The organism is Halorubrum sp. Atlit-26R (assembly GCF_003666015.1).
Classification (GTDB): domain Archaea; phylum Halobacteriota; class Halobacteria; order Halobacteriales; family Haloferacaceae; genus Halorubrum.
This window is the reverse complement of record NZ_QPLT01000001.1, coordinates 228397-339565: the sequence shown is the minus strand read 5'-3', so window position 1 is coordinate 339565 and position 111169 is coordinate 228397. Positions and strand designations below refer to the sequence as shown.

At 70.3% G+C, this 111169-nt stretch carries 105 protein-coding genes, 1 tRNA gene and 1 pseudogene (2 of these 107 running past the window's edge); 50 read left to right on the top strand and 57 right to left on the bottom strand.

What is annotated here, in order from left to right; all coding sequences use genetic code 11:
* On the top strand, positions 1-120 hold the final stretch of the coding sequence (locus DVK07_RS01575) for a DUF6517 family protein (protein WP_121595404.1). It extends 600 nt beyond the left edge of the window; only the last 120 of its 720 coding nucleotides appear in the window; its start codon lies beyond the left edge, outside the window; the stop codon is at positions 118-120.
* Between the two features lie 92 nt (positions 121-212).
* Positions 213-1322 carry a DUF373 family protein gene (locus tag DVK07_RS01570; RefSeq protein ID WP_121595403.1) on the top strand — a complete coding sequence of 370 codons (1110 nt, stop codon included), beginning with the start codon at positions 213-215 and terminating at the stop codon, positions 1320-1322.
* An 84-nt stretch (positions 1323-1406) separates the two neighbouring features.
* Here the strand turns inward: DVK07_RS01570 and DVK07_RS01565 are convergent, their stop codons facing one another.
* The 6 genes from DVK07_RS01565 to DVK07_RS01540 form a co-directional block, all read right to left on the bottom strand.
* Positions 1407-1589: a hypothetical protein gene (locus tag DVK07_RS01565; protein ID WP_121595402.1), complete on the bottom strand. Its 183-nt coding sequence runs from the start codon at positions 1587-1589 to the stop codon at positions 1407-1409.
* 101 nt (positions 1590-1690) lie between these two features.
* Complete coding sequence (locus DVK07_RS01560) at positions 1691-2791, bottom strand: hypothetical protein (RefSeq protein WP_121595401.1); 1101 nt, start codon at positions 2789-2791, stop codon at positions 1691-1693.
* Between the two features lie 104 nt (positions 2792-2895).
* Positions 2896-3957 (bottom strand): phosphotransacetylase family protein, encoded by a 1062-nt coding sequence (locus DVK07_RS01555; protein WP_121595400.1) that lies wholly within the window; start codon positions 3955-3957, stop codon positions 2896-2898.
* Positions 3954-6068, bottom strand: a complete 2115-nt coding sequence (locus DVK07_RS01550; protein WP_121595399.1) for an acetate--CoA ligase family protein — start codon at positions 6066-6068, stop codon at positions 3954-3956. The genes DVK07_RS01555 and DVK07_RS01550 overlap by 4 nt, the downstream gene beginning before the upstream one ends.
* A gap of 107 nt (positions 6069-6175) precedes the next feature.
* Positions 6176-7960: a PAS domain S-box protein gene (locus DVK07_RS01545; protein WP_121595398.1), complete on the bottom strand. Its 1785-nt coding sequence runs from the start codon at positions 7958-7960 to the stop codon at positions 6176-6178.
* 128 nt (positions 7961-8088) lie between these two features.
* Positions 8089-8472 (bottom strand): helix-turn-helix domain-containing protein, encoded by a 384-nt coding sequence (locus DVK07_RS01540; protein WP_121595397.1) that lies wholly within the window; start codon positions 8470-8472, stop codon positions 8089-8091.
* A 114-nt stretch (positions 8473-8586) separates the two neighbouring features.
* On the opposite strand from DVK07_RS01540, the gene DVK07_RS01535 reads away from it, so the two are divergent.
* From DVK07_RS01535 to DVK07_RS01530, 3 genes are all read left to right on the top strand, one after another.
* A complete protein-coding gene (locus DVK07_RS01535; RefSeq protein ID WP_121595396.1) occupies positions 8587-9219 on the top strand; it encodes a helix-turn-helix domain-containing protein in 633 nt (210 codons plus the stop codon).
* A gap of 74 nt (positions 9220-9293) precedes the next feature.
* Positions 9294-9452: a hypothetical protein gene (locus DVK07_RS23195; protein WP_007345024.1), complete on the top strand. Its 159-nt coding sequence runs from the start codon at positions 9294-9296 to the stop codon at positions 9450-9452.
* 146 nt (positions 9453-9598) lie between these two features.
* A complete protein-coding gene (locus DVK07_RS01530) occupies positions 9599-10054 on the top strand; it encodes a pyridoxamine 5'-phosphate oxidase family protein (protein ID WP_121595395.1) in 456 nt (151 codons plus the stop codon).
* Between the two features lie 28 nt (positions 10055-10082).
* Here DVK07_RS01530 and DVK07_RS01525 read toward each other — a convergent pair.
* The 3 genes and pseudogenes from DVK07_RS01525 to DVK07_RS01515 all read right to left on the bottom strand — a co-directional run bounded on the left by DVK07_RS01525 (position 10083) and on the right by DVK07_RS01515 (position 14978).
* A pseudogene (locus DVK07_RS01525) lies at positions 10083-10720 on the bottom strand (IS6 family transposase).
* A 130-nt stretch (positions 10721-10850) separates the two neighbouring features.
* Positions 10851-13322 carry an RND family transporter gene (locus DVK07_RS01520; RefSeq protein ID WP_121595394.1) on the bottom strand — a complete coding sequence of 824 codons (2472 nt, stop codon included), beginning with the start codon at positions 13320-13322 and terminating at the stop codon, positions 10851-10853.
* A 3-nt stretch (positions 13323-13325) separates the two neighbouring features.
* On the bottom strand, positions 13326-14978 hold the full coding sequence (locus DVK07_RS01515; protein ID WP_233565360.1) for a COG1361 S-layer family protein: 1653 nt from the start codon (positions 14976-14978) through the stop codon (positions 13326-13328).
* Positions 14979-15223: 245 nt separating this feature from the next.
* Between DVK07_RS01515 and DVK07_RS01510 the strand changes: the two genes are divergently transcribed.
* Complete coding sequence (locus DVK07_RS01510) at positions 15224-15841, top strand: TetR/AcrR family transcriptional regulator (RefSeq protein ID WP_121595393.1); 618 nt, start codon at positions 15224-15226, stop codon at positions 15839-15841.
* 343 nt (positions 15842-16184) lie between these two features.
* Here the strand turns inward: DVK07_RS01510 and DVK07_RS01505 are convergent, their stop codons facing one another.
* The 3 genes from DVK07_RS01505 to DVK07_RS01495 all read right to left on the bottom strand — a co-directional run bounded on the left by DVK07_RS01505 (position 16185) and on the right by DVK07_RS01495 (position 20956).
* The gene (locus DVK07_RS01505; RefSeq protein ID WP_121595392.1) at positions 16185-18539 is read right to left on the bottom strand and encodes a BGTF surface domain-containing protein; all 2355 of its coding nucleotides are present in this window, start codon (positions 18537-18539) and stop codon (positions 16185-16187) included.
* 103 nt (positions 18540-18642) lie between these two features.
* Positions 18643-19380 (bottom strand): bacteriorhodopsin, encoded by a 738-nt coding sequence (locus DVK07_RS01500; RefSeq protein WP_121595391.1) that lies wholly within the window; start codon positions 19378-19380, stop codon positions 18643-18645.
* The gene (locus DVK07_RS01495; protein ID WP_121595390.1) at positions 19373-20956 is read right to left on the bottom strand and encodes a methyl-accepting chemotaxis protein; all 1584 of its coding nucleotides are present in this window, start codon (positions 20954-20956) and stop codon (positions 19373-19375) included. The genes DVK07_RS01500 and DVK07_RS01495 overlap by 8 nt, the downstream gene beginning before the upstream one ends.
* A 177-nt stretch (positions 20957-21133) precedes the next feature.
* On the opposite strand from DVK07_RS01495, the gene DVK07_RS01490 reads away from it, so the two are divergent.
* Complete coding sequence (locus DVK07_RS01490) at positions 21134-21583, top strand: acyl-CoA thioesterase (RefSeq protein ID WP_121595389.1); 450 nt, start codon at positions 21134-21136, stop codon at positions 21581-21583.
* 70 nt (positions 21584-21653) lie between these two features.
* Positions 21654-21833 carry a hypothetical protein gene (locus DVK07_RS22015; protein WP_147441068.1) on the top strand — a complete coding sequence of 60 codons (180 nt, stop codon included), beginning with the start codon at positions 21654-21656 and terminating at the stop codon, positions 21831-21833.
* Positions 21834-21900: 67 nt separating this feature from the next.
* Here DVK07_RS22015 and DVK07_RS01485 read toward each other — a convergent pair whose 3' ends face one another.
* On the bottom strand, positions 21901-22806 hold the full coding sequence (locus tag DVK07_RS01485) for an ABC transporter permease (protein ID WP_121595388.1): 906 nt from the start codon (positions 22804-22806) through the stop codon (positions 21901-21903).
* Positions 22803-23879, bottom strand: a complete 1077-nt coding sequence (locus DVK07_RS01480; protein WP_121595387.1) for an ABC transporter ATP-binding protein — start codon at positions 23877-23879, stop codon at positions 22803-22805. Before DVK07_RS01480 ends, DVK07_RS01485 begins: the two co-directional genes overlap by 4 nt.
* A 56-nt stretch (positions 23880-23935) precedes the next feature.
* Between DVK07_RS01480 and DVK07_RS01475 the strand changes: the two genes are divergently transcribed.
* Together DVK07_RS01475 and DVK07_RS01470 are read left to right on the top strand one after the other, a co-directional pair.
* A complete protein-coding gene (locus DVK07_RS01475) occupies positions 23936-24394 on the top strand; it encodes a hypothetical protein (RefSeq protein ID WP_121595386.1) in 459 nt (152 codons plus the stop codon).
* Positions 24395-24537: 143 nt separating this feature from the next.
* Positions 24538-24813 (top strand): hypothetical protein, encoded by a 276-nt coding sequence (locus DVK07_RS01470; protein ID WP_121595385.1) that lies wholly within the window; start codon positions 24538-24540, stop codon positions 24811-24813.
* Positions 24814-24866: 53 nt separating this feature from the next.
* Here the strand turns inward: DVK07_RS01470 and DVK07_RS01465 are convergent, their stop codons facing one another.
* From DVK07_RS01465 to DVK07_RS01455, 3 genes are read right to left on the bottom strand one after another with little or no spacing between them, the layout of a single operon-like run.
* Positions 24867-25811 (bottom strand): ABC transporter substrate-binding protein, encoded by a 945-nt coding sequence (locus DVK07_RS01465; RefSeq protein WP_121595384.1) that lies wholly within the window; start codon positions 25809-25811, stop codon positions 24867-24869.
* A 24-nt stretch (positions 25812-25835) separates the two neighbouring features.
* Entirely contained in the window at positions 25836-26117 is a 282-nt protein-coding gene (locus tag DVK07_RS01460; RefSeq protein WP_121595383.1) for a hypothetical protein, read from the bottom strand.
* A complete protein-coding gene (locus DVK07_RS01455) occupies positions 26114-26761 on the bottom strand; it encodes a class I SAM-dependent methyltransferase (protein WP_121595382.1) in 648 nt (215 codons plus the stop codon). Before DVK07_RS01455 ends, DVK07_RS01460 begins: the two co-directional genes overlap by 4 nt.
* Before the next feature lie 147 nt (positions 26762-26908).
* Between DVK07_RS01455 and DVK07_RS01450 the strand changes: the two genes are divergently transcribed.
* Positions 26909-27277: a VOC family protein gene (locus DVK07_RS01450; protein WP_121595381.1), complete on the top strand. Its 369-nt coding sequence runs from the start codon at positions 26909-26911 to the stop codon at positions 27275-27277.
* A gap of 36 nt (positions 27278-27313) precedes the next feature.
* On the opposite strand, the gene DVK07_RS01445 is transcribed toward DVK07_RS01450, so the two are convergent.
* The 5 genes from DVK07_RS01445 to DVK07_RS01425 form a co-directional block, all read right to left on the bottom strand.
* Positions 27314-27598, bottom strand: coding sequence for a hypothetical protein (locus DVK07_RS01445; protein ID WP_121595380.1), 285 nt, complete (start codon positions 27596-27598; stop codon positions 27314-27316).
* Between the two features lie 228 nt (positions 27599-27826).
* A complete protein-coding gene (locus DVK07_RS01440; protein WP_121595379.1) occupies positions 27827-28861 on the bottom strand; it encodes a hypothetical protein in 1035 nt (344 codons plus the stop codon).
* 139 nt (positions 28862-29000) lie between these two features.
* Entirely contained in the window at positions 29001-29219 is a 219-nt protein-coding gene (locus tag DVK07_RS01435; RefSeq protein WP_233565359.1) for a hypothetical protein, read from the bottom strand.
* Positions 29220-29798: 579 nt separating this feature from the next.
* Positions 29799-30851, bottom strand: a complete 1053-nt coding sequence (locus DVK07_RS01430; protein WP_121595377.1) for a zinc-dependent alcohol dehydrogenase family protein — start codon at positions 30849-30851, stop codon at positions 29799-29801.
* Positions 30852-30904: 53 nt separating this feature from the next.
* Positions 30905-31990, bottom strand: coding sequence for a sulfite exporter TauE/SafE family protein (locus DVK07_RS01425; RefSeq protein ID WP_121595376.1), 1086 nt, complete (start codon positions 31988-31990; stop codon positions 30905-30907).
* A gap of 385 nt (positions 31991-32375) precedes the next feature.
* On the opposite strand from DVK07_RS01425, the gene DVK07_RS01420 reads away from it, so the two are divergent.
* From DVK07_RS01420 to DVK07_RS01400, 4 genes are all read left to right on the top strand, one after another.
* Positions 32376-34802 carry a type II/IV secretion system ATPase subunit gene (locus DVK07_RS01420; RefSeq protein ID WP_121595572.1) on the top strand — a complete coding sequence of 809 codons (2427 nt, stop codon included), beginning with the start codon at positions 32376-32378 and terminating at the stop codon, positions 34800-34802.
* Complete coding sequence (locus tag DVK07_RS01415) at positions 34799-36820, top strand: type II secretion system F family protein (RefSeq protein ID WP_121595375.1); 2022 nt, start codon at positions 34799-34801, stop codon at positions 36818-36820. The genes DVK07_RS01420 and DVK07_RS01415 overlap by 4 nt, the downstream gene beginning before the upstream one ends.
* A 96-nt stretch (positions 36821-36916) precedes the next feature.
* Positions 36917-37594 carry a hypothetical protein gene (locus DVK07_RS01410; protein ID WP_121595374.1) on the top strand — a complete coding sequence of 226 codons (678 nt, stop codon included), beginning with the start codon at positions 36917-36919 and terminating at the stop codon, positions 37592-37594.
* A gap of 369 nt (positions 37595-37963) precedes the next feature.
* Positions 37964-38656 (top strand): hypothetical protein, encoded by a 693-nt coding sequence (locus DVK07_RS01400; protein ID WP_121595373.1) that lies wholly within the window; start codon positions 37964-37966, stop codon positions 38654-38656.
* 40 nt (positions 38657-38696) lie between these two features.
* On the opposite strand, the gene DVK07_RS01395 is transcribed toward DVK07_RS01400, so the two are convergent.
* Positions 38697-39185: a cupin domain-containing protein gene (locus tag DVK07_RS01395; protein WP_121595372.1), complete on the bottom strand. Its 489-nt coding sequence runs from the start codon at positions 39183-39185 to the stop codon at positions 38697-38699.
* Positions 39186-39509: 324 nt separating this feature from the next.
* On the opposite strand from DVK07_RS01395, the gene DVK07_RS01390 reads away from it, so the two are divergent.
* From DVK07_RS01390 to DVK07_RS01375, 4 genes are read left to right on the top strand one after another with little or no spacing between them, the layout of a single operon-like run.
* On the top strand, positions 39510-41081 hold the full coding sequence (locus tag DVK07_RS01390) for a (R)-citramalate synthase (RefSeq protein WP_121595371.1): 1572 nt from the start codon (positions 39510-39512) through the stop codon (positions 41079-41081).
* 59 nt (positions 41082-41140) lie between these two features.
* Positions 41141-41458 (top strand): AbrB/MazE/SpoVT family DNA-binding domain-containing protein, encoded by a 318-nt coding sequence (locus tag DVK07_RS01385; RefSeq protein ID WP_121595370.1) that lies wholly within the window; start codon positions 41141-41143, stop codon positions 41456-41458.
* Positions 41451-41918 carry a hypothetical protein gene (locus tag DVK07_RS01380; RefSeq protein ID WP_121595369.1) on the top strand — a complete coding sequence of 156 codons (468 nt, stop codon included), beginning with the start codon at positions 41451-41453 and terminating at the stop codon, positions 41916-41918. The genes DVK07_RS01385 and DVK07_RS01380 overlap by 8 nt, the downstream gene beginning before the upstream one ends.
* Before the next feature lie 51 nt (positions 41919-41969).
* Positions 41970-42281 carry a hypothetical protein gene (locus DVK07_RS01375; RefSeq protein ID WP_121595368.1) on the top strand — a complete coding sequence of 104 codons (312 nt, stop codon included), beginning with the start codon at positions 41970-41972 and terminating at the stop codon, positions 42279-42281.
* A 31-nt stretch (positions 42282-42312) separates the two neighbouring features.
* Here the strand turns inward: DVK07_RS01375 and DVK07_RS01370 are convergent, their stop codons facing one another.
* The 3 genes from DVK07_RS01370 to DVK07_RS01360 all read right to left on the bottom strand — a co-directional run bounded on the left by DVK07_RS01370 (position 42313) and on the right by DVK07_RS01360 (position 45338).
* The gene (locus DVK07_RS01370) at positions 42313-42690 is read right to left on the bottom strand and encodes a group 1 truncated hemoglobin (RefSeq protein ID WP_121595367.1); all 378 of its coding nucleotides are present in this window, start codon (positions 42688-42690) and stop codon (positions 42313-42315) included.
* 80 nt (positions 42691-42770) lie between these two features.
* Positions 42771-44207, bottom strand: coding sequence for an MATE family efflux transporter (locus DVK07_RS01365; RefSeq protein WP_121595366.1), 1437 nt, complete (start codon positions 44205-44207; stop codon positions 42771-42773).
* Between the two features lie 30 nt (positions 44208-44237).
* Positions 44238-45338: an ATP-binding protein gene (locus tag DVK07_RS01360; protein WP_121595365.1), complete on the bottom strand. Its 1101-nt coding sequence runs from the start codon at positions 45336-45338 to the stop codon at positions 44238-44240.
* Positions 45339-45424: 86 nt separating this feature from the next.
* Between DVK07_RS01360 and DVK07_RS01355 the strand changes: the two genes are divergently transcribed.
* The gene (locus tag DVK07_RS01355; RefSeq protein WP_121595364.1) at positions 45425-45832 is read left to right on the top strand and encodes a gamma-glutamylcyclotransferase family protein; all 408 of its coding nucleotides are present in this window, start codon (positions 45425-45427) and stop codon (positions 45830-45832) included.
* 272 nt (positions 45833-46104) lie between these two features.
* Complete coding sequence (ilvA, locus tag DVK07_RS01350; protein ID WP_121595363.1) at positions 46105-47316, top strand: threonine ammonia-lyase; 1212 nt, start codon at positions 46105-46107, stop codon at positions 47314-47316.
* A gap of 423 nt (positions 47317-47739) precedes the next feature.
* Here ilvA and DVK07_RS01345 read toward each other — a convergent pair whose 3' ends face one another.
* From DVK07_RS01345 to folP, 4 genes are all read right to left on the bottom strand, one after another.
* Positions 47740-48300 (bottom strand): hypothetical protein, encoded by a 561-nt coding sequence (locus DVK07_RS01345; protein ID WP_121595362.1) that lies wholly within the window; start codon positions 48298-48300, stop codon positions 47740-47742.
* A gap of 138 nt (positions 48301-48438) precedes the next feature.
* Entirely contained in the window at positions 48439-49509 is a 1071-nt protein-coding gene (locus DVK07_RS01340) for an NAD(P)/FAD-dependent oxidoreductase (protein WP_121595361.1), read from the bottom strand.
* Positions 49510-49585: 76 nt separating this feature from the next.
* Entirely contained in the window at positions 49586-51079 is a 1494-nt protein-coding gene (locus DVK07_RS01335) for a bifunctional oligoribonuclease/PAP phosphatase NrnA (RefSeq protein WP_121595360.1), read from the bottom strand.
* Positions 51080-51155: 76 nt separating this feature from the next.
* Positions 51156-53762, bottom strand: a complete 2607-nt coding sequence (gene folP, locus DVK07_RS01330; protein WP_121595359.1) for a dihydropteroate synthase — start codon at positions 53760-53762, stop codon at positions 51156-51158.
* Between the two features lie 107 nt (positions 53763-53869).
* On the opposite strand from folP, the gene DVK07_RS01325 reads away from it, so the two are divergent.
* From DVK07_RS01325 to DVK07_RS01310, 4 genes are all read left to right on the top strand, one after another.
* Positions 53870-54928 carry an ABC transporter ATP-binding protein gene (locus tag DVK07_RS01325; RefSeq protein WP_121595358.1) on the top strand — a complete coding sequence of 353 codons (1059 nt, stop codon included), beginning with the start codon at positions 53870-53872 and terminating at the stop codon, positions 54926-54928.
* Positions 54925-55680, top strand: coding sequence for an ABC transporter permease (locus DVK07_RS01320; protein WP_121595357.1), 756 nt, complete (start codon positions 54925-54927; stop codon positions 55678-55680). The genes DVK07_RS01325 and DVK07_RS01320 overlap by 4 nt, the downstream gene beginning before the upstream one ends.
* A 123-nt stretch (positions 55681-55803) precedes the next feature.
* Positions 55804-55947, top strand: coding sequence for a zinc ribbon domain-containing protein (locus tag DVK07_RS01315; RefSeq protein WP_121595571.1), 144 nt, complete (start codon positions 55804-55806; stop codon positions 55945-55947).
* A gap of 94 nt (positions 55948-56041) precedes the next feature.
* Positions 56042-57055, top strand: a complete 1014-nt coding sequence (locus DVK07_RS01310) for an aldo/keto reductase (protein ID WP_121595356.1) — start codon at positions 56042-56044, stop codon at positions 57053-57055.
* Positions 57056-57077: 22 nt separating this feature from the next.
* Here the strand turns inward: DVK07_RS01310 and hisH are convergent, their stop codons facing one another.
* Positions 57078-57731, bottom strand: a complete 654-nt coding sequence (gene hisH / locus DVK07_RS01305; protein ID WP_121595355.1) for an imidazole glycerol phosphate synthase subunit HisH — start codon at positions 57729-57731, stop codon at positions 57078-57080.
* A 129-nt stretch (positions 57732-57860) separates the two neighbouring features.
* Here hisH and phnD point away from each other — a divergent pair, with 129 nt between their 5' ends.
* From phnD to phnE, 3 genes are all read left to right on the top strand, one after another.
* Complete coding sequence (gene phnD / locus DVK07_RS01300) at positions 57861-58946, top strand: phosphate/phosphite/phosphonate ABC transporter substrate-binding protein (protein ID WP_121595354.1); 1086 nt, start codon at positions 57861-57863, stop codon at positions 58944-58946.
* Positions 58947-59017: 71 nt separating this feature from the next.
* Positions 59018-59830, top strand: coding sequence for a phosphonate ABC transporter ATP-binding protein (gene phnC / locus DVK07_RS01295; protein ID WP_121595353.1), 813 nt, complete (start codon positions 59018-59020; stop codon positions 59828-59830).
* Positions 59827-60843 carry a phosphonate ABC transporter, permease protein PhnE gene (gene phnE / locus DVK07_RS01290; protein ID WP_121595352.1) on the top strand — a complete coding sequence of 339 codons (1017 nt, stop codon included), beginning with the start codon at positions 59827-59829 and terminating at the stop codon, positions 60841-60843. The genes phnC and phnE overlap by 4 nt, the downstream gene beginning before the upstream one ends.
* A 6-nt stretch (positions 60844-60849) precedes the next feature.
* Here the strand turns inward: phnE and DVK07_RS01285 are convergent, their stop codons facing one another.
* The 3 genes from DVK07_RS01285 to DVK07_RS01275 form a co-directional block, all read right to left on the bottom strand.
* Positions 60850-61482, bottom strand: a complete 633-nt coding sequence (locus DVK07_RS01285) for a uracil-DNA glycosylase family protein (protein ID WP_121595351.1) — start codon at positions 61480-61482, stop codon at positions 60850-60852.
* 77 nt (positions 61483-61559) lie between these two features.
* Complete coding sequence (locus tag DVK07_RS01280) at positions 61560-62144, bottom strand: DUF99 family protein (RefSeq protein ID WP_121595350.1); 585 nt, start codon at positions 62142-62144, stop codon at positions 61560-61562.
* Complete coding sequence (locus DVK07_RS01275; protein WP_007995123.1) at positions 62145-62327, bottom strand: DUF5786 family protein; 183 nt, start codon at positions 62325-62327, stop codon at positions 62145-62147.
* A 121-nt stretch (positions 62328-62448) separates the two neighbouring features.
* On the opposite strand from DVK07_RS01275, the gene DVK07_RS01270 reads away from it, so the two are divergent.
* Complete coding sequence (locus DVK07_RS01270; RefSeq protein WP_121595349.1) at positions 62449-63090, top strand: MBL fold metallo-hydrolase; 642 nt, start codon at positions 62449-62451, stop codon at positions 63088-63090.
* A 252-nt stretch (positions 63091-63342) separates the two neighbouring features.
* Here DVK07_RS01270 and DVK07_RS01265 read toward each other — a convergent pair whose 3' ends face one another.
* Both DVK07_RS01265 and DVK07_RS01260 read right to left on the bottom strand, forming a co-directional pair.
* Complete coding sequence (locus DVK07_RS01265) at positions 63343-63492, bottom strand: 50S ribosomal protein L40e (protein WP_006629440.1); 150 nt, start codon at positions 63490-63492, stop codon at positions 63343-63345.
* A 97-nt stretch (positions 63493-63589) separates the two neighbouring features.
* Positions 63590-63859 carry a co-chaperone YbbN gene (locus DVK07_RS01260; RefSeq protein ID WP_004598787.1) on the bottom strand — a complete coding sequence of 90 codons (270 nt, stop codon included), beginning with the start codon at positions 63857-63859 and terminating at the stop codon, positions 63590-63592.
* A gap of 115 nt (positions 63860-63974) precedes the next feature.
* Between DVK07_RS01260 and DVK07_RS01255 the strand changes: the two genes are divergently transcribed.
* The 3 genes from DVK07_RS01255 (at position 63975) to hisE (ending at position 65206) form a co-directional block, all read left to right on the top strand.
* The gene (locus DVK07_RS01255) at positions 63975-64136 is read left to right on the top strand and encodes a preprotein translocase subunit Sec61beta (protein ID WP_121595348.1); all 162 of its coding nucleotides are present in this window, start codon (positions 63975-63977) and stop codon (positions 64134-64136) included.
* Positions 64137-64229: 93 nt separating this feature from the next.
* Positions 64230-64823: a pyridoxal 5'-phosphate synthase glutaminase subunit PdxT gene (gene pdxT, locus DVK07_RS01250; RefSeq protein WP_121595347.1), complete on the top strand. Its 594-nt coding sequence runs from the start codon at positions 64230-64232 to the stop codon at positions 64821-64823.
* Positions 64820-65206, top strand: a complete 387-nt coding sequence (hisE, locus tag DVK07_RS01245) for a phosphoribosyl-ATP diphosphatase (protein ID WP_121595346.1) — start codon at positions 64820-64822, stop codon at positions 65204-65206. Before pdxT ends, hisE begins: the two co-directional genes overlap by 4 nt.
* Positions 65207-65212: 6 nt before the next feature.
* On the opposite strand, the gene DVK07_RS01240 is transcribed toward hisE, so the two are convergent.
* On the bottom strand, positions 65213-65611 hold the full coding sequence (locus tag DVK07_RS01240; RefSeq protein ID WP_121595345.1) for a hypothetical protein: 399 nt from the start codon (positions 65609-65611) through the stop codon (positions 65213-65215).
* Between the two features lie 638 nt (positions 65612-66249).
* On the opposite strand from DVK07_RS01240, the gene DVK07_RS01235 reads away from it, so the two are divergent.
* The 7 genes from DVK07_RS01235 to DVK07_RS01205 all read left to right on the top strand — a co-directional run bounded on the left by DVK07_RS01235 (position 66250) and on the right by DVK07_RS01205 (position 80294).
* Positions 66250-68625, top strand: coding sequence for a hypothetical protein (locus DVK07_RS01235; RefSeq protein WP_121595344.1), 2376 nt, complete (start codon positions 66250-66252; stop codon positions 68623-68625).
* A 105-nt stretch (positions 68626-68730) separates the two neighbouring features.
* Positions 68731-71415, top strand: a complete 2685-nt coding sequence (gene leuS, locus DVK07_RS01230) for a leucine--tRNA ligase (RefSeq protein WP_121595343.1) — start codon at positions 68731-68733, stop codon at positions 71413-71415.
* A gap of 78 nt (positions 71416-71493) precedes the next feature.
* The gene (gene kynU / locus DVK07_RS01225) at positions 71494-72921 is read left to right on the top strand and encodes a kynureninase (RefSeq protein ID WP_121595342.1); all 1428 of its coding nucleotides are present in this window, start codon (positions 71494-71496) and stop codon (positions 72919-72921) included.
* Positions 72922-72977: 56 nt separating this feature from the next.
* Entirely contained in the window at positions 72978-75248 is a 2271-nt protein-coding gene (locus DVK07_RS01220) for a PAS domain-containing protein (RefSeq protein ID WP_121595341.1), read from the top strand.
* Between the two features lie 107 nt (positions 75249-75355).
* Positions 75356-78271 (top strand): DEAD/DEAH box helicase, encoded by a 2916-nt coding sequence (locus DVK07_RS01215; RefSeq protein WP_199719391.1) that lies wholly within the window; start codon positions 75356-75358, stop codon positions 78269-78271.
* 73 nt (positions 78272-78344) lie between these two features.
* The gene (locus DVK07_RS01210; RefSeq protein WP_121595340.1) at positions 78345-79850 is read left to right on the top strand and encodes a stage II sporulation protein M; all 1506 of its coding nucleotides are present in this window, start codon (positions 78345-78347) and stop codon (positions 79848-79850) included.
* A 93-nt stretch (positions 79851-79943) separates the two neighbouring features.
* Positions 79944-80294, top strand: a complete 351-nt coding sequence (locus tag DVK07_RS01205; RefSeq protein WP_121595339.1) for a hypothetical protein — start codon at positions 79944-79946, stop codon at positions 80292-80294.
* 496 nt (positions 80295-80790) lie between these two features.
* Here the strand turns inward: DVK07_RS01205 and DVK07_RS01200 are convergent, their stop codons facing one another.
* From DVK07_RS01200 to DVK07_RS01185, 4 genes are all read right to left on the bottom strand, one after another.
* Positions 80791-81180 (bottom strand): DUF6276 family protein, encoded by a 390-nt coding sequence (locus DVK07_RS01200; RefSeq protein WP_121595338.1) that lies wholly within the window; start codon positions 81178-81180, stop codon positions 80791-80793.
* Positions 81181-81287: 107 nt separating this feature from the next.
* On the bottom strand, positions 81288-81989 hold the full coding sequence (locus tag DVK07_RS01195; RefSeq protein WP_121595337.1) for a V-type ATP synthase subunit D: 702 nt from the start codon (positions 81987-81989) through the stop codon (positions 81288-81290).
* Between the two features lie 286 nt (positions 81990-82275).
* Positions 82276-82998, bottom strand: a complete 723-nt coding sequence (locus DVK07_RS01190; RefSeq protein ID WP_121595336.1) for a hypothetical protein — start codon at positions 82996-82998, stop codon at positions 82276-82278.
* A complete protein-coding gene (locus DVK07_RS01185; protein WP_233565358.1) occupies positions 82995-85094 on the bottom strand; it encodes a DUF4198 domain-containing protein in 2100 nt (699 codons plus the stop codon). The genes DVK07_RS01190 and DVK07_RS01185 overlap by 4 nt, the downstream gene beginning before the upstream one ends.
* Positions 85095-85273: 179 nt before the next feature.
* On the opposite strand from DVK07_RS01185, the gene DVK07_RS01180 reads away from it, so the two are divergent.
* The gene (locus DVK07_RS01180; protein WP_121595334.1) at positions 85274-86446 is read left to right on the top strand and encodes a helix-turn-helix domain-containing protein; all 1173 of its coding nucleotides are present in this window, start codon (positions 85274-85276) and stop codon (positions 86444-86446) included.
* Positions 86447-86497: 51 nt separating this feature from the next.
* Here the strand turns inward: DVK07_RS01180 and DVK07_RS01175 are convergent, their stop codons facing one another.
* The 8 genes from DVK07_RS01175 to ahaH all read right to left on the bottom strand — a co-directional run bounded on the left by DVK07_RS01175 (position 86498) and on the right by ahaH (position 94676).
* Entirely contained in the window at positions 86498-87922 is a 1425-nt protein-coding gene (locus DVK07_RS01175; protein WP_121595333.1) for a V-type ATP synthase subunit B, read from the bottom strand.
* A gap of 2 nt (positions 87923-87924) precedes the next feature.
* The gene (locus DVK07_RS01170; RefSeq protein ID WP_121595332.1) at positions 87925-89688 is read right to left on the bottom strand and encodes an ATP synthase subunit A; all 1764 of its coding nucleotides are present in this window, start codon (positions 89686-89688) and stop codon (positions 87925-87927) included.
* A gap of 1 nt (position 89689) precedes the next feature.
* Positions 89690-90019: a V-type ATP synthase subunit F gene (locus DVK07_RS01165; RefSeq protein WP_121595331.1), complete on the bottom strand. Its 330-nt coding sequence runs from the start codon at positions 90017-90019 to the stop codon at positions 89690-89692.
* The gene (locus DVK07_RS01160; RefSeq protein WP_121595330.1) at positions 90016-91062 is read right to left on the bottom strand and encodes a V-type ATP synthase subunit C; all 1047 of its coding nucleotides are present in this window, start codon (positions 91060-91062) and stop codon (positions 90016-90018) included. Before DVK07_RS01160 ends, DVK07_RS01165 begins: the two co-directional genes overlap by 4 nt.
* Positions 91059-91637: a V-type ATP synthase subunit E gene (locus DVK07_RS01155; RefSeq protein WP_121595329.1), complete on the bottom strand. Its 579-nt coding sequence runs from the start codon at positions 91635-91637 to the stop codon at positions 91059-91061. The genes DVK07_RS01160 and DVK07_RS01155 overlap by 4 nt, the downstream gene beginning before the upstream one ends.
* Before the next feature lie 21 nt (positions 91638-91658).
* On the bottom strand, positions 91659-91913 hold the full coding sequence (locus DVK07_RS01150) for a hypothetical protein (protein ID WP_004598766.1): 255 nt from the start codon (positions 91911-91913) through the stop codon (positions 91659-91661).
* Between the two features lie 197 nt (positions 91914-92110).
* Positions 92111-94315, bottom strand: coding sequence for a V-type ATP synthase subunit I (locus DVK07_RS01145; protein ID WP_121595569.1), 2205 nt, complete (start codon positions 94313-94315; stop codon positions 92111-92113).
* Positions 94316-94319: 4 nt separating this feature from the next.
* Positions 94320-94676 (bottom strand): ATP synthase archaeal subunit H, encoded by a 357-nt coding sequence (gene ahaH / locus DVK07_RS01140; RefSeq protein ID WP_017341997.1) that lies wholly within the window; start codon positions 94674-94676, stop codon positions 94320-94322.
* Between the two features lie 177 nt (positions 94677-94853).
* Between ahaH and minD the strand changes: the two genes are divergently transcribed.
* Complete coding sequence (gene minD, locus DVK07_RS01135; RefSeq protein ID WP_121595328.1) at positions 94854-96557, top strand: cell division ATPase MinD; 1704 nt, start codon at positions 94854-94856, stop codon at positions 96555-96557.
* Between the two features lie 70 nt (positions 96558-96627).
* On the opposite strand, the gene DVK07_RS01130 is transcribed toward minD, so the two are convergent.
* A complete protein-coding gene (locus tag DVK07_RS01130) occupies positions 96628-97599 on the bottom strand; it encodes a transcriptional regulator (protein WP_121595327.1) in 972 nt (323 codons plus the stop codon).
* Between the two features lie 224 nt (positions 97600-97823).
* On the opposite strand from DVK07_RS01130, the gene DVK07_RS01125 reads away from it, so the two are divergent.
* A complete protein-coding gene (locus DVK07_RS01125; protein WP_121595326.1) occupies positions 97824-99230 on the top strand; it encodes a tRNA(Ile)(2)-agmatinylcytidine synthase in 1407 nt (468 codons plus the stop codon).
* A 67-nt stretch (positions 99231-99297) separates the two neighbouring features.
* Positions 99298-99651, top strand: a complete 354-nt coding sequence (locus DVK07_RS01120) for a VOC family protein (protein ID WP_121595325.1) — start codon at positions 99298-99300, stop codon at positions 99649-99651.
* Positions 99652-99685: 34 nt separating this feature from the next.
* On the opposite strand, the gene DVK07_RS01115 is transcribed toward DVK07_RS01120, so the two are convergent.
* Positions 99686-99916 carry a hypothetical protein gene (locus DVK07_RS01115; protein WP_121595324.1) on the bottom strand — a complete coding sequence of 77 codons (231 nt, stop codon included), beginning with the start codon at positions 99914-99916 and terminating at the stop codon, positions 99686-99688.
* A gap of 89 nt (positions 99917-100005) precedes the next feature.
* Positions 100006-100182 carry a hypothetical protein gene (locus DVK07_RS23190; protein WP_017341991.1) on the bottom strand — a complete coding sequence of 59 codons (177 nt, stop codon included), beginning with the start codon at positions 100180-100182 and terminating at the stop codon, positions 100006-100008.
* Between the two features lie 93 nt (positions 100183-100275).
* Between DVK07_RS23190 and DVK07_RS01110 the strand changes: the two genes are divergently transcribed.
* Positions 100276-101436, top strand: a complete 1161-nt coding sequence (locus DVK07_RS01110; protein ID WP_121595323.1) for an aminopeptidase P family protein — start codon at positions 100276-100278, stop codon at positions 101434-101436.
* A 253-nt stretch (positions 101437-101689) separates the two neighbouring features.
* Entirely contained in the window at positions 101690-101992 is a 303-nt protein-coding gene (locus DVK07_RS01105) for a DUF5789 family protein (RefSeq protein ID WP_121595322.1), read from the top strand.
* A gap of 486 nt (positions 101993-102478) precedes the next feature.
* Here the strand turns inward: DVK07_RS01105 and DVK07_RS01100 are convergent, their stop codons facing one another.
* Positions 102479-103714: a cation:proton antiporter gene (locus DVK07_RS01100; RefSeq protein WP_121595321.1), complete on the bottom strand. Its 1236-nt coding sequence runs from the start codon at positions 103712-103714 to the stop codon at positions 102479-102481.
* Positions 103715-103790: 76 nt separating this feature from the next.
* Entirely contained in the window at positions 103791-104273 is a 483-nt protein-coding gene (locus DVK07_RS01095; RefSeq protein ID WP_121595320.1) for a cation:proton antiporter regulatory subunit, read from the bottom strand.
* Between the two features lie 187 nt (positions 104274-104460).
* Between DVK07_RS01095 and DVK07_RS01090 the strand changes: the two genes are divergently transcribed.
* The 3 genes from DVK07_RS01090 (at position 104461) to DVK07_RS01080 (ending at position 107208) form a co-directional block, all read left to right on the top strand.
* Complete coding sequence (locus DVK07_RS01090) at positions 104461-104826, top strand: hypothetical protein (protein WP_121595319.1); 366 nt, start codon at positions 104461-104463, stop codon at positions 104824-104826.
* 36 nt (positions 104827-104862) lie between these two features.
* Positions 104863-105786: an E3 ubiquitin ligase family protein gene (locus tag DVK07_RS01085; RefSeq protein ID WP_233565357.1), complete on the top strand. Its 924-nt coding sequence runs from the start codon at positions 104863-104865 to the stop codon at positions 105784-105786.
* Between the two features lie 120 nt (positions 105787-105906).
* Positions 105907-107208, top strand: a complete 1302-nt coding sequence (locus DVK07_RS01080) for a ribonuclease R family protein (protein ID WP_121595318.1) — start codon at positions 105907-105909, stop codon at positions 107206-107208.
* Between the two features lie 18 nt (positions 107209-107226).
* Here the strand turns inward: DVK07_RS01080 and DVK07_RS01075 are convergent, their stop codons facing one another.
* From DVK07_RS01075 to DVK07_RS01070, 3 genes are all read right to left on the bottom strand, one after another.
* Positions 107227-108525, bottom strand: coding sequence for an MFS transporter (locus DVK07_RS01075; RefSeq protein ID WP_121595317.1), 1299 nt, complete (start codon positions 108523-108525; stop codon positions 107227-107229).
* 92 nt (positions 108526-108617) lie between these two features.
* The gene (locus DVK07_RS24170; RefSeq protein WP_255410458.1) at positions 108618-108746 is read right to left on the bottom strand and encodes a hypothetical protein; all 129 of its coding nucleotides are present in this window, start codon (positions 108744-108746) and stop codon (positions 108618-108620) included.
* Between the two features lie 706 nt (positions 108747-109452).
* Positions 109453-109524 (bottom strand) — tRNA-Ala (locus tag DVK07_RS01070).
* Positions 109525-109784: 260 nt separating this feature from the next.
* Here DVK07_RS01070 and DVK07_RS01065 point away from each other — a divergent pair.
* Together DVK07_RS01065 and ribB are read left to right on the top strand one after the other, a co-directional pair.
* Positions 109785-110543, top strand: a complete 759-nt coding sequence (locus tag DVK07_RS01065) for a DUF120 domain-containing protein (RefSeq protein WP_121595316.1) — start codon at positions 109785-109787, stop codon at positions 110541-110543.
* Positions 110543-111169, top strand: the 5' portion of a protein-coding gene (gene ribB / locus DVK07_RS01060) for a 3,4-dihydroxy-2-butanone-4-phosphate synthase (protein ID WP_121595315.1). 168 nt of this gene lie beyond the right edge of the window; the window shows 627 of its 795 coding nt (coding positions 1-627); it begins with the start codon at positions 110543-110545; its stop codon lies beyond the right edge, outside the window. Before DVK07_RS01065 ends, ribB begins: the two co-directional genes overlap by 1 nt.

Genomic DNA, 111169 nt, shown 5'->3' with positions numbered 1-111169 from the left:
GTCGGCGTCGGCAGCGACTTCGTCCTCCCGCTGGCGGCGTACCCGGCCGCGTTCAGCGACGGCGAGAACGTCCGCCGGATGATGAACGGGATCGAACACGAGCCGAACGAGGAGAGCTGACGGAGCGAACGTTCGGGCCGACGCGGTCGCCGGGTTCGCCGGGCGCGACCCGAGCCGAAAACATATGCCGTCCCCCCGCGTAGCCTCGAACGATGCTGCTCGTCCTCTGCGTCGACCTCGACGACGACCTCGGCCGCAAGACGGGGATCCCCACCCCCGTCATCGGCGCCGACGACGTCACCGAGGCCGCGGTCGCGCTCGCGACCGCCGACCCCGAGGACTCCGACGTCAACGTCCTCTTTCAGGGCGTCAACGTCCACGACGAGCTGGCCGCCGAGGGCGAGGCCGTCGAGGTCGCGGCCGTCACCGGCGTCGACGGCCCAGACGTGAAGGCGAACCGCGCGGTCGGTCAGGAGGTCGACCGCGTGCTCGCCGAGCTGTCGACCGGCGAGGAGGTGTCCGCCGTCGTGATCACCGACGGCGCCCAAGACGAGTCCGTCCTCCCCGTGATCCGCTCGCGGATGCCGATCGACGGGATGCGCCGCGTCGTCGTCCGGCAGGCGCAGGACCTCGAATCGCTGTACTACACGATCAAACAGGTCCTCGCCGACCCGGAGACCCGCGGCACGATCCTGATCCCGCTCGGGGTCCTCCTCCTTATTTATCCCCTCGTCGTCGTCGCCAACCTCTTCGACGTCGCGGGCGCGGCCGTCCTCGGGATCCTCTCGGGCGCGGTCGGCCTCTACTCGCTGTTCCGCGGGCTGGGGCTCGAAGACACCGTCGACGGGACCGCCGAGAGCGTCCGCAACGTCCTCTACACCGGCCGCGTGACCCTCGTCACCTACGTCGTCGCGCTCGCCTTGGTCGTCGTGGGTGGCGTTCAGGGAGTCGACACCGTCGACGTCGTCCGGACCGCACAGGGGAGCCCGCTCGCGGCCGGCACCGCCCTCGCCGCGTTCGTCCACGGGTTCGTCCAGTGGCTCGGCGTGGCGGGCGTCACCTCCAGCCTCGGGCAGATCACCGACGAGTACCTCGCCGGTCGGTTCCGGTGGCGCTACCTCAACGCCCCCTTCTACGTGGCCGCCATCGCCGTCGTGCTGTTCGCGGTCTCCGGCTTTTTCCTCCCGAACGCGCCCGGCGTGACGGCGCTCGGACTCTCGGAGCTGGCGATGGCGCTCGCGGCCGGGACGCTCATCGGGGTGTTGAGCACGCTCGCGTTCGCCGTCGCGGAGTCGCAGCTCCCCTCCGCGGAGCCGGTGTAAGGCCCCCGCGCCGAGGCGCTCGCCTCGACCCGTCCGTAATCCTCGGGTTGGAGCGGGACCGACCGATATCGGCACCGGAGACGCTCAGGCCGAGCCGGTCTGCCAGCCGATGAACCGGTCGAATCCGTACGTGAACCCGGCGTACAGCGCGACGAACACGACCCAGCGGAACACGTCGAACGTACCGGTGAACGCGAGGACGTTGAAAATGTACGATAGCGACGCCCCGACGAATCCGGCGAGGAAGAGGGTCCTGCGGTCGTCCATACGGGCCTGTCGACGGAGCGCGAGTTAGCTCTTGTGCCGGGCGAGCGCCTCTGACGGACGGTCGCACGGTCCCGTCGGCGTTCTCGCGGCGACGAGCGCGCCTATCGCGGCGTCCAGGAGTCGCACGCCTCCATGTCGTCCATCAGCTCGTCGTAGTGCGCGCAGTAGGGGCGCATCCCGTCGTCCGTCCGGACGTAGTCGAACTTCGCGCAGTTGCCGCAGTAGGCGTCGCCCGGGCCGTCGCGCGCGGCGGGGGCGCCGGGCGATGGCGCGGACTCCGGCGTCGCCGGCGAGGACGGCCCCTCCGGTCCCGCCTCGTCGAGCGGGGAGGAAATGTCGGTGTCGGCGCTGCCGCCGTCGCTCACGCCCGCCGAGCCGGGCGCGGGGGATCCGCCCGTCCCGTACCGGCCCGCGTCGGTCGTCCGCCCGCCCGCGCCGGAGCCTCCCGCGCCGCTCGACCGGCCGCCGGTGGTGCCCGACGCGCCGGTGCCGGTCGTCGCTCCGGAGTCGGCCGTCGTCCCGGGGCCGGACGCCGCGCCGGTGGCGTCTCGGTCCGCCGACCGGTTCGCGTCGCGCGCCGACCGGTTCGCGTCGTCGGGACGGTTCGTCTGCGTCTCCACGTCGCCGTCGGGGGTGCCGCCGAGGAGGCCGACGCCACCGGGGCCGCTGAGCTGGTCTCGGGGGACCTCGACCACCTTCGTCTCCCCCTTGTGGGTCACCTCCATCGAGACGGTGCCGCCGGGATCGTTGCGGGTCTTGAAGTTGGCGACGCCGACGAACACGCTCCACAGCGCGGTCGCGGCGCCGAGGAAGTAGACGCCGGCGGTGTGGAGGGTGAGGTTCGGGAGGTCCGGGCGCGGTCCGCCGACCCACCGTTCGGGGTACGCGTAGGTGAAAACCGCCACGCCGAGGCACATGACGGCCGCGCCGACGACCGCGGCGGCGTAGGTGCTGCGGTCGGCCGGCAGCACGGCCATCACGCCGATCAACACGAGCGGGACGCCGATTCCGCCGAGGATCCCGCCGAGCTCCCGGGCCGCGGCGGAGCTGTACCCCGCAGGCACCGCCACCTCGGCCGCCGCGAGGATGCCCGCGACGAGGAGCAGCGCCCCCGCGGCGAACGATCCCACGCCGAGGTACAGCCGCCGCGGGTCGGCCCCGGAGCGCCCCCGTCCACCGTACGCCTCCGAGAGACTGGTCATAGGCGGGGTACGTCGTCCACCGTGAAAACAGTACGTCAGACGATCACGGATCGCGGGCGAACGCGACCACAGGTGCGGGCGAAACGGAAAGGCCGGCGTCCGGCTCAGACGAGCGCGTCGACGTCGACGTGGTCGCCGAGCAGTTCGGCCATCCGGTCGACCGTCCGAACGTCGCGCGTGCGCCCGCCGCGGACGACCTCCTCGGCGCGGTCGATGGCGGTGACCGTGTCGGTGTTCACCGCCAGTACGGGCTTGCCGGCGTCGGCCGCCTTGCCCAGCACCGCGCCAGAGGGGCGATGGCCGCCGGTCAGGACGAGGCAGGCGACCCCGGAGGCTTCGAGCGCGGCCGTCTGGACGTCCGCGCGGTCGCCGCCGGTGATGACGGCGGCGTCGCGGGCGCGCCGGAAGTAGCGGAGCGCCTCGTCGCCGCCCATCGCGCCGACGAGGAACCGCTCGACGAACGCGTCGGTGGGCGCGTCGGTGAGCAGTTCGGCGCCCAACTCGTCGGCGAGCTCGCCGACCGTGACGCCCGCGAGCTCCTTCTCGTGGGGGATCGCGCCGAAGACGGTGATCCCGTTCGATTCGAGGAACGGGATGCCGTCCTGGTCGAGCGACTCGAAGGCGTCGTCGGACACCTTGTTAAAGACGACGCCGGCGAGGCGGTCGCCGAACGCGTCGGCGGCCGCCAGCACCTCGTCGAGGTCGTTCGGCGAGCCGTACTCGGCGACGAGGACGACCCGCGCGTCGAGCAGCTCCGCGACGTCGACGTCGGTGAGGTCGACGACGCCGCCGGTGGTCCAGCTGCCGCCGCCCTCGACGAACACCTGGTCGTTGTCGGCGGCGATGTCGTCGTACTCCTCGCGGATCCGGTCGCGGAGCGCGGCCGGGTCCTCGGTGCCGCGAATCGCGCCCTCGACGAACGTCGGCGAGTAGACGACGGGCTCCATCTGGTGCATCTCGGCGTCGAGGCCGAGCACCTCGCGGGCGAGCATGGGGTCCTGGTCGAGCGTCTTCCCGACGTTCGACTGGAGCCGGGTGCCCTTCGGTTTCATGTAGCCGACGCTGCGGTCGCGGTCGGCCGCGAGCCGCGCGAGGGCGACTGTGATCGCTGTCTTTCCGGCGCTGTCTCCGGTCGCGGTGACGAGTGTGGTGGGTGTGTCTGTCATTGGTCTAGTTCCTCCGGATCGACGGTGAGTCTCACGTCGACGGCGGCGGCGTTCGTGCCGCCGTCGTCGTCGGGCAGTGCGACGAGTGGGTTGATGTCCAGTTCGAGGATCGCCGGGAAGTCGGTGACCAACTGCGAGAGCCGGCCGATCGTCTCGACCACGGCGTCGACGTCGACGGGGTCGCGGCCGCGGGCGCCCCGCAGCAGCGGCGCCGACTGGATCTCCTCGGTCATCTCGCGCGCCTCGGGTTCGGAGACGGGCGCGACGCGGAAGGTGGTGTCCTCCATCACCTCCACGAAGATCCCGCCGAGCCCGAACATCAGCAGCGGGCCGAACTGCGGGTCGCGGTTCATGCCGACGATCGTCTCGACGCCGTCGTCGAGATCGACCATCTCCTGTACTTGGACGCCGAGGACGGTCGCGTCCGGCTGGTAGTTGCGCGCGCGGGTGACGAGGTCCTCGTAGGTGTCGGCCACGTCCGCGTCGGCGACGCCGACGGCGACGCCGCCGATGTCGGACTTATGCAGGATGTCCGGCGAGACGATCTTCATCACCACGTCGCCGTCGACGCCCTCGGCGACCTCGCGGGCGCGCTCGGGCGAGTCGACGATCTCGCCGTCCGGCGTCGGGATGCCGTACGCGTCGAGCAGCTCCATCGCCTCGACGCCTAACCGATTATCGTCGCGGTCGCGCACCGTTCCGAGGATCTCGCGGGCGCGCTCGCGGTCGACGTCGAACGCCATCGGCGGGGCGTACTCGCGCGCCTTGATGTCGCGGTAGCGCGCGAGCGTCGCGAGGCTGTCGACGGCGCGCGCGGGGTCGAAGTAACAGGGGATCCCCCGCGCCTGGAGCTGCTGTTTCGGCTCCCGCGTCCGGTCGCCGCCCATCAGGCAGGCCGCGACGGGCGCGTCCATCTCCTCGCTGACCGCCTCGATCGCGTCCGCGAGGTCGCCGAAGTCGATCGTCGCCGTCGGCGCGGCCAACACGAGGGCGGCGCCGACGTTGTCGTCCTCGACGGTGATCTCGAGGGCCTCGCGGAACCGCTCGACGTCGGCGTCGCCGATCACGTCGACCGGGTTGTGGATGTTCGCCTCCTCGGGCATCGACGCCGCGAGCCGGTCGCTCGTCTCGCCCGTGAACGACGCCATGTCGAGGTCGGCGTCGCCCACCGCGTCGGTCGCCATCACGCCGGGGCCGCCGGCGTTGGTGACGATCGCGACGCTGTCGGTGTCGGGCAGCGGCTGGCTCCCGAGGATGCCCGCCGAGTCGAACAGCTCGTCGACCGACTCCGCGCGGATGACGCCCGCCTGGTCGAGGCCGGCCTCGTACGCCTTGTCGGAGCCCGCGAGCGTCCCGGTGTGCGAGGAGGCGGCCTGCGCGCCCGCGCTCGTCCGCCCGGACTTCACGGCGACGATCGGGGTGTCCTGGGTCGTCTCGCGGGCGGTCTCGATGAACTCGCGGCCGTCCTCGATCCCCTCGAGGTAGCCGATGATCACGTCGGTCTCCTCGTCGTCTCCCCAGTGGTCGACGAAGTCAGTCTCGTCGAGGACGGCCTTGTTGCCGAGCGAGACCACGTCCTTGAAGCCGATCCCGTTGTCGTTGGCCCAGTCGAGGACCGCGGTGACGAACGCCCCGGACTGGCTCATGAAGGAGAGCCCGCCGGGGAGCGCGTTCTCGGGCCCGAACGTCGCGTTCATGCCCGAGGGGGTCGACATGATCCCCAAGCTGTTGGGGCCGACGAGGTTGAGGTCGTACTCGTCGGCTAGCTCCGCGAGGCGCCGCTCCCTCGCCGCTCCGTCCTCTCCCGTCTCGCCGAACCCGGCGGTGATCACGACGACGTTGCGGACCCCCGCCTCGCCGCACGCCTCGATGGCGTCCAACACGATCGAGGGGGGCACGACGATCACGGCGACGTCGGCGTCAGCGTCGGCGACCTCGTCGACGCACGGCGTACCGAGCACCTCGTCGTAGTTCGGGTTGACGGGGACCGTGTCGCCGTCGAAGTCGTCGAGGAGATTCGACGTGACGGCGCGGCCGACGGCGCCCTCGCGGGCGGTGGCGCCGACGACGGCGACCCGGTCCGGGTCGAACAGATCGTTGAGCGTACCCATCAACGCGGGAGTACGCGAAGCGACGGCTTAAGATCGGTGGGAGGTTCTTCGAAATCGGGTCCTACGGTGAACGATCGATCGGGTTTCGCTCGGCCGCCCGGCGATCCTCACGGCGGACCGGGGGCGGCGTCGGGGTCGTCGGGGTCGGGGTCGTCGGGGTCGGGGCCGGCGGGGTCGGGGTCGTCGGGGTCGGGGCCGGCGGGCTCGGCCGCGACGGACTCGGTATCGGCGGGCTCGGCCGCGACGGACTCGGTATCGGCGGGCTCGGCCGCGACGGACTCGGTATCGGCGGGCTCGGCCGCGACGGACCCGATATCGGTTGACTCGGAGGCGACCGCCTCGGAGCCGGCGGCCGGCGCCGTCTCCCCGCCGTCCGGTTCGGCCGCGGCCGGCCGGACTTCGGAGACCGGCGGCGGGCCGCGGTCGTCCGCCGGGGAGGAGGGGTCGGCGTCGGGGACGCTGATCGTCACCTCGTTGCCGTCGGCGCCGGCGTCGAACGCGAGGTCGCCGCCGGAGCGGTCCGCGATCCAGTAGACGAGCCACAGCCCCATCCCGCCGGTGTGTCTGAGGTCGTCCATCTTCCACCGGTCGGTGATGGGGTCGCGCTCGGCGGGCGGGATCGGCGGCGCGTTGTCGCGGACCGCGATCTCGACGCGGTCTGCGGGCGCGGTGACCTCGATCTCGACCGTCGGCGCCGCCTCCGCGTGCTCGATCGCGTTCTCGATCAGCTCGGCGATCGCGTAGTCGAGCTCGGGGTGCGTGAACGCGCGCACGTCGTCGGGACAGGCGACGGAGACGTCGACGGGCGCCTCGCCCGCGTCGTCGACGGCGTCCGCTACCGCGCGCTCGACGAGCGGCGCGACCCGGAGCGGCTGGGGTGACTCGTGCTCCCGGAGCAGGTCGATCACGCCGCGCTGCTTCTCGGCCGTGGTCAGCAGGTCGTCGGCGACACGGCGGACCGTCTCCGCGTGGTCGATCAGGTCCGCGGCGAGCTCGGCCAAGTCGACGTCCGCGGGCACCGCGTCGCCCCCCTCGGTCGCCGTCGTGGCCGCGCTGACGGCGTCTTTGACGCGGTCGGCGATCCGCTCCGCGGTGCCGTCGACGATGTTCATGTCGTTGCGGATGGTGTGCCGGAGCAGGTTGTCCATCACCGTGAGCTGGCGCTCGCGGCGGTACTCGTCGGTGACGTCGCGGGCGAACCCGGTGACCGCGACGACCTCGCCGTCCTCCCGCACGGGGCGCGCGGGCACCCTGACCCAGGTGGTCGGGCCGTCCGGGGAGCCGATCCGGTAGTCGAGGTTCGTCGGATCGCCGGCGGAGAGCCGCTCCATCGCGCACTCGACGTCCGCCCGGTCGTCGGGGTGGACGGCCTCCAAGAACGCTCGCGGCCGGCCCTCGAGGGTCTCGGGGTCGATTCCGAACACCGACTCCGCCGCCCCGTTGACGAACAGGAGTTCGCTCCAGTCGGCGCTGAACATCCACAACACGTCCGGCGACGTCGAGGCGATGGTCTCTAAGCGCCGCCGGGACTCGACCTCGAGGGTGACGTCGCGGGAGCTCAGCGCGTAGCCGTCGAGACCGGTCTCCACCGGCGGAAACACGCGGCTGCGGAACCACACCCAGTCGCCGTCGGCGGTCCGGTAGCGGTACTCTAAGGGGGCGTCCGGCCGCGCGCCGTCGACGACGAGGTCCTCGAACGCCGCTCGGACGCGGTCGACGTCGTCGGGGTGAACCAGGTCGAACGCGTCCGTCCCGACGAGCTCGTCCGGGTCGAACCCGAGCAGGTCACGGGTGGCCGCGTTGAGGTACCGGAACCGGCCCGCCTCGTCGATCACCGCGATTTTGTCCTGCGCGAGATCGATGAGGGTCTCTGGCTCCGGCGAGCGAGACATATCGGGGACCACCTTGAACTGAAATAAAACGTTGGCCGTTCGATTATCAGATTCGAAACGCAGCCGCACGGCGCGGCGCGGCAGCGGGGCGCGGCGGCGACGTGGCGACCCGCCGCCGGGAACGGCGGTCAGTCGGCCGAGACGCCGGGGGCATCGAGCGCGGCGGCGAGGGGGTCGGCCCCGCCGTCGTCGACCGTGAGCGTCACGCCGTCGTCGCCGAGCTCGATCGCGGCGTCTCCGGCGTCGCGGACGTACTCGGCGGCGTGGTCGCCGTCCGGATCGAACCGGACCCCCTCGGCGAGCAGCGGCGTCTCGCTCAGCAGCTCGACCTTCCGGTAGGCGGTCGAGAGCGCGATGTCGCAGTCGTCGGCGAGCTCGCTCGTCGTCTTCGGCGTCGCCGCCGCGGAAAGGATCGCCCGACAGTCGGCGTCGGCGAGCGCCTCGAACGTCGCGTCGAGCGCCGCGTCTCCCTCGGTCGTCGTCGCGTCGGTCGTGCGCGGGGGGCGTTTCATATCTGTAGAGAGGGGCTCCACGCCCCCGAACGGTGGCCCATCATATGCGGGGTGTTTTATACCGAGCGGCGCGCCCGCCAACGTTTTTGCCCGGGGCGGGTACGGACGAACGAGATGGAATCGGGAATCCGGGCGGAGGTCTCGCTGCCGACCGCGCCGTCGCCGTTCGACGGGGTCGTCGACGGGGCGACGCCGGTCACCGAGGTCGCGCGCTGCGCGCCCGCGGACGACCGCGAGCGCGTGGTCGTGGAGTTCATCGCGGACGCCGACCTCTCGGTCCCCGAGGGAGTCGAGGTCGTCTTCGACTACGGCGGCCGGGCGGCATACCGGTTCGACGCGGCCGTCGACCCCGACTCGCCGTTCGCCGTCCTCGACCGCCACGAGACGCCAGTCTCGGAGGCGACGGTCCGCGACGGCCGGCTCCGGATCACCTTCCACGCGAGCGACCTGCCGACGCTGCGGTCGGTCTTAGAGGCGTTCCGCGACGCCTGTCCGGACATGGAAGTGAAGCGACTGCTCCAGTCGACGACGACGCCGACGGAGTCGGACCTCGTGACCGTCGACCGGAGCGAGCTGACGGAGCGGCAGCGCGAGGTGCTGGCGGCCGCCTACGAGGCGGGCTACTTCGACCACCCGAAGGGGGCCAACGCCGGCGAGGTCGCCGAGTCGCTGGGGATCGGGCGCTCGACGTTCACGGAGCACGTCGCGGCCGCCCAGCGGAAGCTGTTCGGGGCGCTGCTTGATTGAGGATCGTTCATCACATTTCGAACTCGCGAGAATCCGCGGCCCGTTTGATGAGCGTGGGGAGCGTACCCACAGGTATGACGGGGCGATCCACCCACACCTTCGTCTGCCCGGAGTGTCGGCGCTCGATCGAGGTGGACGACGCGATGCGGGCGACGCTGCTCGAGACGGGCTGCGTCGTCTGCGGCGCGCCGGTCACCGAGGAGGACATCGGCGAGGCGCCGACGATCAGCTGAGCGACCGCGTCGCGACCGCCTCGCGGTCCCCGCGCCGCATCGTCGACACCGCCCCGCGGTCCCCGCGCCGCGTCGCCGATCATCCCCTTGCTCCCCGACCGCACCGTCTCGTGCCCTTTAAGCCGCCGTGCGAAGAAATTCGGGGTATGCCGACGAACAGCGAGGTCGAGATGTCGCCGGCCGAGGTGGACGCGCACCTGTCCCGCCACGAGACGGGAGTCCTCGCGCTCGCGCGCGGCGACGCGCCGTACGCGATCCCGATCTCCTACGGGTACGACCCGGACGACCGCGCGTTGTACCTCCGGCTGGTGTCGACGCCCGACAGCGAGAAGCGCGAGTTCCTCGCGTCGACGCCGGAGGCCCGCGTGGTCGTCTACGAAGAGGACGGCGACGAGTACGCGAGCGTCGTCGGCGTCGGCCCGCTCGAACGGGTCGACCTCGACGAGCTCACCCCCGAGACGATCGCGCAGTACGGCGAGACGCAGCGCCCCCTCTTCGAGATCTGGGCCGACGACAAGCCGGAGCTGGACATCGAGCTCTACCGCTTCGCGCCCGAGACGCTGACCGGGCGGACAGTCGTCGTCGAGCGGGACGAGGAATAGGAGCTTTTAGCGCAGCCGGCGGGTCGTGTTAACTTAAGCATCGATTCCAGCAGACGGCGAAGGCCCGGAGCCATGATTCTACCGCCGTCGGCTCCGCGTTCCTAAAGTATTTGAAAAAGAAGAGTTTCTGCGTTTTACTTCTCTAAACACATGTTCGACAGCATTCCGATTTCCATGACGAGTGATTTAAAATCGGAGTGAGGTTCGTGAGAGCCCAGCTGTGAGATGTCCACCAGCATCGACGAGAAACAGCGCATCGTCAACGTGGTGTTTCTCCCGGAGATCTCGAAGAAACACCAGCGTAAATTGTTGGTTTTGGACGGGAAATACGTCAACGTGGAGGAATTCATTTGTACGAGGATCGACGGCAGCGTACAGCCAGAATCGGTCTGAGTCGATCTGAATCGCAGTCTCGTCGACCGCAACGCGATTCGGGCTTGCCCCGTCAGCTGGCTGTAAATCGGCCTTTTGGATCCAGTTGTGGATCGCTGTTCGGCTTCGCTCGACACCCAACTTCTCAAGATACTGTTTGGTATTCGAAAGTGATAGGCCAGCAAGGTGGAGTTGAATACCGGTTTCAATGATCTCGTGGGGTGTCCGCTCTCGCTCCACAAACTCCAAGTCGATCCAATCAGTACAGCCAGTGAGGCGGTCGCTTTTGGGCATAGAGCACTCGAAACGTCGGCCGCCTCGTTCTTAACTTAACATCGCCAGCCGCCCCCCTAGCAGAAGTTAAATAGAGTAATACAGAGTGAAAAGCGGATTTGTTCTTAATAGTGGGCCGCAGGGTCTCGCCTCAACGAGAGGAAACTGGCGAGAACCCCACCGCCGACCAGACGCCCTGGTATCGCTCCCACAACAAGACGGCCGGTGGAAGTGCGACAACCGTGAATATAAATGAGTAGATCACGCTCAGCGCCATGAGCAATCCGAAGTCTCCGAGGACGGGTGTAATTGCGAGCGCAAGCGCACCCGTTCCGAGAGACGTGGTGAGCATGCTTCCGAGCAGCGCTCCACCCGTTCCAGAGAACGTGATTACCATCGATTTGAGCGCATCTCCGTTTTCGTTGTATTCGTCGATGAACCGGTGGGTTGCGTGGACGGAGTAGGCAATCCCGAGTCCAATCGAGATGGAGAGGATTGTCGCAGTCAGGGCATTCAGTGACAGCCCAAGAGCTCGCATCGTCCCGAGGAGGAACGCGATAGCGATTACAATTGGGAACAGGTTCACAATCCCAAGTAGTGGCTTTCCTTCTAAGACCCCGTATGAGATGATCAGGAAGATCCCTGTCAGCCCCATCGCGAGGACAAGCCCCTGAATTGCTGAGTTGAAAATGATGTCCGTGACCGCATCGAAGACCACGAGCTGTCCCGTCGCTGTCGCCTCGAGTCGGAAGTTCTCAGCAAACTGTCGCGCATCAGCGGCGGCCTCACCTTGGGTCGCACTCGCGTCGATCGCGTAATCAATCTGAGCGTTCCGCCGATCAGGAGTGAGGTATTGCGCGGCGCGGTCGCCTACTGGTGACGCGAACAGCTCGTCATAGATCCGCTCAAGATTCCGATCGGGAACTCCATTCCCGTCGACGTCACTCCGGGCAACGAGGCGACCAAATTCAGGGTCGCGTTCGGCCTGTGACTGGATCACAGTAACGATGCTCGTCGGGCGAGCACTACCACCAGCACCAACAGCAAGGGCTTCAGGTGGGTTGTCGTTCGGGGCCGCAAGCGCCTCTAAAGCGTGTTCCTCTTCGAAGTTTCCTTCGACATATATCGTTACTGACTGGTCTTGACTCGTAGAGAAGCGGTCTTGTAACAGCGAGATGGTTTCGGTGACCGTGTATTCACTAGGCGCAAACGGCTCTGGAAGGCCGGTAACGTACTCAGGTAACTCCTCCGGCGGGAGGAAGTCTTCCGTCTCGAAAGAAGTGTCAACACCACTTCCGTACGCGGTTGCCATTCCTCCCGTTATCAGCAGGACAACGACAAACGCGATCGGCGCGTACTGGCTGACCTGTGTTGGGAAGGTCAGTAACCGGCCTAGTGTTGAGTCGCTTGACGAGATCGGTGCCGAGTTGAATTCCGGAACACCATACGCTTCGCGGAGTTTGTCAACCTCAAGCTTCGCTGCGGGCAGGAATAGCCCAAAAATCAGGAATGTGAAGATAATCCCGATTGCTGAGGCAATACCTAGGTCGCGGATCGGTCCAAGGTCAGAGACGACATTGGCGCCGAATCCAAACACCGTCGTTACAGTAACGATAATAAAGGCGATCATCAGCTGATTATTCGCTTCTCGCATCGCCTCGAGGGGTTGGTAGCCTTTGACGGCTTCCTCACGATAGCGGTTGATAATGTGGATCCCGAAGTCGACCCCAACCGCGAGCAACAACACTGGGACAGAGATCATCTGCTGACTAAATGGGATCCCAGAGAATCCGAGGAAACCAAATGTCCAGATGACAGTCATGAGCAGCGATAGTAACCCTAACGAGAGGTCAATCGGATCGCGATAGGCGACGACTAGGAAGATCAGCAGTAGAAGTACCACGACCGGCATGACGATCGTCAGCGAGTCACCAATGACGTTCCCCGTTTCGGCGTTCGTCACACCGGTTCCAAAGGCCCGAATATCACCCGGATAGTCGTTGGTAATCGACTGGATGGTGGTCTGGAGTTCTTGGAGATTCGAGAAGCCGGCGGGAACTTCGTGTGAGACAACTGTGATCGACGCCGACGCGCTGACCGCTGTCGGGTTGAAATCAGTCGACACCGACCGACTGAATTGCGGGTTTTGAGATAACTGCCGGACTGTCCGACGGACCGCGGTGGGACTTGCTGATTCGACCGCACGCCGCTGTTCCGCAACTGTCGTTGCTGATGGGTCGAGTGAGGTTGCAACAACCGTCGCAGGACCGTTCACCGATCCGACCCGGAGGTCATCCCGTTGTGAGAGATCCTCGAGTAGCCGCAGCTCTCGTGTGAGTGCCTCTTTCGTGAGGACATTCCCACCGGTATGGATGAGCTGCGTGGACTCACTATCCGGTTCGAACGGGTCGTCGAACTCCTGATTTACCGCGTCGAGTGCTTCCTGTTCATCAAGTCCCTCAGTGAACGCATCAGTTGCCCCGGTGTCGGTACTAACGAGTCCCATCCCGCCGGCGAACACGACAGTAAGCACCAGGAACACGGCGATTACTTGCCGTGGCCGGTCGACGATGGCGTCATTAAGACGCCGGATGCCCGCCTCGATCCGATCACTGAGCGCCATCAGTTACTGCCGCCTCCGATAGAAGACAAGCCCGGCGGTGCCCACTACGAGTACTGCGACGAAGATGATGGGAAGCGGGAGTCCGCCACCTTCGCTCGCAGTCACATCGATCGGAGCCCGATAGGTGTCGGAGAGGTGGCTGTCTCCATCAACATCGTCATACCGGAAGTCAAGCGAAATCGGATACGTACTCCCCGGTGTTGCGGAGCCAGTCGTCGTCAGCTCAAACGTCATTGTCGTCGACTCACCGGCTTCAAGCGACTGGACATATCCGGTATCGGTGTCGCCAGTCTCAAGCGGATCGTTGGCGAAGAGCCGTGCCTCAAGGTCGCTTGCGGGCTCTCCGAGGTTGTTCGTTACGGTCACTTCAACGGAGCGAGTCTCGCCGGCCTCGATAGTCTGGTTTGCTATCGCGACACTGAACCCGTCTCGTTCTGGAGCAACCTCAGCGTTGACAGCGACATCACTATAGGCGCGCGCTTCACCGTCGTCGTTGCGGTACTGGACCGCAAAGTCAACTGTTCGGAGTCCCGACTCGGCTTCGCCACCAATCGAAAGCGGCAGTGTGAACGCCGTCGATTCACCCGCATCGAGTGACCCGACCGCAGTTGACTGTTCAATCGGAATAACGCTTTGAGACGTACCCGTATATTGGACGACGACGTTGTCGGCCGGAACCGGGCCGGTGTTGACTACTGTCCCGGTTATCTCACCGTCTTCGCCAACACGAAGTGTCGACTCAATATCCTCAAGGGCAAACGTCTGCTCTGCAAGCGGTGTCACGCCTGCTGAGAGGCCTTGATCGACGTGAGAAATACCATCCGATGTTTCAAACGATACTTGGCCGGAGATAGCATACTTCCTGTCCGGCGCAGTTTCTGCGAAAGCAGTACTGTACGGGACAGTAGCGGATTCTCCCGGAGCGATCGAGCCGACGCGAGCTGCGTCTGAGGCACGCTCTCCAAGTGTCACTCCAGCGCTCGAAGACTCGAGTGCGACAGTCGTCTCATACGCGGTCGTTGCGCCGACGTTCTTGACTGTGGCTTCGAGCGTTCCCTGGTCACCAACCTGCGAATCGGTGGTGATATCAGTAATTCTGAACCGTGCGTCATTGGTCACTTCGAGGTTGGCATCAGCCGTTATCGTCTCCTCCCGATCGTAGGTAACACCGCTGCTGTACTGACTCGTATAGGAGTATTCCAGTTCGACTTCAAGCTCGTAGTCACCCGGGTCGGTGCCGTTTGGCACACTTACCGCGACCGGGACTTCTCGAGGTGCCTCTTCTGTCACAGCACCAAGCGCTGTTGTCCCTGTCTCGACTGAAAGCGGAGAATCATCGCTTGTCGCGGTGAGTCGGACGTTACGTGCGGTGGTGACGACGCTTCGGGAGTCGGGTGTTCCAAGGTCAACGTCACCGCTGTTGACAATTTGGAGCGTTACTTCATTTGTCCGTCCCGGGGTAACCTCATTCTGGGGGGTCAGCACGGACAGATCCGGAGAACCACGAACAAGGCCCCCTGTCTGTGGTTGGACAGGCGACCCGTCCGCAGTCGGTGCAGAGAGATCTGTGGTCGCCGTGTCCCCAGCTGTCGGGGTCGAGGCTGTCGCCCCAGCGACGACACCAACCGACCCGCTGGTGAGCAGTAGAACACTCACGAACACAGTAAGAATCGATCGTTGTGTCACAAGGATTCCCCCTCAGTTCGAGAAATACCCGAAATATGTCCGATATCTGTTTCGTCTCTAATAAGTCGTAGTCCATCAACTACGTCCTTTGACTCGCTCATTTGAAGTACACTAGTTCGCAGGCTCACAAATTGATAAACGCTTTGTTCGTGGATTTCCAAGCAGGGATCGATGCGGGAAAGTCAGTCAGGGAGCGACACCCAGTCGGTAGACAGATGAGCCGATTTAGTGACCAAGAAAAAGAGCAGATCCGGTCTCAATTGATCGAGGCTGGGCGAGAGTTGTTTGCGCGGTTTGGCTTCGACCGGACGCGAATCAGCGACCTGACAGCCAAGGTAGATATTGGGACAAGCACGTTTTATCAGTTTTTTGATTCAAAAGAGGAGTTGTACTTCAGCGTGCTCCTGTGGGAGCGCGAAGATCTTGAAAAGAAGATTGCTGAAACCGTTGCCAAGGGAGAGACACCACGCGAAGAAGTACAGTTAGTTCTCAAAACAACTCTCGATGAGGTCCAATCGAATCCACTCATCTCCGCGTTAATTGTTGAGGGAGAGTTACGAGAGCTTCAGAACCGATTAAAGGAGTCGGAAGCGGAGGAAAGATTCGTCGAAGAGCAGTCTAGTAATGTGTACCTCACATTTTCTGAGCGATGGGCGGAGCTCGAGTCGTTCCGATACGACGACCCGAACCTCATCGACCAGATATTCACCTCGCTTGTGTTTACTGTGCGGTCTCAAGACGCGCCGGTTGGATCAAGTGGCGATATCGGCTATGACCAAGTTGAAGACGCACTTATAGAGACTGTTGTGGACGGACTATTTACTGATAGCTGATTAAGTCGTACAGAGGCACTTGCGGAACAGTCCTATTTCGTTTCGGCGTAGTCCGGACGTTGATGTTCTATCTGGCCTACGGGTATCAAAAGCCGACGACGCACCGAGTGTTGAACCGATGCCAGGTCGGGTTACAACGCACGTGGGCCTCGAAGCGCGTCGCCGGCACATACTGTCCCACTTGCCGGATGAATAGGTATCCCTCCGAGCAACACTACGAGCGGTAGTGCTATCGCTCAGCGTGCGAGTCGGGCAGTACGTCGAATAAAGAAAGACCGCGTGTGGGTCGACCCGCGAGGGCCGATGGTTGGAAGCTACGAGTCGCGACCGTTAGACAACGACGTTAGTCGTTGCGGCGGGTCGCGAGCAGCGCAGCGGCGATGAGGGCGACGAGCGCGACGAGCGCACCGAAGCCGGGCGTGCCGTCCTCGCTGGTGCCGTCGGAACCGTCACTACCGTCGGAGCCGTCGGAACCGTCACTACCGTCGGAGCCGTCGGAACCGTCGGACCCGTCACTACCGTCGGAGCCGTCGGAACCGTCGGACCCGTCACTACCGTCGGAGCCGTCGGAACCGTCGGACCCGTCACTACCGTCGGAGCCGTCGCCACCCTCTTCGAGGGTCAGCGTGGCCGTCTGGCTGTCGTCGTCCGTGAAGACGCCGTGCTCGTAGTCACCGGCCGAGAGCGAGGACGTGTCGACGTCCGCGAACTCGACGGTGGTGCTGTTGCCGGCACCGAGGGTCACGTCCTGACTGGCGACCGCGTCACCGCCGACGCGGAACTCGACAGTCTGGGTGGCCTCGGAGTTGCCGGTGTTCTCGACCGTGGCCGTCACGGTCAGCGCGTCGCCGACCGTCGCGGTCACGTCCTGCGGGTCAAGCTCGGAGACCGTGAACGCGGCCTCCGTGTCAACCTCCTCGACGAGGATCGCGTCCTCGTCGGTCACCGAGCTACCGCCGACACGGAAGCTAACGGTACCTGTGTCACCAGCAGACTGGCCGCTGAGGTCGAACTCAGCCGAGAACGAACCGTCCTCGGAGATGTTGACATCAGCGGTTTCAACGAACGAGGGCGAGACGCTCTCGTCCGAGCGGATCCGGACGCTCGCGTCCGATCCGGGCGCGATGTTCGTCGTGCCGGAGACAGTCGCAGTCCCGCTGGCCGCGACTTGCACTTCAGCGTCCGCGTTCGTGTTATCGAACGAGGCGTCACGCTCGACAATCGAGAAGTCGGTCGTGACAGTCTGCGTGTTCTCTTCACCCGACTGGAAGTACGGGTACGCCGGAGCGGCATTATTCATGTCGCCGAAGGCACCCTGACTACCGAAGGTGAAGCGCTCGTTTTCGTCAGCCTCGTACTCGAGTTCGGCCGTGAACTCGGCGTCAGTCGACAGCGAGCGGGTGAACGCGTCATCCGAGCTCGTGTCGACGACGATGTAGAACTGCCCCTCGGCGTTGTCGGCGAGCACGAAGATGTCGTCCTCGGCAGCACCGCCGAAGTCAAGCGCGGTGGGCTGCTGGTTGCCGGAGGCGTCGTTCGCCTCGACTTCCAGGTTCACACCTTCACCTTCGCGGTCGAGCAGGGTCTGAACCGTCTGCGGGTTGAACCCGTCATCGAGCGCGCTGAAGCCGTCCTCGTCGATCGCGACCATGTGGCCGTAGAGACCGCTCGCGTCGGCCTGGATGACCAGGCGGTCGTCTTCAGCGATGTCGGTTGTCTGCGTCACAGCGTTGAGAACCTCTTCGAGGTCCTCGTCTTCGTTGGCCGCGTCAGACGGCGCGGTCCACGTCTGGAGGTTCTCCACGCTCGGCTGCGTGAGATCCAGCGTCGACAGGTCGAGCTCGTCTTCGAGCTCGGACTCGCCGTCAGAGTTCACGATGAACGTGTTACCTCCGTTCAGGCTCACTTCGTACGTGGTCGCCTGAAGCGGGCGGACAAGCTGGTCCGTACCAGTATCGCTCGCACTCGAGACGAGGTCGAGCTCGTTCAGGTAGTCACCGAAGGAGTTGGAGCCGAGAGTGTCACCGTCACCGTCGACGAACTGGAGATTCTCGTCAGGTGTGGAGATGTCGCCGTGGATCTTGCTCTCCACGATGTCATCTTCGGTGTCGTAGACCTGATCGAAGTTTGCGTTGCCCGTCCCGAGGGTCCGGGTGTTGACCTGGAACGTCACTTCGTCGTCGTCGTCGTCGTCCTCAACGTAGAGGATGTCGACGAAGCCGGAATCCTCGTCGCCGAGCTGGATGTAACCACTGCTGGTGTCTTCGAGCTCGACACTCATTTCGACGACGTCACCGGCAGTCTGGGTGTAGACGCCCTGACTGAAGGAGCCGTCGACATCCTCGGTACTCACGTCAATCGAGGCCGTGTCCTCGGCGGCAGAGTCCGTGGCCGAGAACGTGAAGTCGTAGGTGCCCGGGTCAATGTCGACGTTCGAGAAGTCGGCACTGAGCGGGTCGTTGCCGTTGACGATGATCTCATCGTCGTCAGCGTTCTGGTCGAAGCGCGGCTGGTCGCCCTCGGCAACTGTCGGGACTCCGTTCCCGCCGAAGATGGACTCGAGCTGATCGTAGTCGAGGCCGTCGCCGGTGATGACGAGGTTGTAGCCAGCGCGGTTCGTGTCGACGTTGACTTCAGTCGACTCGGCGTCGGTCACAGAGTCGTCGTCGAACTCCTTGCTCGGCTCGTCGGCAGGCATACTCGTCAGTAGCGGAAGAGACTAGATAATCCTGGAGTCACCAAACTATTTACTCTACTGAGACGACGAACAGCGGATTCGATGAACTTTGGGTCCCGTCGCCTCAGTCCGCTCCCGTTCCGCCCGCCGTGTGAGACGCGGGCTGGTCCGTGTCAGTACCGCCACCGACCCCTGACCCCGCCTCCGCCGCCAGCGTCTCCACGTTCGCGAACACGAAGCCGGCGAAGCCGACCCGGAGCAGGAGGTCGAGGTACTCTAAGGTCACCGTCGCGGTGAACTGATCGAACAGCCCGGCGATCTGGAGCATCGCCCACGCGATCAACACGCCGAACGCGAACAGCGCGAGGTTCCGCGTCTTCGTGAAGAACAGCTCGCGCTCGGGCGCCTGACGCGCCGCCGCGCTCGCCACCGGCCCGAAGAACAGTCCGACGAGCGTCACGTAGCCGACGAGGATCCCGAGGGTGCCCGCCGTCGCGAGCGGGCCCGCGAACACCTCCGCGAAGTCGTACCCGACCCGCATCGCGACGGTGATCGCGACGATCCCCCCGACGTACCGCCGGCTCACCCCCGCGACGAACGCCGCGAACCCGAACAGGAACGGGTACGCCACGTAGTCGGTGAGCAGCTGACCGCCCTCCAGCGTGCCGGTACCGACCTCAAACGTCCCGATCCCGGCGGCCCAGCTCGCGATACCGACGCCCGCGAACGCGACGACCGCGACGAACGGGTAGCAGTACCGCCGCAGGTCAGCCGGCTTGCGCCGCGCCAGCGCGAGCAGCACGACCGCTGAGACCGCGTAGACCCCCGCCGAGGCGAACCGCACCGTCGACGGCTCAATCATCGGCGCTCACCTCCGCGTCGCCGGCGACCGGGCTCGCGGCGGCCGCGACCCCTCCGCCGGCGCCGTCCGCGTCTCCCCGCGTCTCGAACTGGGCGAGCCGCTCGGTGAGCGACGCGGTGCGCTCCGATAGCGCCGTCGCGGTCTCGGCGAGGTCGCCGACGGTCTCGGCCGTCTCGTCGGCGGTCTCCGCGAGCGACCGGGCGCGGTCCGCGGCGTCGGTCGCCGAGCCGTGGACCGCCTCGACCCGCGCCGCGACCGACTCGATCCCCTCGGCTCCCTCGTCGGTCGCCCGCGCGATGTCGCCCATCGCGACGTCGACATCCTCGACGGTCCCCGTCAGCTCCTCAATCGCGTCGCCCGCGGCGCGCACCGCCGACGTCGTCTCGTCGAGCTCCGTCATCGTGCGGTCCATCTCGCCGGCGACCGCCGACACGTCCTCGGTCACCTCGCCGATCGTCGCCTCGATCTCCGTCGTCGACGCGCGGGTCTCCTCGGCGAGCCCCTTCACCTCGTCGGCGACGACCGCGAACCCGTCGCCGTCGCCGCCCGCCCGCGACGCCTCGATCGAGGCGTTTAACGCGAGGATGTTGGTCTGCTCGGCGATGTCCGCGATCACGTCGGTCGTCTCGGCGACGCCGTCCATCCGGTCGTCGAGCCCGGCTACCAGGTCGTCGAGGTCCTCCAGCAGGTCGGCGATCGCCGTGATCGCCTCGACCGCCTCGGTCGCCCGCTCCTCTCCTTCCTCGCCGAGCTCGGCCGCGGCGCTCGCGTCGCCGGCCACCTCGTCGGTCGTCGACGCGATCTCCTCGACGGTCGCCGAGAAGTCGTCGGTGTCGGCGGCCGTCTCCCGTAACCGCTCGGTCTGCTCGTCCAGCTCGTCGGCCAACTCGCGCATCTCGTCGGCCACCTCCTCGTTCATCTCGGCCACGTCGTCGGCCTCGGCGGCCATTTCCTCGCTCGTGGCCTCCACGTCGCCCGCGAACGCCTGGATGTCCTCGACCGTCGTCGAGAGCCCGCCGGTCATCTCGTTGTACGCGGCCGTGATGCGCTCGATCGCGTCGACCTCGCCGTTCGCGTCGAGCCGGCGCGTGAGGTCGCCCTCGGCGGCGGCCTCCATGGCGCCGCCGATCTCCTCGGCGCGCTCGATGAGGGTGTCCGACAGCTCCTCGGCCTCCGCGCGGGCCGTCTCCGCCTCGCTCTGGGCCCGCTCGGACTCGGCCACTGCGTCCCGCAGCGACCGCCGCGTCTCGTCGAAGGCGTCGAACAGGCGCCCGATCTCGTCGCCGCGGTCGGACGTGGCGCGCGCGTCGAACTCGCCGCGCCCGACCGCCTCGGCCGTCTCCGTCAGCCGCCGCAGCTCGACCGCGACGTTGCCGACCAGCACGATGCCGAGGAGTCCGAGGTTCAGCGTGACGACGACGCCGACCGACGTCAGCGCCGCCGTCGCGGCCGCCGCCGTCCCGACCGTCGCCACGTGTCCCGCGAAGAGGGCGACGAAGCCGAGCGTCACGCCGAGCGTCAGGAGGACGGCCGCGCCGACCCGCCGACCGTACCGCGAGGTGATCGCGTTCATCATCCGTTGTTCGTCCGAAGAGAACTACCCTATTTAGGAGTAAAGGCCGAATTACACGAAACGATAATTCGGCTGGGCGGCGGGGCCGCCGAGGTGAGCTCGGGGCCTTCGGGACGCCCGGCGCGGGGACTTTCCGGCCCGAGGACCGGTGTTTTTCCCGCGGCCGCGCGACGGACGACCATGCCCAGCGTCAGCGACACGTACATCGAGAACCGCCAGCGCGTCCAGCCGACCCACACGAACAACTACGCGTCGGCCCACGGGGGGAACGTCGTCAAGTGGATGGACGAGATCGGCGCGATGTCCGCGATGCGCGCCGCCGGCGAGACCTGCGTCACGGCCAATATCGACGGGCTCGACTTCAAGCGGCCCGTCCCGCAGGGCGACACCTGCGTCGTCGAGTCGTACGTGTACGCGGTCGGGCGCACGAGCCTCCGGACGCGGATCCGCGCGTACCGCGAGTCGCCGCGCACGGGCGAGCGCGAACTCACCACGGAGTCGTACTTCGTGTTCGTCGCCGTCGACGCGGACGGGAACCCGACGCCCGTTCCGGAGTTGGAGGTCGCGGGCGAGCGCTGTCGCGAACTCCGCGACGAGGCGCTGGCCGGAGAGCCGGACGAGGACCGGTAGGCGAAGCGGGGTCTCGATCCGCGGGGCCGAGAGCGACACGTCCATGTGGGCCCGGAGATGTCGATCGGCTATGCGGAGAACCGCAGCGGTGTTCCTCACCGGCCTCACGGCGGCCGGCGTGGCGGTCGGGCTGTTGGTCGCGGTCGGCGCGTCGACGGCGCTGATCCCGACCGGCGCGCTCGGCGCGGCGGTCCCGGTAGCGCTGATCTACGCCGTGGTGACGGCGGACGAGGGCGACGCGTCCGGCTAGGTTCCCGGCCGCGTTCGGGTTCCGCTCGCGTCCCGGGCCCCGGCCGCTTTCCCGGCTCGCGGCCCGCTCAGTAGTCCCCGAGCACGCCGAGCCGCCGCGCCCGCCCGGTCGCGAGTTGGAAGACGAGGTAGCCGCCGACCAGGTAGCCGACCGCGACCGCGACGAGCAGCGCCAGGTCGGCGAGCGGGAACTCCCACAGCCGCACGCCGTCGACCATCACGCGCTGGAGCATGGCGCTCCCGTGCGCTAAGGGGAGCACGCGCGTCCACGGCAGGTCGAAGACGGGCGCCGAGATCAGCGCGACGAAGCCGAACTGGAGGAGGTTGAGCCAGTTGCCGATTCGCTTGTACAGCACCGTCACCCCGCCCGCGGCGAAGCCGAGCCCGAGCACCGAGACGATCGACAGCCCCGCGACGACGATCACCGTGAGTGGGGCGAGGCTGAGCCGCGTCCCGGTCGCGAGGAGCATCACCGCGAGGATCACCGCGCTCGTGAGGAACGTCCGCACCACCTTCGCGACCCCCTTCAGCAGCGCGACGGGCGCGAAGCCGAACGGCGTGGTGATGTGGCGTTCTAAGGTTCCCCACTGCACCTCGCTGCCGATGTCGTTCGACACCGACGAGTACGCGCCCACCGACAGCGTCCACAGGAAGTAGCCGACGACGATCCCCTCGATCGAGTCCGCGAGCGCCTGCCCCGCGAGCAGCTGCCCGCCGAGGAACAGCGCGGCGAAGAAGAACAGCGACACCACGATCCCCCCGATCGCGTTGGCCGGGTACCGCACGAAGATGAGGAACTCACGGTACAGCACCGCCCGCGCGAGGTGGTAGTAGGTGGCCGGGCGGGGCTCGTCGTCGACGGCCGAGGGGGTGCCGGACGCGCCCTCGGCGTCGGCGGCCGTCGCGTCACCGGGCGCGCCGTCGGCGGTCGATTCCGCCGTCGACGCCGGTCCCGCGGACGCGTCTCCGCTCACGAACCCTCACCTCCGGACCCGGGGCCGGCGGCACCGAGCCCGGTCCCGGTGCGCTCTAAGAACACCTCTTCGAGGTCCGGCTGGACCGTGCGGATGTCCGAGACGGTGACGCCGGCCGCCCGCAGCGCGTCGGTCAGGTCGTACAGCCGGTCGCCGCCCGCCGCGACCGTCACCACGGGCGGGCGCGCGTCGCGGTCGACGCCGACGACCTCGACCGCCTCGCGGAGCCGCTCGACCGTCTCCGGCGTGAGGTCCGGGCTCGCCACGCGTACCGCGTCGCTCGCGGCCGCGCCGAGCAGCGCCTCGACCGTGTCGTCGGCGACGATCCGCCCGTTCGACAGCATGACGACGCGGTCGCACACCGCCTCGATCGTCGTCATGTCGTGGCTGCTGACGACGATGGTGAGCCCCTCCTCGGCCGCGAGCCGGCGCAGCTCCGCCCGGAGCGTCCGCGCGCTCTCGACGTCGAGCCCGAGCGTCGGCTCGTCGAGGAAGACCAGTTCGGCGCCGCCCGCGAGCACGCTCGCCAGCGACACCTTCTGTTTCATCCCCCGGGAGAGGTCGCGCACCGGCGTGTCCGCCTTGTCGGCCAGATCGAGCCGGTCGAGCAGGCGGTCGTGGCGCGCCGCCACCGAGTCGGGGTCGACCCCGCTGATCGTCGCGAAGTAGCGCAGGTTCTCCCGGACGGTGAGCCGCCAGTAGTCGTTGCGCGCCCCCTCTAACATGGCGTCCACGTCGGCGTACGCCGCCCGCCGGCCGTCGCGCACGTCATTGCCGAACACCCGCACCGAGCCCGCGTCGGGGATGACGATCCCTAAGGCGCACTTGATCAGCGTCGTCTTGCCCGCGCCGTTCGGGCCGAGCAGGCCGACGACCGACCCGCGCTCGACGGTGAGGCTCACGTCGTCGACCGCGACGACCGCGTCGTCGCCCTCGCCGAACCGCTTCGTGAGCCCCTCGATAGCGAGGGCCGGGGGGCCGAGGCTGCCCTCGGTTGGCTCCGCGCCGCGTTCCGCGTCCGTCTCGTCGCGCTCGCGGGGACCGCCGCGCGCGCTCGTCGCGCTCCGTGCCATCGCCCCGTCGTACGGGCCGCCGGCGGATATATCCGCGCTCGGCGGCGATCCCGCGTGTGGACCTCGACCGCTTCGCCGCGGACGTCCCCGAGGACGACGCGCCCGGAGACGCCCGCGTCTGCGTCGTGGCGGCGCAGGAAGAGACGTTCGAGCGCTGCCGCACGGGCTTCTACCCGGCGCCGCGCTCGTACGACCGCACCCGAGCCGACTTCGAGTACATGGCGTTCTATCGCACCGCGCCGGTGTCCGCGGTCACGCACTACGCCCGGGTCGCCGCCCGGACCGAGCAGACGCGGGGCGACCCAGGGCCGATGGACGAGAGCGACTGGGAAGCCCTCATCGACCCGTTCTCCGAGGAGCGCGTGGTCGTCGCCTTCGCGTTCGACGACCTCGTCCCGCTCGCCCGACCGGTCGAGAACGACCTGAACGGCGTGCGCGGCGCGTGGTACTGTACGGTCGCGGACCTCCGGGAGGCGACGACGCTGTCGGGGCTGCGCGACCGCGCCGAGACCTGACCGGCCGGTCGAGACCGACAGCTCCGCAGGTTCGGCCGGCGCGTGTCGCGTGGGGGAGCAAACACAGGAGGGCGGCCTCCGTCGGCTCGCTGTCCGTGTGATCGGTCCGACATTTCATAACCCCACGCGTAGACGCCATTTACATGTCGTTACCGCCGTTTGTCGACCGAGAATCGGGGGAACTGGACCTGCGACGGATCCAAGCGGAGGTCTTCCCGCTCGCCGGACTCATCCTGTTGTTCGGGACGCTGGCGCTGCTCGTGTTCCTGCTCACGCTGCTGGTCGCCGGAAACTCGATACTCGGCGGGTTCCTCGTCGTCGTGACGCAGTTTATTCTCGCCGTCGGCACCGGTATCGTGTTGATGTACGTCGTCGCGCGGGGAATACAGCTCGCCGACGAGGGGGAGCGCCCCCGGTAGCGATGGCCGCGAAGGGCGTCGACGGAACCCGAACCGCCGGTCCGCGGTCGGCGTCACCCGCCGTCGGCGCGCGCTGATGGCGTCTCCGCGCGCTCGACGCGCCCGATCCGGTCGTGCGCGGCGGGCGTCGTCGCGGCGTGGTCGGGGTGGAGGCAGGCGAAAAGCGCCTCCAGCGAGTCGACGAGCCGGTGGCTCGGGCGATTAATCAGGCCGTTGCCGTCGACGGCGTAGACGCGACCGTCGGCGACCGCGCTGAGGTCGTCGAAGCCGGGGCGGGCGGCGAGGTCGTCGACCGCCCGCTCGGCGCGCTCCCGGTCGAACCCGCAGGGCGCGACGACGAGCGCTTCGGGGTCGGCGGCGACCACGTCGTCCCACGCGACCGGTTCAGAGGGGCCGTCGGGCTGGAAAGAGGAGTCGCCGCCCGCGAGTTCGACGGTGTCGCGCACCCAGTGGCCCGCGCGGATCGGCGGGTCGGTCCAGTCGAGGACGGCGACCCGGGGACGCCCCTCGTCGGCGACGGCGCGCTCGGCGCGCTCGCGGACGGCGTCGACGCGCCCGCGGAGATCGGCCCGGAGGTCGCTCGCCGCCGCCTCCGCGCCGACCGCCTCGCCGATCCGCACCACGTCGTCGAGGGCGTCGGCGAACGAGTGGGGGTCGCAGGCGAGCACCTCGGGCTCGGGGTCGAGCCGCGCGGCGGCCGCGCGGACCTCGCTCGCGTCGACGGCGCAGACGTCGCAGGTGGCCTGCGTGACGAGCAGGTCCGGGTCGAGGGCCGCGAGCCGCGCCTCGTCGAGGTCGTAGACCGCGCCGTCGACCTCGCGCATCTGTTCGTCGATGTCGGCCGCCGAGCGGTCCGCGTGGTCGACGGCCGTGCTCGTCAGCGTCGGGAGATCGCGGGCGGCCGACGGGTGGTCGCAGCTGTGTGAGACGCCGACCGGCTCGACGCCGAGGGCGAACAGCGTTTCCGTGGCGGAGGGGAGCAGGGAGGCGACGCGCATGCGAGAGACGAAGCGCTCCGCGGCCTAAAGTGAGGGGTCAGACGCGGCGACGACGTCGGTGGCTGCCGCCGCGTACGCTGCCGCGAGGTCCCCGTTCGGGAGGGCGTCGAGCGCGGCCGGGCAGCCCCACCGGACCCGGTCGCGCCGCTCGCCGGGCGGGAGCTTGTTCGTCGCCACCGTCTCCGCGGTGTCGAGCAGCGCCCGCGCGGTGTCGGCGTCGCCGCGCCGGGCGGCCGCTCGCGCCTCCGCGAGCAGCTGATCGAGGCTGGCGCGCACGTCGTGGGGCACCTCGTCGGGGTCGGTCACGGCGCCGTCCGCGTTTCGTCGGGCTCGCCCGCCAGCGTCGCGAGCGCGAACTCCGTGCTGCTCCCCAGCGGGTCGGTCGCGGTCCGCGTCTCGACGTCGGCGAACCCCGCCGCCCGGAGCTGGTCGAGGGTGCGCTCGCGGCCGGGCGCGGAGAAGAACATCTCGCCGCCCATCCAGCCGCGGCGGACCGTCTCGAACCGGCCGCTCGGCAGGGTCATCAGGAGCCGACCGCCGGGCCGGAGGGCGCGGGCGAACTCGGCGTACACCGCGGGGTGGCGCTCGCGCTCGACGTGAAACACCGCGTGGTACGCCGTGATCGCGTCGAAGCGGTCGGCCGCGAACGGGAGCGCCGACATCTCGCCGTGGACGAGCCGCGCGTCGGGGACGGTGTCGGCCGCGAGCTCCAGCCCGCGGCGGGAGACGTCGAGCCCGACGCTGCCCGGCGGGAGGTTCGCGAGCGTGCGGGCGCCGTCGCCGCAGCCCACGTCGAGGACGAGCGGGTCGCCGTCGCCACCACCGGAGTCGTCCGCGAGCGCGTCGCACAGGTCGTCGATCAGCGCCGCGTCCGAGCCGTCGGGGTCGCGGCGGGCGGCGTACGTCTCGGCGACCGCGTCCCACGCGCGGCGCACCGCGTTGCGGTCCATACGAACCGGACGGGCGCCAGCGACATGATTGCTCGGGCGGAGCCGGCAATCGCCGGGCAGGCCGGTAATCGTCGGGCGAGCCGACAATCGTCGGGTGTGCGGGATCGGCGGTCGAGAATTTATCACGGCGGGGCGCGAGGCCGACGCATGGAGATTCTCCACACCTGCCTGAACGTGGCGGACGCCGACCGAGCCGCCGACTGGTACGTCGACGAGCTCGGCTTCGAGCGCTCGTGGGAGTTCACGACGGCCGACGGCGACACCCGCAACGTGTACGTCGCCGACGGGAACGGCGTCGAGTTCCAACTGTCGGACACGGACGGCGAGGCGCCGAGCGCGGACGGCGACCGCTACGACCACGTCGCCGTCGGCGTCGACGACGTGGACGCGACGTTCGAGGAGATCGACCACCACGGCGTCAGGGAGGCGCCGACCGACCACCCGGAGGCCGGCGCGCGCGTCGCCTTCGTGAAGGACCCCGACGGGCACGTCGTCGAGCTGATCGAGCCGCTCTGAGCGGGCGTCGCGAACCACGGTCGACAGGGAGTCGGGTTAGCGGTCTGCGCGGCGGACCGCGGCGACGACGATCAACGCGAGCGCGACGGCGACCCCGACCGCGCCGAGCGTCTCGGGCGAGACCAGCGCCGGCTCGGCGGTCGCGGCGGTGGTGTCGATCGGCCGGTCGGCGGCGATCGGGTTGCCGGTCTCGTCGATGAACGCCCCGTTCACGTCGCCGTCGTTCTGTGCGAGCGGGCTTCCCGCGAACCCGACGCCGACAGCGAGCAGCAGCGCGACGATCACGACGAGCGTCGGGACACGGACCGAGGCTCGTCTCATCCGGCGATCACTGTCGTGCCTGCGTCGTCGGTTCGGGTGCGGCGGCGTATTGAACTCATGCGTGGAATTCAGTGGCGAAGCTATCGGAGCGAGTACCGCGACACGCATAGTATTTCGCCGATAGAACGACTTCGGTGAGGTCCTGAGGGGCGTTCAGGATGGGCCTGAAATCCGAGTCAAACGCGTCGACCGCGTCGGTCGGGATCCCGGAGTCGATCGGCTCCCATGCTACCCGGCCGATGCCTCCGGCGCGGGCCGCGCGAACCAGTAGCCGTATCCGAACGGGACGGCGCCGGCGACGATCCCGAAGCAAACGGCGAGCGGTCCGAAGACCAGCCCGACGACCCCGAGCGCGCCCGCGATCGCCGCCGTGGCGAGCAGTCCGATACCGACCGTCACGCCGGCAAGAGCGAGCCACCGCTGCCGGGCGACGAGCGCGCCGGCGAGGACGCCGGACGCGACGACCGTCGCGCTCGCGGGACCGGTGACGAACCGTGAGATCGAACCGCTCTCGAACAGGGCGGTGCCGACGAGCGCGACCGGGAGCGCGAGCGCGGCGACCGCGGCGGCCCGGCGCGGGGTGAGGAGGCGGTCGCGCGTCGGCTCTCGGTAGCGGTACGCGAGCAGTCCGAGCGCGACCGCCGTGTACCCGCGCCCGACCGGCGTGAGGACGAAGCCGAGGGCGGCGCCAGCGACCTGCGCGAAGACGGCCGCCTCGCTTTCGACCGCGACGGCGTAGTACGCCCCGTCCTGCCGGTACAGTCCCGACCGGATGGTCGCGTTCGTCGCAGTACCCTCGTCGATGGCGGTCCGCACGCCGGGCGACGCCTCGGCCGCGGGGCGCGCGACGGCGTCGAACACCGTCTCGGGGTCGGTCTCACGCATCTCGATCGCCGCGTTCGTCGTGTCGCCGCGCGTCGACAGCGACCACTCGTAGTAGCCGCCGTCGTACGCGACGTACGGCGTGTCGACGTCCCCGATCGCGGTGTGTAATTCGGGCGAGAGCGACCCCTCGAAGGACCCGGTCGCGGCGGCGGTCCGGACCGGCTCCCGATACCGGTCGTCGGTGCCGGCGAGCCGCTCGTTCAGGTCGGTGACGTTGCGCGACGCGTCCGCGACCGGGGCCGGGTCTTCGCCGGGTTCGACGGCCGTCGCCTCGTAAGTGATCTGCGTGTCGCCCGCCGTCGCGTGGAAGGCGAAACTGAGAGCGACGCCGACGATGAGGAGGGCGAGGATCGCGAGCGTTCGGGTGGAGGGGGACACGGCGCGAGACACGCGATAAGAAGTTGTAAATTTGTGGTTTGGGAGTCGGGCGAGGCCGAGACGAAGCGGTCGCTCCGCGGGCGTCGGGACCGCGTGCGATAGAAAGTCGGGGTTCGAGGCGGGGTCGTGCCCGACCGCGTCAGTCGTCGGCCGGGGCGCGCGGCTCCGCCGGGGGCTCGGACTCCTCCGTCTCGCCAGCCCCCTCGTCGACTACCGGCTCGTCGACCGCGTCGACGTCGGGGATCTCGTCGGCTCGCTCGTCCGCCTCCTCGGGCCGGTGACGCGCCTTGACCTCCGTCCACGTGCGCGCCTCGTCGTAATGGTGGCACATGACAACGAACGACAAGGATTTAAGCATACTAAAGGTTACGCCGATACCCCCGGAAACGAACGTTTGAGCGGTTCTGTATGCGGTGCGTCCGAATACCTATCGGCGGCTACCGGCCCGGCGACGGCTGCGGAATTCACGACCGCTCGCTTATAAATGAGCGACTACACCTCGGCGATGAACACGGCCAAACCTCAGCCGTTCGCTTATAAATGGACGTACGTGGATCGACGGCCAACACCGCCAGATCACCAGCCACTCATTTATAAATAGGCAACCGTGGATCGGCGACCAACACCCCCCAAAGCCCCAGCCGCGAGGCGGGCGCACACTCGCTGCGCTCCTCACTCGGTCGCTACCGCTCCCTCGTTGCGGTGCTTGCGTCGTCTGCGCCCGCCTCGCGGCTGCCCCTTTGAATCCCACCCGACCGCGACAGCACAGCACCTCGTGCCTCCCCAGCCTCGTCGGTGGTCCTCCGCTTCGCTCCGGACCACCGACTCCCTCGCGCGTGCTCCTCGCGGCCGCCGAGGGCGGCCGCTCGCAGGCACGCGCCACCGCTTAAAAATCGAGTCGAGCAGACGTAGATCGGAAATCCGGTTTCGCGGCCGATTAGGCGTCGCCGTGCGGCTTCACCAGCACCTTGATCGCCTCGCGCTCGTCCATCATGCGGTACCCCTCGGCGACGTCGTCGAGGCCGACCGTCTCGGTGAAGATGGGCGCGGGGTCGAGCGTCCCCTGAAGCACGTCGGCCATCAGCTCCTCGGCGTACGCGCGGACGGGGGCGACCCCGCCCGCGAGCGTCACGTTCTGACCGAACATACCGAACACGTCGAGCCCCTCCTCCTCGACGCCGTAGGGGACGCCGACGTACCCGATCGTCCCGCCGGGGCGGACGGCGTCGATGGCGGTGTTCATCGCGCTCGCAGCGCCGACGCACTCCATCACGTGGTTCGGCCCGCCGTAGGTCAGCTCTTGAATGCGCTCGACGGCGGCCTCGCCGCGTTCGGAGACGGTCTCCGTGGCGCCGAACTCTTCGGCGAGTTCGAGACGGTCCTCGTGGTGGCCGACGGCGATGATCCGCTCCGCGCCGAGGCGGCGGGCCGCGAGGACGCCGCAGAGCCCGACCGCGCCGTCGCCGATGACGGCCACGGTCGAGCCCGCCTCGACGCCCGCGCTGACCGCCGCGTGGTGGCCGGTGCCCATGACGTCGGTCAGCGGGAGCAGCGAGCGGAGCGTGTCCTCGTCGTCGGCGTGGCGGTCGGGCACCCTGACGAGCGTGCCGTCGGCGTGGGTCGAGCGGACGTACTCCCCCTGCCCGCCGCCGTTGTCGCCGCCCCACGAGTCGCCGTTCTCGCAGGAGGTGTGGAGCCCCTTCCGGCAGAACTCGCACTCGCCGCAGGAGATGGCGAAGGGCGCGAGCACGCGGTCGCCGGGGGCGACCGAGGTCACGTCGTCGCCGACTTCCTCGACGATCCCCATCGGCTCGTGGCCGACGGGCGAGCCCGCGTCGCGGTCGCTGTCGCCGCGGTAGAACCAGAGGTCCGAGCCGCAGACCGCGGTGTGGGTCACGCGGACGATCGCGTCCGTCGGCGCCTCGATCTCGGGCCGGGGTCGCTCTTCCACGTCGATCTCGCCGGGGGCGTTGAAGACGGCTGCGCGCATACCGTCGGTGCGGCGCGAACGCACAAAAGCGCGGCGTCACCGAGGCCGGCGGGTCAGATCCCGCCGACGGCCATCCCGAACAGCGCGACGGCGATGACCGCGAACAGTCCGCCCACGCCCGCCTTGATCGTCCCCGTGTCCAGCGCCGTCGAGACGTACGGCGCGATCTGGCCGCCGAGCGTCGTCGCCGGGACCGTCCAGACGACCATGTTCCACGGCGTCGTCGCTAAGTCCATCGTGTGACCGCCCACCAGGCCGCCGCCGAACACGTGGACGACGGAGGCGAGCACGGCGGTCGTCGCGACGACGATGTGGTTCGTGCCGATGGCGACGCGGACCGGGACCTGCGTGCGGAGCATCGAGATGATCCCGAGCTCGCCGATCCCGAAGCCGGCGAGCCCCTGAAACACGCCGCCGACGCTGTAGTTGAGGAACCGTTCGAGGTAGCCGCCCCGCGAGTAGGTGTAGTCGTCGCCGTCGCGGTCGACGCGGGTGACGGTGCCGGACTCGTCGGTGTCGACGCCGGCGGGACCGAGCTTGTTGTCGTCGTCCGGGAGGTCCCGAGACGCGCCGCCGTCGGTCGCGACCTCCTCGCGGTCCCCGCCTCCGGTCGGGTCGTCGTGACCCAGGTTAGCCTTGAAAAGCAGGTACGACGCCGCCAGCAGCGCGATCCCCAACAGGGCGTGGAACAGCGGCTCGGGGATGACGAAGGAGAGCAGCGCCCCGCCGACCACGAAGGGGACGCCGCCCAACACGAGCGACAGCGAGAGCCGCCGGTCGACGAGCCCGTACTGGATGAAGGCGAGCGACGAGCTCGACAGGCCGAACGACTCGCTGATGAGCCCGATCTTCACCAGCGTCGTCGGCTCTAAGGGATACGCGACGAGCGGGAACACGAAGATGAGGAACGGCACGAACAGCGCCGACCCGCTGATCCCGACGGTGTTGACGACGGTGGCGCCGACGGCGAAGGCGATGAACAGCCACCAGTACTCGGTCCAGTAGCCGACGCCGGCGTCGGCCGGGGTCGGCGCGAACGCGTACACCCCCGCGACGAACGCGAGGGGGGCGAGGAACACGAAGACGTGCTGATAGCGCAGAAAGGCGCGCTGGACGCCGCTCGACAGTGAACGACTCATTGAGGGTGGAACGCGAGTTACGTGAGGGATGATAAATGCGTTTTCACACGTCGCGATGATTATGAACGATCGTCAACGTCCCAGAGGGGACACGGAGGGCGCTACGCCTTGGGATTCGAGACGTCGCGGGAACGTTTCCGAACTCCGAAATGAATGCGCTATGACAAAAAGAAACGGTTAAACGGAGCCGTCGGTCACCCGCGGATCGAACGATGACGCGGGATCTCGGGACCGCGGCGCGCGGCGTCTCGGGAACGGCGACGCGCCTTGCGAGCGTGAGAGATGCGACCCGGCTGACGGACGCGACGAGGGCGGGGCGGCAAGAGACGACGCCGACGGGTCGGCGAACGTGGAGGGCGACTGGGCGGACTCGGAGGGCGGCGCGGTGAGCGACGGCGCGACCCTCCGGATCGTCGACGAGCCGGACGACGACCCGGGCGGTTCGGTCCCCGCGCCGGTGCCGCCGGGCGACCCGGAGGCGTGGTACGCGCCGGACGTCCGGGCGCAGTACGAGGCGGCGCCGGGCGTGGTGGCGACCGTCCGCGAGCGCGACGGCGGGCGGTTCGGCTACGACGTCCGCGAACCGCCGCTGTCGCCCGCCGACGAGCGCGCGCTCGACCGCGTCCGCGACCGCTTCTCCGCGGTGCGCCACCGCCGCCCGCTCACGCGGGTCGGGGTCGTGGAGCGCGCCGAGCGGGGGTTCGAGCCGAAGTACGCGACGGCGATCGACCGGCTCGTCGACGCGACCGCGGCCGCGCGCCGCCGGATCGACTACCACGCGCTGCGGGAGTTCCGGCTGCTCGGCGAACTCACGCCGATCGCCTTGGACGACCGGATCGAGGTCGCGGACGTGGGCGACGACCGCGAGCTGGTGGTCCACACCGAGACGTTCGCGCCGCTGGAGACCGGCGTCGACGCCGACGCCGACTACGTCGAGCGCGTGGCCGCCGAGCGGCTCGCGCAGTACGCCGTCGAGTTCGCCGGCATCGCGGTCGAGGTGGTCGTCTACCGCGAGCGGCTCCTCGGCTCCGACGCGTTCGAGACGAAGTACGCCGTGCTGGAGCCGGACCTCCTCCCGGGCGACAAGGCGCTCATCGAGGAGTGCAAGTCGCGCATCTGGGAGACGACCGTGAGCGACGTGATCGAGGGCCGCGAGTCGTTCGTCGCCGCCCGCGCCCGGCGGTTCCTCTCGCGGCGGCTCACCGCGCGTAACACCCGCGCCTGGCTCGACGCCGCGCTCCATCGGGCGCGGGCCGCGCTCGCGGACCGCGGGCTCGCCGCGCCCCCGGTCGATTCGCGGTTCGCCCGCGACCGCCTCGACGACCTCGCGTACTACGTCCTCCGCGACTTCGTCGGGGAGGGAATCCTCACGATACCGATCCGCGACCCCCACCTGGAGGACGTGGAGGCGAACCGCGTCGGCGAGCGCGTGAAGGTCGTCCCGCGCGCCCCGGTGCTTTCGGGGGTGCGGGACGAGACGGGGGGTTTCGAGGCCGACGGGGAGCGCGGCTTCGAGGCCGACGACGACGCGCCCGAGGCCGGCACCCGCGTCCCGACGAACCTCGCGTTCGAAGAGGAGACGACGTTCGTCGACGTCGTCACGGGGATCGCCGCCCGCGACGGCACGGAGCTGAACGCCTCGACGCCCTCCGCGAAGGTGAACCTCGAACTCGACGGGGTGCCCCAGACGATCCGGTGTGCGGTCGCGCTGCCCGTCATCTCCGAGGGCGGCCCGCACGTCTCGATCCGGAAGCAGCGCGCGGACGCGCTCACCCCGGTCGACCTGATCGAGCGCGGGACGCTGTCGGTCGACGTAGTGACGCTGCTGTGGCTGCTGTACGAACACCGCGGCGTCGTCCTCTTCGCGGGGCCGACCGGGGTGGGGAAGACGACCCTGTTGAACGCCCACGCGCCCTTCATCCCCTTCGACGCCCGGCCGGTCTCCGTCGACGAGGGCTCGCGCGAGGTCCGGCTCCCCCACGAGACGGGCGTCTCGCTCACCACCCGCGACCACGAGGACGCCTACAAGTCGGTGGGGATGGCGGAGCTGATGACCGAGGCCAACTACCTCAACCCCGACGTGGAGGTGATCGCCGAGATCAACACCCCCGAGAGCTTCGAGACCTTCGCCGAGAGCCTGAACACGGGTCACGGCGTGATCGGCACGACGCACGCGGAGGACGTCGCGGCGCTCGCCAACCGCCTGCGCGAGCGGGACCTGCCCGCCCGCCTGCTGCGCGAGGTCGACCTCGTGGTCTTCCCCCGGCAGGTCGACGGCGAGCGGTACGTCTCCCGGGCGATCGAACCCCTCTCCGAGGCCGCCTACGAGAGCCTCGACCCGGAGGCGACGCGGAGCCCGAGCGGCGACCCGAAGCGCGGCGGCGCGGGCGTCGTCGAGGCCGGCGGCGAGTCGGTCCGCTACAACACGGTCGCGTGGCGCGACGGCGACGGGACGTTCCGGTTCCCCGGCGCGCCGGGCGGCGACGCGGACGAGGGGGTTTCGAGGGCGGGCGCGGCCGGGGCGGACGACGCGCCGGGCGACGGTCGCGGCGCCGGCCCGCGGTTCCGCGTCTTCGACCGGATCGCGAACCGGACCGACCGCGACCGCGAGGCGGTCGCCGCCGAGTTCGCGTCGAAGCGGCGGTACGTGGAGTACCTCGTGCGCGACGGCGTCGACGACCCCGACGAGCTGTTCGAGTTCCTCGCCGACCTGCGCACCGACGAGGCGGCGACCGTCGAGCGCGCCGCACGGACGATGGACCGCGACGGCGACGGGGACCGGGACGACTCGTCCGAACGGGGGCGGCCGTGAGCCGGCGCCGCGCGACCGACGCGGTCACCGGGAACCGTGACACTGAGAACAGATCCGCGGACGACGCGCTCGGGGCGGGTGGCCGGCTGGCGGTCCTCGACCGCGTCTGCTACGCGCTGTTCGCGCGCCACGCGAGCGACCGGCGGCACGACGCAGACCGGAAGCGGTACCGCGGCACCGCGCTCGATACCGGCTTCGAGACGTACCTCGCGCGGGCGTACGGCCTCTCGTGGATCGTCGCGGCCGCGGTCTTCCTCCCCGCGCTGGTCGTCGCCGCGGGCGCCGCCCCCGCGGTCGCGGCCGCGGTCGAGGCGCGGTTCGGCGCGGCGCTGCTCTCCGCCGGGTCGACGGCGGCGCCCGCGCCGACGCCGGACTCCGTGGGGCCGCTCCGGACGGACCACGCCGCGCTGCTCGTCGCGGTCGCGGTCGCGCTCCTCGCGAAACGGGCGACCGTGGCGGCCGCTGGCCTCGGCCTCCGCTGGGTCGCCGCGACGCGCCGGACGGACATCGAGCGCACGCTCCCGGGGGCAGTGCGGTACCTCGACCTGCTCTCCTCGGGGAGCGACGGGCCGCGGGCGATGCTCCGCAAGGCGGCCGACGGGGACGCGTACGGCGCCACCGCCACCTCGCTGCGGAAGGCGCTCAACGCCGCCCGGCTCGCCGGGAGCCTGGACGAGGGGCTGCGGCGCGTGGCGCGGGACACGCCCTCGCGGGAACTGCTCGCACCCTTCCTCCTGAAGTTCCGGAAGCGCGCCGCGGCCGGCGACGAGGCGCTCTCGGAGTTCCTCACGACCGAGCGCCGGATGTTGTCGCACCGGCAGGACCGCGCCCGGAAGCGCGCGCGGCGGTTCCTCGAACTGCTCACGGAGCTGTTCGTCGCCGTGCTGGTGCTGCCGGCGCTGCTCGTCATCGGCGCGACCGCGCTGTCGGTCGTGATCCCCGAGCTGCTCCCGCCCGTCGAGACGCCGGTCGGCGTGGTGCCGACGCGGGCGGTGGTGCTGTACGGCGCCGTCGCGTTCCTCGTCGCGTTCGGCCTCGCGGCCGCGGTCGCGGTCGGCACGCTTCGGCCGCCGAGCCAGCGCGCGAGCTACGAGCTGCCGGCGGGCCCGCGAGCGGTCCTCGCGACCGCCGGGCGCAACCCCGCCAGCACGGCGGTCGCCGCCGCGGGGCCGGCCGTCGCGCTCGCGGCGTGGCTCGCGCTCGCGGGGTACACCCTCGTCAACGTCGTCCTCGTCGGCTACGCCGCCTTCGCGGTGCCCGTGGGGCTGGTCGCCGCGCGGCGCACCCGCATCGACGACGCGAAGGACCGCGAACTGGCCGACTTCGTCCACGCCGTCTCGGGCCACGTCGCGCAGGGGCGCCCGCTCGAAGCGGCGGTCGCGGCGGTCGCGCGCGACGCCGAGCTCGGCGTCCTCGACGACGACGTGGCCGACCTCGCGTTCGCGCTGCGGTCGACGACGGCGCCCGAGGGAGTGGCCGGGGCGGCCGGGGACGGGTCCGGCACCGGGGCGGAATCGGGCGCGGTCGACGTCCGCGCGGCCGCAATCGAGCGGTTCGTCGACCGCGTCGACACGCCGCTGGCGGCGCGGACGCTCGGGCTCGTCACGGGCGCCCTCGACGCCGGGGGCGACGCCGACGCCGTCTTCGAGACGCTGCGGATCGAGGTCGGGCGGCTGTACAGCGAGCAGCGCGCGCTCCGCTCGTCGATGCAGCCGTACATCGCGGTCGGCTGGGCCGCGGCGGTCCTCGTCGCCGGCGTCGTCGCGGTCGTGAACACGCAGGTGGTCGACGCGGCGCGGCTCGCGGAGATCGCGGCCGCCTCGGAGGCGGTGACGGAGCCGGAGGGCGTGTATCCGGAGTTGGAGCGCTTCCGGCTGTACGTGGTCACGCAGGCGACCGTGCTCGCGTCCGGTTGGTTCGCCGGGACCGCGGCGCGCGGGCGGTACGCCGCGCTGCTCCACTCGGGCGCGCTCGTGGCGTGCTGTTACGTGGTGTTCACGGTCGGCGGGCTGGTGTGAGGTCGCGCCGACCGCGGCGTCGGCACCGAGCCGACACCGGCGTGAGCGCCGCGCCGACGCGAGGCTTTTCAGCCGTCCCCGCGTAGCTCTATCCCCATGGACGAGAAGACCGCCGAACTCCGCGACCTGTTCGTCGACGCCACCGGCTCGGAGACGGTCACCGAACGCCAGGAGGCGGAGCGGGGGACCCTCGTCAATCGTGACGACGCCGGCGAGGGGGTCCGCGAGCTCGTCGCCGCGATGCGCGAGCGGTACGGCTTCTCGACGCCGCTCGGCGACGACGCCTACGCGCTGGTCGCCCGCGGTCGGTTCGCGGACGAGGACGACGCGGCGATCGCCGCGGCGATCCGCGACGGGCTGGCCGACACAGACGGCGACAGCGACGTCGATCCCGCGGACGTCGACGCCGAGACGGTCCGGAAGGCGCGCCTCGATCTCCACCTCGTGCGCGAGTCGGACCGTGAAATCGACGCACCCGACGGCGACGAGGACGGCGACGCGCCCTTCGCGTACGCCGACCTGAAGCGGCTCACCGCCGCGGGGAACTCGATCGTCGAGTGCGCCGAGGAGCTGGACGCCCAGCCGGACACAGTCGCCCGGTACGCCGCGGTGGCGCGCACGGACATCGCCTCCACGCGGGCGAACGACCGCTTCCGCGACGCGTTCCGCGACCTGCTCACCGACGCGGACATCGAGGGGTCGCTCGCGAGCGACGCCCGCGAGGACGGCCTGCGCGAGGCGACCGAGGACATCGAGACGGACGTTTCTTTATAAGTGAATGACCGCGGAGCGGTGACGTGCACCTCCAACGCCCCAGCCGCTCGCTTATGAATCAGTGCTGACAGATCGGCAGACAACTCCTCCAAAGCCCCAGCCGCGAGGACTCGCACGACTCGCTGCGCTCCTCGGTTGCTCACTCCGTTCGCTCCCTGCGGTGCTTACGTCGTCGGGCTTCGTCCTCGCGGCTGCCCCTTTGAGTCCCACCCCGCACAGCACCGCAACCGCGCCTCACGCCTCCCCAGCCTCGTCGGCCTCCCTGCGGTCGGCCGACTCCCTCGCGCGTGCTGCTCGGCCGCGAGGCGGCCTCGCAGGCACGCGCCACCGCAGTTCTATTTATAAGCAAAGCCGCGGCCAGCCCGCCGCGTGACCCTCGTCCCGTTCAGCGACCTGGCCCGCGCGGCGTACTGCCCCCGACAGCTCTACTACGTCCGGCGCGACGACGAACGGAGCGTCCCGCCGAAGGCGCGCGAGCGCATCGACCTCGCGTTCCGGTACGACGAGTTGGTCGACGCGCCGGATCGGGTCCTTCGGCAGCTCCCGCTCCATCGGTCGCCGGCCGCCTACCGTCGGAATCTGGATCGACTGGGCGAGCGCGAGGAGTACGACTCCCTCGTCGACCCCGCGAGCGAGCGCGGCTTTCTCTCGGGCAAGGACTGCCATGGAACCGTTCACAAGGTGTTGGAGCCGGATGACTGGGCAGACCATCCGGAGGACGCCGAGCCGTCCCCGCCGATCCCCACGCTCGTCTCGTCGGGCGAGCCCCCGGAGAACGGCGTGTGGGAGCCGCAAGCGGTCCGCGCGGTCGGGATAGCGAAGGCGCTGGCGTGGGAGCGCGAGCGGGAGGTCGAGCGCGCGCTGGTCGAGTACCCCGCGGTCGGGGTCGTCCGCGAGGTCCGACTGACGATCCGGAAGAAGGCGGCGTACCGCGAGGCGCTCCGCGCGGCGCGGTCGATCGACGGCCCGCCGCCGCGCGTCGACGACGATCGGTGTAACGCCTGCGACTACGCTGGGGAATGCGGCACACGGCGGCGGTCGCTGCGGTCGCTGCTGGGGTGAGGGGCGCCGGGCGGTCGCGGCCGCGCTCCCCGAGCTGCGCTCAGGGCGAAAACGACGTGCCGCAGTCGGTACAGGTGAACCGGAACCGGCCCTCGTCGGTGATCTCCGTGTCGTGGACGCGCTCGCCGCCGCACTCGCGGCACTCGACGATCGACTCGATCTGGTCCGGGTCGTGGTGCGCCCCGGGCGCCCCGACCGCCCACGCGACCACCTCCTCGTCGGCGTCCTCGGGCACGAACCCGGACTGGAACTCTCCGGCTGCGAAGCGGATCAGTTCGTCCGGACCGACCTCGACCTCGTCGCGCTCGCGACCGACCTCAAACGTCGCGGTACCGGCGAGGACGTAGAATATCTCCTCCTGATCGTCGTGGGTGTGGAGGCCGCCGGAGAAGCCGTCGCCGGGCGCGAGCTCGAAGTAGTTCATCGCGACGTGGTCGGTGCCGAGCGCGCGCGAGACCGGCTTCCGGAGGTCGTGAACGCCCATGGGGTTCGTGACGACGTCGACGTCGTCGATCGCGACTCGCTCCATGCGTGGCGGTCGCAGGGGAGTCCCCTAACGCTGTCGGCGGTCGCGTCGAGGGATCGTCGACGAGCGGCGGCGACGGATCGTCGGTGAGACCCGGGGGCGCGGCGAGGATCGGTCGGCCATACCTGACGCGACCCGTCAGTTTATACGTGTGTACACTGTTCGCACGGGTACGAATGACGCGAGACGAACGCGTTCGTTCGGAGGATAGAGGAAGTCGCCTCACGGCGGCTGGCCGCGAAATTCTCCGACGATAACGACTCCGGGGCACGACCGCCCCGCGGCGGTACCGACCCCGAGACCACCGCAGAGCCGACGGACTCCCTTTTGACCCGAACCACACTCACCGACCTCGACGAGGTACAGCTGCTAGACACCACCCTGCGCGACGGCGAACAGATGCCCGGCGTCTCCCTGACGCCCGGCGAGAAAGTCGACGTCGCCCGCGAACTCGACGCCGCCGGCGTCCACCTGATCGAGGCCGGATCGGCGTGCACCTCGGAAGGCGAGCGGGAGGCGATCCGCCGCGTCGCCGACGAGGGACTGGACGCGACCGTGACGAGCTTCGCCCGCGGCGTGAAACGCGACGTCGACCACGCGCTCGACTGCGGCGTCGACGGCGTGAACCTCGTCGTCCCCGCCTCCGACAAACACGTCGAGACGAAGGTGGGCTCGACCCGCGACGAGGTCGTCGAGACGACGCTCGAGCTCGTCGAGTACGCGAAAGACCACGGCCTGTGGGTCGAGGTGCTCGGGGAGGACGGCTCGCGGGCCGACCTCGACTACCTCGAGCGCCTGCTCGGCGCCGGCCTCGACGCCGGCGCGGACCGGATCTGCTACTGCGACACGGTGGGCGCGGCCGACCCCGAGCGCACCGCCGCGGTCGTCTCCCGGCTGGCCGACCTCGGCCCGACGAGCCTCCACACCCACGACGACCTCGGCTTCGGGTTAGCGAACGTCCACGCGGGGCTGAAGGCGGGCGCCGACACCGTCCACGGCACCGTCCTCGGCGTCGGCGAGCGCGCGGGCAACGTCGCCCTCGAAGAGGTCGCGATCGCGCTCGGCGAGTCGTACGACGTCGACACCGTCGAGCTGGCGCGGCTCTACCGGCTCTGCCGGACCGTCTCGGAGGCGACCGGCGTCGCGCTCCCGCCGAACAAGGCGGTCTGCGGCGCCAACGCCTTCGCCCACGAGTCCGGCATCCACACCGACGGCACGCTCAAGGACGGGACGATGTACGAGCCGTACCCGCCCGAGACCGTCGGCCGCGAGCGCCGGCTCGTCCTCGGCAAGCACGCGGGCCGCGCCGGGGTGAAGGCCGCGCTCGGCGAGCACGACGTGGCGGTCGACGACGACGAGCTGCGCGAGGTCGTCGCCCGCGTGAAGGAGCTCGGCGAGCGCGGCAAGCGCGTCACGGACGCCGACCTGCTCGCGATCGCCGACGACGTTCGCGGGCGCGAGCGCGAGCGACACGTCGAGCTCGTCGACCTCTCGGCGACCTCCGGCGGCAACCTCCCGACCGCCTCGGTCAGACTGCGCGTCGGCGACGACGAGCGCGTCGCCTCCGGCACCGGCGCCGGCCCGGTCGACGCGGGACTGGAAGCGGTCCGCGAGGCGCTGGCGGGCGACGACGACCGCGGCGAGGGCGCCGAGCGCGGGGGCGACGGGGTCGCCTTCGAGCTCGACTCCTACCACGTCGACGCGATCACGGGCGGCACGGACGCGGTCGTCACCGTCGAGGTCGACCTCTCGCGGGGCGACCGCTCCGTGAGCGTCTCGGCGTCGGACGCGGACATCACCCGCGCGAGCGTCGTCGGGATGGTCGACGGGCTCGACCGGCTGCTGGCGGCCGAGGCGGACGCCGCGGGCGCCGAGCCGGGCGCCGTCGCCGACGACTGAACGGGGAGCCGTTCTGGGAAGTACGGAGGTTTATCAGTATTCCCACCGTACGTGGGAACATGCCGAAAGTGGACGCGAAGGGGCGCGTCGTCCTCCCGCAGGCGGTCCGTGAACGGCTCGGCATCACGCCGGGGACCGAGGTCGTCGTCCGCGAGGAGGACGGCGAGGTGGTGATACGCCCCGAGGACGACCCGGAGCGGATCCTCGACCGGCTGGATCGGCTCGTTGAGGAGGCGGCGCCGGAGCGTGCGACCGAACCGCTCGACGACGATGCCGGTCCCGTCGCCCGGAAACACCGGGAGGTGGTTCGGCGGGGCGCAGAGGGGGGATCCGGTGAGAGAGACGGTTCGGTCGAGAGGGACGGGGCGGATGGGTGACCACGGTGGCCCGTACCTGTTCGACGTGGGGGTGATCGCGCTCGCGCACACCGACGCCCCCGTTCGAGACGCCGCGCTCTCGTACGTTCGCGACGCGATCGCCGGCGAGATCGACGCCGTCGTCCCGCATCCCGCCGTCTACGGTGCCCACGAGGTCCTCACGACCTACTACGGGTACGCCAACGCCGACGCGTCGCGACTCATGTCGAACTTCCTGGACGCGAAGCGGATCCACTGGCACGACCGGCTCCCGGAGGCGACGGTTCGCGGCGGCCTCGACAGGGCCGCCGAGGCGGACGTCGGCGGCTGGGACGGCTACTACGCGCAGGTCGCGGTCGAGGAGGGCGTGAACACCGTCCTGACGATCGACGACGACTTCGAGCGGTTCGACGCGTTCGAGACCGAGGTGATCCTCTCGCGGGCGGAGTTCGAGACGCTGAACGAGTACCTCCGGGAGTGAGCGCGCCGGCGTCTGACGAGGTTTTTACCTGATGGCGTCCGACCTCGGGGTGTGAGCGTCGTCGTCGCGATCAAACCGTCCGCGCGCAAGCGGAACGCGAAGGTTGGCCGGCTCGTCTTCGAGGACGGGACCCGCCACGCGTTCGAGAGCCGCGCGGCCGCCGAGCGGTGGGCTGACGACCTCTCGGCCGGCGACGGCCACGTCTGGGTCGCGAGCGCGCACCCCCGCGACGACGGCGACGCGGACTGTTACCTCGTCTCCCGGGCCACGAACGCGAAGCTGGAGGCCGCCTACGACAAGCGCCGGCGGCGGCTCAGGGGCGACGCGGGCTCCGAACAGGAGTCGCTCGGCGGCGAGCCCTGACCGAAGGGTCCCGGCGGCGAGCGAGTCGGCACTACCCGTCCGCCGGCGGGCCGCCGACCACGTCCTCCTCGAACCCCGCGACCGCCTCCATGACGGCCTCGCGGTCGGCGTCGTCGACGTCGAAGGCCCGCAGCGCGTCGTCGAGGTGCGTCGCGACGACCTCGAACTCCGCGTCGGTTATCGCTAACTCCTCGTGAGCGGTCGCCATCTCCTCGCCCTCGTACCGGATCGGCCCGCCGGTGACGGCGCTCAGGAACTTGGTCTGGTGCGAGCGCTGGTCGGCCATGTCCACGTCGTCGAAGTAGTGGTTCACCCGGTCGTCGGCGAGTACCCGGTCGTAGAACTCGTTGACGACCGCGCCGATGGCCGGTTCGCCGCCGAGGCGTTCGTACAGCGTCTCGTTCGACATACGTCGGCGACACGCCCCGGCCGTATCACTGTTACCCCGCGGGCCGACCGACGCCGGTGCGCGCGGGCCGCGCGGCCGCGTCACGGCGAGTCGTCCGCGGGCGAGCCGTCGCCGGACGCGGCGTCCGACTCGGCGCCCGGCCCGGACCCCCGCGCGTCCATCATGTCCGCGGCGCGGCTCGCCCAGTCCGTGTAGCGGAAGCCGGCGGCAACGACGAGCGCCATCCAGGCGTAGGCGGCGAACACGCCGACGTACGCGCCTTCGGGACCGAACCCCGCGGTGCGGCCGAGCAGCCACGAGAGCCCTAAGAAGAGCCCGAACATGCCCGAGACGCGCGCGACGAGGGGGATCCGCGTCTCGCTGGCGCCCTGAAGCGAGCCGGAGAGCGCGGAGAAGCAGGCGAGGGCAGCGCCGGCGACGCCGTACACCCGCGCGAAGTCGACCGCGGACGCGATCGTCGGGGCGTCGTCGGTGAATATCGGGACGATCCGCGGCGCGGCGACGACGAGCCCGAGCCCGATCGCGCCGACCGTGACCACGCCGAGGCTCGCGACGGCCCACCCGTTGAACCGCGCGGCCTCCGGGTCGCCCTCGCCGAGCGCCTGTCCGACGAGGATCGACGCCGCGACGTTGTAGCCGCGCGAGAGCGGTCCGGTCACCTGCTGGTAGACGCGCCGGCCGATCTGGAAGCCGGCGTTGACCGTCTCGCCGAAGCCGAGGAGGAGCGCGTTGAACGGGAACTCCGCGATCTCGGAGCCGAACCCCTCCAGCACGCGCGGGGCGCTCACGACGAGGAGCTGCTTCGCGATCGTGAGGTCGCGCGGCCACGCGAACTCGGCGTCGGTCCACGACCCCCAGATCGCGAAACAGAGCAGGCCGGCCGTGAGCACGTTCGCGCCCGCGGTCGCGAGGCCGACGCCGAGGACCTCCAGCCGCGGGAGGCCGAACAGCCCTAAGCCGAGGACGACGGACCCGGTGATGTTGACGGAGTTGGCGGCGATGTTGACGTACATCGGCGTCCGGGTGTCGCCGGTCCCCTGGAGCGCGCGGGCGCCGACGAGGGCGACGTGGCGCGCGGGGGCGGTCGCGAACACGACCGCGAGGTACGTCGAGCCGAGGTCGACGACCGCGGGCGAGGTCCGCTCGCCGACGAGGCGGCCGAACACGTCGATCGCGAGCTCGCCGAAGAGGAACCCGAAGAGGACGAACGGGACCCCCGCGAGCGCGCCGAGCAGGATCGCCTGCGTCACCGCCTCGTCGCGGTTCTCCGCGGCGCCGGCGCCGGTGTCCTGCGAGGAAAGCGCGATGGCGCCGCCGCCGAGGCCGAGCCCGATCCGTAGCGGGAACCGGGCGTACAGGTCCGCGAGGCCGATGGCGACGACCGCGGCCGGCGAGAACAGCGCGGTGACGAGGATGTCGGTCGTCCGCATCGCGGTGCGGAACGTCTGCTCGGCCATGACGGGCCACGCGAGCGAGAAGACGCGCTTCCAGACGCGCCGCAGCCGCGGGAGGTCCATCTGATCGCGTCCGACGGGCGCCCGCGGTTTCTACGTATCGGAGCCGGCCGAGTCGACCGGTGCGTGCGGGAGCGTCACCGCGAACCGCGCGCCGCCGAGGGGCGACTCGCCGGCGTCCAGGGAGCCGCCGTACGCCTCGGCGAGCGTCGCGACCAGCCGGAGGCCGCTGACGCCGCCGCTCGCCCCGCCGACCGCCTCGTCGGCGAGGAACGACCCGTCTCGGACCTCAGGGGGAAGCCCCGGACCGTCGTCCTCGACGACCAACACGACCTCGTCGTCCCGGCGGTTCGCGGCATCATCACTGGGCACGCGGACGCCGACGCGGACGGTGACGCCCGGATCGGCGTGTTCGATCGCGTTCTCGACGAGGTTGGAGACGACCGACCGCACGCCGTCGTTGGCGGCGACGGGCGCCGACTCCGGGATCTCGGTCTCGATCGTCGCCCGCTCCCCGTCGGTGACCCCCGACAGCACGTCTCGGGTCGTCTCCGCGAGGTCGATGCGGCTGGCGTCCGCGTCGCCGAGGATCGCGTCCGCGACGGCGCTCGTCGCCTCGATGCGGTCGAGCCCCTCGTCGGCCTTCGCGGCCACCGTCTCGGCGTGGTCGGAGCCGTCGGCGTCGTCGGCGAGCAGGCCGGCGTAGCCGCGGATCGTCGAGAGGTCGTTGCGGAGGTCGTGCCGCAGCAGGTGGTTGACGAAGGAGACGGCGCGGACCGCGTCCCGCGCGCGGCGCGCCTCGGCCGCCTGCCGGACCGCGTAGTAGCCCGCGATCGCGCCGCCGAGGCTCCCGGCGCCGGCGGCGACGAGCATCGGGAACGCCGGCTCGACCAGCGGGCGGCCCTCGAAGGCGCGGACCGCGAGCGTGGCGGCGAAGGCGACGACGGCGAGGACCGTCCCGGCGCCGGCCCAGCGGGCCACCCGCCACTCCTCGGCGGGCGAGAGCTCGCGCGCGGCGATCCGGCGGCCGGCGGCGATCACCGCGACCGCGATCCCGCCGTCGAGCGCGAGCGCCAGCAGCGGCCCGACAGCGCCCTCCACGACCCCGACCTCGGCACCGTGGTGGACCAGCGCCGCGACGAGGACGCCGGCGCCGAGCGCGGAGACGGCGTGGTGGCCGCGCAGCCTCGACATTACGGACGGCACAGACGAAGCGAGTAAAATCGTTCCGGATCGGTGAGCGGCCGAACGTTGAAGCCCGCGAGCGACCCACGGGCCCCATGGACGTCTTCGTGTACGGGACGCTGACCGAGCCGGAGCGAGTCGCCGAGGTCGTCGACTCGTTCGTCTTCGTCGGCCCCGCGACGCTCGACGGGCTCCGGCTCGTCGAGGGGCGGTACCCGACGCTCGCGCCGGGCGGCGAGACGGCGGGGCGGCTCCTCCGCACCGAAGCGATCGACGCGCTCGACGCGTACGAGGACGTCGACGGAGGGCTGTACGTCCGCGAGGCCGTGCCGCTCGACGCGCCGACCGGGCATCCCGACGCCGCCGCGGTGTACGTCGGCGACCCCGACCGGCTCGACGCGGACGCGACGTGGCCCGGAACGGGACCGTTCGCGGAGCGGGTGCGGTCGGTCCTCGACGACCGCGACGTGCGGGTGCGGCTCACCCCCCGAGACCCCGTCTGACGGAGCGATGACGGCGGCGCAGTCGTGCGGTTTCACTTCCGCTCTGGTAGCCTCACCTTTTTGTATTCCCGTCGCCACGTTTCACTCGCACGTCACACGCGTGCATTCCCCCCTTATCAACCGCGAGCGACCGCGTCGTCGATCCGGGCCGTCGACCCGCGATCGGCTCGTCGGTCGAGCCGGCGACCGCGGTTCGGCGGTCGCCCGCCGCCGTCGTTCCTCGGTCGAGGCCGACCGGAACCGATTAGCGGGCGGCGCGGCGACGAGGTGGCATGCTCACACTCGCCGACATCCGCGAGGCGCGCGAGCGGGTCTCGGGCGTCGCCCGCCACACGCCCCTGGAGCGGTCGCGCTCCTTCTCCGAGATGAGCGGCGCGGACCTCCACCTCAAGTTAGAGAACTTCCAGCGCACCGGCGCGTTCAAGATCCGCGGCGCGATGAACCGGATCCAGACGCTCTCCGACGCGGAGCGCGAGGCCGGCGTCGTCACCGCGAGCGCCGGCAACCACGCGCAGGGCGTGGCGCTGGCGGCGAGCCGCGCTGGCGTCGACGCCACCGTCGTGATGCCGAAGTTCGCGCCCGTCTCGAAGGTGAAGGCCACCCGCGGGTACGGGGCGAGCGTCCGCTTAGAGGGCGTCGACTACGACGAGGCGCAGGCGTACGCGCACCGGCTGGAGGAGGAGGAGGGGCGCACCTACGTCCACGCGTTCGACGACCCGGTCGTGATGGCCGGCCAGGGGACGCTCGGCCTCGAGATCGTCGACGACTGCCCCGATCTGGACACCGTCGTCGTCCCGATCGGGGGCGGCGGGCTGATCTCGGGGGTCGCGGTCGCGATCAAAGAACAGCTCCCCGACGTGCGCGTCGTCGGCGTTCAGGCGGAGGGCGCCGCCTCGGCCGCGAAGTCGCTGGAGGCGGGGGAGGTGACGGAGATCGACAGCGTCGACACGATCGCCGACGGGATCGCGACGCGGTCGGTCGGCGAGCAGACCTTGGAGGTCATGGCGGAGTACGTCGACGAGGTCGTCACCGTCGACGACCGCGAGATCGCCTTGGCCCTCACGCTCCTCCTCGAACGCGCGAAGACGCTCGTCGAGGGCGCCGGCGCGGTCGCGCTCGCCGCCGTCCTCTCCGACGCCTTCGAGTACGACGACGGCGAGACGATCGTCGCCGCGCTCTGCGGCGGCAACATCGACCTCAACCGCCTCGGCACCGTGATCCGCCGCGGGCTGGTCCAGATGGGCCGGTACCTCAAGATCACCATCGATTTAAAAGACCGCCCCGGCGAACTCGAACGGGTCTCCAGCATCGTCGCGCGCACCGGCGCGAACGTGTACGCGGTCCACCACGACCGCACCTCGCGGGACGTGGCCGTCAACGCCGCCGAACTCGAGCTCGAACTCGAGACCGACGACGCCGAACACGCCGCCGACATCGTCGACGCGCTCGAAGCCGACGGCTACGAGGTCGAGATTCTGTCCTAAATCAGGCGGTCACAGCGACCATTTATAAATAGAACCGCGGTGGCGCGTGCCTCCGAGTGGTCGCCGGAGGCGGCCGCGAGGAGCACGCGCGAGGGAGTCGGTGGTCCGGAGCGAAGCGGAGGACCACCGACGAGGCTGGGGAGGCGTGAGGTGGCGGTGCGGTCGCGGTCGGGAGGGACTCAAAGGGGCAGCCGGGAGGGCGCCGAAGGCGACGTAAGCACCGCAGGGAGCGAACGGAGTGAGCGACTGAGGAGCGCAGCGAGCGTCCGGCGCCCTCCCGGCTGGGGCTTTGGCGGTGTTCGCCCCGGCAGCAGCCACGTATCGCCGAGCGGCTGGGGTTTTGGAGGCGTTCGCCGTCGATCTACTGTCAGCTATTTATAAATGAACGGCTGGGACTTTGGTGGTGTTCGCCACGACCGTGACTCACTCCGATGAGTTCGTGGCGTTACTCGATCGGTCGGAAGCCGAAACGCTCCCGCTCACGCTCGTCGACCCGCCGAGGAGCGAGGAGTCCGAGTCGCCGCGGAGCGTCGTGACCGTCTCGCCGTCCTGTTTCACGATCAGGGTCCACGGGTCGTCGCCCGCGGGAATCCGCATCGTGCCGTTGTAGCGGACGACGCCCGAACACGACCGCGACGCGTTCCCCGCCTCCTCGATCGGGACGTCGAGGACGTAGGCCGACTCGTTCAGGCGTTCGAACGTCGGGCCGCCGACCGCGTGCGAGGAACTCGGCAGCGAGACGTTTCGAGCGTACGTTATCTCCGTGTTCTCGGGCCCGGCGGACACCGACGTGGAGCTGTTGGCCGCGAACTCGTCGGGACAGCGGACCTCGTCGGAATCGAAGTGGAGCAGCGCCGGTGGATCGCTCGCCCCGCCGAGGAGGCCGCCGGGCCCTCCCGACACGGGACCGGCGAGGGCGACGGCGCTACCGGTCACGAACAACGCGAGCGCAGCGGCGACGACGGCAAGACCGCGTCTGTTCATCTCGTTTCGAACGACGGCGGGACCGCGGATAGTACCGCGTATAACGCAAAGAAGAGTTTGAGTCACCGATCGCCTCACGGGCGCGGACGGGGGCGTCGGAGCGGTGACCCGGACGCGACGAAAGCGGCGAACCGCCCCTCAGTCGTCCGCGGCCGCGGCGTCGACCTCGGCCTCGTACAGCTCGCCGGCGCGCTCGCGCTCGGAGAGGTACTCGTCGGCGTCGAGCGCCGCCTTCACGCCCATGCCGCTCGCGGTGGCCGCCTGCTGGTAGTGGAAGTCGACCACGTCGCCGGCGCCGAACAGGCCCTCGACGCCGGTTCGGGTCTGCCCGCCGCCGCGGCCGCCCTCGGTGATCAGGTAGCCGTCGTCGTCGGTCTCGATGCCGGTCCCTTCGAGGAAGTCGGTGTTCGGCGTGTGGCCGATGGCGTAGAACACCGCACCGACGTCGAACGCGGACTCGTCGACCTCGTCGGCGGTCGCCGGGTCGTCCAGCTTCTCCGTCGGGTGGCCGTCCGGGTGTTCGACGAGCGTCACGTGATCGATGCCGTCCTCGGGGGTGCCGTGGATCTCGGTGAGCTCGGTGTTGAGGAGGAGCTCGATCTCCCCGTCGTCGACCTTGTCCATCACGCGCTCGATCCACACGTCCTCGGCGCGGAACTCCTCGCGGCGGTGGGCGATGTACACCGTGTCCGCGAACTTCGTCAGGAAGTTCGCCTCCTCCATCGCGGCGTCGCCGCCGCCGACGACGAGCATGTCCTCGTCGCGGAAGAACGCGCCGTCGCAGGTGGCACACGTCGAGAGGCCGTACCCCATCAGCTCGTCCTCGCCGGGGACGCCGAGCGTCCGGGCGCTGGCGCCCGACGCGGCGATGACGGCGTCGGCGGTGTAGACGTCGCCGTCGGAGAGCGCGGCGCGGAAGTGGCCCGCGGGCTCCTTCGAGACGTCCTCGATGACGCCGTTGCGGGCCTCGGCGCCGAACTTCTCGGCCTGCTCTTTCATGTCGTTGATCAGGCTCGGCCCGGAGATCCCCTCGGGGAAGCCGGGGTAGTTCTCCACGTCGGTCGTCAGCGTCAGCTGGCCGCCCGGCTCGTCGCCCTCGATGAGCAGCGGGTCGTTGTTCGAGCGCGCGGCGTAGATCGCCGCGGAGAGGCCCGAGATACCGGTGCCGGCGATGATCAGTCGACGGTGTTCGACGATGTCGTCGGTCATGTCCCACAGTTGGCCGGCGCGTCGTATGTACGTTGCGACCGTTGCGCGATTCCCGCACGACCGCCTCTCGGCGACCTCAGTCGGTCGGGAACTCCGGGGGGAGCCCGGTCGGCTGCGCGGGCGCGTCGTCGAGCGCCTCGAAGAAGCGCCCGGCGACGAACGCCTCGACGACGTCCGCCAGCGACTCCGACTCGGAGACCTCAGAGAGGATGCCGAGGGGGACCTGCGCGCCGGCCATCGAGGCGTGCCCCCCGGCGGAGCCGACGGGGTCGAGCGCGTCGCGAAGCAGCTCGCCCGCGTCGAGGTCGGCGCCGCGGGCGCGGGCGGAGCCGTAGATCACGCCGTCCATGTAGCCGTAGACGAACGTCACCGTCACGTCCTCCAAGTCGAGGAGCCGCTCGGCCGCCTGCGCGAGCGCGTCGCGGTCGGCTATCTCGCCGACGCAGGAGGCGGCCACCGACCCGCGGACGTCGCGGTTCTCGATTGCGGCCGCGAGGACGCGCAGCGTCTCCGGGCTCACGCTCGGGCTCTCGACGCGTTCGAGCGTCGACTCGTCGGCGTGCGCGAGCAGCGCGGCCGCCGCCTCGAAGTCGTCGATGGCGGTCGCGCGCGTGAAGTCCTTCGTGTCGATCCGGATGCCGTACAAAAGCGCCGTGGCGAGGTCCCGCTCCGGCGCGATCCCGTACCGCGAGAGGTACTCGGAGATGAGCGTGCTCGTCGCGCCGACCGCGGGGCGGATGTCGACGAACGACCCCGCGACCGGCCCCCGCGGCGGGTGGTGGTCCACGACGACGTCGACGGGGTGGCCCTCGGGGAGGCTGTCGTTGATCCCCGCGCGGGAGTGGTCGACCAGGGCGACGCCGCCGTACGCGTCGAGGTCGACCTCGTCGAACGAGCGGAGCCGGATGTCGAGGAGGTTCACCATCGCGCGGTTCTCCTGGTGGGCGATCTCGCCGCCGTAGCAGGCGTCCGCCTCGACGCCGATCGACGCCGCGATCCGCGCTAACCCGAGCGCGCTCGCGATGGCGTCGGGGTCGGGGTTGTCGTGCGCGACGACCAGCAGCGGCCCCGAGAGCCCCCGGAGCGCCGAGAGCAGTCGAGCCGGCTTCTCGCCGCCGTCATCGGCGGGGGCGAACTCCGCGTCGGCGTCGGTGCCGCGGCCGTCGTCGAGCCCGACCGCCTCGAAGACGCGGTCCGCGACCGCCTCGACCGGGTCGACCACGCGGTCGGCGACCGCCTCGACCGCCGCGCGCTGCTCGTCGGTCGGCGCAGTCCCGAGGTGCGCGACGATCAGCGCCTCGGGATACCGCTCCCGGGCCGCGCGCGCGGCGGCGACGTTGCGCGCGGCGTCGTCGCTGGCGATCAGCACGACGCCGGCGCTGTCTGGATAGCTCTCGGGGTCGGTCGGATCGGCCTCGACGGTCGCGACGTTGCGGTCGCGCAGCGTCGACACCCAGCCGGTGTCGTCGGTGATCGCGACGAGGTCGTCGCGCCCGCCGCGCTCGTCGCGGGCGTGTTCGACGAGCGCGTTCCCGACCGCGCTACAGCCGAGCAGCAGGCGCCGGGTCATACGGAGGCGAGGGGGTCGCGAGGCAAAACGCTGCCGTCGGCGCGGCGCGAGGTCGGGACCGGAGCCCGGTTCCGCGTCATTCCGCGTCCTCGCCGTCGCGCAGCGCGCCGTCCTCGCCGTCGCCGTCGCGCAGCGACCCGTTCACCGCGGCGGCGACGTCGACCGCCGCGCGGTTCTCGGCGACGTCGTGGACGCGGACGATGTCCGCGCCGCGGTCGGCCGCGAGCGCGGTGCCCGCGACGGTCGCGTGCTCGCGGTCGTCGGCGTCGCGCCCGACCGCGCCGTACAGCGACTTGTGCGAGTGGCCGATCAGGACCGGACAGCCGAGCGCCGCGAACTCCCCGCAGCGGGCGAGCAGCTCGAAGTCCTCCGCCGGCGACTTCCCGAAGCCGAGCCCGGGGTCGACGATGACGCGGTCGCGGTCGATGCCGGCCGTGTCGGCCAAGGCCAGCCGCTCGCGCAAGGCGTCGACGACCTCGCCGACCACGTCGTCGTACTCGGGGTCGGCGTCGGGGTCGACCGGCGCGTCGAGGCTGTGCATCACGATCACCGGGCAGTCGGCGTCGGCGACCACCGAGCGCATCTCGGAGTCCTCTAACCCCGTCACGTCGTTGATGACGTCCGCGCCGGCGTCGAGCGCCGCCTCGGCGACGGCCGGCTTCCGCGTGTCGACGGAGACGAGCACGTCCCCGGACCCCACCGCGGGCACCGACTGAATCGCCTCGATCGTCGGCACGACGCGCTCGATCTCCTCGTCGACGGGGACCGGCTCCGCCCCGGGTCGGGTCGACTCCCCGCCCACGTCGACGACGTCGACTCCCGCCTCGACCATCCGCTCGACGCCCGCGACCGCGTCGTCGAGGTCGGCGTGGCGCCCGCCGTCGTGGAAAGAGTCCGGCGTGACGTTGAGCACGCCCATCACCGCGGTGCGGTCGGTCCACGGGAAGTCGGGGTCGGCGTCGTCCGCGTCGACCTCCTGTTCTTCTATTCCGGCCGCCGCAGCGAGGTCGGACGCCACGCCCCCGAGCCCGCCGCCGTCGGCCGCCGCGAGCCGGGTGACGAGGGCGCGGAGTTCCGCGACCGTTCCCGCGACGGTGACGGGTACCTGCTCGCCGCCGGCCCCGCGGTCCTCGCCCGCCCCGAGGCCGCCGAGCGCCGCGTCGCCGCCGACCGCCCGGACCTCGCTCGCGACGCGCTCGGCGCGGTCGCCGCGCAGCCGCAGCGTGAGGACGCGGTGGTCGACGCCGTCGCGGTGGGCCGCGACGCCCTCGGGCGGGACGCCCCCCGTGTCGAGCGCGTGGGCCGCGTCCTCGGCGTCCCGAACGGTCCGCTCGCGGACCGTCCGCGTCCGGGCCGCCCGGGCCTCCGCGACCGCGAACAGCGAGCCGACGAGCAGCACGCAGTCCCCCTCGTCGGCGCGGTCGACGGCCTCGGCGAGCGCGTCCGCCACGTCGTCGCCGGCCGTCACCTCGCCGACGCCCGCCGACCGGAGCGCGGCCGCGAGCACGTCGGGGTCCTCGGCGCGATCGATGGCGGGCCGGCAGGTGACCGCCGTCGCGGCGTCGGGGAGCGCCGCGGCCGTCTCCGCGTGGTCCTTGTCGTGCATCGCGGCGTACACGAGGTGGAGGTCGTCGTAGTCGTACTCGTCCAGCGTCGCCGCGAGCGTGTTGGCGGCCGCGGGGTTGTGCGCGCCGTCCAGCACCGTCAGCGGCGCCGTGTCGACCACCTCGAAGCGGCCGGGCCACGTCGCCCGCGCGAGCCCGTCGCGCACGGCGCGGTCGGAGAGCTCTGTCTCCGGGGGGGATGGCGCCCCGTCTTCCAGCGCCGCCGCCGTCCGGTCCGCGAGCGCGACGGCGACCGCCGCGTTCGCCGCCTGATGGCGGCCGACGAGGGGGATGCGGTATGTGCCCTCGCGCTCGCCGGTGAGAGAGACCTCGGCGTCGGTGGCGCTCACCCGGCCCTCGTAGCTCGCCGCGAGGGCGGGCGGGTCTTCGGCCTCCCGCTCGTCCGGCTCGCCGTCGCCCGTCACCCGCGTCACCGGCGCGCCGGCCTCGCCCGCGACCTCGCGGACCACGTCGAGCGCCTCGCCGTCGCAGGCGGTTACGAACGGCGCGTCCGGGCGGGCGATACGGGCCTTCGTGCGGGCGATCTCGCCGATCGTGTCACCGAGGACCGCCGTGTGTTCCAAGGAGACGTTCGTCACGGCGGTCGCGACCGGGTCGACCGCGCTCGTCGCGTCGTACTCGCCGCCGAGGCCGACCTCCAGCACCGCGACGTCGACGTCGCGGCGCGCGAACTCGTGGACCGCCATCGCCGTCACGACCTCGAAGAACGTGAGCGGCTCGCCGGCGGCCGCGCGGTCGATCAGCCACGGGCGCACCTCGGCGACGAAGTCGGCGATCGCCGACTCGGTCATCTCCCGGCCGTCGACGCGGACCCGCTCCGACAGCGCCGAGAGGTGCGGCGAGGTGTACAGCCCCACCGACAGCTCCGCCTCGCGCAGGACCGACTCCGTCAGCCGCGCCGCGCTCCCCTTCCCGTTCGACCCCGCGATCTGAACGAACGGCACGTCCGCCTGCGGGTCCCCGAGGTGCGCCAACAGCGCCTCCACCCGCTCCGTGCCGGGCTTGACCGAGAAGCGGCGGAGGTCGAAGAGGAACGCCGCCGCCTCGTGGTAGTGCATACGCCGTGGGTCGGCGGCGCGTCGCTTAGGCGTAACGGACCGGGACGGGCGACGGTCTCGGCGGCCGAAAAGCAACCCTTACGCGCGCGGCGGCCGCATCCGAACGCATGGACGAGACAGCGACCGGCGCCGCGGCCGACGCGACCGGAGAGGACCCGGTCTCTGGCGTCCCCGACGCCGGCGTCGGAGGCGACCCCGTCGTCGGCGGCGAGGGGGTCCGGAAGGCGTACGGCGACGTCGTCGCGCTCGACGGGGTCGACCTCGACGTCGCGGCCGGCGAGGTGTTCGGGCTCATCGGCCCCAACGGCGCCGGGAAGACGACGCTGGTGCGCGCGCTGACGGGGACCACCGAGGCCGAGGGCGACCTGCGCGTCTTCGGCGCACAGCCCCGCGACGTCGACCCCTCGCGGATCGGGCTGCTCCCGCAGTCGTTCGACCCGCCCGCGCGGCTCACGGCCCGCGAGCTGGTCGACTACTACGGCGGCCTCTACGACGCGGCCCGGGACACCGAGTCCGTCCTCGACGACGTGGGGATGGCCGACGACGCGGACGCCTGGTACGAGACGCTCTCGGGCGGTCAGAAGCGCCGGACCTGCGTCGCGACCGCCGTCGTCAACGACCCCGACCTGCTGTTCCTCGACGAGCCGACGACCGGGATCGATCCGGCCGGTCGGCGGGCGATCCACCGGCTGATCGAGCGGCTCGCGGCCGACGGCACGACCGTCTTCCTCACGAGCCACGCGATGGACGAGGTCGAGCGGCTCGCCGACCGCGTGGCCATGCTCCGCGACGGGCGGGTCGTCGCGAGCGGGGCGCCCGACCGACTCGTGGCGGAACACGGCGGGGCCCCGCGGCTCGACGCCGCGACCCCGGAGCCGACGACCGCGGAAACGGTCGAGGCGGTCGCGACCGGAGTCCGCGAGCGGCTCGGGAGCGATCCGACCGTCGAGGCGACCGACGAGGGGCTCCGGGTGCGCGGCGTCCGCCCCGAAGCGATCGGGGCCGCGGTCGACGCGCTCGACGACGCCGGCGTCGCCTTCGACTCGCTCTCGTGGTCGGAGCCGTCGCTGGAGGACGTGTACCTGCGGCTCACCGGCGAGGAGTACACGCGTCGGGGGGACGGCGGACTGTCAGAGGACGTCACCGCTGACGGGGGAGACCGATGACCCGCCTCGGCCGGATCCGGACGGAGGCGGTCGCGGCGGCGCGGTCGTTCACGCGGCGCCGAACGGCGGTGTTTTTCACCTTCTTCTTCCCGGTCATCCTCGTCGTCATCTTCGGCGCGCTGGTGCGGACCCAGCCGACCGGCGGCGGCCTCTTCGCCGAGCCGGCGGGGTACTACATCCCGGGGTACCTCGCGGTCGTCGTCCTGTTCACGCCGCTGTCGCGGGTCGGCTCCGAGATCGCGCGCCACCGCGACGGCGGCCGGTTCGAGAAGCTGGCGACCACCCCCCTCTCCCGCGCCGAGTGGCTGCTCGCGCACACCCTCGTCAACGTCGGGATCATCGGCGCCGCGAGCCTGCTCATCCTCGGGCTCGTGCTGGCGGTGACGGACGCGACGCTGATCGTCTCGCCCGCGCTCGCCGTCCTCCCCGTCTTCGTCGCGGTCGCGGTCGCGCTGTTCTGCGGGCTCGGCGCCGTCCTCGGCGCGCTCGCGGACTCGCAGGACGGCGTGATCGCCGCGAGTAACACGGTCGCGCTCCCCCTACTCTTCCTCTCGGAGACGTTCGTCACGCCGTCGCTGCTGCCCGAGTGGTTCCTGCCCGCGGTCGCGGCCTCGCCGCTGACGTACTTCGCGCGCGGGACCCGAGCGATCACCTTCGAGGGCGGCGCGTGGGCCGGCGACCTCCTCGTACTGACCGCGCTGGCGGCCGCCTTCCTCGCGGTCGGCGCGTACGCGGTGCCTCGCACCGAGTGAGCGGCCGACGGCGAGCCCGGAGCGGCCGACGGCGAGCGCGGGAACGGACGGCGCCCGGCATCGATCCGGAACCGTTCATTTATGTCCGCAGCCCGCGCATCCGTGAACCGAGAGGGAAAGCCGTTGACCACCGTTCACTTCACCTGCCCGGATTGCGCGCAGACCATCGAGGTCAACGACGCGATGCGGGAGACGATACTCGAGTCCGGCTGTCCGGTGTGCACCGCGACCGCGGCGGAGGAGGACTTCGCCGTGACCTGCGAGTAGCCGCCCCCGCGCCCGTCCCCGGCGATAGGCGAGGGTTCACACACCGCATCCGGTTGCTGAGGCTTTTTGCGTCGACCGAGACAACCGTTCGACGATGACGCCCGAACTCGACGAGATCGATCTGGGAACCGTGCCGCTCGGCCGAACCGGCCTGCGGACGAGCGAACTCCAGTTCGGCACGTGGCGGTTCGGCCGCGTGACCGAGGCGGGGAACGTGGAGATCGACGAGGAGCGCGCCCACGAGCTGCTCGACGCCTACGAGACCGCCGGCGGGCGGTACATCGACACCGCCGACGTGTACGGCGGCGGCGACTGCGAGCGCTGGATCGGCGACTGGCTCGCCGAGCGCGACCGCGAGCGCTACACGGTCGCCTCGAAGGTGTACTGGCAGATCCGCGACGGCGATCCGAACAGCCGCGGCACGAACCGCAAGAACGTCCGCCACCGTGTCGACGCCCTGCTCGACCGGCTCGACACCAACTACATAGACGTCCTCTACATCCACCGCTGGGACGACGAGACGCCCGCCCGCGAGCTGATGAAGACGCTGAACGGGCTCGTCGAGTCCGGCAAGGTCCACTACCTCGGCGCCTCCACGCTCCGCCCGAACGCCTGGAAGGTCGCCCGCGCCAACGAGATCGCCCGGAGCGAGGGGTGGGAGCCGTTCAAGGTGCTCCAGCCGCGCTACAACCTCGTCGACCGCGAGGTCGAGGGGGACTACCTCGAGTTCGCGCGCCAGCGCAACCTCGCCGTCTCCCCGTGGAGCCCGCTCGGACAGGGGTTCCTGACCGGGAAGTACGACCGCGACGCCGACCTCCCCGACGACTCGAAGGCAGCCGAGTCGAGCCGGTTCCAGGAGGCGTACCTCACTGAGGAGAACTTCGACGTTCACGACGAGCTCGATCGGGTCGCCGACGAGGTCGACGCCTCGCCCGCGCAGACCGCGCTCGCGTGGCTCGCGCACCGCGACGGCGTCACCGCGCCCATCGTCGGCGCCCGGACGGTCGACCAGCTCCGCGAGAACCTCGCGGCCGCGACGATCGACCTCTCCGACGAGCAGGTCGAGCGCCTGACGGCCGCGAAGCCCGGGCCGTACGACGAGCTCTGAGAAAGGCGAACGCGGTCGCCGACTACCGCTCGGCGCAGTAGTCGACGAAGTTCCGCAGGATCGTCAGCCCCGTCTCGCCGCTCTTCTCGGGGTGGAACTGCGTGCCGAACACGTTGCCGGCCTCGTTGGCGACGACGGCCGGGAAGTCGACGCCGTAGTCCGCGGTGGCGACGACCGCGTCGGCGTCGTCCGGCTCGGCGTAGTAGGAGTGGACGAAGTAGGCGTGCTCCCCGTCGACTCCCTCGACGATCGGGTGGTCGCGCGTCACCTCCAGCTCGTTCCAGCCCATGTGCGGCACCTTCCGGTCCACGTCGAACCGGACGTTGGTGCCGGGGACTAAATCGAGCCCCGTCACCTCGCCTTCGCCCTCGTGATCGGCCTCCTCGCTCGTGGTGAGGAGCATCTGCATCCCGAGGCAGATCCCGAAGAGGGGGCGCCCCGCCTCGGCGTGGTCGGTCAGCGCCTCGCGCAACGGGCCGGCGTTCTCCATCCCCTCGCGGAACGCGCCGACGCCCGGGAGGACGACGCCGTCGGCCTCGGCGAACGCCTCGGGGTCGTCGGTCACCTCGACGGTCGCGCCCGCGCGTTCCAGCCCACGGGTCGCGGACCGGAGGTTCCCGAGACCGTAGTCCACGAGGGCGACGGACACCTCTCGATCCGTTGGAGATTCGTCCATGTTACCGATATATCACCTGCGTGGAAGTCAGTTTCCATCCGGGATGCACTACAGAGCAGTATATACCTGTCCGTATATTTGAACAGCAACACTTTTGATAGATCAGTAAAACGCCAATACGTACTCCTCATGGAGCGACGACGCCAATTCCTCAAGGTCGCGGGCGCAGCAAGCATCGTTGGACTCGCCGGCTGTAGCGGCGGCGGCGACGGGTCCGATGGCTCGGACGGCGGCGACGGGTCCGACGGTAGCGACGGGTCGGACGGGTCCGACGGCGGCGACGGGTCGGACGGCGGCGACGGTAGCGACGGATCGGACAGCGAACCGGAGATGACCTTCGGCGGCGACGGCACGGTCGACTTCGGCATCTCGCCGTCGGTCCCGCAGGAGGACCTCAACGTACAGTACTCCCCGCTCGAAGACCACATCGGGAGCTACCTCCAGGAGAACTACGACGTCCCCAGCGACCTCAGCGTCGAGGGGACCATCGGAAGCAACTACAGCGCCATCATCCAGTCTCTCGGCCAGGGAACGCTGGACATCGCCGAGACCGGACCGTTCGCGGCCGGCCTCGGCGTGATGACCGACAACGCGGAGATCATCCTCCAGCGGTACGGCTACGGCGGGTGGACGTACAAGAGCATCATCGCGACGCCGAACGACAGCGACATCACGGAGCTGTCCGACCTCTCCGGCAAGACGGTCGCGTTCTCCGACCGGCTCTCCACCAGCGGCGCGCTGTACCCGCTGTACAGCATGTCGAATCAGGGCGGCCTCGACGTCGGCGAACTCCCCGAGGGCAACGGCTCGCAGGCCGAGTTCGACGCCCGGTTCGCCGGCGGTCACGTGGGCTCGTACACCCTGCTCGAACAGGGCCAAGTCGACGCGGCGGCGATGGGCGGGTTCGTCCGCGACACCGGAACCGGTCCCGCGCCGGAGGCGTGGCAGGAGGTCGCGACCACCCTCCACGAGGACGAGGGGCTGCCGCGCGCGCCGATCGTGGTCTCGCCCGAACTGGACGACGACGTGAAAAGCGCCATCCAAGAGGCGTTCTTGGAGGGTCCGGACAGCATCTACTACGGTGCCGACGGCGAGGACGGCACCGAAGACGACCTCTGGTTCAGCCGCGTCCGCGAGTCGAGCCGGGAGGATTACCAGTCCGTCATCGACGTCGCCGACGAGCTCGGCGTCGGAACTGACATCTTCAACCAGTAGGAGCTCGCTCGGTCCCCAACTTCGGATCGTTTTTCATACGATCGGTCCGTTCTCGGACAAAGTCAAATCTCATGCCAACGATCGAATTCGAAAACGTCAGCAAGATATACGACGAGGACACCGTCGCCCTCGACGACGTGTCGTTCACCATCGACGAGGGGGAGTTCGTCATCCTGCTCGGTCCCTCCGGTGCCGGCAAGTCGACGATGCTGCGGGTGTTGAACGGGCTCACGCAACCCACCGACGGGTCCGTCCGCATCGGCGGCGAGGAGCTCCAAGGGAACCGCAGCGGGGTCGGGATGGTGTTCCAGGAACACTACCTCATCGAGAGCAAGACCGCGTTCGGCAACGCCCTGTCGGGGGCGCTCTCGCGGAACGGGCTCCTCCGCAGCGCCCTCGGGATGCACGACGACGTCGACAAGCGGACCGCCCTGGAGGCCCTCCAGACGGTCGGCCTCCTCGACGAGGCCGGCCAGCGCGCCGAGTCGATGAGCGGGGGCCAGAAACAGCGCGTCGGGATCGCCCGCGCGCTGGTCCAGAACCCCGAGATCGTCCTCGCCGACGAGCCGGTCGCCAGCCTCGACCCGAAGGCCGCGCGCGACGTGATGCGGTACCTCAAGAAGGCCGCGACCGAGCAGGACCTCACCACGATCACCAGCCTCCACCAGGTGAACATCGCGCGCGAGTTCGGGGACCGGTTCCTCGGCATCCGCGACGGCGAGGTGATCTTCGACGGCGACGCCGACGACCTCACGATGGACGAGATGGACCGCATCTACTACGGCAGCGCACAGGACGGACAGACGGTGCCGACCGGCACGACGAGCGAGGAGCTGGGCGAGGCCGACGCCGACGCGGCCGCCGACGGGGGTGAGCGGGCGTGAGCTCGCCGCCCGACTCGGCGATCGACGACCAGTTCCGCGCGCTCGAACGGCTCCGCCGGCTGAAGTACGTGCTGTGGGGCGTGCTGCTCGTCGCGGTCCTCGGCGTCACCTACTGGGGACTCGGCTTCATCGGCTTCCAGCCGAACGTCGTCGCGGGGCGGCTCCCCGGGATGGTCGAGTTCATCAGGACCGGCTTCTTCCCGCCCGACTTCCAGAACTTCACGATCTACACCAAAGACCAGGGGATCACCGGGTTACAGGCGATCCCCGCCAGCTTCGGCGACGGCGGCGCGCACATCGTCGAGAGCTTCCAGTCGTCGCGGCAGTCGCTGGTGAAGGCGAGCCTCGTGACGCTCCTCCTCGGCTTCATGGGCACCGTGTTCGCCTTCCCGTTCGCGCTCGTCCTCGGCGTCCTCGGGAGCGAGCGCGTCACGCCGTTCCCCTTCAACTTCATCTTCCGGGGCACCCTCAGCGGCATCCGCGCCATCCCCGCGATCGTCTGGATCTTCCTGTACATCCCTATCGGGCCGCCGGGGCAGGTCACCGCGGTGCTCGCGATCGCGACCGACAGCATCGGGAACCTCGGCCGCCTGTTCACCGACGACCTCGAGGAGATCGAGGAGGGGCCGATCGAGGCGATCCGGTCGACGGGCGCGTCGGGCACCCAGACCGTGAGCTTCGGCATGCTGAGTCAGGTGTCGCGCTCCTTCATCGCGTGGACGCTGTACATCTTGGAGATCAACACCCGGATCGCCATCTCGCTCGGCGTCGTCGGCGCCGGCGGCCTCGGGCTGATGATCCGGAACAGCCAGGACCTCTTCGAGTTCCAGCAGACCGCCGCGGGGCTGATCATGGTGTTCATCGTCGTCCTCGGCATCGAGCTCATCTCCTCGCGCATCCGCGCCCGGCTCCGACCGGGCGAGCACGAGGGGAAGGGGCTCGTCGAGGCGATCCGCGGCCTGTTCGACGCGAAGAAGTGGCTCGGCGTCGGCGACCGGTCCGACCGAAACTGACGCCGCTCAGAACTCGCCGAGCCGCGACTGGCCGTCCCCGCCGTCTCCGCTCCGTTCTCCGACGCCGCTCAGTTCGGCCGCTCGGGCGATCGTCTCGAAGAAGCCGTCGCGCTGGCTCCGGTCGTACAGCGTCGCCGCCGGGTGGACGGAGAGGAGGACGCGCCGCGATTCGCCCGCGAGCCGCGCGTCGACCACGTCGCCCGACTCGGAAGTGATCGCCACCGAGCGGTCGAGGAGGTGTTCGCTCGGGACCTTCCCGAGCGTCACGATCAGTTCGGGGGCGAGCCGCTCGATCTCCGTTTCGAGGTAGCCGCGGCAGTTCGCCAGCTCCTCGCTCGTCGGGTCGCGGTTGTCGGGCGGCCGGCACCGCACGCAGTTCGTGATCCGCACGTCGGCGCGGGCGAGCCCCGCGTCGCGCAGCGCCTCGTCGAGCACGTCGCCCGACCGCCCGACGAACGGCTCGCCCTCCTCGTCCTCGGTCGCGCCCGGCCCCTCGCCGACGAACAGCAGGTCCGCGTCGGTCGGGCCGGCCCCGTCGACGATCCGGCTCCGGGACTCGACCAGTTCCGGGCAGCGCTCGCAGCCGGGAACGCACAGGTCCTCGTCGAGCGCGGCGCCGTCGCCGCCGTGTTCGCTCATACCGACGGCTCGGGGCGCGGTCGTCTAAGTATCGTCGGTCGGTCCGAGCGCGTCCGCCCGGTCGGGCGGCGGACGCGTCACTCGGTCGCCGCCTCGCGGTGCGCGCTCGCGGCCAGCGCCGCGATCCGGAGCGGCTCGCAGCGCCGCTCGCCGGCGCGGGTGAGCCCCCGTATCGCCGCGGCGGCGTCGTCGGGGTCGATGCCGACCGCGCGGACGAAGCGAGGGTCGTCGGGGGCCGACGCGTCGCCGTCCGAGTCCGCGGCGCCGACCCGAACGCGCGGCGGGAGCGACCTGTACGTCGCGAGGCGCTCGGCGAGCGCGTCGCCGTCGAACGCGTCGCGCAGGGCCGGTTCGAGGCCGGGGCTCGCCTCGTAGCTCACGGCGTAGACGGGACGGCCGAGGGTCTCGCGGAGCCGGTCGAGGTCGAGGAGGTTGAACCACGCGGGCGCGACGCCCGCGCAGGCGACGTGGCGGACGTCCTCGCGGTCGAGCGCGCGCCAGCAGTCGATAACCGCGTCGGTGGCGTCCGTTCCGCCGACGGTACACCGCGCGAACGCGAAGCCGTCCGGCGTCCCGTCGGCGCGGACGACGACGCCGGCCGCGTGGCTCGCGTCGCGGCCGTCAGAGAAGGCGACGCCGAGCGTGCGGCTCGGCGGGTCCACTCACGCGTCCTCGGACTTGATCTCCTGGAGCCGGTCGAGAAGCTCGTCGTTCGAGGCGCCGGGCTCGTAGTCGACGGACCCCTGGTGGGTCTCCTGGGCAGCCCGGACGCCGTCGTCGTCGTCGAAGTCCGCGTCCAGGTCCTGGTTCTCCTGTTCGGACTCGTCGTAGCTGCCGAAGCCCATATGTGTGTGAGGGTAACAGGGCGCGACTGATAAATCCACGGCCGCCGGCCCCGATTGGGGCCCGGACGCGGCCCGCGCGCCCCGGCTGTACCCTTTTGTCGCTCCGCGAGCGAGTACGGGCATGGAGCCGATCACCGTCACCGCGGACGCGGAGGAGTTCACCTGTAACGCGTACCTCGTCGTCGGGGACGCCACCACGCTCGTCGACGCCGGAACGATGCCGGGCGTGGACGACGTCATCGCCGACGCGCTCGACGGCGCCGGTGCTGACGGCCTCGACCGCGTCGTGATCACGCACCAGCACCACGACCACGTGGGCGAACTCGACGCCGTCGTCGACCGCTTCGACCCCCGAGTGTTCGCGTACGCCGACCACCCGCGCCGCGACGTGGCGCTCGAAGACGGCGACGAGATACTCGTCGGCAGTGAGGCCTGCGAGGTCGTCCACACGCCGGGTCACGCCGACGACCACGTCTCGCTCGTCGGCGAGGAGCGGTGCTACTCCGGCGACGTGGTCGTGTACAACGACGGCGCCTTCGACGACGGCTCGTTCGGCCGCACCGACATGGCCGGGCAGTCGCGCGAGCGCCTGATCGAGAGCCTTCACGAGATCCTCGACCGGCTGCCCGACACCACCGAAGCCATGTTCCCCGGCCACGGCGACGTCTACCGCGCCGCCGACGGGCCGGACACCGTCCGCGAGGTGATCGAGCGCGCGACGGAGCGCGCCGAGCGCCGCGAGCCGAAGTACCCGGACGACTGAGCGGGAGCCGTATTTAAAAAAAAAACGAGCGGCGACGAGACCGACCGCCCACGTCGGCGCGTGCCGACGAGCGTCCGGAGGGCGCGAGTCGCACGCGCGAGGGACGCCGCGAGCGACCGGTGGGAGCGAGCGGCGAGGCTGGGGAGGCGCGAGGGCCACGCGCGGCCGGCGGTCGAAGCGAGGCGCACGCACGGCTGGCCGGCAAAGAGTGAATTCGCGAGAAGGGCCGAACCCGGCCCGGAGCCGACCTGATTACGCTGCGCGGCGCTCGGTCGCCTTCGGGCGGAGCTTGGTGTAGCCGCACTTGCGGCAGCGCTCGGCCTCGGAGGCGTTGCGGGCGTTACAGCGCATACAGATCTGTCGGTCGAGCATGCGACGTTCGGCGGCGTCGAAACTGGCCATACGACTACTGGACGGGCGGTGCTGTAAAAGGTTGCGAGACGCCGCGGCGGCCGCGGGAAGAACGGGTGCGAGCGAGAGCCGGCGTCAGGTGTCCGCTTTAGGCGCCCGCTTCGGTGAGGGCGGCCTCGATGTCCTCGCGCTGCGTGACGCCGACGAAGCGGTCGACGACGCCGTCGTCGTTCTCGACGATGAGCGTCGGGAGCGAGCGGACCTGGTACTGGTTCGCGACGTCCTGCTCCTCGTCGACGTCGACCTTCTGGAGCTCGAACGCGTCGCCGAGGTCCTCCTGAATCTCCTCCAGGATGGGGTCTTGGGTCTTACACGGGCCGCACCACTCGGCGTGGAAATCCAGCAGTCGAACGGTCATAGTCGGCGTCAACTATCGCCGGCCCGCGCATAAGGGTTTCCCACTCGTGTGTGCGCGCGGTCCGCGCGGTCCGGCGAACGAAACGTTTAGAAGCCGGCGCCGCCCAGAAACGCACATGAGTGGTTCCAACTCCGGCGGGCTGATGTCCAGCGCGGGACTGGTCCGCTACTTCGAGAACGAGGACCGGAACGCCATCGCGATCGACCCCAAGACGGTCATCGCGTTCTGCGTCCTCTTCGGCGTGTTCGTCCAGATCCTGTCGCTGACCGTCGCGTAGGTTCGCACCGCCCTCGTTTTGCGGATGGACTGACCCCGAATCGACCGCCTGCGTAGCGCGCCCTTTTTCCACGCGCCCGCCCCACCGATCCGTATGAAAGCAGGCGTCATCGCCGTTCAGGGCGACGTGGCCGAACACGCCGCCGCCGTGCGCAACGCCGCGGCCGCCCACGACGAGTCCGCCGAGGTCGTCGAGGTCCGGGACGCGGGGATCGTCCCCGACTGCGACGTCCTCCTCATGCCGGGCGGGGAGTCGACGACCATCTCGCGGCTGATCGGCCGCGAGGGGATCGCCGCCGAGATCCGAGACCACGTCGCGAGCGGAAAGCCCGTCCTCGCGACCTGTGCCGGGCTCATCGTCTGTTCGAACGACGCGAAGGACGACCGGGTCGAGCCGCTGGGGCTGGTCGACGTCTCCGTCGACCGCAACGCGTTCGGGCGACAGAAGGACTCCTTCGAGGCGAAGATACCGGTCGCCGGGCTCGACGACCCCTTCCACGCCGTGTTCATCCGCGCGCCGGCCATCGACGACGTGGGCGCGGGCGTCGAGACGCTCGCGACGGTCGACGGCCGCCCGGTCGCGGTCCGCGACGGCCCGGTCGTCGCCACCGCGTTCCACCCGGAGCTCACCGACGACCCGCGGATCCACGACCTCGCGTTCTTCCCCGAGCGGGAGGTGGTCGCGTGAGCGACCCGACCGACGGCGACGGCCCGACCCCCGATGGCGACGGTCCGACCCCCGAGCGCGACGAGGGCCCCCAAGCCGACGAGGACCCGGGCGTCCCGTCCGAGGCCGTCCTCGACGAGCTGTTCGCCACCATCGAATCGCGGAAGGAAGAGCTCCCGGATGGGTCGTACACGGCCTCCCTCTTCACCCACGAGAAGGGCGAGAACGCCGTCTTAGAGAAGATCGGCGAGGAGACGACGGAGGCGATCCTGGCGGCGAAAGACGACGACCGCGAGGAGCTCACCTACGAAAGCGCCGACCTCGTCTACCACCTGCTCGTGTTATTCGCGATGAAGGACCTCGACGTCGACGACCTCCGCGAGGAGCTTCGCGACCGCTTTTAAATTCCCTCAGCGCTCGCGTTCGAGTTCGCGGTCGATGTCGTCGAGCTCCTCCGTCTCTAACTCCTCGCCGATGCGGCGCTCGAACTCCGCCTCGCTGATCTGCCCCTCGACGTACTGCTGGCGGAGCCGGTCCTGCCGGCTGGTCCCCGTGTCGGCCGCGGTCGACGACGACCCGATCGAGTCGAGCGAATCGGCGCCGATCGAGTCCCCGTCGTCACCGAGGAGCCACGAGCCGGCTTTATAAGCGACGTAGACGATCCCGGCGAGGACTGCCAGGGAGACGATCCCGGAGACGATCGCCGACACGAGCCCTAAGATCGCCGAAACCACGCTCACGACGATGCTGACCCCGATCAACACCGCGATCGCGATCGCCGCGTAGTAGAGGGCCTGCTTCCCGTCCATGCCCCCGAGTCGGGCTGCCGGCCGCAAATACCTTCTCCCCGGATCCGCGGCGACCCGATTCGGGAGCGGTCGCCGTCGGAACGGTCGGTCGCTACGGAGGCCGCTTTGACCGATTTCGGGAGTGAGTATCGCAGATCGCCGGCCGCGATGTCGTATTTAAATGACGGTGAGCGGCGGCGACGAGGGCTTATAAAAGGGGGTGCGGTGGCGCGCCTGCGAGCGGCCGGAGCGAAGCGGAGGCCGCGAGCCAGCCCGCGAGGGACGCCGCGAGCGGAGCGAGCGGCGAGGCTGGGGAGGCGTGAGGTGCTGTGCCGTGCGGCGCGGGGCGGGACTCAAAGGGGCAGTCGCGAGGCGGGCGCAGGCGACGTAAGCACCGCAGGAACGAGCAACGCGAGTGACGAGGAGCGCAGCGAGCGTGCGCCCGCCTCGCGACTGGGGCTTTGAAGGCGTTCACCGCGGCAGCGTCGATCACTTATAAATAGCCGACAGCAACACCGCGATCCGGTTTATAAACAACCACGCCATCACACTGAGCGACGTACTACACGTACTCCCGCTATGAGTCGTGACAGACGAGCGGATCGAACGGGACGCAGGCGGCAGAAGGGTTATTCCTCCGGCTCTCATGGCCCCAGAGGATGAATCGGGCACCCGACAAGCGCGACAACGAGAGCGGCGACGCCGATCCGGACGACGCGTTCGGCGGAGCGAGCGCGAACCGCGTCGACCGTCGGACCCGCGTCGACCGTCAGACTCGCGTCGACCGCCGGACCGTCCTCGGCGCGCTCGCGGGCGCCGGGAGCGCCGCGGTCGCCGGCTGCTCCGGCTCGGAACCGGACGACGCCGCGACGAGCGACCTCGACCCGGACCGGCTCGACGAACTCGCGGCGCGGTTCGCGCCGACGCTGTACTTCGACGCCGCCGAGCCGTGGTTCCCGACCGACCCGCGCCCGTACGCGGCCGAGGAGGACGGCGAGACGGTCGTCGACGGCTTCGAGGCGTTCGACGGCTACCACGAGCGGTACGACGAGGCGGGCGAGCCGCCGAACCCGACGGTGTTCTACAACGGGATGCGGTACGAGGACTCCCCGCTCGCGGTCGTCCAGTTCTGGTTCTACTCGGCGTTCGACCAGTTCACCGCGAACTTCCACTGGCACGACTGGGAGGTACTTCACGTCTTCGTCGACCTCGAGGCGGGCGACCCCCAGCTGTACGTCGCCAGCTCCCACTCCCGGAGCGTGCCGAACAACGAGTTCCTCGACCCGGACCCGGACGTCGTCCCGCGGATCCTCCCCGAACTCGGCTCGCACTCCAGCACGCTCTCGGTCAACGAGATCCCCGACGGCTTCCGGCGCGTCGGCGAGGAGGGCCTCCTCGCGGACATCACGAACACGACGATCGACACGGTCGAGGACCTCCTCGGGGTCCCGATCGCGTACGGCCTCCCCCGCGACGAGGGGGCGCGGCTCCCCTTCGTCGTCCCCGAGTACGAGGGCGAGCCGATCTACGAGCATCCCGACCTCCCCGCAGTCGCCGAGGAGTCGCTGGTCGACGGCGCCCTCACGGTCCGCTCGCTCGACGCACTGCGCTCGCCGCCGACCGACCTCCCGCTCCGGGAGACCGGGATCGCCTACCGGTACGGCGAGCGCTCGTCCGGGGGCGGCGGAGGCGACGGGACCGCCGACGGCGACGACGCCGCGCTCGCCGACGAGGTCGCCGAGTCGGTCGTCGAGTACGAGCTCGTCGAGAGCGCCGAGTTAGAGGACATCTCGGCGTTCACCGGGCCGCAGCTCAGCTTCGAGTTCGCCGTTCCGCAGGCCGTCGAGGACGCCGTCGCGAGCCACATCACGACGACCGGCGTCCCGTGGGAACAGCCCCGATACGAGAACCCGGCGCTCGACATCACCGCCGGCAACCACCGATCCGAGCTGGCGGCCCGGTACGACGCGATCGCCGAGGACCCGTCGTTCGGCGACGGCGCCGCCGAGTCGCTCGACGCCGTCGTCGCGCGCGTCATGCAGGCGACCGAGAGCGACGAGGCGCCGGACGGCGAGGGGCTGACGACGACCGAGGCGAGCGTCGAGTCGTTCGTCCTGATCGAGAGCGACCCCGAGGCGGTCCCGACGTTCGCCGGCGGCGTCGCGGTCGCGAACGGCGTCCCCGAGGGGGACCACCGCGTCACGGTGAACGGCGCCGGGCGGGCGCCGCACAGCGAGACCCTGACCGTCTCGGCGGACGAGCCGGTGACGAGGGCCGGGGTCGACGGCGAGATCCCGCTCGTCGCCCGCGAGGACGCGCGGAAGGTGGAGCTGTCGGACGCGGAGAGCGACGTCGACCTGACCCGGACCGCGGTCGAGGACGACTTCGCCGGGCGGATCTACGACTCCGCGATCGACGGCAGCGACGCGGTCTACGTCCACGCCGGCGGCGCGTACACGACCGAGGTCCGCGACGCCGACGACGAGGTCGGCGCGTACCGCGTCAACCCGGACCCACTGGGAGCCGGCAGCGACGACGGCGACGACGACTCCGGCGGGAGCGCCGACCCGATCCGGATCGAGCGCCCCGAGACGGGCGCGGCCCCGCTCGCCGGCTACGTCGCCGACGTGGCCGAGGAGACGCGCGCAGCGGTCGCGGCCGCGGCGGCGGAGGGCGACGGCGACGGGAGCGACGGCGGCGACGATGACGACGAATCCGGCGGCGGGAGTGGTGGCGGCTCCGGCGGCGGGAACGGCTCGGGCGGCGGCGGCCCGTCGAACGCGGTCAACGGGCTCGAACGCGCGCTGGCAGCCGCGGTCGACCAGGCGAGGCGGGCCGAGGAGCGCGCCCGCGAGGGCGACGCCGAGGGCACGAATCGACAGCTGGCGAACGTGCTCGACCGGATCGCGCGGATCGAAGAGCGGCTCGCGGCCGCGCGGGCCGGGCTCCCGCCCGGGCTCGCGAACGCGACCGGCAAGCGGATCGAACAGGCGACCAAGCGCGTCGAGCAGGCGCGGAACGCGGAGAAGCTGTAGGCGACGGCGGGCTCGACGCCGTTACGGCCCGCGGGGCGGTGTGCCACGGCCCACCACTGGATGGAAAGCTATACGACGCCGAGCCGACCACGGATATATAAGCAGATGTCTCAGGAGGGATACGACCACGCGACGGTCGAGGAACGCTGGCAGGAGGCGTGGGACGACGCCGACGTCTACCACGTCCCGGACGAGGCCTCGGATCCGACGTACGTCCTCGGGATGTACCCGTACCCGTCCGGGAAGCTCCACATGGGCCACGTCCGAAACTACACCATCACGGACGCGTACGCCCGGTACCGGCGGATGCGCGGCGACGACGTGCTCCACCCGATGGGGTGGGACGCGTTCGGGCTGCCGGCCGAGAACGCCGCCAAGGAGCGCGACACCAACCCGCGCGACTGGACGTTCGACTGCATCGACACGATGCGAGGCCAGATGAAGTCGATGGGGTTCGGCTACGACTGGGACCGCGAGGTCACCACCTGTACCCCCGACTACTACCGGTGGAACCAGTGGCTGTTCCGCCGCTTCCACGAGGCCGGCCTCGTGGAGCGCCGCGACGCCGAGGTGAACTGGTGTCCCTCCTGCGAGACCGTCCTCGCCGACGAGCAGGTCGAGGGCGACGCGGAGCTGTGCTGGCGCTGTGACACGCCCGTCGAGACCCGCGAGCTGGACCAGTGGTTCCTGAAGATAACCGAGTACGCTGACGAGCTGCTGGAGGCGATCGACGACCTGGAGGGGTGGCCCAACTCCGTCCGACAGATGCAGCGCAACTGGATCGGCCGCCAGTACGGGAGCGAGGTCGACTTCGAGATCGAGGGCCACGAACCCGTCACCGCGTTCACGACCCGGATCGACACCATCTACGGCGCGACGTTCTTCGCGCTCGCGCCGGACCACCCGATCAGCGAGGAGCTGGCCGCCGAGGACGACGACGTTCGACGGTTCATCGAGGAGGAGGCCGACCCCGAGGGCGACGAGCCGAACGGCGTCGCGACCGACCTCACCGCCACCAACCCCGCCACGGGCGACGATATCCCCGTCTTCGTCGCCGACTTCGTCCTCTCGGACGTGGGGACCGGCGCGCTGATGGCGGTGCCCGGCCACGACGAGCGCGACCACGCGTTCGCGGAGAAGATGGGCGTCGACATCGAGCCCGTCGTCGCACCGGAACCGGACGACTGGGACGGCGAAACGGTCCCGGAGGCCCCCGACGTGAGCGAGGCGGCGTTCACGGACGACGGCGTCGTGATCAACTCCGGCGAGTACAGCGGCCTCGACAGCGAGACGGCCCGCGAGCGGCTCACCGAAGACGTCGAGAGCGCGGCGGAGAGCACCCAGTACCAGCTTCGCGACTGGGGCATCTCCCGGCAGCGCTACTGGGGGACGCCGATCCCGATGGTCAACTGCGACGACTGCGGGGCGGTCCCGGTGCCCGACGAGGACCTGCCCGTCGAGCTGCCGGAGTTCATCAACACGACCGGCAATCCGCTGGACGCCGCCGAGGAGTGGCAGGAGACGACCTGTCCGGAGTGCGGCGGGCCCGCGACCCGCGAGACGGACACGATGGACACGTTCGTCGACTCCTCGTGGTACTTCCTGCGGTACGTCTCGCCGGACCTCGACGACGCCCCGTTCGACCTCGACCGCGCGAACGACTGGATGCCGGTCGACCAGTACGTCGGGGGCATCGAACACGCCGTGATGCACCTGCTGTACTCGCGCTTCTTCACCAAGGTGCTGGCCGACGAGGAGGACTTAGCGCACCGCGAGCCGTTCACGAACCTGCTGGCGCAGGGGATGGTCCAGTTAGAGGGCGAGAAGATGTCCAAGTCGAAGGGGAACGTCGTCTCGCCCCAGCGCATCGTCGACGAGTACGGCGCCGACACCGCGCGGCTGTTCATGATGGAGGCCGCCCAGCCCGAGCGCGACTTCGGCTGGTCCGAGGAGGGCGTCAGGTCCACCCACCGGTTCCTGACCCGCCTCAACGACCTCGTCGAGGCGTACGCGGCGGGCGACGTGGCGCTCGACGGCGAGGGTGACGCCGAGGCCGCCGACCGGGGCGAGATCGACGACTACGTCGCCGACGAGACGGACGCCGCGGTCGCCATCGCGGGCGCGGAGTACGACGATCTCACCTTCAACGTCGCGCTCCGCGAGGCGCAGGACCTCGTGGGAACGCTCCGGAGCTACCGCGAACACGCCGACCCGCACCCCGACGTCTTCGAGCGCGGCGTCGACGTCGCGGTCCGCCTGCTCGCGCCGGTCGCGCCCCACCTCGCCGAGGAGCTGTGGGAGACGCTCGGCCGCGACGGCTTCGTCGCGGAGGCCGAGTGGCCGACCGCGAGCGTCGATCGCGACACCGTCGAGCGCCGGCGCCGGCTGGTCGCGAACACCCGCGAGGACGTGCGCGACATCGTCGAGGTCGCGGGAATCGACGATCCCGAGCGGATCGACGTCGTCGTCGCGCCCGACTGGAAGTACGACGCCCTCGAGATCGCGATCGACAGCGACGCGGACAACCTCATCTCCGAGCTGATGGGCGAGTCGCACATCCGCGAACAGGGGGACGCCGCCGCCTCGTACGGCCAGGACCTCCAGGCGAACCGCGAGGCGTTACGGGAGACGCTCGACGGCGACGCCGAGTACGACGCCTTACGCGCGGCCGCGTGGCTGATCGAGCGCGAGTTCGACGCGCCGGTCCGCGTCGAGCGCGCCGAAGACGCCGACGAGAGCGTCGTCAACAAGGCCGAACCGGGACGCCCCGCCATCGACATCGTCGAGTAGCGGCCGACGCCCGGAGAGGGATCCGGCGGGCTCGGCCGCCCCCGGAAACGCTTAGTCGCCGGCGCGGTCCCTTTCCGTATGGACGATCCGTACGCCCCCGCGCGGGACGCGCTCGCGGGCGAGGGGCTCGGCGGCGACGACGCGGCCGGCGACGGCCCGAACGACGCCGACCCCGCCGTCCTCGCCGCCCGACTCGACGACGCGGACCCGCTCTCCGGGTTCGCCGACCGCTACCGGATTCCGGACGACCTGCTCTACATGGACGGAAACTCGCTCGGGCCCGCGAGCGACGCCGCCCTCGCGAGCCTCGACCGCGTCGTCGACGAGTGGCGCGACCGGCTGATCGCGGGGTGGACCGACGCCGACCCGCCGTGGTTCGAGGTCGGCGAGCGGCTCGGCGACGCGCTCGCGCCGCTCGTGGGCGCCGACCCCGCGGAGGTGGTCGTCGGCAACTCGATCACGGTGAACATTCACACCCTGATCGGCACGTTCCTCGACGAACTGCTGGCCGGCAACGGGCCGGACCGCGCGAGCTTTGCGGCGGCCGACGGGACGTGGGCGCCGAACGGCGACGCCGACGCCGACCCCGCCGTCCTCGTCAACGAGCTCGACTTCCCCTCCGACCACTACGCGATCCGGGCGCAGCTCCGCCAACGTGGGATCGATCCCGACGAGAAGCTCCGACTCGTCCCGAGCCGCGACGGGCGGACGATCGACCCACGGGATATCGAGGCCGCGCTGGAAGCGCACGACGACGTGGGGATCGTCTGGATGCCGACCGCGCTGTACCGGTCGGGCCAGCTGTTCGACGTCGAGCGGATCGCGGCGGCCGCCCACGAGGCGGGCGCGTACGCCGGCTTCGACGCGGCCCACTCCGCGGGCGCCGTCCCGCACGCGTTCGACGACGCAGGCGTCGACTTCGCGGTGTGGTGCACGTACAAGTACCTCAACGCCGGTCCGGGGTCGATCGGCGCGCTGTACGTCTCGGAGCGTCACCACGGGCTCACCCCCGCGCTGGCGGGCTGGTGGGGCCACGAGAAGGAAACCCAGTTCGAGATGAACATGACCTACACCCCGGCCGACTCCGCGGGCGCGTGGCAGATCGGCACGCCGCCGCTGCTCTCGGCCGCGCCGCTGGAGGGGTCCATCGAGCTCCTCCGCGAGGCCGGAATCGAGCGCCTGCGCGAGAAGTCGCTCGCGCTCACGGACTTCCTGATCGCGCTCGTCGACGACCGGCTTCCCGAGGTCTCCGTCGGCACGCCGCGCGAGTACGACGCCCGCGGCGGGCACGTCGCCCTCGAACACCCCGACCCCGAGCGCCTGAGCGAGGCGCTCAAAGACCGGGGCGTCGTCGTCGACTTCCGGCCGCCGAACGTGGTCCGAGTCTGTCCCGCCGCGCCGTACACCTCGTTCGCCGACGTGCTGGAAGTCGTCGACGAGGTCGAGGCGGTCCTCGAATCGGGCGCGCACGAGGCGTACGCGACGAACGGGGGCGGCGTGACGTAGCGGGGCGGGACCCCCGGATCGGAATCGATTATATATCGGCTGTCTAACTATGACGCATGGAGAAGAGGCAAGGACCGCCCTCCGAGTCCGGGCCCGATATCGCCGTCGGGAACGAGGACAGGAGCGTCTACGAGACGATCTTCTGTGAGATGGAAGACGCGGTCTTTCTGATCGACGTCGAAGGCGGAGACGAGGGGTACACCTTTCGCTTCCGGCGGACGAACGCGTCGCACCAACGACTCACCGGGATTCCGCTGGAAGATATCCGCAGCAAGACGCCGCGGGAACTGCTGGGCGACGAGCAGGGGGCGTCGGTCGCCGAGAACTACCGCCGCTGCGTCGAGGCCCGCGAGACGATCGAGTACGAGGAGTCGCTCGCGCTGCCCGAGGGGCGGAGGGAGTGGCAGACGCGGCTGAGCCCGGTCGTCGAGGACGGGTCGGTGACGCGGGTCGTCGGCGTCGCCCGCGACGTGACGGAACAGAAGGAGCGGGAGCGAACGGTCCAGCGGATCAAAGACCGGCTCGAACTAGCGATAGAGGGCGCGAACCTCGGCGTCTGGGACTGGGACATGACCACGGACGAGGTCGAGTTCAACGACCAGTGGGCGGCGATGCTGGGCCACTCGCTCGACGATATCGAATCCCGCCTCGACGCGTGGGAGCGCCGCGTCCATCCCGACGACCTCGCGGCGGTCGAAGACGCCCTGTCGGCCCACGTCGCCGGGGAGACCGAGTACTACGACGCGGAACACCGGATGCGGACCGCGTCGGGGGAGTGGAAGTGGATCCGCGACATCGGAAAGGTCGTCGAGCGGGACGGCGACGGAGAGCCGGTCCGGGCGGTCGGCATCCACCTCGACGTCCACGAGCAGAAGCGCCGAGAGGCGGAGCTGAAGCGGACGCGAACCCTCATCGAGCGCACCCAAGAGAGCGCGTCGATCGGCTGGTGGGAGGTCGATCTGGGCGACGAGTCGCTCACGTGGAGCGACGAGGTGTACCGAATCCACGAGGTACCGACGACCGAGTCGGTCGAGATCGCTGACGGGCTCGAGTTCTATCATCCGGACGATCGCGACGCCATCGAGAGCGCCTTCGAGCGGCTGAGAGACGATGGCGAGTCGTACGACCTCGAGTTGCGGATCGTCACGGCGAACGATGAGACCCGGTGGGTCAGAGCGATCGCCGATCCGGAGTTCGACGACGACGACGGGACGGTCACCGGCGCGCTCGGACTGTTCCAAGACATCACCGAGCGGAAGCGGTACGAGGCGGCGCTCGAATCGACGCGCGAGGAACTGCGGACGGTCATCGACCTCATGCCGGACCTGGTGTTCGTGAAGAACCGCGAGGGCGAGTACCTCCTGGCGAACGAGGCGACCGCGGCGGCGTACGGGAAGACGCCCGAGGAGGTCGAGGGCAAAACCGAGGGAGAGATCATTCCGGACGCCGACGACTCCGACGCGTTTCGACAGGACGATTTGGAGGTGATCGAGTCGGGCGAACCGAAGAACGTCGGCGAGGAGACGCTAACCACGGCTGCCGGGGACACGCGCATCCTCCAGACGACGAAGATCCCCTACCAGATCGCCGAAACGGGCGAAGACGCCGTGTTGGGATACGCCCGCGACGTGACTGACCTCAAGGAGTACGAGCGCACGCTCGAAGAGCAGCGGGACAACCTCAAGCTGCTGAACCAGGTCGTTCGCCACGACATCCGAAACCAGCTGATGGTGGTCGAGTCGTACACCGAACTGCTCGAAGACTCGCTCCCGGACGACCGGAGTCGAACGTACGCGCGGACGGTCATCGGCGCGGCGCGGCAGGCGGCCGAAATCACGGAGACCGCCAAAGACGTCACGGACGTGCTGTTACAGGCCGGATCCGACAGGACGCCGATGCGCCTCCGGACCGAGCTCACCGGGCAGATCCAACGGGTCCGGTCGGACGAGGACCGCGCCGCGGTCACCGTCGACGGGTCGATCCCGGACGTGACGGTGTTGGCGGACGACCTGCTGGAGGCGGTGTTCCGGAATCTGCTGACGAACGCGGTCGTCCACAACGACAAGCGGGTGGCCGAGATCGCGGTGTCGACCGAGCTGTCGGCGGAGGCGGTGCGCGTGTCGATCGCGGACAACGGCCCCGGGATCGCCGACGATCACAAAGAGCAGATCTTCCAAGAGGGCGAGAAAGGGCTAGAGAGCGGGGGAACGGGGATCGGACTGTACCTCGTCAAGACGCTCGTCGACAAGTACGACGGCGACGTGTGGGTGACGGACAACGATCCGACCGGGAGCGTGTTCACCGTCGAACTTCCCCTCGCGGACTGAGCGCGAGACGGGCCGGGCGGAGGCGGCCGAGACCCGGTCGCACTCGGGACGATCTCGCACAGCGACGGGCTTAATCGCCCGAGCCCCCAACCTCCGACGATCACAGAATGCCGGAACCGTCGGGGATGGACGCGTTCGCGCACCTCGGGAGCGAGGTCCGCGAGGCGCTCTCGGAGCGGGGGTTCACCACGCCCACCGAGCCCCAACGCGAGGCGGTCCCCCCGCTCGCGGCCGGGAAGAACGCCCTCGTGCTCGCGCCGACCGGCACCGGGAAGACGGAGACCGCGATGCTCCCCGTCTTCGACGCGATCGTCGACGCCCGGAACGCGCCCGGCGCCCGGCCCCGCGAGGGTATCTCGGCCCTCTACATCACTCCCCTCCGCGCGCTCAACCGCGACATGATGGACCGGTTGGAGTGGTGGGGCGAGACCCTCGGCGTCGAGGTGGCGGTGCGCCACGGCGACACGACTCAGTACGAGCGGTCGAAGCAGGCCGACGACCCCCCGGACGTGCTCATCACGACGCCGGAGAGCCTCCAAGCGATCCTCACCGGCTCGAAGATGCGGGCCGCCCTCGAAGACGTCGCGCACGTCGTGGTCGACGAGGTCCACGAGCTGGCCTCGGCGAAGCGCGGCGCGCAGCTCACGATAGGGCTCGAACGCCTCCGCCGCGTCGCGGGGCCGTTCCAGCGGGTCGGCCTCTCCGCGACGGTGGGGGACCCGGAGGAGGTCGGCCGGTTCCTCGTCGGGACGGGGAAACGCGACCCCGACCGCCCCGGCGACCGCGACTTCGAGACGGTCGAGGTCGCGGCCGGGACGCGGACCGACGTGCGCGTCCTCGACCCCGAGATTACGGACGCGGACACCCGCCTCGCGGGCGAACTCGCGGTCGACGAGACGACCGCGAGCCACGTCCGGACGATCCGCGAGATCGTCGCGACCCACGAGTCGACGCTGATCTTCGTCAACACGCGACAGACCGCGGAGGCGCTCGGCTCGCGGTTCAAGACGCTCGCGGAGACGGACCGCGACCGGGGAATTGAGGATCCCACCGAGATCGAGCTCCACCACGGCTCGCTGTCGAAGGAGGTCCGGATCGACGTGGAAGACCGGTTCAAATCAGGCGATCTCGACGGGCTCGTCTGCACCTCCTCGATGGAGCTCGGGATCGACGTGGGGCGCGTCGACCACGTGGTCCAGTACGGGAGCCCGCGCGAGGTCGCCCGCCTGCTCCAGCGCGTCGGCCGCGCGGGACACCGCCGCGACCTCGTCTCCGAGGGGACCGTCGTGACGCAGGGCGGCGACGACACCCTCGAAGCCCTCGCCATCGCGCGCCGCGCCGGCGAGGAGCTCGTCGAGCCCGCGAACATCCACCACGGGAGCCTCGACACGGTTGCCAACCAGATCGTCGGCCTCGTGATGGACGAGGGGGAGGTCCACGCCCGCGAGGCGTACCAGACGATCACGAACGCCTACCCCTTCACCGACCTCTCGGAGCCCGAGTTCCAGGAGGTCGTCCGCGAGCTCGACGGCAACCGCCTGCTGTGGCTCGACGAGGAGACGGACACCCTCGAAAAGTCGGGCGGGACGTGGCAGTACTTCTACGCGAACCTCTCGATGATCCCCGACGAGGCCACCTACGAGGTGTACGACATGTCCTCGCGGCGGGGTATCGGGACCTTAGACGAGCAGTTCGTTGTCAACTTCGCCGGCCCTGGCGAGACGTTCGTCCAGCGCGGCGAGATGTGGAAGATCACGGAGATCGACGAGGAGGAGGAGCGCGTGAACGTGACGCCGATCCCGGACCCCACGGGGGAAGTACCCTCGTGGGTCGGCCAGGAGATCCCCGTCCCGAAGCCCGTCGCCGAGGAGGTCGGCCGAATACGCGGCGAGGCCGCGGCGGCCTTGGAGGCCGGCTCCACCCCCGAAGCCGTCGCGGCCGACCTCGCGGAGCGATACCCGACCGACGAGGAGACGGTCGCGAGCGCGCTGAAGCCGGTCGTCGACCACGTCGACGCCGGCCATCCCGTGCCCACCGACGAGCGGATCGTTATCGAGGGGAGCGCGCGCACCGTCGCCGTCAACGCCGCGTTCGGCCACGAGGTCAACGAGACGCTCGCGCGCCTGCTCGCCGCGCTCGTCGGCCAGCGCGCCGGCTCGTCGGTGGGGATGGACGTGGACCCGTACCGGATCGAGTTCGAGGTGCCCCCCGACGCCGGCGTCGGTGACTTCCGCGAGGTGCTGGAGACGACCGACCCCGACCGCTTAGAGGCGTACCTCGAACTGGCGGTGAAGAAGTCGGACGCGCTGAAGTTCACGCTCGCGCAGGTCGCCGCGAAGTTCGGCGCCGTCAAGCGGTACAAGGAGGGGCGAGGGAAGTTCGGCGGCGACCGCCTGCTCGCCGCCCTCGAAGACACCCCCGTCTACGACGAGGCGCTCCGCGAGGTGTTCCACGCCGACCTCGCGGTGCCGGAGACGGCCGACCTGCTCGCGGGGATTCAGGAGGGAGCGCTCGACCTCGCGATCGCCCGCGAGCGCACCCCGCTCGGGACCGCGGGCCGCTCCGCCGGCACGGAGTTCCTCGTCCCCGACAACGCCGACGCGGACGTGATCGAGACGGTCAAGGAGCGGATTCGGGACGACCGGGTGATCCTCTTCTGTCTCCACTGTACGGACTGGAAGCACACGACGAAGGTCCGGCGCGTCCGCGACCAGCCCGAGTGTCCGGAGTGCGGCTCCACCCGGATCGCGGCGCTGAACCCGTGGGACGACGAGACGGTCGCCGCGGTGCGCGCGCCCGAGAAGGACGACGAGCAGGAGCGCCGCACCGAGCGCGCCCACCGCGCCGCGAGCCTCGTCCAGACGCACGGGAAGCGGGCGGTGATCGCCCTCGCCGCCCGCGGCGTCGGCCCCCACAACGCCGCGCGGATCATCAACAAGCTCCGCGAGGACGAAGACGAGTTCTACCGCGACGTGCTCCGGCAGGAGCGGGAGTACGCGCGCACCCAGTCGTTCTGGGACTAGCTCGGTCCTCCCGCCGCTGTCCGGCGGCGGCTCGGACTCCCGTTTTTAAGTATCGGACGGCCGATCGGGAGACATGGACCTCTCCGCCGCCGTCACGGCAACGACAGCGACCCTCCGCCGACGCCCCGCAGACGTCCTCCCCTTCTATCTCCTCGGCACCGCGGTGCCGGTGATCGCCCGCCTCGGCACGTTCGCCGCGCTCGCGGGCATCTACCTCCACCTCGAACTCTCCGGGCGGCTCGCGGCCGCCGGCGACGCGCTCGCCGGAGTCGAGCCGCCGCCGGAGACGCAGGACCCCGAGGCGCTTCAGGCGTGGGCCGAGGGGCTGACGCCCGCGTTCGAGCCCCTCCTGACGCCGACCGTCGGGATCCTGTTCGTCGCCGGCGTGCTCGTCACGGTCGTCCTCGCGATCGTCGCCTACGCCGTCGTCTCGGCCGGCCAGCTCTCGGCGGTCATCGCGAGCCTCCGCGACGGGCGAGGGCTCGTTAGAGGGGTCGCGGGCGCTCGCTCCCGCTGGCTCACGTTCCTCGGCCTCTACGTCGCCGAGCTGCTCCTCTGGATCGGCGTCGTCGCGCTCGGCTCGATCGCGGTCGGCGCGGCGTTCCTCGCGAACCCGTTCCTCGGCGCCGCGGTCGCGGTCGCCGCCCTGCTCGTCGGCTTCGTCGCCCTCGCGCTCGTCCGAATTCTCTTCGCGTTCGCGCCGGTGGCCGTCGTCGTCGACGACGCCGGCGTGGTCGGGGGCGTCGAGGGCGCGGGCGGCTTCGTGCGCTCGAACCCGGTCGACGCCGCCGCCTACCTCGTGGTCGCGATCGGGACGCTGGTCGCCGTCGCGTCGGTCGCCTCCGGGGTCGCGTTCGTCGGTGGGGGGCCCGTCGTCGCGCTCGCCAGCGCGGTCGTCGTCGCGCCCGCGCTCGACCTGCTGAAGACCGTCCTCTACGGCGACTACCGCGGCACGGTCGACCCCGTCTCGCCGCCGGAGGCCGGCGTCAGGGCGCAGTTCGTCGGCGGCCTCCGCCGCGGGTGGCGGGAGCTGAGCGGGTTCGTCCGGTCGACGCCGGGCAGTCACGTTCTCGCGCTCGCGGTCGCGGTCGGATTCGGCGTGCTCGGGTGGCTCGCCGCCGCGCCGTTCGCCGAGACGGTCCCGACTTCGATCGAGGGGCGGATCGCCGGACAGATCCCGCCCGTGGCGACGCTGACGTACTTCGGGAACAACTGGGGCGTCGCGATCGCGACCGCCTTCTCCGGCGTGGGGTTCGCCCTCCCCGCGCTCTCGTCGCTCGCGTTCAACGGCCTCGTGCTCGGCGCCACCGCCGCCCTCGAAGAGAACCTGCTGGCGCTGGCCGCGTTCGTCACCCCGCATGGGATCTTCGAGATCCCCGCGCTCGTCGTCTCGGGCGCGCTCGGCGTCCACCTCGGCGCCGTCTCGTGGCGGACGTTCCGCGGCCGCGCGAGCCGCGAGCGGCTCGCCGACGCCTTGGAGACCGCGTTCTGGGTGACCGTCGGGCTCGGAATCTTATTCGCCGTCGCCGCCGTCATCGAGGGGTTCGTCAGCCCGTACTACTGGCGGCCGTTCCTCTAGGCCGCGGTCGGCCGCCGGTCCGCCCTCCCCGGCGCCGGAGCGGGGCGCAGACGCCGCCCGCACCGCTTATTACCGCGCGGTCGAAGCGACGGTATGACACCGTTCCTCGCCGTCATCCTCGTCGGCGTCCCGCTCGCGTGGCTCGTCGGCTTCGCCGCCTACGCGTACGTCGACGCGCCAAAGTACGGAATGAACCCGCGCAAGTGGGCGCTCATCTCGTTCGCCGTGCCGCTGTTCGGCTTCCTCGCGTACGTCTTCGAGCGCGACGAACTCGACTACGACCCCGAGGAGGACCCGTACGCCGGCGGCGACGACGGCCGCACCGGCGGCTTCGCGGTCCACGAGTCACGCCAAGGCGAGAAGCGCCTCGGCCCGGCGGGGACGGAGGCGGACGACGACGACGCGGACGACGAGTGGGACGACCCGGACGGCGTCGACCTCTGAAGGGACGACCGAGACGGATTCCGGTCAGCACGGAGACACCGGCGAGCGATGCGATATTTAAATATCCGAGAGCGGGTGCCGTCTGTTACTTATAAACAACGGTGCGGTCGGCGCGTGCCTGCGAGCGGCCGCCCTCGGCGGCCGCGAGCCAGCACGCGCGAGGGAGTCGCGAACGCCCGTAGGGCGTGAGCGACGAGGCTGGGGAGGCGTGAGGTGCTGTGCGGAGCGGGGCGGGACTCAAAGGGGCAGTCGCGAGGCGGACGCAGGCGACGTAAGCACCGAACGAGGGAGCGCAAGCGACCGAGTGAGGCGCGCAGCGAGCGTGCGTCCGCCTCGCGACTGGGGCTTTGGAGGTGTCGTCTGTCGATCTGGTAGCAGCGATTTATAAGCGAGCGGCTGGAGCTTTGGCGGTGTAGCCTATCGATTCACAGTCAGTTATTTATAAACGACAACTGTCAACGTCACCGTTCGACGAAAGCGATCAGTCGTTTAACTCCTAAATCGCATCGTAAAGCGCCGCTCGACGGCGATCGAGGTCGAACGCGGCCTCGGGCGCGTCGAGTCGGTCGAAGAAGGCGAACGCGTCGGCGCCCGCCACCTCCGCGTGGTCGATCAGCGCCTCGATCGACGCGCGGTTGAGCGCGAACGACTCGAGTTTCCCGCAGCAGAGCGCCAGCGCGACGCCGGCCTCGCCGGACGGGAACGCGGGGTCCACCTCGGAGAAGTCGGGATCGTCAGGCACTCCACCCGCGATCCCCGCCTCGTCCGCGGCGACGACCCGCAGACACCGGGTACAGATCGCGGCCGCGTCGGCCGGTGCGTGCTCGCGGAGCGCGGGCGGCACGGCGAACGCGACGACGTCGGCGTCGCAGTGTGGACAGGGCACGCTCACCGGTACGGGCGGGTCGGGCTAAAAGCCGACGGCGGAAAAACGAGCGGCGACCGACGCGGGACGAGTGATGGCGGTTCGGGAGCCGACGCCCAGACGGGGCGTCAGTCCGCGGGCTCGGGCTCTTCCGTCTCCGCGGCCGCGACCGCCGCGGCCGCCTCCTCGGCCTCTTCCTTCTCCTCTTCCTCCTTCTTCGCCTTGATCTTCTTCATGCGGAAGATCTCCTCGCGCTCCTGCTCTTCGAGCTTCTGCTCGATGTACTCCTGGTTCTCGTAGAGGGTCGGGAGCAGGGTGAACTCTAAGGCGTTCACGCGGCGCTTCGTGGTCTCGATCTCCGTGAGCATCTTCTTCATCGCCGTCTCGACCTCTGCGGCGAGGATGATCTTCTCTAACAGCTCCTCGTAGGCGTCGGCCGCCTCGTCGATGCGCGCCGAGGAGCCGAGCAGGCCGTAGCCCCGCTCGTCGAGGCTCTTTTTCACCTTCGAGGACTCGATCTGCGGGACCACGACGCCCATGATGTTCTTCGACTGGGTCGTGATCTCGGGATGCTCTTTCAGCGCCGCGGCCGCGCCGCGGACGGCGACGTCGCCCTCCATCGCCCGGGCCATGTCGATCTTGCGCTGGGCCGTCTCGTAGTTCTCGGAGACCTCCGACCGGACGTCCTGCGCCTGGTCGAGGATGTCCATGAACTCCATGATGAGCCCGTCGCGCTTCTGTTCGAGCGTGTCGTGGCCGCGCTCGGAGAGCTCGATGCGGTCCTCGATCGCCATCAGGTTCTTCCGCGTCGGTTTGACGTCCTTGGCCATCTTGGGAAACGGTTCCGCTCCGAGGCGGTTAATTCTTTTCAGTCGTGGGTGAACGCGGGGGCCAGCGTCGCCCACGCGGCGCTAAGAACGTCGGCTGTCGGAGATTGTGAAAAAGAGATCCGGACGGGATCGTGTGCCTCTGATGGCCGGGGGCGGTCGCTACCGAGGGCCGATTCGGAACGGCGACTCCCCCTCGGGTCCGGTGGGGCCGACGGCGGGGACGCGACCCGGCGAGACCCGTGGCGATCCTCGGTACGAAGTTCGTGGTCCGTTCGGTTCGCTCCGGCTACGCCCGTCGCCAGCCGGCGTAGCCGAGCAGGCCGGCGACGAGGAGCGCCAGCGTCGGAGCCAGCGGCGTCGGCAGCGAGCCGCCGGTGACGCCGCCTTCGGCGGGCGCGAGCGTCGCCGAGAAGCCCGACAGGTCCGTCCCGGCCGCCCACTCGGCGGTCGCGGCCCCGGTCTCGGTCGCCGGCGCCGTCGCGTCCGCTTCGACCGTCGTGTCGGCGAGCGCGTAGCCGTCGGGCGCGACGAGCACGAACGGGCGGTCCGGTCGGAACGCGCTTTCGAACGGCTCGCTCACGACCAGCCGGTCCCCGTCGACCGCCGCGAGGTTCGTCCAGGTCGCAGAGAGCCGGACGACGCCGGTCCCGTTCGTCGACTCGAAGTCGGCCCGCGCGTCGGAGACGCTCATCTCGCGTTCCGTTTCGGCGCCGGTCCGCTCGGCGATCCGCGTCATCCGGTCACCGAACCGGGCCGTGACGTTCTCCGGGCGCTCCCGGAGCTCCTCGAACGCCGCCTCGTCGTCGGTGAGGTCGTACGTCAACACGAGCGAGACCGTCGCGTCGCCGTCCGCGTCGAGCGCGACGACGAACGACGATCCCTCCTCGACAGCGGGCTCCGCTCCCGGCCCGTCGAGCGCCGCGACGCCCGGCGCGAGGAACGCGCCGATCACCGCGATCGACGCGACGGCTACGGCGAGCGCGACGACTCGACCGCGGGTACGAATCACTCGTCGTCCTCCGCGTCGTCATCGTCGTCCTCGTCATCGTCGGCTTCCTCATCATCGTCGTCGTCCTCCGCATCTTCCGCATCCTCCTCGTCGTCCTCCTCGTCGCTATCGTCGTCGGCGTCGGTGTCTCCCTCCTCGGCACCATCAGCGTCATCCGCCTCGTCCGCGTCCTCCTCGTCCGCGTCCTCCGCGTCCGCGTCGTACTCGATCTCGAGGTCGCCGTCGCGGTCGCCGTCCTCGACCTCGATCTCGTCGCCGTCGGCCGGGAGCGTCACCGCGATCCGCCCGTCCGCGTCGGTCGTTCCGACGGACTCGCCGTCGACCTCGACGCTCGCGCCCTCGACGGACGCACCGTCGGCGTCGGTCACTTCGACCGTCACGGTCACACCGGGTGCGGGGTCGCCGGAGACGACGGCGACGGAGAGGTCGTCCGCGTCCGCGTCGTCGTCCGCGTCCTCGCCGTCCGCGTCGTCTGCGTCGTCTGCGGCGTCCGCCTCGCGCTCGTCGACGTCGATGTCACCGGCCACGAGCGTGCCGTCCGCACCGACCTCGAACTCGAGTTCGGCCTCGAACGCGCCCTTCACGAGCGTGACCCCGAACTCGTCGACGTCGGCCGGCGCGTCGAACGAGAGGGTCCCGTCCGCGTCGGTCGTCCCGACCGACTCGTCGTCGACGGAGACGGAGACGCCCTCGACGCCCTCGCCGTCGTAGGTCACCGAGACGTCGACGGTTCCGTTCTCGACGGAACCGTCCACGGAGAGCCGGTCGCCGAGATCGTCGTCGCGGTCCTCGCCGTCGTCAGACCGGAGCGTGAGCTCCAGGTCGCCCTCGCGGTCGCCGTCCTCGACCTCGATGTCGACCTCGTCGTCGTCGGGCAGCGTCACCGCGATCCGCCCGTCTGCGTCGGTCGTCCCGGCGTCCTGGTCGTTCAGTTCGACCGCCGCGCCCTCGACGGGCTCGCCAGCGGCGGTCACGCGGAGCGTCACCGTCGCGCCCGGATCGGCCGTTCCGTTGACGATCGAGACCGAGAGGGGGACCTCGTCGGCGTCATCGTCGTCCGCCTCGCGCGGCTCCGTCTCCTCCTCGAACTCGAACACCTCGCCGGTCTGGCCGTCGACGCTCACCTCGGCCTCGCCCGTCGTCTCTGGGCCGAAGAAGCTGAACTCGAACTCGTAGTAGCCGTCGTCCTCGTCGCGGTCGGCGGACCGGAGCGTCCACTCGCCGTCGGCGTCGGTCGACAGCTGTGCGGTGGCGGCGGTGAGCGCCTCGCTCTGGCTCACGTTGAAGCTCCCGTCACCGGGCTGGTCGCGCTCGATCTCGCGCGACCGCTCGCCGTCGTCGCTCTCGACCTCGATGGAGACGCCGCCGTCGACCTCCAGCGAGAACTCGCCGTCGCGCTCGCCGGTGTACTGCGCGAGGAGCGCGCTCGCCCCGGTTCCCGTCACGCGAGTGAGCCGCTCTCTGGCGTCCGCGTTCGCGCCCCGGTCGTAGCCCGCCGCGCGGAGCTCGATCCCGGAGGTGTCGTCGGCGCCGTCCGCGACCCGCTCGAAGCCGCGGTCGACCGTCCGGGCCTGTCCGGCGAGGACCGCGAGCCGCTGGGCGAACTCGCTGCGGGTTATCTCGCCGTCCTCGTAGGCGACGCGGGCCTCGCGCTGGTCGGCGACTATCTCGTCGGCGCGCTCGCGGAGCGTCGCGGACCGCTCCGCGAGGAGCGCCGCGCGCTCGGACTCGTTCGCGTCCTCGAGCGCCCCGTCGAGCGACGACGCCGCCACGTCGCCCGACACCTCGTCGTCGGTGACGGCGATGACCGTCGCCAGCTGCTGTCCGACGGTCGCCCGCGACGCGTCGTCGCCGGCATCGCTGTCGTTTGCGCTTCCGTCGTCCGTCGCGCTTCCGTCGTCCGTCGCGTTTCCGTCGTCCGTCGCGTTTCCGTCCGCCTGTGCCGAGACGGTCGAGGCGTCGAGACGCTCGGTCGCCGCGTCGGGCGAGCCGACGTCCGCCTCGGTGGCGCCGGCCGCCGCGAGCGCGCCGCCCGGCACGGAGCCCACGATGAGCCCCAGCGCCAAGAGAACCGTCAGGAATCGTGTGCCGTACATGACGGATGCGTCGACGGGCGCCACCCTCATATACCGGTCAGACCGTGGCGGTCGATTGCGGACCGTTTCGTCGCGTTTCGCGTCTGTGACCGACCGTTGCGCCGATTTGCGTCGAATTTCGCGTCCTCGCCGCGAGACTATCTGTGGGTTTAACCCGAGCGGCCGAAAACCGTACACTAATGAGTCGACGCGATCGGGCGGCCGTATCGATCGCAACCCTCCTCGTCGCCGCCTGCTTTCTGGCGGCGGGCGCGGTCGCCGCTCCGCCGGGCGCGCAGTCCGTCTCCGCTCCGCCGGGCGCGCAGTCGGTCGCCGCGCCGCAGGTCGGCGACCAGCCCGATCCGGACAACACGATCACGCGGATCGACCTCGCCGCCGACGGGAGCGCGACGTGGGAGATCACCTTCCGGACGCGGCTCGGAAACGACACCGAGACCGCGGAGTACGAGCGATTTCAAGAGGAGTTCAGATCGAACACCAGTCGGTACCTCGGTCCGTTCTCCGATCGGATGAGCGGAGTCGTCGCGGCCGCGAACGACTCGTCGGACCGCCAGATGCGCGCCGGCGGTTTCGAGGCCGAGACGGTGATACAGGAGGTGCCTCGCCGGTGGGGCGTCGTGCGCTTCCGGTTCACGTGGACCGGCTTCGCCGCCGTCGAGGACGACGCCGTCGTCGCCGGCGACGTGTTCGCCGGCGGGTTCTTCATCGACGAGGACGACGCGCTGGCGATCACCGCCCCCGACGGCTACGTCGTCGAGTCGGCGTCGCCCGCGCCGGCCGAGACCGCGGACGGCGTGGTCGAATGGCGCGGCCGAGAGGACTTCGCCGACGGTCGCCCGCGGGTTCGCGCCGCACCGACGGCCGGCGACGGCGGATCGCCGGCTGACGGCGACGGCGGCCCCGGAACCGGGGCCGACGAGAGCGGCCTCCCCGTCGGCGTGCTCGTACTCGCCGGTGTCCTGCTCGTCGCGCTCGCCGGCGCGGCGTATGCGATGCGGACCGGACGCGGATCGTCGGACCGAACGTCCGCCCCCGGAGGCGCGTCGGGAAGGCCGGGCGGGGACGACGCGACCGACCCGACGGCGGAGGGAGAACGCGCCGAACGCGTTGCCGACGACGACGCGGTCGGCGGAGCCGCGGGCGGCCCGGACCTCCTCACCGACGAGGACCGCGTTCGGCGCCTCCTGCGCGGGCGAGAGGGCCGGATGAAACAGTCGGCGATCGTCGACGAGCTCGGTTGGTCGAAATCGAAGGCGTCGCGCGTGCTCTCGGGGATGGCCGACGAGGGCGAGGTTGAGAAACTTCGGATCGGCCGCGAGAACGTGATCGATCTGATCGAAGACGAGGAGTAGGTCGCCGGCGCGGCTGCTGGTGACGGGCGAAAAGTGGGAGGAAACGCCGGCTCAGTCCGCGGCTTCGAGGACTTCGCGCTCGGACTCGTCCTCGCGGTAGTGCTCCTCGATGAACTCCTCGTCGATCCGGTTGAGGGCGTCCTTCGGCAGCATCGAGAGGAGGTCCCAGCCGATCGAGAGCGTCTCGTCGATGTCGCGGTTCGTCTCGAAGCCCTGGTCGATGAACTCGGACTCGAACGCGTCCGCGAAGTCGAGGTACTTGTTGTCCAGCTCGGAGAGCGCCTCGCGACCGACGATGTTCACGAGGTCGCGGAGGTCCTCACCTTCCGCGTACGCCGCGAACATCTGGTCTTTCACGTCGGCGTGGTCGGCGCGGGTGAGCCCCTCGCCGATCCCGTCGTCCATCAGCCGCGACAGGCTGGGGAGGACGTTGATCGGCGGCTGGAGGCCCTGGCTGTTGAGGTCGGGGTCGACGTAGATCTGCCCCTCGGTGATGTACCCGGTCAGGTCCGGGATCGGGTGGGTGTCGTCGTCGCCCGGCATCGTGAGGATCGGGATCTGCGTGACCGAGCCGTCGCGGCCCTTGATCCGGCCGGCGCGCTCGTACAGCTGCGCCAGGTCGGTGTACATGTACCCGGGGTATCCGCGTCGGCCGGGCACCTCCTCGCGGGCCGCCCCGATCTCGCGGAGCGCCTCGCAGTAGTTGGTCATGTCCGTCAGGATGACGAGGACGTGGTAGTCCTTCTCGAAGGCGAGGTACTCGGCGGTCGTCAGGACCATCCGCGGCGTGACCGTCCGCTCGACGGCGGGGTCGTCCGCGAGGTTCATGAACACGACGGAGCGCTCCAAGGCGCCGGTGCGCTCGAAGTCCTCCATGAACTCGTTGGCCTCCTCCTGGGTGATCCCCATCGCGCCGAAGATGACGGCGAACTCGGAGCCCTCCTCGTCGTCGCCGCCCTCCTCCTCTTCCGGCACGCTGGCCTGCCGCGCGATCTGCATCGCGAGCTCGCTGTGCGGCTGGCCGGAGCTGGAGAAGATCGGGAGCTTCTGCCCGCGGACGAGCGTGTTCATCCCGTCGATGGCGGAGACGCCCGTCTCGATGAACTCCTCGGGGTACTCCCGGGAGTACGGGTTGATCGCCGCGCCGACGATGTCCTGTCGCTCCTCGGGGACGATCTCCGGGCCGTCGTCGATCGGGCGGCCGGAGCCGTCCAGCACCCGCCCGAGGAGGTCCTCGGTGACGGGCATCTTCATCGTCTCGCCCAGGAAGCGGACGGACGCGTCTCTGTCGATGCCTGAGGTGCCCTCGAAGACCTGGATCGCGACCACGTCCTCAGAGGATTCGAGCACCTGTCCGCGCAGCGTCTCCCCCTGTGCCGTCTCGATCTCGACGATCTCGTCGTAGCCGATCGCCTCGTCGACCTCGGCGTACACGAGGGGGCCGCTGATCTCGGTGATGGTTTGATACTCTTTCATGGTCAGTAGAGGTTCCGGAGCTCCTCGGTGATCTCGGCTTTGAGATCCTCGACGTACTCCTCGTAGTCCTCTTGGACGCCGATGCGGTTAATCCGCGGGGCCGAGTCGATGTCGATGATCTCCTCGACCGGGACGCCGGCGTCGAGCGCGTCGAACGCCTCGTCGTTGAACGTCTGGATCGTCGTCAGCATCAGGTACGTCTTCTCCGGCGGACAGAACGTGTCGACCGGGTGGAACGCGTTCTGCTGGAGGTACGCCTCGCGCAGGTAGCGCGCGACCTCCAGGGTGAGCTGCTGGTCGTCGGGCAGGGCGTCCTTCCCGACGAGCTGGACGATCTCCTGCAGCTCCGTCTCCTCGTCGAGCACGTCGACCGCCCACTGGCGCCGCTCGGCCCAGTCGTCGGCGACCTCGTCTTCGAACCAGGGGTCGAGCTGGTCCTTGTACAGCGAGTACGACTCGTTCCAGTTGATCGACGGGAAGTGGCGCCGTTCCGCTAAGTCCGCGTCGAGCGCCCAGAACGTCTTCACGATCCGCAGCGTGTTCTGGGTGACCGGCTCGGAGAAGTCGCCGCCGGGCGGCGACACCGCGCCGATCGCCGAGACCGAACCCTCGGTCCCGTTGATGTTCTCGAAGTAGCCGGCGCGCTCGTAGAACTGCGCGAGCCGGGCGGCGAGGTACGCGGGGTACCCCTCCTCGCCGGGCATCTCCTCCAGCCGGGAGGAGATCTCGCGCATCGCCTCCGCCCACCGCGAGGTGGAGTCGGCCATCAGCGCCACGTCGTACCCCATGTCGCGGTAGTACTCGGCGATCGTGATCCCGGTGTAGATACAGGACTCGCGCGCCGCGACGGGCATGTTCGAGGTGTTCGCGATGAGCGAGGTGCGGGCCATCAGCGGGTTGCCGTTGGCCGGGTCCTCCAGCTCGGGGAAGTCCTCGATGACCTCCGTCATCTCGTTGCCGCGCTCGCCGCAGCCGACGTAGACGATGATGTCCGCGTCGGCGTACTTCGCGAGCTGGTGCTGGGTGACCGTCTTCCCGGAGCCGAACGGGCCGGGAATCGCGGCCGTCCCGCCCTTCGCGATGGGGAACAGGCCGTCGAGGATGCGCTGGCCGGACACCAGCGGCGTCCGGGGCGTCTTCTTGTCGTTGGCGGGGCGGGCCTCGCGCACCGGCCACTCCTGGTGCATCGAGACCTCCTCGCCGTTGTCCAGCTCGACGACCGTCTCGGTGACGTCGAAGCTCCCGGCCTCGGCGGCGACGACCTCGCCGCCCTCGTAGTCCGGCGGCACCATGACCTTGTGGTCGATGGTGACCGTCTCCTCGACGACGCCGACGATATCGCCGGGCTCGACGACGTCGCCCGCCTCGACCTCGGGCTCGAACTCCCACTCCTCCTCGAGGTCGATGCCGGGCGCGTCGACCCCGCGGTCGAGGTACGGACTGCCCATCTTGCCCTCCAGCACGTCCAGGGGGCGCTGAACGCCGTCGTAGATGGCGTCCAGCATCCCCGGACCCAGGTCGACCGACAGCGGCTCGCCCGTGTTCTCGACGGGTTCGCCGGGGCCGACGCCGGAGGTCTCCTCGTACACCTGAACGGTCGTGAGGTCGCCCTCGATCTCGATCACTTCCCCCATGAGCCCTTCGTCGCCGACGTAGACGACGTCGTTCATGCGGGCGTTGAGATCGCGGGCGGTCACGACCGGACCGCTCACGCTCTGAATGACGCCGTTGTCCGTCTCGGCGTCGGTTGTGTCTGCTTTGCTCATATTAGTCGTCTTCCTCCATCAGGTCGATGCCGATGGCGCGTTTGATCTGGTCGCGCAGCCCGCCGCTGCCGGCGCCGGAGCCGCCGAGCGTCACGAGGACCGGCTCGATGCTCCCCTCGACCGCCTCGCGGGTCCCCCGCGAGAGGTGGTCGAGGTCGTCGTCGTGCATCACGATGATGCCGACGTCGTCGTCGTCGAGCGTCCGCTCGACGGCGTCGTCGAGCTCCTCGTCCTTCTCGTCGTCCGGCACGTTCTCGAACGCCCGGACGCCGGCGAGGCGGAATCCGGTCGTGAACTCCGGGCTGCCGACGACCGCTATCTCCTGGCTCATGTTATCACCAGCTCCGATTCGATCTCGTCCGGCGAGAGGCCGGCCTCCTTCCCGCGGGCGATCGCCCGGATGTTCTCCGTCTCGCGCTCCTTCGCGAGGATGTAGGAGATCACCGGGGTGACCGACACCGGGTGGACCGTGCCGAGCCGGTCGCCGTACGCCAACAGCGCGGCGTCGATCGCGTGTTCGAACGCGATGAGGCTGTCCGCCTCCTCGAGCTCGCGCAGCGCGGGCCCGAGCTCGTCGCCGTACTGGCTGTCGCCGATGTACTCGACGAGCTCGTCGAGGTTCTGCGCCAGCCGCGCGAGCGACGACCGGGTGAACAGGTCGCCGCCCTCGATGAAGTACGCCGCGGGGTCGATGTCCGCGCCCGAGCGAGCGAGCCGGAGCGCGTTCGTCGCGTTCCGGAAGTCGACCTCCGCCACGAGGAACGACTCGTACTGCCGGGTCGGCTCGTCGCCGCCGAGCCCCGAGAGGAGCCGCTCGTAGAACGCGCGGTCGACCGCGTTCTCCAAGGGCACCAGCACGTCCGTCTCCTCGAACTCCGCGTACGCCTCCCGGAGCGGCTCGCCGTAGATCGTGTCCTCGAGGACCTCGATCACGGCGTCGATCGAGTCCGCCTCCAGCAGCCGCCGGATCCGGCGGTCGTCGAACTCGCCGGCGCGGATCAGGTCGACCTCGACGGCCGACTGGTCCGCGTCGGTGTAGACGCCGCGGATGACCGTCTTCACGTTCCAGGCGTCGAACTTGCGGAGGTACCGGGCGATCAGGTCGTACAGCGACCCCTCGCTCCAGTCGAGGATCGCGTCGAACTGCTCGGCGAGGTTCCGGTTCAACGCGTACTCGATCAGGTCCACGCCGCCGTGGCGGCTGCCGAGCGCGTTGATCTCCGCGCCGTAGCTCGACTCCTCCATGAACCGAGCGATCTCGGCCGGCCCCATCCGGGTGAGCTTGCGGTACTCCTCGTCCCCGTAGAGGCTGCCGCGGCGGGCACGAACCCGCGCGACGACGTACTCGGGGTTCGAGCTACCGGCGGCGCTCATTGGTCGAACAGCCGCTCCGAGATGTTCTTCAACTCGTCGTCCCAGACGGACTCCAGGACCGAGTCGAACGTGTTGTTCACGCGAACGCGGGAGGTGTCGCTCTCGGCGACGACGCCGCCGAGGCAGTCGACTTCGCCGTCGACCTCGGCGTTGCGGTCCGCGACGAGCTCCTCGAGTAGCTCGACGTCCTCGGCGCGGGTGTAGACGGCGACGTCCTCGTCGTCGTCGAACTCCGCGAGGGTCGCGTCGAGCAGGGCCTCGGTGAGCTCGCGGCGGTCGTCGCCGTCGAGGCCGGCGATCGCCGCCTCGACGTCGTCGCGGACGTCCTCTAAGACGTCGCGGCGGGCGCCCAGCCGCTCCTGTTTGGCCTCGAGCTTCGCCGAGGAGAGCGTCTGCTCGCGCTCCTGATCGATCTGGCTCTCGACCTCGGCGAGCCGCTCCTCGCGGATGCGCTCCGCGTCGGCCTCGGCGTCGTCGACGATCTCGTCGGCCTCCGCCTCGGCCTGTTCGCGGATCTCCTCCGCACGCGCGCGGGCCTCATCTTCAACGTCCTCAACGACGGTTTCCAAACTCATTGGTTGAAAAACGCTGGAGAGTTACCCGACGATGAAGACGACGACGAGCGCGAGGATGACGATCGTCTCGGGAAGGACCGTCAGGATGAGCCCGTTGACGAAGAGGTCGTCGTCCTCGGCCATCGCGCCGACCGCGGCCGACCCGATACCGCGCTCCGCGTAGCCAGCGCCCAGCGCCGCGAGCCCGACGGCGAGCGCCGCCGCGGCGTTGGGGTCAGTCAGCGTTCCACCGGTCGACAGTACGAGGTTCCCGAGTTCGTTGGTAGCTTCAAACATTGGTAGTAGTTGCTGTTGCTCGTCTCCGAACGGTTGCTATTTGCCCCTACAGGAGTCATAAAGCTTCCCAAAACGACCGAACGGAATCCCGGAGAACGACGGGGAAAGCGGGTGCTATTCGCGTCAAAACCCGACGGGATTGCCGGGTTCGACCGCAGGCGAAGCGGCGAGACCGAGCGGCGACCGACGGCGGGCCGTCAGTCGTCGCGGGTGTACTTCCGGTCGCGGCCGAACGGCAGGTACGCGCGGCCGCCGCCCTCGTAGAAGTTCCCGAAGAACTCCACGTACTCGAGGCGGACCGCCTGGATGCCGGCGGAGGTGACCCCGAGCAGGAGGACGACGACGTGGCCGACGAGCGCGACGACGATGCCGCCGACGAGCGCGACGACCCCGACGAGACCGATCGAGGCGGGGTCGAACGCCGTGGTGATCCCCGCGAAGACGAGCTCGTAGTCCGCGGTGTTTTGCACCTCGGCGAGGTAGTCCGCGCTGAAGATGAAGTGGAAGCTCCCGTCGCCGCCGTCGTCGATGTACGCGCCGAACGCGAGCAGGTTGACCGCGAGCGCCATCCCGCCCTTCGCGAGCAGGACGGCCATCAGCCGGGCGTACGAGATGACGTTGACGACCGGCGAGAGGAACTCTGCCAGCTCCGGCGGCTCGCCGATCCCGAGCAGGACGAGCCCGAGCACCGCGGCGGCCGCGCCGGCCCAGCCGATCAGGACCGGGAACCCGCTGAACGAGACGGCGCCGAACGTCAGGACCGAGACGGCCTCGAACAGGAAGTCGGGCTTCGAGTTGGGGAACACCCGGCTGAAGATCCAGATCCACGCGCCGTTGAGGATCAGCAGCCACGAGCCGGCCTCGTAGACGGCGTGTTTCAGGTCGTGCTGCTGGGCGGTGCTCACGAACGAGAGCACGTGGCCGACGTTCAGGTGAAGGATCCCGAACACGACGCTCACGACGAGGAAGGACAGGCCCCAGTCGAGGTCGGCGGGCGAGAGGCCCTTCCCCTCGACCGGCCAGTGGATCCCGAGCAGCTGGTAGGCGTGGTAGCCGAACAGGTCGATACCGTAGTAGATGCCGAACAGTATCGTGAAGCCGCCGGCCCACATCGCGACGGAACCGAGCTCGCGGAACGCGCCGTCGAACTTGGAGTACATGAAGAACCCGATGGCGGCGTAGAGGACGCCGTACCCCACGTCGCCGATCATGAACCCGAACATCGCCGGGAACGTGAGGAAGACGAGGAGCGTCGGGTCGAACTCCGAGTACTTCGGCCGCCCGAACGCCTGAACGAGGAGCTCGAACGGACCGGCCGCGCCGCCGTTGTCCTGGACGACCGGCGGGTCGTCGGTGCCGTGCGCCGCGTGGCCGCCGTCGGTGGCGACCGCCGTTTCAGTCTCGCGTTCCGCGTCCGCGGCGCTCCCCTCCGCGGATCCGCCACCCTCGTCGTCGACCGGCTCGGCGTGGTGGTCGCCGTCGGGGGTGAAGGAGGCGCGTTCGAGCTCCTCGACCTCGACGTGGTCGCCGACCGCGTCGGCGATCGCCGCCTCGAAGTCCGGGTACGTCTCGGTCGGTACCCAGCCCTCGGCGACGAACGCGTTCTCGGTCGTCGCGAAGGAGAGCGGCGCCTCCTTCTTCTCGGCCTCGATGGTGAGCTGCTCCTCGGCGCGCAGCAGGAAGCCCGCCGCCTCCTCCTTCACGGATTCGAGCTCGCGCTCGACGCCGCTCAGCTCGTCGCGGAGGTCGGCCTGCTCGGCCTCCAGCTCCGCGACGTACTCCTCCGGGCTCGCGTCGGCGTCCGGCACGTCGAGCAGCGCGATGTCGACGCCGACGAGCGCGTCCTGAACGACGCCCTCGGCGTCCGAGTCGGGCGGCCGCGCGACGATGGCGACGACGTCGCCGCCGGCGAAGACGTCGAAGACGTCGACCGAGTCGGCGTCTTCGAGCGCCTCTTCGACGGCGGCGGGCTTTGCCTCGCCGACGACGACCTCGACCGAGTCGTAGCCGCGCAGGTACTCGAGGTCGATCCCGAGCTCCGCGAACGGCTCCAGCCGGTCGATCTCCTCCTGGCGGTCGCGGACCGCCGCCTGAAGCTCGTCGCGCTCGTCGTTGAGCTCGTTGACCCGCCCGCGGACGCGTTCGAGCTCGTCGACGAGCTCGTCGTCGTCCAGCGAGCGAGCGACGTCGGCGTCGCCCTCGTCGACGTCGAGGATGCTCTCCAGCGACCGGACCGTGACGAGCCGCTCGTTGACGGTCTCCGCGCCGTCGAGCGAGGTCCCCGGCTCGAACCCCTCGTACCGGTCGTCGTAGTCCGTGACGTGCAGGGAGTGGTGGGTGTACGCCGCCTCGATGACGTCGTCGATGACGCGCTTCGAGCCCGTCACCGACACCCGGCTCATCTGCTCAGGCCTGAGCATCCACCGCCTCCTCGGCCTGGTCGTGAACCGCCGCCTCGAACCGCTCGACGGCGTAGTCGACGGCCGATTCCACCCGGTCGCGGGCCTCGCGTTCGAGCTCGTCGCGGTCGTCGCGCCCCGATTCGAGGATCTCCTCGCGCCGCTCCTCTATCTCCTCGCGGGCCGCTTCGAGCCGCTCTTGGGCCTCGGCCTCCGCCTCCTCCTCGGCCTCGGCGCGGATCTCGTCCGCGCGCTCTCGAGCTTCGGCGAGGCGCTCCTCGGCGTCCGACTCCGCGTCCGCGATGATCTCGTCCGCCTCCCGTTCGGCCTCCTTGATCGAGTTGAGCACCTCTGGTCTCGCCATGCTACTAATCGCCTGAAACTCTACAAGCGACGTATAAGGTGTTTGCGAAAGCCCGCGGGGTTGCGCGCCGATTCCGAGCGGATTCCGGACGAGTTACGGACCGAACGCGGTCGACGCGTCGTCCGGGTCCGGGCGCCGCCGCCTACATTTAAGTAGCAGTCGCCGGACCCTCACCGTATGGCAACGGTGTATGCGGTCGCGTCGGCGAAGGGTGGCGTCGGGAAGACCACCACGACCGCCGCGCTGGCGACGATCCTGGCGGAGTCGGGCGCCGACGTCGTCGCGATCGACGCCGACCTCGGCATGGCGAACCTCGCGGGCGCCGTCGGGGTGACCCCGGGCGAGACCACCCTCCACGACGTCCTCGCCGGCGATGCGGACCCGGAGGCGGCGGTCCGCGAGGGGTCGTCGGGGCTCCGGGTCGTCCCGGGCGCGACCGACCTCGACGCGTACGCGGCCGCTGACCCCTCCGGGCTCCGCCGGGTCGTCGAGGCGTTCGACGACGCCGACTTCGTGTTCGTCGACGCGGGCGCGGGGCTCTCGCACGACTCCACGCTGCCGCTCGCGATCGCCGACGAGACGCTGCTCGTCTCGACCCCGGAGCGGAGCGCCCTCGGCGACACCGAGAAGACGCGACAGCTGACCGAGCGGCTCGGCGGGACGGTCGCGGGCGCCGCGATCACCCGCGTGACGGACGACACGGACGAGGTCGTCACCGCCCTGCTCGACGCCCCCGTCCTCGGACGGGTGCCGGACGACGAGGCCGTGGCCCGGGCCGCGGCGGCGAACCGCCCGCTGCTCTCCGTCGCGCCCGACGCGCCGGCGACGCGGGCGTACCGCGACCTCGCCCGAGCGCTGACCGGCGCGGACGTGGAGGGGCCCGGGCTCGACGAGCCCGCGGCCGAGGCGGCGGGCGGCGCCGAGGCGGGCGGAGAGGAGACTGAGGAGGACGGCGAGAGCGACGACGGACGCGAAGGAGCGGACGGAGCCGGCGAAGCCGACGAGGAAACCGAAGAGGAGCCGGCCGCGACCGACGACGCGGTGATCGTCGACGACGGGCCGAAGGCGACGGCCGACGACCCGGACGACGGCGATCGAGCGGAGGCGGACGGGGAGGACGACGCCGTGGAACCGGAAGACGGGGAGGGCGCCGACGAGGACGAGGACATCATCGTCGCGGACCCCGACGCCGCCGGGGTGGCGGAGCCGGGCGACGGCGAGGACATCATCGTCGCGAGCGAGAGCGAAGCGGCGGGGGACGTCGCGGACGACGACACCGACGAAGACGGCGACGACGACACGGGTGACGGCGGGAGCGAGGCCTCCGACGATGACGGAGGCGAGACGACCGACGAGGGAACACCCGACGACGGCGACGAGCCGGAGGAGTCCGTCGACGAGGGCGACGGGGCGGCTCGCGAGGGCATCGACGCCGACCAAGAGGCGACCGAGAGCGACGAGGCCGGCAGACCCGACGCCGGTGACGAGTCCGTGAGCGGCGGGAGAGCGGCTGCCGAGCTCGAGGCCACCGGCCCCGAGGCCGCGACGGACGAGGAGTCGGACACGATCCCCGACGCGGACCGGACGGCGCGCGAGGCGACCGGCGGACGCGACGCCGGCGGTGACGAGGCCGAGGGCCGCGGAGACGACGACATCGACGACGAGCTCGCGGGCAGCATCCCGTTCCGCGATGACGACTCCGGGACGATGAACACCGTGCTGTCGGAGGAGGACCGCGAGAGCGAGGCGGACGCGGACGACGAGACGGCGAACGCAGACGACGGGACGGCGGACGCGGGAACCGAGGAGAAGTCATCCGCGGACGACGACGGGGAGCCGGAGAAGGACGGCGGCTTCTTCAGCCGGCTCCTCGGTCGGTGAAGCGGCTGGCGAGGAGAATTTTCGGCGACGAGAATAGAACGCGAAGAGCGAACGGACCGCGGCGGCGCGGTCAGGCCTCCGAGGGGGCGCGGGCGCGGTCGCGGATCAGCTCGCGGATCTCCTCGGGGTCGGTGACCGCGGCGAGCTCCTCGCAGGAGACGAGGGCGGTGCCGTCGACCGACTCGCGCTTCTCGTCCTCCTCGGTGAAGTACACCGAGCGGGTCTGCGCCACCTCGCCGATGGAGGACATGATCCGGGCGCGCTTCTCGGCCGCGGCGGTGAACGCCGAGTGGCCGGTGAGCACGCGCGTCGCGGGGCTGTCCTCGTCCTCCGAGACGGCCTTGAACGGGGCGCGGGCGGTCGGGTGGACGGTGAAGCCGGCGCTCGTGAGCACGCCGAGGACGTGCTCGTCGTCGGGGTCCGCCTCGGGCGCCGAGGGGGTCGGCTCCGAGTCGCGGACCTCGTCGGCGCCCTCGAGTACGTCCACCGGGCTGGAGAACGGCTGGTCGAACAGCTCCTCTAACTGGATCGCCACCTCGATGGAGGCGTTCATCCCGTCCTCGTACTTCGAGACGGTGCGCCTGGAGACGCCCAGCTCGGTCGCGAGGCGGCCGAGCGACCAGCCGCGCTCCTCGCGCTCGTCGGCGAGCAGGTCGCCGTCGAGGCTGACGTACAGCCCGCCGGGCGCGGCGTAGATGAGCGGCGGCATCCCCTCGACGAACAGGTCGTAGGCGGTGTCGGGGTTGATCACCGGCACGCCGTGTCGGAAGTAGACGACGCCGGGCTTCAGCTCCTCGTCGCGGGTGCGGATCCCGATCACCATCGGCGTCCCCCTGAGGTACTCGCCGAGCCGGCGCATCTCCGCGCCGGTCTCCGCGTCGAGCGCGTCGACGTTGCCGAGGATCTTTAAGAGGAGGAGGTCCTCGTCGCGGCGGGCCGCCACGTCGAAGCTCTTGGGCCGGACCGCACACCGGTCGCTGACGAGGAACCCTGCGTCCTCCAGCATCGCGGTGACGTTCCCGATGAGCGCAGTCCGGGACATAGCCGAAACAAGCGGCTCGCCGTATATATGCGTTGTGTCGTCCCGCTGCCGACGAAACTGCCGCCCGCCTGCGATTTCCAGCGTTCGAGGCGGGAAACCGTTAAATACTCGACCGGCGGCGCGACGCGGTCGATGATCGGCGGGATCTCCCTCGGTCGCCTTCGAGGGAGCTCCCCCCGGCCGCCCTCGAAAGGGGCTTGACGCGCCGCCGCGAACGCGGGCACATGCCGATCGTCGCCGTCGACGACACCGACTCCCGCGAGCGCGGGATGTGCACGACGTACGTGGCGACGCGGATCGCGGAGCGGATGGCGGACGACGGGGGCCGGATCCGGCGGCGCCTCCTCGTCCGCCTGAACCCGGCGGTGAAACACAAGACGCGCGGGAACGCCGCGGTCGCGCTCCACGTCTCCGGGGTCGACGCGGAGCGGGCCGAGACGGTCGCGGTCGAGGCGGTCGCGGAGTTCGCCGCGGCCGCGGACCCCCGGACCTCCCCCGGCGTCGTCGTCGCCGACCGCGACGTCGGCGGCGACCCCTTCGATCCGACCGGAGCGCCGATTCCCGACGAGATTGCCGCGTTCGCGCGCCGCGCGCTCCGGGAGCGACTCTCCGTGGCGGAGGCGGTCGAACTCGCCGAGGAACACGGGTTCCGACACGCCGCGGTCGACTCGGCCGGCGGGGCCGACGGGGAGAACGGTTCCGAGGCCGTCGCGGGACGCGGGCGGATCGGCGCGCTCGCGGCGGTGGGCGCGCCGGCCGCGTTCGACGACTGGACCTTCGAGCGGGTCTCCTACCGCGAGCTCGACCGCTGTGGGACGCCCCGCGAGGTCGGCGCCGAGAGCGTCTTCGCCGCCGCCGAGGTGGGGTACCCGACCGTCTGGGACACGGTCGACCGCGAGACCGGCGCGACCGTCTGCGTCCCGAACGCCCCCGGCCCGATCCTCCACGGGATCCGCGGCGACGACCCGGCCGCGTGCCGGGCGGTCGCGGCCGACATCGAGAGCGAGCCGGTCGACCGCGCGGCGACGTTCCTGACGAACCAGGGCACCGACGCCCACCTCGCGCCCGGCCGGATCGGCGACCTCCGCGACGGCGCCGGGTACCGCGTGGCCGGCGTGGTGGCGAGCGCGCCGGAGACGAAACAGGGGGGCCACGTCCACGTCGACGTCGCGAGCGGAGATGGCGCGGACGAGGCGAGCAGAGGCGGTCCCGCCGCGGACGCCGACGCCCTCCGCGCCGTCGCGTTCGCGCCCACGGGACGGTTCCGCGACCGCGTCCGGGCGCTCCGGCCGGGCGACCGCGTCACCCTCTGCGGCGAACACGAGGTGCGGGAGGACGCGGCGGGACCCGAGAGCACCCTGAAGCTCGAGAAGTTCGCCGTCCGCGACCTCGTCCGGACCGCGCCCGCGGTGCCGACCTGCCCCGACTGCGGCCGCTCGATGTCGTCGGCGGGGAGGGGGCAGGGCTACCGGTGTCGCGACTGCGGGACGAGCGCGCCGGGGAAGGTCGCGGAACCGATCGAGCGCGACCTCGACGCGGGGTGGTACGAGGTGCCGCCGAGCGCGCGCCGCCACGTCGCGAAGCCCCTCGTCCGGGGCGGGTTCGACGCGCCGACGCACCCGGAACGGTGAGGTCGCGTCCGGCGACGTCGACCGCGTCGCCCGGAGCGATGAAGTGCCTCCGCCGCGAGCGACCGCTATGACCGGAATCGTCTTCCACGCGACGGAGCGGCGCGACGCGGTCGTCGAGTTCTACCGCGAGCGGCTGAACGCGAGCGTACGGGTCGAACAGCCCGACTGCACGATCTTGGAGTTCGACGGGTTCCTGTTCGGGTTCTGCGAGCGCGAGGAGGTCGACGACTGCGGCATCCTCACCTTCGTCTACCCGGACCGGGAGGGCGTCGACGCGGCCGCGGACGCCCTCGGCGACGCGGTCGTGAAAGAGCCGCGAGAGAACGAGACGTACGACATCTACCAGTGTTTCGCCGAGGACCCAGAGAGGCGGACCGTGGAGTGTCAGGTCTTCCTCGACGACGCGGTCGACATCGAGTAGGCGGCGGTCGGCGGACCGGCGGGGTCGCGCCCGTTCAGTCGTCGAGGTCGCGTTCCTCGCGCCACTCGGTCGCCCGCGCCTCGGCGGCCTCGCGGTCGTCGAACCGCACGCGCTCGTAGGCCGACTCGTCGGCCGCCTGTTCCATCACGTCGAGGCGGACGACGAAGCCGCCCGCCGCGCGCTCGCGGAGCCTGACGGTCGCGTACCCGTCCGATCGCTCCCACTCGGTGACCGTGCCGTCGTCGCGCTCCAGCGACCAGCTCATACCCGGGCGGACGCGCCCCGCGGCTAAAGCGGTGCGGTTCCGGGACGACCGAGCGGGCGCGCCACACGCCGGTGCTCGCGCCGGCCGGGTCAGTCGCCCGCGCTCGGCGACCGCTCGGCGCTCGACGACCGCTCCGGGGCCGGCGTGGCGGCGTACCCGCACACCGGGCAGACGACGTAGCCGAGCGAGTCGTACGGCACCGACGTCGAGGGGGCGCTCACGTCGCACTCGGGGCAGTCGAACGTCGCGGCGTTCTCGGTTGACATGCTATCGCGTAGCGACCGATCCGCCGTAGTTATGCGCCGCTTGCGGCCACCGCAACGCCATCCTACTTATATACCGAGTCCGAACTCCGGCGCGTGACCGACGACGCACACGCGGATCGGTCGGAAGGAGAGCGACCGACCGACGCGCACGAGCGACGACGCGAACGGGCCGCGCGGCGGCTGGACGAGGTCGACGCGGCGGGGTTGGTCGCGTTCCCGAGCCGCAACCTCCGGTACCTCACCGGGTTCGCCGAGGACCCCGGCGAGCGGCACTTCTTCCTCGTCGTGCCGGCCGCGAGCGCGGCCGACCCGGAGCCGGCGCTGCTCGCGCCGGCGCTGTACGAGACGCAGGTCCGGGAGGCGACGGGTATCGCCGAGATACGGACGTGGAGCGACGGCGACGACCCGGTCGCGGCGACGCGCGAACTGCTCGCCGACCGCGGGCTGGACGGCGGGCGGCTGCTCGTCGACGATACCATGTGGGCGCGGTTCACGCAGGACCTCCGCGCGGCGGCGCCCGACGCGACGTGGGGGCTCGCGAGCGAGGCGCTCGCCGACCTCCGGGTCCGGAAGGACGAGGCCGAGCTGGCGGCGCTCCGCGAGGCGGCTGCGGTCGCGGACGCGGTCGTCGGGGACCTCCGCGAGCTGGGCGCCGACGCGGTCGGGCTGACCGAGGCCGCGCTCGCCGACTGGATCGCGGACCGGCTGGCCGAGCGCGGGGGGCGCGGCGTCAGCTTCGAGACGGTGGTCGCGGCGGGCGAGAACGGCGCGAAGCCCCACCACGGCCACGGCGACCGCGAGGTCCGGGCGGGCGAGCCGGTCGTCTTAGACTTCGGGACGCGCGTCGACGGCTACCCCTCCGACCAGACGCGGACGCTCGCCTTCGGCGGCGAGCCGAGCGAGGCGTACCGGGAGGTCCACGAGGTCGTGCGCGAGGCGCAGGCGGCCGGCGTGGAGGCGGTCGAGCCCGGCGTCCCCGCGTCGGCCGTCGACCGCGCCGCGCGCGACGTGATCGAGGCGGCGGGGTACGGCGACGCGTTCGTCCACCGGACCGGCCACGGCGTGGGGCTCGACGTCCACGAGGAGCCGTACCTCGTCGCGGGCAACGACCGCGCGCTGGAGCCGGGGATGGTCTGCTCCGTCGAGCCCGGGATCTACCTCGACGGGCGCTTCGGCTGTCGGATCGAGGACCTCGTGGTCGTCACCGAGGACGGCTGCGAGCGGCTGAACCGGACCGATCGCGGCTGGGCGTGACGGGCGGTGGGCGCCGCGGCTCGCAGTCGAGAGCGGTCGGCGGAAAACGCGGAGACCGGCGCGTCGACCGTCGACGCGCGAATACGGGAGTCGTGTGCCGTGCCCCCAACCGGAGATTATCTCCGGATACCATAACGGTGTTACCGAATTATTCCGGGTGTATTCTCTGAGTCGGACCGAGCGCGCGGGGCGACCTCGTGAGCGCCCGAGCGGCATCGAAACCATTAGTGTCGCCCGAGCGGAACCGCGGGGCATGAGCGACACCGATGCGGACGGGGAAGACGAGGAGGCGGAAGCGGAGCCGGCGGTCGAGCTCGGCGACGGGCCGGACGTGGCCGGCGAGCCGGTCGCCCGCGTCGCGTCGCGGCTCACCTGGCCCGCGAAGAACAGCGACGTCCGCGAACAGGAGGGCGACGCCGAGATCCGGACGCCCGACGGCCCGCAGACGCTCGACGACGTGCTCGCGGACTCGGAGGTCCCGCTGTTCGAGAGCCGGAGCGACTTCGTTCAGGCGGTCGAAGAGGTCGTCGGCCGCGGCCCGGTCGCGACCGAGTAAGCGTCGAGCGCGACGATTCTTTTATAAATAGCTCCGAGACGGCGAGTGACACTTATAAACCGGCGGTCGGCGCGTGCCGACGAGCGCCCGATAGGGCGCGAGTCGCTCGCGCGAGGGAGTCGGCGGTCCGGAGCGAAGCGGAGGACCGCCGACGAGGCTGGGGAGGTGTGAGGCGCTGTGCGGAGCGGTGCGGGGCGGGACTCAAAGGGGCAGCCGGGAGGCCGCCGGAGGCGTTCACGAGAGCGAAGCTCTCGTGAGCCAATCAGAACGCTCCGCGTTCTGATGACGACGCAAGCACCGCAGGAGCGAGTGAAACGAGCGACGAGGAGCGCAGCGAGCGTCCGGCGGCCTCCCGGCTGGGGCTTTGGCGGTGTTCGCCGCCGATCCGTAGTCGGCTATTTATAAGCGATCGACTGGGGCTTTGGTGGTGTTCACCGTCGACCCACTGACGACCATTTATAAACAAACGACCGCCACACCGACTTCCTACCCGCTCGCCCCGCTGCCGTCCGCGCCACCACGGTCCAGCCACGAGGTCGCGACCGACTCGAACGGGGCGGAGTAGCCCATCAGCGTCGTCCCCAGCACCGCCATCACGAGGACGTAGGCGACCGCGAACGCGTTGATCGTCCCCGCCAGGGCCGGGTCGAACGAGCCGGCGTTCGCGCCGGTGACCGCGACGGTCGCGATGATCAGCGAGAACTCGCCGCGGGTGGTCATCCCGAGGCCGACCCGGGTCGAGCGGCGGACGTCGAGGTCGAACGCGCGCCCGGCGAGGTAGCCGGTGACGACCTTCGTCGGCGTGGTGACGACGACGGCGAGCGCGACGAGCGCCGCGACGTCCGCGAACAGCGCGGGGTCGGTGACGAGCCCGATCCAGAAGAAGAACACCGCGGCGAAGAGGTCCCGGACCGGCTCTAAGACCGTCTCGATGGTGTGGACCCGGTCCGTCGCGGAGAACGCCATCCCGACGAAGAACGCCGCGACCGCCTCGCTGACGCCGAGCGCGAGCGCCGCGCCGGCGACGAACACGACCGCGGCCGCCGCGCGGAGCGCCACGAACTCCCGGTTGTCCGTCGCGACGAGCCGGTCGAAGAGCGGGGTGCCGAACCGGACGACCGCGAACAGCCCGGCGATGAACCCCAAGGCGATCCCCACGTCGACCGCGGCCGCCGCGACGTCGCCGCCGCCGAGCACCAAGGCGGACGCGACGGAGAGGTACACCGCGATGAACAGGTCCTCGTACACTAAGGTGCCGAGCATCGGCTCCGCCTCGTCGTTGGCGATCCAGCCGAGGTCGATGAGCGACTTCGTGATCACCGCCGACGAGGAGATGTAGACGATCCCGGCGATCAGAAACGCCGGGAGGAACGCACCGAAGACGAGCCAGCCGAGGACGAGCCCGACCCCGAAGTTCGCGAGGTCGATCGTCCCCGCCGTCCCGATCGGTCCCCGCCGGGCGAGCAGCCGGTCGAGGTTGAACTCCAACCCGAGGAAGAAGAGGAGGAAGACGATCCCCAACTCCGCGCCCAGCGAGATGAACTCCGTCTCTGGGACGTAGGCGGTCCCGATCACCGGGAGCGCGAGTCGACCGAGGACGAACTCCCCGAGCAGCATCCCGACGAGGATGTACGCGGGGATCACGGACTGCCCGAGGCGGTTCGCGACCGCGCCGGCGACCGCGACCGCAGCGAACATGACGCCGACGTCGAGCAGCGCCACTACCGGTCACCTCCGGGAGAGCGGACCGTACCGCCGCGCCCCGACGCGCCGAAACCGGCGGCGCCGTGCCGGCCGCTCATTCGGTGAGGATCTCCTCGAACGCCTCGCAGTTCTCGGGCGTGCCGACCCCGATCAGGGTGTCGCCCTCGCGGAGGGTGGTGCCGGCGCCCGGACTGTCGAGCACCCCGTCGCCGCGTTGGATGGCGACGACGGCGAGCCCGGTCCGGTTGCCGATGTCGGCGCTCTCCAGCGTCTCGCCGACGAGCGGCGAACCCGGGGGAAGCTCGTACCACTCCAGCAGGATCCCCCCCGGCAGCGTCGTCTCCTGCGTGTCGGGCTCGACCGGCTGGAAGTACGCCCCCTCGATGATCGAGCCGATCGTCCGCGCGAGGTCGTCGGAGAACTCGAACGCCTTCTCGGAGTCGGCGTCGGGGTCGCTCCGGCGGAACACCTCCCGTTTCCCGGTGTTGTGGATGACGACGATCATCTCCTCGCCGTCGCCTAACTCGATCTCGAACTTCTTGCCGACACCGGGGAGGTCGGACTCGCTGATCGTCATACGGGCCTCAGCGCGCCCACCGTAATATGTCTGTACGTCGGCTTCCGGGAGCCGCGGTCGGCGACCGTTCCGAAACACCGTCCGACCGCCGACCCGAAACACCGTCCGACCACCGACCCGAAACACCGTCCGACGGGCGTCAGCCGCCGCACCAAACGCTAAGTGGGGCGGGACCGAGGGACTCCGTATGTGGCGCTCCCGAGGGAGCCGGGACCGGCGGACGGTGGTGTGTATCGCGTGCGGGGACTCGGTGTTGCGGGAGGACGCCCGCGAGTACGACAAGGAGGGCGACCGCTGGAGCCGACGCGACAAGGAGTTCGAGTACCTCTGTGCCGACTGCGACGACGAGATCTCCCACCAGCCGCGCGACGGGCTCGAATCGCTGATCCTCTCGATCGAGTCCGACGGCCTCTCCACCGAGGAGTTCCTCGACCGCTACGCCGACGCGGTCGCGGACGACGCCGACGACCGGCCCGACGAGGGCGGCGCCGGGAGCCGCTCGGACCGCGACCGCTCGGACCGCACGCGCTCCGACCGCGACCGCGACCGATAATTCTACCCGTCGCGGCTCGGTACCGCGACCGTACGCATGCGCGCCCTCCACGTAGCGGCCGCGACCGCTGACCTCGTCTCGGCCGTCGCCAGCACCGTCGACCCCGTCCCGACCGCTATCGCCGCCGTCGACTCCGTTCCGATCGCCGTCAGCGCCGTCGACTCCGTTCCGATCGCCGTCAGCGCCGTCGATCCCGTCACGACCGTCATCGGCGCCGGCGCGGTTGTCCTCGGACTCGCGTTCCTCGCGCGCGGCGCGAGCGGCACCGTCGACGCGGTCCGGCTCCTCCGAACGACGGCGACGAGTCCGGCCGGGCTCGACGGCGCGGAGCGGCGGATACGGGTCACGGGCCGCGTCGCCGCGGTCGACGACGAGACCCTCCCGGCGCCGTTCGGCGGCGACCCGTGTCTCTGCGTCGAGTACGACGTCTCCGAGCTCCGCAGTCAGGGCAAAGGGCAGTCGTGGGTGACGATCGACGGGGGAGAGGCCGGCGTCCCCTTCCGGGTCGACGACGGCGGGACCGGCGTCCGGGTCGACCCCGCGGCGGCGACGTTCTCGCTCGACGTCGACGAGAAGGTCAAGCTCGACGCCGGAGAGGAACCCCCCGAGCGCGTCCGGGGGTTCATCGACGCGGTCGACGAGGTCGACGACACGGAGACGGGGTACGAGGTCGGCCCGCTCACGATCGGCGACGACCCGCGGCGCCGGTACGTCCAGCGGACGCTCCGCCCGGGCGACGAGGTGACGGTCGTCGGCGACGGCGAGGCGTTCCCCGACGCGCCCGTCGGCGAGGTGAAATCGCGGATCGCGGGCGGCTCGCCGTTCGTCGTCTCGGACGCGGGTGCGCGGCGGACCGCGCTCCGGCTTGTCGGCTCGTCGGCGGTCCCGATCCTCCTCGGCGCCCTCGCGCTCGGCATCGCGGCCCTGCTGCTGTCGCCGATCGTCACGACGCTCGCCTGAGGCCGCTCTGCGACCGCTGCCGCGCGTCCCGGCGGCGCGCAGAGCGCTCGCCGCTCGCGCCGCCAGCGCCGCGCTCCCCCGCCCGACAGGCCTTTCTAACGGACCCGCGTTGGTGGAGGTATGTCAGACGACGAGCCGAAGCAAGGGTCCGCCGAGGACCAGGGCCCCGTGACGATCACGCCGGCGCTCGCGGACCGACTCGCCGAGAAGCGCGAGGAGCTGTTCGAGGAGTTCGAGATCCGCGACGAGTTCCCGAGCGAGGTCCTCCGCGAGGCCGAGGCCCGAACCGAGGGCGTCTACGAGGAGATCGAGGCCGAGATCGACGAGCGCGAGGACCTCCGCGACCTCACCACCTGGACCACCGACCCGGTCGACGCGCAGGACTTCGACGACGCCATCTCCATCGAGCGCGAGGAGGGCGCCTACCGGCTGTGGGTCCACATCGCCGACGTCACCCACTACGTCACGCCCGACACCGCGATGTGGGAGGAGGCGGTCGAGCGCGCCAACACCGTCTACCTGCCCGACTACACGATCCACATGCTCCCGCCGGTGCTGGCCGAGACCGTCTGCTCGCTCGTCCCGAACGAGGACCGGCTCGCGCACACCGTCGAGATGGAGATCGACGACGAGACCCTCTCCTTCGAGGACATCGACATCTACAAATCGGTGATCAACTCCGACGAGCGGCTCACCTACAAGGAGTGCGAGAACCGCCTCGACGACCCCGACCTGCCACTGAGCGAGGAGAACCAGCTGGCCTTCGAGCTCGCGGACCGGATGCACGAGCAGCGCAAGGCGGACGGCTCGCTCGTTCTCAACCCCCGGCGCGACCGCGCGCACACCATCATCGAGGAGTCGATGCTGAAGGCGAACAAGGCGGTGACGCACACGCTGATGTGGGACCGCGGCGTCGAGGCGATGTACCGCGTCCACCCGCAGCCGACCCCCGACCAGTGGAACGAGGCCTTAAAAGAGATCCAGGAGCTCGACGGCGTCTCCATCCCCGGCGACGCGTGGGGCGACGACCCACGGAAGGCGGTCAACGCCGCCCTCGAGGAGTCGCCCGAGCGCCAGCTCAACAAGATCCAGCGCGCCGTGCTGAAGGTGATGCCCCGCGCGAAGTACATGAACGACCCGTTCGGCGGCCACCACGCGCTCAACTTCGACATCTACGGCCACTTCACCTCGCCGATCCGCCGCCTGTCGGACACGATCAACCACTGGATCGTCCACGAGAACGACGTGCCCGAGACCCTCGTCGAGCTCTGCGACCACGCCAGCGACAAGCAGAAGGACGGCGAGACGGCGGAGCGGCTCTACAAGCAGTTCCTCCAAGAGCAGGGTCTCGACCCGTACGCGGTCAACAACCGCGGCCTCGAGGTCGTCGAGGACCCCGAGGAGGCGAAACACTCCGCCTGAGCGGCCGTCGGCCGACGCTCAGTCGCGCCGCGTCGCGAACCGCGTGACCGCGGTGGCCGACAGCGCGCCGAGCGCCGCGATGACCGCCAGGACGACGAACAGCTCTCGGGGCCCGGCGCGGGTGAGAACCGTCCCGGCCAGCGTGGAGCCGAGCGCGCCGATCCCGAAGATCCCGACGTACGTGTAGCCGAACGAGAGGCCGCGCGCCTCGCTCGGCGAGTAGGCGGCGACGGTCGCCTGCGAGAGCGGCTGGACCGTGAACAGCGCGACGCCGAGCGCGAGCGACACCGCGACGAAGGTGGCGACCGTGCCCGTGGCGGGGATGAAGAGCAGCGCGAGCGCCGAGAGGACGCCCATCAGCGCCATCAGTCCCCACTCCGGGGGAACGCGGTCGGCGATCCGGCCGCCGAGGTACTGCCCGAACACGCCGACCGTGAGGACCGCCACGTACAGGTACCGCCCCACGTCGAACTGGTCGGCGTAGGGGCTCGACGGGTCGACCAGTTGGACGTCGACGAGCCCGCCGAGCACGTCGCCGAGGAGGTCCGGGAGGAACGTGAGGAACGTCCGGTAGTAGAGCCCACTGAACGTGACGAACGCGAACACGATCAGGAACCCGCCGGCTATCAGGAGCCGCGTGTCCGAGAGGATCGACGGTAGCGAGACCTCCCCCTTCGTCCCGTCGTCCGACGCGCCGTCCGGCTCGGCGGCGTCGCCCGCGTCGGCGGAGCCAGTTCCGTCGGCGCCCGCGTCAGCGGCGTCGCCCGCGTCGTCGACGTCGACGGTGAGGCCGTACGCGGCGACGGCGACCGCGGGCAGCGCGAGCGCGGCCGTCACGAGCCGCCAGTCGAATGCCAAGAGCAGCAGCGCCGTCGCCAGCGGGCCGAGCGCGATCCCGAGGTTTCCGCCGATCCCGTGGTAGCCGAGCGCGGTCCCGCGCTGGTCGATCGACGTCGAGAGCAGCGACAGCCCCGCCGGGTGGTAGACGCTCGCGGTGAGCCCCCACACGGCGATCGCCGCGGCGAGGACGGGGAGCGTCGGCGAGACGCTCACGAGGAGGAACGACCCCGCCATCCCGGCGAGGCAGGCGAGGATGAGCGGCTTCGACCCGAAGCTGTCGACGAGGATTCCGCCCGGCAGCGCGCCGACGCCGAACAGCCCGTAGCCGAGCGTGACGACGACGCCGAGCGCGGCGGCGGTCGTCGAGAACTCTCCGACCCACACCGTCAACAGGATCGGGATCGACAGCTCGTAGGTGTGAACGAGCCCGTGCGATCCCGCGGTGAACGTGACGATCCGGCGCTCGGCGGCGTCCATGTGCTCCGACGGTTCGGCGGGTCGGGTCATAACCTCGGGGGTAGCCGCCGCGGTTGCCGAGAGTCGGGGCGGCGCGGGCCGGCGGCCGGTGCCTACAACGACGAGGTGTACAGCAGCAGGCCGACGGAGATGATGGTGACGAGCAGGATCCACCCGACCATTACCGCCCCCATCTGCCGGTGCGTGAGGTTCGTTCCCTCAAGGAACTCTGAGATGCCCATACGACGCTCAACTTACTCGGGATATATAAGCGGTCTGGGTCCGGGAGGGATCGGTCACAATGCCGGCGTAAGAACCGCTTCCCCGGGTTCAGCGTTCGCCTTCCCGGTCTCGGAGGAAGCTTCAAAGCGAGCGAAGGAGTGGACTCGCGGGGGTCCCGCGAGCGAACGGAGTGAGCGAGTGGGACCACGCGAGGGAACGACTAAGCGAACGGAGTGAGCGAAGGAGTGGACTCGCGGGGATTTTGAACCAGAACCAGACGTGCTCGCTCGCTTCGCTCGCTGCGCGCGACTGGTAGGGTTCAAACCCCGCTCGTTACAGACTTGCGCCGCTCGCGACGTTGCTCGCGGCGCAAAAACATGGACTCGCGGGGGTCCCGCGAGCGAACGGAGTGAGCGAGTGGGACCACGCGAGGGAACGACTAAGCGAACGAAATGAGCGAAGGAGTGGACTCGCGGGGGTCCCGCGAGCGAACGGAGTGAGCGAGTGGGACCACGCGAGGGAACGACTAAGCGAACGAAATGAGCGAAGGAGTGGACTCGCGGGGGTCCCGCGAGCGAACGGAGTGAGCGAGTGGGACCACGCGAGGGAACGACTAAGCGAACGAAATGAGCGAAGGAGTGGACTCGCGGGGGTCCCGCGAGCGAACGGAGTGAGCGAGTGGGACCACGCGAGGGAACGACTAAGCGAACGAAATGAGCGAAGGAGTGGACTCGCGGGGATTTGAACCCCGGGCCTCTTCCTTGCGAAGGAAGCGATCTGCCACTGATCTACGAGCCCTCATCACGAATCAATCCCCGTTCGTATTTGTACCTTACCTTTCGCTGACCGGTGCGGGAGACGCTCACATCCGAGAACCGAACCGGTTCGGGGAATCGCCGGAGACGCCGCGAAGCCGACCGGCACCGACGGGATTACATATCCAGCGCGGGAACTATCGGTTCCAGCGGTTTTCCGGTCGGTTCCGCCGACCGCTTAACGTTTCTGAGACGTGTTCCATATTCGTTACCCTTTTGCCCGCGGACGACCGAGCGTATCGTATGTCAGACGCGACGGCGACCGACGCGGCGGCCGACGTGGACCCGGCCGCGCTCGCGGCCCTCAAACACGTCGGGCTGGTCGGCGGCCTCTCCGAGACGAAGGTGTCGTGCGCGGCGCTGGGCGACCGGCTCGACGCCTCCACGCAGACCGCCTCCAGACGCCTCCAGACGCTCGAATCCGCGGGCTACGTCGAGCGCGACGTGGTCAGCGACGGGCAGTGGGTCCGCGTGACGGACGCGGGCGAGGCCGCGCTCCGCGCGGAGTACGCCGACTACCGCCGCCTGTTCGAGTCGGACGTCGAACTCTCGCTCCGGGGGTCGGTCACCGGCGGGATGGGCGAGGGGCGCCACTACATCACGCTGCCGGGCTACGCCGAGCAGTTCCGCGAGCGGCTCGGCTACGACCCGTTCCCGGGCACGCTCAACGTCGACCTCACCGAGGAGAGCGTCCGCCGGCGCGGCGAGATGGCCGGCATCGACGCCGTCCCCATCGACGCGTGGGAGGGCGAGGACCGCACCTACGGCGCCGCCACCTGCTACGGGGTCACCCTCGTCGCGGACGGCGAGCGCTACGAGGCGGTCCACGCCATCGTCCCCGACCGGACCCACCACGACGACGACCAGCTCGAGCTGATCGCGCCGGACCGGCTGCGCGACGCACTCGACCTCGCGGACGGCGACGCGGTGGAGGTCCGCGTCGAGCCGACGAGCCGCGCGGACGAGCCCGGATCGGCCGCGGTCGAGACGGAGGCCGCCTGATGCGCGCCGACGTCGACGCCGACCCGGAGGCGAGCGCGGGCGCGGCCGACGCCGCCGCCGAGAGCGACGCTACCGGCGAACCCGATGCCGCCGAGACCGACCCCGCGGGGACCGCCGAGTCCGCGGACGCGACCGACCCCGTCGAGCGCGCGCTCGACGCCTTCCGCGCGGGCGACCCCGTCTGCGTCCACGACTTCGCGGACCGGGAAGGCGAGACAGACATCGTCTACCCCGCCGGCGCGGTCGACGAGGCCGCGGTCGCGCACATGCGCAACGACGCGGGCGGCCTGATCTGCGTGGCCGTGAGCGACGCGGTCGGCGACGCGTTCGACCTGCCGTTCCTCGCGGACGCGCTCGACCACCCCGCGGTCGACGACGACCCGGACTACGACGACCGCTCCTCGTTCTCGCTGCCCGTGAACCACCGCGACACGTTCACCGGGATCACCGACGCGGACCGCGCGAAGACCATCGTCGAGGTGGCGAACGCGGCCGGCCGCGTCCGCGACGACCCGGCCGGCTACGGGCCCGAGGACTTCGCGGCGGAGTTCCGCGCGCCCGGCCACGTCCACGTCCTGCGCGGCGACCGCGACGGCCTCGACGGCCGGACGGGCCACACCGAACTC

Excerpts from the sequence above, each read along its gene's own strand:
- kynU (WP_121595342.1), top strand. The coding sequence starts at position 71,494 with ATGGACGATCCGTACGCCCCCGCGCGGGACGCGCTCGCGGGCGAGGGG.
- DVK07_RS01545 (WP_121595398.1), bottom strand. The coding sequence starts at position 7,960 with ATGTCTCGCTCGCCGGAGCCAGAGACCCTCATCGATCTCGCGCAGGAC.
- DVK07_RS01550 (WP_121595399.1), bottom strand. The coding sequence starts at position 6,068 with ATGGGTACGCTCAACGATCTGTTCGACCCGGACCGGGTCGCCGTCGTC.
- DVK07_RS01410 (WP_121595374.1), top strand. The coding sequence starts at position 36,917 with ATGGACGAGAAGACCGCCGAACTCCGCGACCTGTTCGTCGACGCCACC.
- DVK07_RS01130 (WP_121595327.1), bottom strand. The coding sequence starts at position 97,599 with ATGTCCCGGACTGCGCTCATCGGGAACGTCACCGCGATGCTGGAGGAC.
- ahaH (WP_017341997.1), bottom strand. The coding sequence starts at position 94,676 with ATGGCGAGACCAGAGGTGCTCAACTCGATCAAGGAGGCCGAACGGGAG.
- DVK07_RS01385 (WP_121595370.1), top strand. The coding sequence starts at position 41,141 with ATGCCGAAAGTGGACGCGAAGGGGCGCGTCGTCCTCCCGCAGGCGGTC.
- DVK07_RS01340 (WP_121595361.1), bottom strand. The coding sequence starts at position 49,509 with ATGACCGACGACATCGTCGAACACCGTCGACTGATCATCGCCGGCACC.
- DVK07_RS01180 (WP_121595334.1), top strand. The coding sequence starts at position 85,274 with ATGAGTCGACGCGATCGGGCGGCCGTATCGATCGCAACCCTCCTCGTC.
- DVK07_RS01345 (WP_121595362.1), bottom strand. The coding sequence starts at position 48,300 with ATGAACAGACGCGGTCTTGCCGTCGTCGCCGCTGCGCTCGCGTTGTTC.
- DVK07_RS01500 (WP_121595391.1), bottom strand. The coding sequence starts at position 19,380 with ATGATTGAGCCGTCGACGGTGCGGTTCGCCTCGGCGGGGGTCTACGCG.
- DVK07_RS01170 (WP_121595332.1), bottom strand. The coding sequence starts at position 89,688 with ATGAGCAAAGCAGACACAACCGACGCCGAGACGGACAACGGCGTCATT.
- DVK07_RS01450 (WP_121595381.1), top strand. The coding sequence starts at position 26,909 with ATGGAGATTCTCCACACCTGCCTGAACGTGGCGGACGCCGACCGAGCC.
- DVK07_RS01495 (WP_121595390.1), bottom strand. The coding sequence starts at position 20,956 with ATGATGAACGCGATCACCTCGCGGTACGGTCGGCGGGTCGGCGCGGCC.
- DVK07_RS01235 (WP_121595344.1), top strand. The coding sequence starts at position 66,250 with ATGAATCGGGCACCCGACAAGCGCGACAACGAGAGCGGCGACGCCGAT.
- DVK07_RS01260 (WP_004598787.1), bottom strand. The coding sequence starts at position 63,859 with ATGACCGTTCGACTGCTGGATTTCCACGCCGAGTGGTGCGGCCCGTGT.
- DVK07_RS01185 (WP_233565358.1), bottom strand. The coding sequence starts at position 85,094 with ATGTACGGCACACGATTCCTGACGGTTCTCTTGGCGCTGGGGCTCATC.
- DVK07_RS01435 (WP_233565359.1), bottom strand. The coding sequence starts at position 29,219 with ATGCTTAAATCCTTGTCGTTCGTTGTCATGTGCCACCATTACGACGAG.
- DVK07_RS01355 (WP_121595364.1), top strand. The coding sequence starts at position 45,425 with ATGGACGTCTTCGTGTACGGGACGCTGACCGAGCCGGAGCGAGTCGCC.
- DVK07_RS01555 (WP_121595400.1), bottom strand. The coding sequence starts at position 3,957 with ATGACAGACACACCCACCACACTCGTCACCGCGACCGGAGACAGCGCC.
- DVK07_RS01570 (WP_121595403.1), top strand. The coding sequence starts at position 213 with ATGCTGCTCGTCCTCTGCGTCGACCTCGACGACGACCTCGGCCGCAAG.
- DVK07_RS01150 (WP_004598766.1), bottom strand. The coding sequence starts at position 91,913 with ATGTTTGAAGCTACCAACGAACTCGGGAACCTCGTACTGTCGACCGGT.
- DVK07_RS01325 (WP_121595358.1), top strand. The coding sequence starts at position 53,870 with ATGGACGAGACAGCGACCGGCGCCGCGGCCGACGCGACCGGAGAGGAC.
- DVK07_RS01480 (WP_121595387.1), bottom strand. The coding sequence starts at position 23,879 with ATGGCACGGAGCGCGACGAGCGCGCGCGGCGGTCCCCGCGAGCGCGAC.
- DVK07_RS24170 (WP_255410458.1), bottom strand. The coding sequence starts at position 108,746 with ATGGGCATCTCAGAGTTCCTTGAGGGAACGAACCTCACGCACCGGCAG.
- DVK07_RS01530 (WP_121595395.1), top strand. The coding sequence starts at position 9,599 with ATGCCGACGAACAGCGAGGTCGAGATGTCGCCGGCCGAGGTGGACGCG.
- DVK07_RS01470 (WP_121595385.1), top strand. The coding sequence starts at position 24,538 with ATGTCGTTACCGCCGTTTGTCGACCGAGAATCGGGGGAACTGGACCTG.
- DVK07_RS01535 (WP_121595396.1), top strand. The coding sequence starts at position 8,587 with ATGGAATCGGGAATCCGGGCGGAGGTCTCGCTGCCGACCGCGCCGTCG.
- DVK07_RS01085 (WP_233565357.1), top strand. The coding sequence starts at position 104,863 with ATGCGCGCCCTCCACGTAGCGGCCGCGACCGCTGACCTCGTCTCGGCC.
- DVK07_RS01565 (WP_121595402.1), bottom strand. The coding sequence starts at position 1,589 with ATGGACGACCGCAGGACCCTCTTCCTCGCCGGATTCGTCGGGGCGTCG.
- DVK07_RS01425 (WP_121595376.1), bottom strand. The coding sequence starts at position 31,990 with ATGAGTCGTTCACTGTCGAGCGGCGTCCAGCGCGCCTTTCTGCGCTAT.
- DVK07_RS01165 (WP_121595331.1), bottom strand. The coding sequence starts at position 90,019 with ATGAGCCAGGAGATAGCGGTCGTCGGCAGCCCGGAGTTCACGACCGGA.
- DVK07_RS01215 (WP_199719391.1), top strand. The coding sequence starts at position 75,356 with ATGCCGGAACCGTCGGGGATGGACGCGTTCGCGCACCTCGGGAGCGAG.
- DVK07_RS01075 (WP_121595317.1), bottom strand. The coding sequence starts at position 108,525 with ATGGACGCCGCCGAGCGCCGGATCGTCACGTTCACCGCGGGATCGCAC.
- DVK07_RS01465 (WP_121595384.1), bottom strand. The coding sequence starts at position 25,811 with ATGCGCGTCGCCTCCCTGCTCCCCTCCGCCACGGAAACGCTGTTCGCC.
- DVK07_RS01560 (WP_121595401.1), bottom strand. The coding sequence starts at position 2,791 with ATGACCAGTCTCTCGGAGGCGTACGGTGGACGGGGGCGCTCCGGGGCC.
- DVK07_RS22015 (WP_147441068.1), top strand. The coding sequence starts at position 21,654 with ATGCGGAGAACCGCAGCGGTGTTCCTCACCGGCCTCACGGCGGCCGGC.
- DVK07_RS01205 (WP_121595339.1), top strand. The coding sequence starts at position 79,944 with ATGACACCGTTCCTCGCCGTCATCCTCGTCGGCGTCCCGCTCGCGTGG.
- DVK07_RS01220 (WP_121595341.1), top strand. The coding sequence starts at position 72,978 with ATGGAGAAGAGGCAAGGACCGCCCTCCGAGTCCGGGCCCGATATCGCC.
- DVK07_RS01240 (WP_121595345.1), bottom strand. The coding sequence starts at position 65,611 with ATGGACGGGAAGCAGGCCCTCTACTACGCGGCGATCGCGATCGCGGTG.
- DVK07_RS01365 (WP_121595366.1), bottom strand. The coding sequence starts at position 44,207 with ATGGACCTCCCGCGGCTGCGGCGCGTCTGGAAGCGCGTCTTCTCGCTC.
- DVK07_RS01065 (WP_121595316.1), top strand. The coding sequence starts at position 109,785 with ATGTCAGACGCGACGGCGACCGACGCGGCGGCCGACGTGGACCCGGCC.
- DVK07_RS01445 (WP_121595380.1), bottom strand. The coding sequence starts at position 27,598 with ATGAGACGAGCCTCGGTCCGTGTCCCGACGCTCGTCGTGATCGTCGCG.
- DVK07_RS01125 (WP_121595326.1), top strand. The coding sequence starts at position 97,824 with ATGCCGATCGTCGCCGTCGACGACACCGACTCCCGCGAGCGCGGGATG.
- DVK07_RS01115 (WP_121595324.1), bottom strand. The coding sequence starts at position 99,916 with ATGAGCTGGTCGCTGGAGCGCGACGACGGCACGGTCACCGAGTGGGAG.
- DVK07_RS01335 (WP_121595360.1), bottom strand. The coding sequence starts at position 51,079 with ATGACCCGGCGCCTGCTGCTCGGCTGTAGCGCGGTCGGGAACGCGCTC.
- DVK07_RS01275 (WP_007995123.1), bottom strand. The coding sequence starts at position 62,327 with ATGGGCTTCGGCAGCTACGACGAGTCCGAACAGGAGAACCAGGACCTG.
- DVK07_RS01265 (WP_006629440.1), bottom strand. The coding sequence starts at position 63,492 with ATGGCCAGTTTCGACGCCGCCGAACGTCGCATGCTCGACCGACAGATC.
- DVK07_RS01175 (WP_121595333.1), bottom strand. The coding sequence starts at position 87,922 with ATGAAAGAGTATCAAACCATCACCGAGATCAGCGGCCCCCTCGTGTAC.
- phnC (WP_121595353.1), top strand. The coding sequence starts at position 59,018 with ATGCCAACGATCGAATTCGAAAACGTCAGCAAGATATACGACGAGGAC.
- leuS (WP_121595343.1), top strand. The coding sequence starts at position 68,731 with ATGTCTCAGGAGGGATACGACCACGCGACGGTCGAGGAACGCTGGCAG.
- DVK07_RS01510 (WP_121595393.1), top strand. The coding sequence starts at position 15,224 with ATGAGCCGATTTAGTGACCAAGAAAAAGAGCAGATCCGGTCTCAATTG.
- DVK07_RS01210 (WP_121595340.1), top strand. The coding sequence starts at position 78,345 with ATGGACCTCTCCGCCGCCGTCACGGCAACGACAGCGACCCTCCGCCGA.
- DVK07_RS01430 (WP_121595377.1), bottom strand. The coding sequence starts at position 30,851 with ATGCGCGCAGCCGTCTTCAACGCCCCCGGCGAGATCGACGTGGAAGAG.
- DVK07_RS01455 (WP_121595382.1), bottom strand. The coding sequence starts at position 26,761 with ATGGACCGCAACGCGGTGCGCCGCGCGTGGGACGCGGTCGCCGAGACG.
- DVK07_RS01310 (WP_121595356.1), top strand. The coding sequence starts at position 56,042 with ATGACGCCCGAACTCGACGAGATCGATCTGGGAACCGTGCCGCTCGGC.
- DVK07_RS01120 (WP_121595325.1), top strand. The coding sequence starts at position 99,298 with ATGACCGGAATCGTCTTCCACGCGACGGAGCGGCGCGACGCGGTCGTC.
- folP (WP_121595359.1), bottom strand. The coding sequence starts at position 53,762 with ATGCACTACCACGAGGCGGCGGCGTTCCTCTTCGACCTCCGCCGCTTC.
- DVK07_RS01370 (WP_121595367.1), bottom strand. The coding sequence starts at position 42,690 with ATGTCGAACGAGACGCTGTACGAACGCCTCGGCGGCGAACCGGCCATC.
- DVK07_RS01360 (WP_121595365.1), bottom strand. The coding sequence starts at position 45,338 with ATGTCGAGGCTGCGCGGCCACCACGCCGTCTCCGCGCTCGGCGCCGGC.
- pdxT (WP_121595347.1), top strand. The coding sequence starts at position 64,230 with ATGAAAGCAGGCGTCATCGCCGTTCAGGGCGACGTGGCCGAACACGCC.
- DVK07_RS01285 (WP_121595351.1), bottom strand. The coding sequence starts at position 61,482 with ATGAGCGAACACGGCGGCGACGGCGCCGCGCTCGACGAGGACCTGTGC.
- DVK07_RS01490 (WP_121595389.1), top strand. The coding sequence starts at position 21,134 with ATGCCCAGCGTCAGCGACACGTACATCGAGAACCGCCAGCGCGTCCAG.
- ilvA (WP_121595363.1), top strand. The coding sequence starts at position 46,105 with ATGCTCACACTCGCCGACATCCGCGAGGCGCGCGAGCGGGTCTCGGGC.
- DVK07_RS01270 (WP_121595349.1), top strand. The coding sequence starts at position 62,449 with ATGGAGCCGATCACCGTCACCGCGGACGCGGAGGAGTTCACCTGTAAC.
- DVK07_RS01195 (WP_121595337.1), bottom strand. The coding sequence starts at position 81,989 with ATGGCCAAGGACGTCAAACCGACGCGGAAGAACCTGATGGCGATCGAG.
- DVK07_RS01395 (WP_121595372.1), bottom strand. The coding sequence starts at position 39,185 with ATGGAGCGAGTCGCGATCGACGACGTCGACGTCGTCACGAACCCCATG.
- DVK07_RS01320 (WP_121595357.1), top strand. The coding sequence starts at position 54,925 with ATGACCCGCCTCGGCCGGATCCGGACGGAGGCGGTCGCGGCGGCGCGG.
- minD (WP_121595328.1), top strand. The coding sequence starts at position 94,854 with ATGGCAACGGTGTATGCGGTCGCGTCGGCGAAGGGTGGCGTCGGGAAG.
- DVK07_RS01095 (WP_121595320.1), bottom strand. The coding sequence starts at position 104,273 with ATGACGATCAGCGAGTCCGACCTCCCCGGTGTCGGCAAGAAGTTCGAG.
- DVK07_RS01155 (WP_121595329.1), bottom strand. The coding sequence starts at position 91,637 with ATGAGTTTGGAAACCGTCGTTGAGGACGTTGAAGATGAGGCCCGCGCG.
- DVK07_RS01520 (WP_121595394.1), bottom strand. The coding sequence starts at position 13,322 with ATGGCGCTCAGTGATCGGATCGAGGCGGGCATCCGGCGTCTTAATGAC.
- DVK07_RS01255 (WP_121595348.1), top strand. The coding sequence starts at position 63,975 with ATGAGTGGTTCCAACTCCGGCGGGCTGATGTCCAGCGCGGGACTGGTC.
- DVK07_RS23195 (WP_007345024.1), top strand. The coding sequence starts at position 9,294 with ATGACGGGGCGATCCACCCACACCTTCGTCTGCCCGGAGTGTCGGCGC.
- DVK07_RS01380 (WP_121595369.1), top strand. The coding sequence starts at position 41,451 with ATGGGTGACCACGGTGGCCCGTACCTGTTCGACGTGGGGGTGATCGCG.
- hisH (WP_121595355.1), bottom strand. The coding sequence starts at position 57,731 with ATGGACGAATCTCCAACGGATCGAGAGGTGTCCGTCGCCCTCGTGGAC.
- phnD (WP_121595354.1), top strand. The coding sequence starts at position 57,861 with ATGGAGCGACGACGCCAATTCCTCAAGGTCGCGGGCGCAGCAAGCATC.
- DVK07_RS01540 (WP_121595397.1), bottom strand. The coding sequence starts at position 8,472 with ATGAAACGCCCCCCGCGCACGACCGACGCGACGACGACCGAGGGAGAC.
- DVK07_RS01105 (WP_121595322.1), top strand. The coding sequence starts at position 101,690 with ATGAGCGACACCGATGCGGACGGGGAAGACGAGGAGGCGGAAGCGGAG.
- DVK07_RS01090 (WP_121595319.1), top strand. The coding sequence starts at position 104,461 with ATGTGGCGCTCCCGAGGGAGCCGGGACCGGCGGACGGTGGTGTGTATC.
- DVK07_RS23190 (WP_017341991.1), bottom strand. The coding sequence starts at position 100,182 with ATGTCAACCGAGAACGCCGCGACGTTCGACTGCCCCGAGTGCGACGTG.
- DVK07_RS01080 (WP_121595318.1), top strand. The coding sequence starts at position 105,907 with ATGTCAGACGACGAGCCGAAGCAAGGGTCCGCCGAGGACCAGGGCCCC.
- DVK07_RS01145 (WP_121595569.1), bottom strand. The coding sequence starts at position 94,315 with ATGAGCCGGGTGTCGGTGACGGGCTCGAAGCGCGTCATCGACGACGTC.
- DVK07_RS01160 (WP_121595330.1), bottom strand. The coding sequence starts at position 91,062 with ATGAGCGCCGCCGGTAGCTCGAACCCCGAGTACGTCGTCGCGCGGGTT.
- DVK07_RS01505 (WP_121595392.1), bottom strand. The coding sequence starts at position 18,539 with ATGCCTGCCGACGAGCCGAGCAAGGAGTTCGACGACGACTCTGTGACC.